Origin of the sequence: Mesorhizobium sp. M0676 (genome assembly GCF_040320535.1) — a bacterium.
GTDB lineage: Bacteria > Pseudomonadota > Alphaproteobacteria > Rhizobiales > Rhizobiaceae > Mesorhizobium.
In genome coordinates, this window is record NZ_JAMYPU010000009.1 from 111,849 (window position 1) to 225,915 (window position 114,067).

99 protein-coding genes, 1 tRNA gene and 1 pseudogene (2 of these 101 only partly in view) are annotated in these 114,067 nt (G+C 63.7%); 56 read left to right on the top strand and 45 right to left on the bottom strand.

All coding sequences use genetic code 11. From position 1 onward, the window contains the following. Nucleotides 1-605: the 5' portion of a bifunctional nicotinamidase/pyrazinamidase gene (gene pncA, locus NKI35_RS12375; RefSeq protein ID WP_352519721.1), read on the bottom strand. It extends 10 nt beyond the left edge of the window; 605 of the gene's 615 nt are visible here — the first part of the coding sequence; its start codon is at nt 603-605; its stop codon lies off the left edge, out of view. A gap of 281 nt (nt 606-886) precedes the next feature. On the opposite strand from pncA, the gene NKI35_RS12380 reads away from it, so the two are divergent. From NKI35_RS12380 to NKI35_RS12405, 6 genes are read left to right on the top strand one after another with little or no spacing between them, the layout of a single operon-like run. Further along, the gene (locus NKI35_RS12380) at nt 887-1,750 is read left to right on the top strand and encodes an FAD binding domain-containing protein (protein WP_352740201.1); all 864 of its coding nucleotides are present in this window, start codon (nt 887-889) and stop codon (nt 1,748-1,750) included. Between the two features lie 11 nt (nt 1,751-1,761). After that, the gene (locus NKI35_RS12385) at nt 1,762-4,725 is read left to right on the top strand and encodes a molybdopterin-dependent oxidoreductase (RefSeq protein WP_352740203.1); all 2,964 of its coding nucleotides are present in this window, start codon (nt 1,762-1,764) and stop codon (nt 4,723-4,725) included. Next, entirely contained in the window at nt 4,722-6,263 is a 1,542-nt protein-coding gene (locus NKI35_RS12390; RefSeq protein ID WP_023739686.1) for a hypothetical protein, read from the top strand. Before NKI35_RS12385 ends, NKI35_RS12390 begins: the two co-directional genes overlap by 4 nt. Next, nucleotides 6,263-7,147 (top strand): UPF0280 family protein, encoded by an 885-nt coding sequence (locus NKI35_RS12395; RefSeq protein ID WP_023683556.1) that lies wholly within the window; start codon nt 6,263-6,265, stop codon nt 7,145-7,147. The genes NKI35_RS12390 and NKI35_RS12395 overlap by 1 nt, the downstream gene beginning before the upstream one ends. Next, a complete protein-coding gene (locus NKI35_RS12400; protein ID WP_023683555.1) occupies nt 7,140-7,724 on the top strand; it encodes an amino acid synthesis family protein in 585 nt (194 codons plus the stop codon). Before NKI35_RS12395 ends, NKI35_RS12400 begins: the two co-directional genes overlap by 8 nt. Beyond that, nucleotides 7,721-8,182, top strand: a complete 462-nt coding sequence (locus tag NKI35_RS12405) for a MarR family winged helix-turn-helix transcriptional regulator (RefSeq protein ID WP_023689200.1) — start codon at nt 7,721-7,723, stop codon at nt 8,180-8,182. The genes NKI35_RS12400 and NKI35_RS12405 overlap by 4 nt, the downstream gene beginning before the upstream one ends. A gap of 1 nt (nt 8,183) precedes the next feature. On the opposite strand, the gene NKI35_RS12410 is transcribed toward NKI35_RS12405, so the two are convergent. Both NKI35_RS12410 and NKI35_RS12415 read right to left on the bottom strand, forming a co-directional pair. Beyond that, the gene (locus NKI35_RS12410) at nt 8,184-9,299 is read right to left on the bottom strand and encodes an aminomethyl transferase family protein (RefSeq protein WP_023711348.1); all 1,116 of its coding nucleotides are present in this window, start codon (nt 9,297-9,299) and stop codon (nt 8,184-8,186) included. A gap of 70 nt (nt 9,300-9,369) precedes the next feature. Further along, nucleotides 9,370-10,140, bottom strand: a complete 771-nt coding sequence (locus tag NKI35_RS12415; protein WP_023700430.1) for an ABC transporter substrate-binding protein — start codon at nt 10,138-10,140, stop codon at nt 9,370-9,372. A 254-nt stretch (nt 10,141-10,394) separates the two neighbouring features. Here NKI35_RS12415 and NKI35_RS12420 point away from each other — a divergent pair, with 254 nt between their 5' ends. After that, nucleotides 10,395-11,285 (top strand): SGNH/GDSL hydrolase family protein, encoded by an 891-nt coding sequence (locus NKI35_RS12420; protein WP_023671297.1) that lies wholly within the window; start codon nt 10,395-10,397, stop codon nt 11,283-11,285. 22 nt (nt 11,286-11,307) lie between these two features. On the opposite strand, the gene NKI35_RS12425 is transcribed toward NKI35_RS12420, so the two are convergent. Both NKI35_RS12425 and NKI35_RS12430 read right to left on the bottom strand, forming a co-directional pair. Then, nucleotides 11,308-12,990 carry a hydantoinase B/oxoprolinase family protein gene (locus NKI35_RS12425; RefSeq protein WP_352740206.1) on the bottom strand — a complete coding sequence of 561 codons (1,683 nt, stop codon included), beginning with the start codon at nt 12,988-12,990 and terminating at the stop codon, nt 11,308-11,310. Nucleotide 12,991: 1 nt separating this feature from the next. Next, a complete protein-coding gene (locus tag NKI35_RS12430) occupies nt 12,992-15,076 on the bottom strand; it encodes a hydantoinase/oxoprolinase family protein (protein WP_352740208.1) in 2,085 nt (694 codons plus the stop codon). Between the two features lie 221 nt (nt 15,077-15,297). On the opposite strand from NKI35_RS12430, the gene NKI35_RS12435 reads away from it, so the two are divergent. The 5 genes from NKI35_RS12435 (at nt 15,298) to NKI35_RS12455 (ending at nt 22,008) form a co-directional block, all read left to right on the top strand. Beyond that, nucleotides 15,298-16,125 (top strand): ferredoxin--NADP reductase, encoded by an 828-nt coding sequence (locus NKI35_RS12435; RefSeq protein WP_352740210.1) that lies wholly within the window; start codon nt 15,298-15,300, stop codon nt 16,123-16,125. A gap of 218 nt (nt 16,126-16,343) precedes the next feature. After that, nucleotides 16,344-17,393 carry a deoxyribose-phosphate aldolase gene (gene deoC / locus NKI35_RS12440; RefSeq protein WP_023703681.1) on the top strand — a complete coding sequence of 350 codons (1,050 nt, stop codon included), beginning with the start codon at nt 16,344-16,346 and terminating at the stop codon, nt 17,391-17,393. A 226-nt stretch (nt 17,394-17,619) separates the two neighbouring features. After that, nucleotides 17,620-19,992, top strand: a complete 2,373-nt coding sequence (locus NKI35_RS12445; RefSeq protein WP_352740212.1) for an aldehyde dehydrogenase family protein — start codon at nt 17,620-17,622, stop codon at nt 19,990-19,992. Nucleotides 19,993-20,284: 292 nt separating this feature from the next. Continuing rightward, nucleotides 20,285-21,016, top strand: coding sequence for an SDR family oxidoreductase (locus tag NKI35_RS12450; protein ID WP_023695912.1), 732 nt, complete (start codon nt 20,285-20,287; stop codon nt 21,014-21,016). Nucleotides 21,017-21,162: 146 nt separating this feature from the next. Next, nucleotides 21,163-22,008: a fumarylacetoacetate hydrolase family protein gene (locus tag NKI35_RS12455; protein WP_023729743.1), complete on the top strand. Its 846-nt coding sequence runs from the start codon at nt 21,163-21,165 to the stop codon at nt 22,006-22,008. 81 nt (nt 22,009-22,089) lie between these two features. On the opposite strand, the gene NKI35_RS12460 is transcribed toward NKI35_RS12455, so the two are convergent. Next, nucleotides 22,090-23,109: an LLM class flavin-dependent oxidoreductase gene (locus NKI35_RS12460; protein ID WP_023745836.1), complete on the bottom strand. Its 1,020-nt coding sequence runs from the start codon at nt 23,107-23,109 to the stop codon at nt 22,090-22,092. A gap of 339 nt (nt 23,110-23,448) precedes the next feature. Between NKI35_RS12460 and msuE the strand changes: the two genes are divergently transcribed. The 5 genes from msuE to NKI35_RS12485 are packed head-to-tail and all read left to right on the top strand — an operon-like array spanning nt 23,449 to nt 28,141. Then, nucleotides 23,449-24,006, top strand: coding sequence for an FMN reductase (gene msuE, locus NKI35_RS12465; RefSeq protein WP_023683545.1), 558 nt, complete (start codon nt 23,449-23,451; stop codon nt 24,004-24,006). A 55-nt stretch (nt 24,007-24,061) separates the two neighbouring features. Further along, nucleotides 24,062-25,438 carry an LLM class flavin-dependent oxidoreductase gene (locus NKI35_RS12470; RefSeq protein ID WP_023683544.1) on the top strand — a complete coding sequence of 459 codons (1,377 nt, stop codon included), beginning with the start codon at nt 24,062-24,064 and terminating at the stop codon, nt 25,436-25,438. A 24-nt stretch (nt 25,439-25,462) separates the two neighbouring features. Next, a complete protein-coding gene (locus NKI35_RS12475) occupies nt 25,463-26,311 on the top strand; it encodes an ABC transporter permease (protein ID WP_023695916.1) in 849 nt (282 codons plus the stop codon). 42 nt (nt 26,312-26,353) lie between these two features. Continuing rightward, the gene (locus NKI35_RS12480; RefSeq protein WP_023695917.1) at nt 26,354-27,352 is read left to right on the top strand and encodes an ABC transporter substrate-binding protein; all 999 of its coding nucleotides are present in this window, start codon (nt 26,354-26,356) and stop codon (nt 27,350-27,352) included. Nucleotides 27,353-27,376: 24 nt separating this feature from the next. Further along, nucleotides 27,377-28,141 (top strand): ABC transporter ATP-binding protein, encoded by a 765-nt coding sequence (locus tag NKI35_RS12485; RefSeq protein ID WP_023671311.1) that lies wholly within the window; start codon nt 27,377-27,379, stop codon nt 28,139-28,141. Nucleotides 28,142-28,183: 42 nt separating this feature from the next. On the opposite strand, the gene NKI35_RS12490 is transcribed toward NKI35_RS12485, so the two are convergent. The 4 genes from NKI35_RS12490 to NKI35_RS12505 all read right to left on the bottom strand — a co-directional run bounded on the left by NKI35_RS12490 (nt 28,184) and on the right by NKI35_RS12505 (nt 31,104). Then, the gene (locus NKI35_RS12490) at nt 28,184-28,519 is read right to left on the bottom strand and encodes a hypothetical protein (protein ID WP_245260320.1); all 336 of its coding nucleotides are present in this window, start codon (nt 28,517-28,519) and stop codon (nt 28,184-28,186) included. A gap of 1,088 nt (nt 28,520-29,607) precedes the next feature. After that, a complete protein-coding gene (locus NKI35_RS12495) occupies nt 29,608-30,264 on the bottom strand; it encodes an outer membrane protein (RefSeq protein ID WP_023688264.1) in 657 nt (218 codons plus the stop codon). 198 nt (nt 30,265-30,462) lie between these two features. After that, nucleotides 30,463-30,538: transfer RNA gene (locus NKI35_RS12500), tRNA-Ala, on the bottom strand. Between the two features lie 173 nt (nt 30,539-30,711). Beyond that, entirely contained in the window at nt 30,712-31,104 is a 393-nt protein-coding gene (locus tag NKI35_RS12505) for a TIGR02300 family protein (RefSeq protein WP_023683538.1), read from the bottom strand. Nucleotides 31,105-31,310: 206 nt separating this feature from the next. Between NKI35_RS12505 and aroA the strand changes: the two genes are divergently transcribed. The 6 genes from aroA (at nt 31,311) to NKI35_RS12535 (ending at nt 36,874) form a co-directional block, all read left to right on the top strand. Next, on the top strand, nt 31,311-32,669 hold the full coding sequence (gene aroA / locus NKI35_RS12510; protein ID WP_023695918.1) for a 3-phosphoshikimate 1-carboxyvinyltransferase: 1,359 nt from the start codon (nt 31,311-31,313) through the stop codon (nt 32,667-32,669). Between the two features lie 59 nt (nt 32,670-32,728). Next, nucleotides 32,729-33,232: a hypothetical protein gene (locus NKI35_RS12515; RefSeq protein WP_023695919.1), complete on the top strand. Its 504-nt coding sequence runs from the start codon at nt 32,729-32,731 to the stop codon at nt 33,230-33,232. A 26-nt stretch (nt 33,233-33,258) separates the two neighbouring features. Continuing rightward, nucleotides 33,259-33,903, top strand: a complete 645-nt coding sequence (gene cmk / locus NKI35_RS12520) for a (d)CMP kinase (protein ID WP_031201346.1) — start codon at nt 33,259-33,261, stop codon at nt 33,901-33,903. Nucleotides 33,904-34,107: 204 nt separating this feature from the next. Then, the gene (rpsA, locus tag NKI35_RS12525; RefSeq protein WP_023671316.1) at nt 34,108-35,805 is read left to right on the top strand and encodes a 30S ribosomal protein S1; all 1,698 of its coding nucleotides are present in this window, start codon (nt 34,108-34,110) and stop codon (nt 35,803-35,805) included. 246 nt (nt 35,806-36,051) lie between these two features. Beyond that, nucleotides 36,052-36,207 (top strand): MOSC N-terminal beta barrel domain-containing protein, encoded by a 156-nt coding sequence (locus NKI35_RS12530; protein ID WP_352740217.1) that lies wholly within the window; start codon nt 36,052-36,054, stop codon nt 36,205-36,207. 1 nt (nt 36,208) lies between these two features. Further along, nucleotides 36,209-36,874: an MOSC domain-containing protein gene (locus NKI35_RS12535; RefSeq protein ID WP_352740219.1), complete on the top strand. Its 666-nt coding sequence runs from the start codon at nt 36,209-36,211 to the stop codon at nt 36,872-36,874. Between the two features lie 136 nt (nt 36,875-37,010). Here NKI35_RS12535 and NKI35_RS12540 read toward each other — a convergent pair whose 3' ends face one another. The 4 genes from NKI35_RS12540 to NKI35_RS12555 all read right to left on the bottom strand — a co-directional run bounded on the left by NKI35_RS12540 (nt 37,011) and on the right by NKI35_RS12555 (nt 40,994). Continuing rightward, entirely contained in the window at nt 37,011-37,718 is a 708-nt protein-coding gene (locus NKI35_RS12540; RefSeq protein ID WP_352652447.1) for an SDR family NAD(P)-dependent oxidoreductase, read from the bottom strand. A 188-nt stretch (nt 37,719-37,906) separates the two neighbouring features. After that, complete coding sequence (locus tag NKI35_RS12545; RefSeq protein WP_352740221.1) at nt 37,907-39,487, bottom strand: 5-guanidino-2-oxopentanoate decarboxylase; 1,581 nt, start codon at nt 39,485-39,487, stop codon at nt 37,907-37,909. Further along, complete coding sequence (locus NKI35_RS12550) at nt 39,484-40,152, bottom strand: TetR family transcriptional regulator C-terminal domain-containing protein (RefSeq protein ID WP_352740223.1); 669 nt, start codon at nt 40,150-40,152, stop codon at nt 39,484-39,486. Before NKI35_RS12550 ends, NKI35_RS12545 begins: the two co-directional genes overlap by 4 nt. After that, entirely contained in the window at nt 40,122-40,994 is an 873-nt protein-coding gene (locus NKI35_RS12555; RefSeq protein WP_352740225.1) for a dimethylarginine dimethylaminohydrolase family protein, read from the bottom strand. The genes NKI35_RS12550 and NKI35_RS12555 overlap by 31 nt, the downstream gene beginning before the upstream one ends. On the opposite strand from NKI35_RS12555, the gene NKI35_RS12560 reads away from it, so the two are divergent. The 7 genes from NKI35_RS12560 to NKI35_RS12590 all read left to right on the top strand — a co-directional run bounded on the left by NKI35_RS12560 (nt 40,921) and on the right by NKI35_RS12590 (nt 46,958). Beyond that, entirely contained in the window at nt 40,921-41,076 is a 156-nt protein-coding gene (locus tag NKI35_RS12560; RefSeq protein ID WP_196813766.1) for a hypothetical protein, read from the top strand. The two genes, NKI35_RS12555 and NKI35_RS12560, sit on opposite strands and share 74 nt — an antisense overlap. Before the next feature lie 144 nt (nt 41,077-41,220). After that, nucleotides 41,221-42,036, top strand: a complete 816-nt coding sequence (locus NKI35_RS12565) for an ABC transporter ATP-binding protein (RefSeq protein ID WP_023693139.1) — start codon at nt 41,221-41,223, stop codon at nt 42,034-42,036. 54 nt (nt 42,037-42,090) lie between these two features. Further along, nucleotides 42,091-42,891 (top strand): transporter substrate-binding domain-containing protein, encoded by an 801-nt coding sequence (locus tag NKI35_RS12570; RefSeq protein ID WP_023671323.1) that lies wholly within the window; start codon nt 42,091-42,093, stop codon nt 42,889-42,891. 137 nt (nt 42,892-43,028) lie between these two features. Continuing rightward, the gene (locus NKI35_RS12575) at nt 43,029-43,763 is read left to right on the top strand and encodes an ABC transporter permease (RefSeq protein WP_352740285.1); all 735 of its coding nucleotides are present in this window, start codon (nt 43,029-43,031) and stop codon (nt 43,761-43,763) included. Beyond that, nucleotides 43,763-44,572 carry an ABC transporter permease gene (locus tag NKI35_RS12580; RefSeq protein WP_352652442.1) on the top strand — a complete coding sequence of 270 codons (810 nt, stop codon included), beginning with the start codon at nt 43,763-43,765 and terminating at the stop codon, nt 44,570-44,572. Before NKI35_RS12575 ends, NKI35_RS12580 begins: the two co-directional genes overlap by 1 nt. Nucleotides 44,573-44,684: 112 nt before the next feature. Next, nucleotides 44,685-45,686 (top strand): Ldh family oxidoreductase, encoded by a 1,002-nt coding sequence (locus NKI35_RS12585; protein ID WP_352740227.1) that lies wholly within the window; start codon nt 44,685-44,687, stop codon nt 45,684-45,686. A 291-nt stretch (nt 45,687-45,977) separates the two neighbouring features. Then, on the top strand, nt 45,978-46,958 hold the full coding sequence (locus NKI35_RS12590; protein WP_352740229.1) for a complex I NDUFA9 subunit family protein: 981 nt from the start codon (nt 45,978-45,980) through the stop codon (nt 46,956-46,958). 14 nt (nt 46,959-46,972) lie between these two features. On the opposite strand, the gene NKI35_RS12595 is transcribed toward NKI35_RS12590, so the two are convergent. Next, nucleotides 46,973-48,343, bottom strand: a complete 1,371-nt coding sequence (locus NKI35_RS12595) for a cytochrome P450 (protein ID WP_352740232.1) — start codon at nt 48,341-48,343, stop codon at nt 46,973-46,975. A gap of 210 nt (nt 48,344-48,553) precedes the next feature. Between NKI35_RS12595 and NKI35_RS12600 the strand changes: the two genes are divergently transcribed. The 3 genes from NKI35_RS12600 to gyrB all read left to right on the top strand — a co-directional run bounded on the left by NKI35_RS12600 (nt 48,554) and on the right by gyrB (nt 54,447). Next, entirely contained in the window at nt 48,554-49,123 is a 570-nt protein-coding gene (locus NKI35_RS12600) for an NADPH-dependent FMN reductase (protein ID WP_023750419.1), read from the top strand. Between the two features lie 76 nt (nt 49,124-49,199). After that, nucleotides 49,200-51,830, top strand: a complete 2,631-nt coding sequence (locus tag NKI35_RS12605) for a caspase family protein (RefSeq protein ID WP_352740234.1) — start codon at nt 49,200-49,202, stop codon at nt 51,828-51,830. 145 nt (nt 51,831-51,975) lie between these two features. After that, on the top strand, nt 51,976-54,447 hold the full coding sequence (gene gyrB / locus NKI35_RS12610; RefSeq protein ID WP_023671333.1) for a DNA topoisomerase (ATP-hydrolyzing) subunit B: 2,472 nt from the start codon (nt 51,976-51,978) through the stop codon (nt 54,445-54,447). 231 nt (nt 54,448-54,678) lie between these two features. Here the strand turns inward: gyrB and NKI35_RS12615 are convergent, their stop codons facing one another. After that, a complete protein-coding gene (locus tag NKI35_RS12615; RefSeq protein WP_031193857.1) occupies nt 54,679-56,121 on the bottom strand; it encodes a hypothetical protein in 1,443 nt (480 codons plus the stop codon). Between the two features lie 331 nt (nt 56,122-56,452). Between NKI35_RS12615 and NKI35_RS12620 the strand changes: the two genes are divergently transcribed. Beyond that, the gene (locus tag NKI35_RS12620; RefSeq protein ID WP_023729730.1) at nt 56,453-57,370 is read left to right on the top strand and encodes a membrane protein; all 918 of its coding nucleotides are present in this window, start codon (nt 56,453-56,455) and stop codon (nt 57,368-57,370) included. Nucleotides 57,371-57,462: 92 nt separating this feature from the next. Here the strand turns inward: NKI35_RS12620 and NKI35_RS12625 are convergent, their stop codons facing one another. From NKI35_RS12625 to NKI35_RS12670, 10 genes are all read right to left on the bottom strand, one after another. Further along, nucleotides 57,463-58,860 carry an NAD(P)(+) transhydrogenase (Re/Si-specific) subunit beta gene (locus NKI35_RS12625; RefSeq protein WP_352520584.1) on the bottom strand — a complete coding sequence of 466 codons (1,398 nt, stop codon included), beginning with the start codon at nt 58,858-58,860 and terminating at the stop codon, nt 57,463-57,465. A gap of 6 nt (nt 58,861-58,866) precedes the next feature. Continuing rightward, nucleotides 58,867-59,292 (bottom strand): proton-translocating transhydrogenase family protein, encoded by a 426-nt coding sequence (locus NKI35_RS12630; protein ID WP_032885960.1) that lies wholly within the window; start codon nt 59,290-59,292, stop codon nt 58,867-58,869. Then, nucleotides 59,292-60,569 carry a Re/Si-specific NAD(P)(+) transhydrogenase subunit alpha gene (locus NKI35_RS12635; protein ID WP_352652437.1) on the bottom strand — a complete coding sequence of 426 codons (1,278 nt, stop codon included), beginning with the start codon at nt 60,567-60,569 and terminating at the stop codon, nt 59,292-59,294. The genes NKI35_RS12630 and NKI35_RS12635 overlap by 1 nt, the downstream gene beginning before the upstream one ends. A 101-nt stretch (nt 60,570-60,670) precedes the next feature. Then, on the bottom strand, nt 60,671-60,895 hold the full coding sequence (locus tag NKI35_RS12640; protein WP_023671340.1) for an aa3-type cytochrome c oxidase subunit IV: 225 nt from the start codon (nt 60,893-60,895) through the stop codon (nt 60,671-60,673). A 164-nt stretch (nt 60,896-61,059) separates the two neighbouring features. Continuing rightward, complete coding sequence (locus tag NKI35_RS12645; RefSeq protein WP_023671341.1) at nt 61,060-61,209, bottom strand: DUF3096 domain-containing protein; 150 nt, start codon at nt 61,207-61,209, stop codon at nt 61,060-61,062. Between the two features lie 99 nt (nt 61,210-61,308). Beyond that, complete coding sequence (locus tag NKI35_RS12650) at nt 61,309-62,079, bottom strand: N-acyl amino acid synthase FeeM domain-containing protein (protein ID WP_023683521.1); 771 nt, start codon at nt 62,077-62,079, stop codon at nt 61,309-61,311. A gap of 168 nt (nt 62,080-62,247) precedes the next feature. Further along, nucleotides 62,248-64,563, bottom strand: coding sequence for a putative bifunctional diguanylate cyclase/phosphodiesterase (locus tag NKI35_RS12655; protein ID WP_023739659.1), 2,316 nt, complete (start codon nt 64,561-64,563; stop codon nt 62,248-62,250). 91 nt (nt 64,564-64,654) lie between these two features. Further along, entirely contained in the window at nt 64,655-68,125 is a 3,471-nt protein-coding gene (locus NKI35_RS12660) for an indolepyruvate ferredoxin oxidoreductase family protein (RefSeq protein ID WP_352740236.1), read from the bottom strand. Nucleotides 68,126-68,346: 221 nt separating this feature from the next. Continuing rightward, the gene (locus NKI35_RS12665; RefSeq protein WP_023729725.1) at nt 68,347-68,877 is read right to left on the bottom strand and encodes a hypothetical protein; all 531 of its coding nucleotides are present in this window, start codon (nt 68,875-68,877) and stop codon (nt 68,347-68,349) included. Further along, a complete protein-coding gene (locus tag NKI35_RS12670; RefSeq protein WP_352520582.1) occupies nt 68,870-69,481 on the bottom strand; it encodes a CGNR zinc finger domain-containing protein in 612 nt (203 codons plus the stop codon). Before NKI35_RS12670 ends, NKI35_RS12665 begins: the two co-directional genes overlap by 8 nt. An 89-nt stretch (nt 69,482-69,570) precedes the next feature. Here NKI35_RS12670 and NKI35_RS12675 point away from each other — a divergent pair, with 89 nt between their 5' ends. From NKI35_RS12675 to NKI35_RS12690, 4 genes are all read left to right on the top strand, one after another. Then, a complete protein-coding gene (locus tag NKI35_RS12675; protein ID WP_352520581.1) occupies nt 69,571-70,476 on the top strand; it encodes a branched-chain amino acid ABC transporter permease in 906 nt (301 codons plus the stop codon). A gap of 197 nt (nt 70,477-70,673) precedes the next feature. Next, nucleotides 70,674-71,279 (top strand): TRAP transporter small permease subunit, encoded by a 606-nt coding sequence (locus NKI35_RS12680; protein ID WP_023683517.1) that lies wholly within the window; start codon nt 70,674-70,676, stop codon nt 71,277-71,279. Next, nucleotides 71,276-73,054, top strand: coding sequence for a TRAP transporter large permease (locus NKI35_RS12685; RefSeq protein ID WP_352740239.1), 1,779 nt, complete (start codon nt 71,276-71,278; stop codon nt 73,052-73,054). Before NKI35_RS12680 ends, NKI35_RS12685 begins: the two co-directional genes overlap by 4 nt. A gap of 33 nt (nt 73,055-73,087) precedes the next feature. Continuing rightward, nucleotides 73,088-74,116, top strand: coding sequence for a zinc-dependent alcohol dehydrogenase family protein (locus NKI35_RS12690; RefSeq protein ID WP_352740241.1), 1,029 nt, complete (start codon nt 73,088-73,090; stop codon nt 74,114-74,116). 251 nt (nt 74,117-74,367) lie between these two features. Here NKI35_RS12690 and NKI35_RS12695 read toward each other — a convergent pair whose 3' ends face one another. Beyond that, the gene (locus NKI35_RS12695) at nt 74,368-75,477 is read right to left on the bottom strand and encodes a TRAP transporter substrate-binding protein (RefSeq protein ID WP_352740243.1); all 1,110 of its coding nucleotides are present in this window, start codon (nt 75,475-75,477) and stop codon (nt 74,368-74,370) included. Nucleotides 75,478-75,770: 293 nt separating this feature from the next. Between NKI35_RS12695 and NKI35_RS12700 the strand changes: the two genes are divergently transcribed. Further along, nucleotides 75,771-76,544 carry a gamma-glutamyl-gamma-aminobutyrate hydrolase family protein gene (locus tag NKI35_RS12700; protein ID WP_023725934.1) on the top strand — a complete coding sequence of 258 codons (774 nt, stop codon included), beginning with the start codon at nt 75,771-75,773 and terminating at the stop codon, nt 76,542-76,544. A gap of 10 nt (nt 76,545-76,554) precedes the next feature. Here the strand turns inward: NKI35_RS12700 and NKI35_RS12705 are convergent, their stop codons facing one another. The 5 genes from NKI35_RS12705 to NKI35_RS12725 all read right to left on the bottom strand — a co-directional run bounded on the left by NKI35_RS12705 (nt 76,555) and on the right by NKI35_RS12725 (nt 81,084). Further along, a complete protein-coding gene (locus tag NKI35_RS12705) occupies nt 76,555-76,965 on the bottom strand; it encodes a hypothetical protein (RefSeq protein ID WP_352447226.1) in 411 nt (136 codons plus the stop codon). Between the two features lie 82 nt (nt 76,966-77,047). After that, nucleotides 77,048-78,031 (bottom strand): 2-hydroxyacid dehydrogenase, encoded by a 984-nt coding sequence (locus NKI35_RS12710; protein WP_352740245.1) that lies wholly within the window; start codon nt 78,029-78,031, stop codon nt 77,048-77,050. Beyond that, nucleotides 78,028-79,050: a LacI family DNA-binding transcriptional regulator gene (locus NKI35_RS12715; protein ID WP_023671355.1), complete on the bottom strand. Its 1,023-nt coding sequence runs from the start codon at nt 79,048-79,050 to the stop codon at nt 78,028-78,030. The genes NKI35_RS12710 and NKI35_RS12715 overlap by 4 nt, the downstream gene beginning before the upstream one ends. 65 nt (nt 79,051-79,115) lie before the next feature. Further along, nucleotides 79,116-80,000 carry a DMT family transporter gene (locus NKI35_RS12720; protein WP_352740247.1) on the bottom strand — a complete coding sequence of 295 codons (885 nt, stop codon included), beginning with the start codon at nt 79,998-80,000 and terminating at the stop codon, nt 79,116-79,118. A gap of 181 nt (nt 80,001-80,181) precedes the next feature. Further along, nucleotides 80,182-81,084 carry a LysR family transcriptional regulator gene (locus tag NKI35_RS12725; protein ID WP_352652426.1) on the bottom strand — a complete coding sequence of 301 codons (903 nt, stop codon included), beginning with the start codon at nt 81,082-81,084 and terminating at the stop codon, nt 80,182-80,184. A gap of 128 nt (nt 81,085-81,212) precedes the next feature. On the opposite strand from NKI35_RS12725, the gene NKI35_RS12730 reads away from it, so the two are divergent. Further along, nucleotides 81,213-82,001: an alpha/beta fold hydrolase gene (locus NKI35_RS12730; protein ID WP_352740249.1), complete on the top strand. Its 789-nt coding sequence runs from the start codon at nt 81,213-81,215 to the stop codon at nt 81,999-82,001. On the opposite strand, the gene NKI35_RS12735 is transcribed toward NKI35_RS12730, so the two are convergent. Then, the gene (locus NKI35_RS12735) at nt 81,998-82,405 is read right to left on the bottom strand and encodes a DUF2000 family protein (protein WP_023683511.1); all 408 of its coding nucleotides are present in this window, start codon (nt 82,403-82,405) and stop codon (nt 81,998-82,000) included. The genes NKI35_RS12730 and NKI35_RS12735 overlap by 4 nt on opposite strands. Before the next feature lie 46 nt (nt 82,406-82,451). Here NKI35_RS12735 and NKI35_RS12740 point away from each other — a divergent pair, with 46 nt between their 5' ends. Next, a complete protein-coding gene (locus NKI35_RS12740) occupies nt 82,452-83,315 on the top strand; it encodes an AraC family transcriptional regulator (protein WP_023826667.1) in 864 nt (287 codons plus the stop codon). Between the two features lie 10 nt (nt 83,316-83,325). On the opposite strand, the gene NKI35_RS12745 is transcribed toward NKI35_RS12740, so the two are convergent. Continuing rightward, nucleotides 83,326-83,796 (bottom strand): MarR family winged helix-turn-helix transcriptional regulator, encoded by a 471-nt coding sequence (locus NKI35_RS12745; RefSeq protein ID WP_352740251.1) that lies wholly within the window; start codon nt 83,794-83,796, stop codon nt 83,326-83,328. 421 nt (nt 83,797-84,217) lie between these two features. On the opposite strand from NKI35_RS12745, the gene NKI35_RS12750 reads away from it, so the two are divergent. Both NKI35_RS12750 and NKI35_RS12755 read left to right on the top strand, forming a co-directional pair. Next, the gene (locus NKI35_RS12750) at nt 84,218-85,270 is read left to right on the top strand and encodes a CobW family GTP-binding protein (RefSeq protein ID WP_023689243.1); all 1,053 of its coding nucleotides are present in this window, start codon (nt 84,218-84,220) and stop codon (nt 85,268-85,270) included. Between the two features lie 126 nt (nt 85,271-85,396). Further along, complete coding sequence (locus NKI35_RS12755) at nt 85,397-86,371, top strand: WD40 repeat domain-containing protein (protein ID WP_352740253.1); 975 nt, start codon at nt 85,397-85,399, stop codon at nt 86,369-86,371. Between the two features lies 1 nt (nt 86,372). On the opposite strand, the gene NKI35_RS12760 is transcribed toward NKI35_RS12755, so the two are convergent. Beyond that, a complete protein-coding gene (locus tag NKI35_RS12760) occupies nt 86,373-86,825 on the bottom strand; it encodes a hypothetical protein (RefSeq protein ID WP_023683507.1) in 453 nt (150 codons plus the stop codon). Nucleotides 86,826-86,980: 155 nt separating this feature from the next. Here NKI35_RS12760 and NKI35_RS12765 point away from each other — a divergent pair, with 155 nt between their 5' ends. From NKI35_RS12765 to NKI35_RS12780, 4 genes are all read left to right on the top strand, one after another. After that, nucleotides 86,981-88,363, top strand: coding sequence for an aspartate aminotransferase family protein (locus NKI35_RS12765; RefSeq protein WP_023711330.1), 1,383 nt, complete (start codon nt 86,981-86,983; stop codon nt 88,361-88,363). Between the two features lie 35 nt (nt 88,364-88,398). After that, nucleotides 88,399-89,784 carry a glutamine synthetase family protein gene (locus tag NKI35_RS12770; RefSeq protein ID WP_023695949.1) on the top strand — a complete coding sequence of 462 codons (1,386 nt, stop codon included), beginning with the start codon at nt 88,399-88,401 and terminating at the stop codon, nt 89,782-89,784. 119 nt (nt 89,785-89,903) lie between these two features. Continuing rightward, nucleotides 89,904-91,139: a putative DNA modification/repair radical SAM protein gene (locus tag NKI35_RS12775; RefSeq protein WP_352740255.1), complete on the top strand. Its 1,236-nt coding sequence runs from the start codon at nt 89,904-89,906 to the stop codon at nt 91,137-91,139. 2 nt (nt 91,140-91,141) lie between these two features. Then, entirely contained in the window at nt 91,142-92,608 is a 1,467-nt protein-coding gene (locus NKI35_RS12780; RefSeq protein WP_352740257.1) for a UdgX family uracil-DNA binding protein, read from the top strand. Nucleotides 92,609-92,884: 276 nt separating this feature from the next. Here NKI35_RS12780 and NKI35_RS12785 read toward each other — a convergent pair whose 3' ends face one another. From NKI35_RS12785 to NKI35_RS12800, 4 genes are all read right to left on the bottom strand, one after another. Beyond that, entirely contained in the window at nt 92,885-94,165 is a 1,281-nt protein-coding gene (locus tag NKI35_RS12785; protein WP_352740259.1) for a glycerate kinase type-2 family protein, read from the bottom strand. 175 nt (nt 94,166-94,340) lie between these two features. Then, on the bottom strand, nt 94,341-94,847 hold the full coding sequence (locus tag NKI35_RS12790; protein ID WP_352740261.1) for a heme-degrading domain-containing protein: 507 nt from the start codon (nt 94,845-94,847) through the stop codon (nt 94,341-94,343). A 312-nt stretch (nt 94,848-95,159) separates the two neighbouring features. After that, nucleotides 95,160-96,476, bottom strand: a complete 1,317-nt coding sequence (gene guaD / locus NKI35_RS12795) for a guanine deaminase (RefSeq protein ID WP_023831269.1) — start codon at nt 96,474-96,476, stop codon at nt 95,160-95,162. A 2-nt stretch (nt 96,477-96,478) separates the two neighbouring features. Continuing rightward, entirely contained in the window at nt 96,479-97,696 is a 1,218-nt protein-coding gene (locus NKI35_RS12800; RefSeq protein ID WP_023752456.1) for a urate hydroxylase PuuD, read from the bottom strand. A 135-nt stretch (nt 97,697-97,831) separates the two neighbouring features. On the opposite strand from NKI35_RS12800, the gene NKI35_RS12805 reads away from it, so the two are divergent. The 3 genes from NKI35_RS12805 to NKI35_RS12815 all read left to right on the top strand — a co-directional run bounded on the left by NKI35_RS12805 (nt 97,832) and on the right by NKI35_RS12815 (nt 101,048). Next, nucleotides 97,832-98,752, top strand: a complete 921-nt coding sequence (locus NKI35_RS12805) for a LysR family transcriptional regulator (protein ID WP_023671373.1) — start codon at nt 97,832-97,834, stop codon at nt 98,750-98,752. Between the two features lie 107 nt (nt 98,753-98,859). Continuing rightward, nucleotides 98,860-99,801 carry an LLM class flavin-dependent oxidoreductase gene (locus NKI35_RS12810; protein ID WP_023752455.1) on the top strand — a complete coding sequence of 314 codons (942 nt, stop codon included), beginning with the start codon at nt 98,860-98,862 and terminating at the stop codon, nt 99,799-99,801. Continuing rightward, nucleotides 99,798-101,048: an LLM class flavin-dependent oxidoreductase gene (locus NKI35_RS12815; protein WP_023752454.1), complete on the top strand. Its 1,251-nt coding sequence runs from the start codon at nt 99,798-99,800 to the stop codon at nt 101,046-101,048. The genes NKI35_RS12810 and NKI35_RS12815 overlap by 4 nt, the downstream gene beginning before the upstream one ends. A gap of 12 nt (nt 101,049-101,060) precedes the next feature. Here the strand turns inward: NKI35_RS12815 and xdhC are convergent, their stop codons facing one another. From xdhC to uraH, 4 genes are all read right to left on the bottom strand, one after another. Beyond that, on the bottom strand, nt 101,061-102,125 hold the full coding sequence (gene xdhC, locus NKI35_RS12820) for a xanthine dehydrogenase accessory protein XdhC (RefSeq protein WP_352740264.1): 1,065 nt from the start codon (nt 102,123-102,125) through the stop codon (nt 101,061-101,063). Between the two features lie 74 nt (nt 102,126-102,199). Next, a complete protein-coding gene (gene xdhB, locus NKI35_RS12825) occupies nt 102,200-104,566 on the bottom strand; it encodes a xanthine dehydrogenase molybdopterin binding subunit (protein ID WP_352545523.1) in 2,367 nt (788 codons plus the stop codon). Further along, on the bottom strand, nt 104,566-106,047 hold the full coding sequence (xdhA, locus tag NKI35_RS12830) for a xanthine dehydrogenase small subunit (protein ID WP_352740266.1): 1,482 nt from the start codon (nt 106,045-106,047) through the stop codon (nt 104,566-104,568). Before xdhA ends, xdhB begins: the two co-directional genes overlap by 1 nt. Before the next feature lie 3 nt (nt 106,048-106,050). Continuing rightward, complete coding sequence (gene uraH, locus NKI35_RS12835; protein WP_023683492.1) at nt 106,051-106,425, bottom strand: hydroxyisourate hydrolase; 375 nt, start codon at nt 106,423-106,425, stop codon at nt 106,051-106,053. A 183-nt stretch (nt 106,426-106,608) separates the two neighbouring features. On the opposite strand from uraH, the gene puuE reads away from it, so the two are divergent. From puuE to NKI35_RS12855, 4 genes are read left to right on the top strand one after another with little or no spacing between them, the layout of a single operon-like run. Next, nucleotides 106,609-108,027, top strand: coding sequence for an allantoinase PuuE (gene puuE, locus NKI35_RS12840; RefSeq protein ID WP_352740268.1), 1,419 nt, complete (start codon nt 106,609-106,611; stop codon nt 108,025-108,027). Nucleotides 108,028-108,058: 31 nt separating this feature from the next. Further along, nucleotides 108,059-108,916, top strand: a complete 858-nt coding sequence (locus NKI35_RS12845) for a bifunctional allantoicase/(S)-ureidoglycine aminohydrolase (protein WP_502897139.1) — start codon at nt 108,059-108,061, stop codon at nt 108,914-108,916. Further along, nucleotides 108,913-109,413: an ureidoglycolate lyase gene (locus tag NKI35_RS12850; RefSeq protein ID WP_023732614.1), complete on the top strand. Its 501-nt coding sequence runs from the start codon at nt 108,913-108,915 to the stop codon at nt 109,411-109,413. The genes NKI35_RS12845 and NKI35_RS12850 overlap by 4 nt, the downstream gene beginning before the upstream one ends. Before the next feature lie 3 nt (nt 109,414-109,416). Further along, nucleotides 109,417-110,010, top strand: a complete 594-nt coding sequence (locus tag NKI35_RS12855) for a nucleoside deaminase (RefSeq protein ID WP_023683488.1) — start codon at nt 109,417-109,419, stop codon at nt 110,008-110,010. Nucleotides 110,011-110,020: 10 nt separating this feature from the next. Here the strand turns inward: NKI35_RS12855 and NKI35_RS12860 are convergent, their stop codons facing one another. Both NKI35_RS12860 and NKI35_RS12865 read right to left on the bottom strand, forming a co-directional pair. Further along, complete coding sequence (locus NKI35_RS12860) at nt 110,021-110,332, bottom strand: BrnA antitoxin family protein (protein WP_023683487.1); 312 nt, start codon at nt 110,330-110,332, stop codon at nt 110,021-110,023. Further along, nucleotides 110,319-110,575 (bottom strand): annotated as a pseudogene (locus NKI35_RS12865) (BrnT family toxin). Before NKI35_RS12865 ends, NKI35_RS12860 begins: the two are co-directional and overlap by 14 nt. Before the next feature lie 181 nt (nt 110,576-110,756). Here NKI35_RS12865 and NKI35_RS12870 point away from each other — a divergent pair. Both NKI35_RS12870 and NKI35_RS12875 read left to right on the top strand, forming a co-directional pair. Next, on the top strand, nt 110,757-112,742 hold the full coding sequence (locus NKI35_RS12870) for a CocE/NonD family hydrolase (RefSeq protein ID WP_023683486.1): 1,986 nt from the start codon (nt 110,757-110,759) through the stop codon (nt 112,740-112,742). 154 nt (nt 112,743-112,896) lie between these two features. Next, a protein-coding gene (locus NKI35_RS12875; protein WP_023671387.1) for an ABC transporter substrate-binding protein crosses the window boundary here: on the top strand, nt 112,897-114,067 show its 5' portion. It continues 416 nt past the right edge of the window; the window shows 1,171 of its 1,587 coding nt (coding positions 1-1,171); the start codon lies at nt 112,897-112,899; its stop codon lies off the right edge, out of view.

Below are 114,067 nucleotides of genomic sequence, written 5' to 3' on the forward strand. Positions count from 1 at the left end.
ATCGGGTCTTCGAGCTTCACCCCGGCATCGCGCATCCTCTTCAGCATCGCCTCGACCGAACCGTTGAGATCGATGCCGCGGCACGCGTCGAGCCGCACCGTCGTCTTGAAGCCTTGCTTGACCGCGTCGAGGGCCGAGAAGGCAACGCAGAAGTCGGTCGCCAGGCCAACCAGGGTCACACTGTCGATGCTGCGCTCCTTGAGGTAGCCGGCGAGCCCCGTCGGCGTCTTGTGGTCGTTCTCGAAGAAGGCGGAGTAGCTGTCGATATCAGGGCGAAATCCCTTGCGGATCACCAGCTCGGCCTTGGTCCAGGCGAGCCCCGAGTGAAAATCCGAGCCGAGGCTGCCCTGGATGCAATGGTCCGGCCACAGCGTCTGCGGCCCATAGGGCATCTCGATCGCGCTAAAGGGCTGCGCCCTCGGATGGCTGGAGGCAAAGCTCGAATGTCCGGCCGGGTGCCAGTCCTGCGTCAGCACGACATGCTCGGCATGCCGAATCAGATCGTTGACCAGCGGCACGATTTCGTCGCCGCCGGCAACCGCCAGTGCGCCGCCGGGGCAGAAGTCGTTTTGCAGGTCGATGACAACAAGCGCTTCGTCGGCCATGGCGCCTCTCCTCTTCTACGTCTCGAACGGGGGATCGAGTGAAATACGCCGCTGATGCGACCGGATGCTGAAACTTGACCGGATGGCCGCCTGCGTCAACCTCTGCAAGCGTAAGAAATGCTTGGCGGCCGGGTTCCCTTAAACTCCGGCTTTGACAATTTCCGCCAGCTTGATATCATTTGCATACGAATGAATTTGGCCTGATCAGACACTGGCGGGTTCGGGAAGTCCCCACCTTTGAAGGCCCCAATGGGAAGGCCGATTTTTTTGGAAGGCAAAGCGTGATCCGTTACGCGAAACCCACCACGCTCGACGAGGCGCTCGCTCTGCTGGGCGAGGGCGCCTGGCGCGTGCTTGCCGGCGGCACCGATTTCTATCCAGCGCAGGGCGCCAAACCGTTCCGCGAGAATGTTCTCGATATTAACGGCCTGCACTCGCTGCGCGGCATTGCCGAGACCGAAACCCATTGGGTTTTGGGCGCCCGCACCACCTGGACCGACCTTGTCCGCCATCCATTGCCGGCGGCTTTCGATGCGCTGAAGCAGGCCGCGCGCGAAGTGGGCTCCCTGCAGATCCAGAATGTCGCCTCGATCGCCGGCAATCTCTGCAATGCTTCGCCTGCCGCCGATGGCGTTCCGGGACTGCTGGTGCTGGACGCCGAGGTCGAGCTGCGCTCTGCAGCCGCGACGCGTAATCTGCCGCTGCAGGAGTTCATTCTCGGCAACCGCCGCACCGCGCTGCTACCGGGCGAGCTGGTCACCGCCATCCGGGTGCCGAAGCCCAGGGCCGCCGGCACGTCGGCCTTCGTCAAGCTCGGTGCGCGGCGCTACCTCGTCATCTCCATCGCCATGGTGGCGGCGCGCCTCGTTGCCGAGGCTGGCATCGTCATGGAAGCCGCTGTCGCGGTCGGGTCCTGCTCGGCCGTGGCCAAGCGGCTCGCCGCTGTCGAAGCCGTGCTGGTGGGCAAGCCTGTCCGCCCGGCACTCGCCGGTGCGATCTTGGCCGCGCCGATGACCGAGCTCTCGCCGATCGCCGACGTGCGCGGCAACGCCGAATACCGGCTCGACGCAGCGCGCGAGCTTGTCGCCCGCGCCGTGCTGGGGGCTTGCGGGCTGACGAACGACAACAGCATGGTGGCGGCATGAGCCACTCCGAGATGATTGAAGCCCTGCCCGACCTCGTGCCGGGCCTCGGCATCGAGCGCGCCGAGATCGCCTTCGCCGTCAATGGCGCCGCCGTCTCGGTCAATGTGCCGCCGCTGCGCCGGCTGTCGCAGGTTTTGCGCGACGAATTGCAGCTGATGGGCACCAAGGTTGGCTGCGATGCCGGCGATTGCGGCGCCTGCACGGTGCTGGTCGACGGCGACGCCGTCTGCGCCTGCCTGATGCCGGCGGCCTCCGCAGCCGGGACGTCCGTAACGACCGTCGAAGGCCTCGCCGATCGCCGGCTGTCGGCGCTGCAGGCGTCTTTCCTGGCACATGGCGCCGCGCAATGCGGCATCTGCACGCCGGCGCTGCTGGTCGCGGCAACGGCGCTGCTGGATGGCACGCCGAATCCGACCGAGACGGAGGTGCAGGATGCGCTGGGTGGCATCCTGTGCCGTTGCACCGGCTACAGAAAGATCATCGCGGCAGTGATGGATGCGGGACGGTTCGAGACGTCGACCGACGGCGCTGCCCCTCATCTGCCTGCCGGCACCTTCACCCCGTACAGTGACGGGGAGAAGGGAAGTGCTCCAGCGCCGACGCTCCCCTCTCCCCGTTCTTCACGGGGAGAGGGTAAGGGTGAGGGGCAGCGCCAACGTCATTCGTTGGAATTCAACTTTGAACGTAGAATGCCAACCACAGGGAATGCTGTAGGCGCCTCCCCGGTCCGGCTCGACGGCGTGCCAAAAGTCACCGGCGCTGAAAAATTCGGCGCCGATGCCTTTCCCGCCGATGCGCTGGCCGTGCTGGTGGTCCGCTCGCCGCATTATCATGCCGGCTTCGCCTTCGGCGACCTGGAGGGCTGGGTGAAGTCGCATCCCAGCATCGTCGGCGTCTTCACCGCCGCCGACATTCCGGGAAAAAACTGTTTCGGCGTCATCGGTCCGTTTGCCGACCAGCCGGCGCTGGCCGAAGGCTTTGCGCGGCTGCGCGGCGAGGCAGTGGCGTTGGTCGCCGGCGAGCGCGAGGCCATGCTCGATCTCGACCTCCAGGATTTCCCGGTCCGCTGGACCGAGCTGCCGCATTTTCTGCAGCCCGGCGACGCGCAGGCAGAAGGGGCTGCGCTCATCCACGCGAACCGCCCGGCCAATTTGTTGACCAAGGGCTTTGTCGAGCGCGGCGACCCCGAGGCGGCGCTTGGCGAGGCTGCTTACACGGTGTCCGGTGCCATCGACACCTCCTATGTCGAGCACGCCTATATCGAGCCGGAAGCCGGCCATGCCTACATGGACGGCGACACGCTGGTCGTCGTCGCCTGCACCCAGGCCCCCTATATGGACCGTGACGAAACGGCAAAGGTGCTCGGTCTTGCCGTCGACAAGGTGCGCATCGTGCCGACCGCGACCGGCGGCGGCTTCGGTTCGAAACTGGACGTTTCACTGCAGCCGCTCATCGGCCTTGTGGCGCTGAAAACCGGCCGGCCGGCGGCGCTTGCCTACACCCGCACCGAATCGATGATGTCGACCACCAAGCGCCACCCAGCCGAGATGAAGGCGACGATCGGCACTGACGCCGAGGGCCATGTCACCGGCATGATCTTTTCCGGCGATTTCAACACCGGCGCCTATGCCAGCTGGGGCCCGACCGTCGCCAACCGCGTGCCGGTGCATGCCTCCGGTCCCTATGCGACGCCGAATTACCGCGCCGAAGGCCGCGCCATCCACACCCACGGGCCGATTTCCGGCGCCTTCCGCGGCTTCGGCGTGCCGCAGGCGACGATCATGCAGGAGACGCTCTATGATGAGCTCGCCGGCAAGCTGGGCATGGACCGGCTCGATTTTCGGCTGAAGAACTGCCTTCGGAACGGATCCGAAACGGTTACCGGACAGCGACTGGAGTCGGGCGTCGGCATATTCGAGTGCCTCGACTCCTTGCGACCGCATTGGGCTCGCGCGAAGGCCGACGCAGATACATTCAACAATGCCAATACGAGCAAAAAGCGCGGCGTCGGCATCGCGTCCTGCTGGTATGGCTGCGGCAACACCTCGCTGCCCAATCCGTCGACCATAAGGGTCGGTATCTCGCCGGAGGGCGAGGTCATCCTGCACCAGGGCGCCGTCGATATCGGCCAGGGCTCCAACACCGTCATCGCCCAGATCTGCGCCGACGCACTCGGCCTGCCGCTGGAAAAATTCAAGCTGAAGAGCGCCGACACCGCGATCAGCCCCGACGCCGGCAAAACATCGGCCTCGCGCCAGACTTTTGTCACCGGCAAGGCGGCCGAGAAGGCCGGCCGCGCCTTGCGCGAAAAGATCCTGCGTTTTGCCAATGTCTCGGAGAACGCGAGCCTGCAATTGGACGGCCCGGCGATCGTCATTCGCGAGGGCGAAGCCACTCGGCGCATCGATCTCCCCGCCCTCGATGTCGATGCGGACGGCTACGTCTTCCGCGCCGAGGAAACCTACGACCCGCCGACGCTGCCGCTCGACGCCAAGGGCCAGGGCAAGCCTTACGCCGTCTATGGCTATGGCGCGCAGATCGCCGAACTGGAGGTCGACCTCAAGCTCGGCACGGTGAAGCTCTTGAAAATCACCGCCGCGCACGATGTAGGCAAGGCGATCAACCCGCTTCTGGTCGAAGGCCAGATCGAGGGCGGCATCGCGCAAGGCATCGGCATGGCGCTGATGGAGGAATACATCCCCGGCCGCACCGAGAATCTGCACGACTATCTCATTCCGACCATCGGCGACGTGCCTGAGATCGAGCACATATTGATCGAGGTTCCCGATCCCGAGGGGCCGTTCGGCGCCAAGGGCCTGGGCGAGCATGTGCTGATCCCGACCGCACCCGCCATCCTCAACGCCATACGCCACGCCACCGGCGTTCTCATCACCAAGGTTCCGGCGACGCCGGCGCGCATCCGCGCCGCCATCCGCGAAAAAGATGGCATCCGCGACAAGGAGGCACGCCGATGAGCGAGCTTGCCGAACGCTTCGAAACCCACGATCCGGGCGAAAAGCTGGTGGCGGAAAAGATCCGCTGCGATGCCTGTCCGGTGATGTGCTACATCGCCGATGGCCGCACCGGCGCCTGCGACCGCTACGGCAATGTCGGTGGCCGCATCGTGCGTATGGACCCGCTGACCATCCTCGACCATGCGGCAGAGAGCGGCGCCGCGGTCGTGCCTTTCACTGCCGAGGGCGAGCAATGGGACGGCGAACTGGTCAACACCGGCCGCCGCTTCGTCACTGCGATCGGCGCCGGCACCACCTATCCCGACTACAAGCCGGCTCCCTTCATCGTCAGCCAGGAGGTCGAGGGGGTCGATCTGGTGACCGTGGTCACCGAAGGCATTTTTTCGTACTGCGGCGTCAAGGTGAAGATCGACACCGACCGCCATCTCGGTCCCGAAACGGCAATCGTGCGCGCGCAAGGCGAGCCGATCGGCCACGTCACGACAGGCGAATACGGCTCGCAGATGCTGTCGCTCGGCGGAGTGCATCATTTGACCGGTGGCTCTAAGGCCGAAGGCCGGGCAACCTGCGACGCGATGCTCAGTCTGTGCAATCGCAAGCCGGTCGAACTGACCATCGATGGCGGCGCCACCATCATCGTCGAAGCCGGCAAACCACCTGTCATCGACGGCAAGCAGGAACACCGTATGCGGGTCGGCTGCGGGTCGGCCACCATCGGCATGTTCGCCACGCAATGGCGCGGCCTTGTCGACGAGGTGGTGGTGGTCGACGACCATATCACCGGCGTCGTCTCCGAGCATCAGGCCGGCAAGGTGCTGGGCTGGCAGGATACCGGCATCAAGATCATCGGCCGCCGTTCGACGCCGGGCCGCTATTTCAAGGTTTCCGAGCCCGGCCTCGGCTGGGGCGGCACCTCGATTTCCGACCCGCTGTCGATCCTCGGCGAATGGAACGCCAAGAAGGGCGCCCGCCCCGGCCTGTCGCTGCTGATGGTGTCGACCACCGGCGAGCAGTTCGCCTATTACGAGCTCGACGACGAGTTGAAGCCGGTGGAAAAACCGTTCCCCGAGCGGCTGCAGAAATCGGTCGGCCTGATCGAGGACAATTGCGAGCCGGCGCTCTGCACCGTGCTGTTCATCGGCGGCGCCGGCGGTTCGCTGCGCGCCGGCGTCACCGAAAACCCGGTCAATCTCACCCGCTCGGTGCAGGGCTTGAATACCTATGTTACCGTTGGCGGCGCGCCGGTCTATGTCTGGCCGGGCGGCGGCATCACGCTGATGGTCGACGTCATGCGCGTGCCGGAAGGCGCCTTCGGCTATGTGCCGACGCCGGCGCTGGTGGCGCCGATCGAATTCACGCTACGCCGCGACGACTATGTCCGGCTGGGCGGCTACGAGGCCGAGATACGCAGCGTCGAGGATATCGTTGCCAAAGGCGGCGAATATCTCAACCCGCGCCGCGGCTCAGGCGCCGAGGCCCACAATCCATGGCCGCCGCTGGCGCAGTTGCGCCGCGTCGGCTCGAACGGGGCCTCTTGATGCAAGGCCCGCAAGTCCACTGGCTGCAGGACGGCAAGCGGCTGCACCTCAACCACGGGCCGATCGACCTGATCGTCGAGGCCTTTGGTGAGGCGGCTGAGTGTCGTGCCGCCTACGATCAGGCGATCGAGCGCTTCCAGACGATCCTGATCGAGTTGGTCGAGGAGCTTCCCGAATTGCGGCTGCCGGCATTTTTCCTGGCGCCGCGCACCTTCGCCGGCCCGACTGCGCGGCGCATGGAAGCAGCCGTCATGCCCTTGGCGGAATGCTTCATCACGCCGATGGCCGCCGTCGCCGGATCGGTAGCCGACGAAGTGCTCGCCGCGCTGCTTGCCGGTCGCAAGCTCGACCGGGCCTATGTCAACAATGGCGGCGACAGCGCCCTCCATATCGGCAAGGGCCAGTCGATGAACCTGGCGATCGCCGGCACCGGCAACGGCATGGCCGACCGCCTCACCATTCGCTCGGCGGACGGCGTGCGCGGCGTCGCCACCAGCGGCTGGCGCGGCCGTTCGTTCTCGCTTGGCATTGCCGACGCCGTCACCGTGCTGGCGCACACCGGCGCCGAGGCCGATGCGGCCGCGACACTCATTGCCAACGCCGTCGACCTGCCCGGCAATCCCGCCATCAAGCGCATTCCCGCGCAGGACTTGGCGCCCGACAGCGATCTCGGCGCGCGGCTGGTGACACAAGCCGTCGGCATGCTCGCGCGTGGCGATGTGGAGCGGGCGCTGGACAATGGCCTTGCCGTCGCCGAAGATTTTCGCCGGCGCGGCCTGATTGCCGCATCGGCGCTGTTTCTAGGTGGGGAAGCCCGCATCAGTGGTTCCATGGCGCTTGCCGCGCCCAACAAAAATCCAGGGAAGGAAGTTGCCCATGCCTGAGTTTCCGATCCGCAAGATCGCGGTTCTGACCGAAGAGATCTTTCACGATGGCGGGCCGGTCGCTGCTCTGCCGCGCCGCCGCGCTGCAGCCGTGGCCCTGGTGAAGAACCCGTTCGCCGGCCGCTACGTCGAAGAACTGCAGAGCGCCATGGACGATCTGAAGCCGCTCGGCCTGCTGCTCACCGACAAGCTCATTGCCGCATTGGGCGGCGACATCAAGCAGATCGACGCCTACGGCAAGGGCACCATCGTCGGTTCGTCAGGGGAGCTGGAGCACGGCGCGCTGTGGCATGTGCCGGGCGGTTACGCCATGCGCGAGCGGCTGGGCGACGCCAAGGCGATCGTGCCGTCGGCAACCAAGGTCGGCGCCTTCGGCTCGCGGCTCGACGTGCCGCTCGGCCACACCAACGCCGCCTATGTGCGTAGCCATTTCGACGCCATGGAGGTCGGTCTCAGCGACGGGCCGCGCGCCGACGAAATCCTGTTCTGCCTCGCCATGAGCTGCGGCCCCCGCGTGCACGACCGCATGGGCGGCCTGGCGGTCGGCGACATCAAGGCCTGGGACGGCTTGCGATGAGCGGCGGGGACAATCTTCTCAAGCTCGTCGAGGCCGAAGAGCCCGACGAACATGACTACCGCCTGCAGGAGCAGGTCGGCTTCATCCTGCGCAAGGCGCATCAGCGCCATGTCTCGATCTTTGCCGCCCAGATCAGCGACCTGACGCCGCCGCAATTCGCAGCGCTCGCCAAATTGCACGATGTCGGCGAGACCTCGCAGAACCAGTTGGGAACGCTGATCGCCATGGATGCGGCGACCGTCAAGGGCGTGATCGATCGGCTGAAGGCGCGTGGCCTGGTCGACCTGACCAAGCATGAGGTCGACAAAAGGCGCCTGCTGGTCAGTCTCACGCCAGAGGGACGCGAGGCGATCGAACGGCTGATCCCGTTGGCCCGCGCCATCACCCAGGAGACACTGGCGCCGCTGACGGCCAAGGAAGCGGCCACGTTTATGCGGCTGCTAGCGAAGTTAGCCTGATTTAGGCCCGCAGCCGAGCGCCTTCAGGATCGAAGAATGGCATCGGCGCCACCACCGCGCGGGTCGGCTTGCCGTCAATGTCGATGCTGAGTTCGGTCCCGATGGCGGTGAACGGCAGCCGCAAATGCGCCGTCGCCAGAACTTTGCCTAAGGAATAGCCGTGATCGCTGTAGGTGACGACGCCGGCATCCTCGCCGTCGGCGAAAACCCTGGCATCCGTCGCGGCCGGCTTGTCACCGTCGAGAATCAGCCCGGTCCAGCGTTCGTCGAGCCCCTTGTCGCGAATTGTGCGCAATGCCTCGCGGCCGATGAACTCGCCCTTGTCGAACTTGATCCAGCGATCGAGCCCGACATGGAAGGGCGTACGGCTCTCGTCCATGTCGATGCCATGCGCCGGATAGGCCTTTTCCAGCCCGAGCGTGAACATGGCCAGCACGCCGTATGGCTTCAGGCCGAAATCGCTACCGGTCCGCATCAGCGCGTCCCAGACGGAAGTGGCCTCGTCCGCCGGCACGAACAGTTCGAAGCCGAGCTCGCCGGTCACCCCGGTGCGTGAGATCAGGACTTTGGTCTCGCCGACGCGCCCTGAAGTGAACGCCCAGCGTTTCAACTCATCGAGATCGGCATCCGAAACCAGTGCTTTCAGCAGCTCGCGTGAACGCGGCCCCTGTATCGTCGGAAAGGCGACGGCCGCCGTGATGTCGGTGACATAGGCCTTTCGCGCTTCAGCATGATGCTGCAGCCAGGGCAGCATCTTCAGCCGGTTGACCGAACCGGTCACCAGCATGAAATGCTCCGATCCCAGCCGGAACACGGTGAGGTCGTCCATGATGCCGCCATCGTCGCGGCAGACGGTGGAATAGCGCACCTGGCCGGGGCTCATCGCGGCCGCATCGTTGACGATGATGTGGTTGACCAGCGCCTCGGCTTCCGCCCCCTTGATGTCCATCTTGCCCATGGTGCTGAGATCCTGCACGCCGACATTCTTGCGCGTGTTCAGGTGCTCGTCGGCAATGCCGGAGTAAGTTTTGGCCGAGACGAAATCGCCGCCGACCCGGCCCATCGTGGCGCCGAGGCCAACGATGCTGGTGTAGAAAGGGGAGCGCCGCTCAACCAAGAAACTTCTCCGTCATCTCATGAAAACGGCAGCGCCTGATGGCGCTGCCGAGGTAGGAGCGGTGAAGGGGTTAACTTCCGTAGACGTCGAACAAGAAGTATTTGTCGTTGATTTCCTTGTACTTGCCGTTGGCACGCAGGGCGTCGATGGCGGCATTGAACTTGTCGGCCAGTTCCTTGTTGCCCTTTTGCAGGGCGATGCCGACGCCGGGTCCATGAATGGCCGGATCGGCGGCCAGCGTGCCGAGCAATTTGCAGCAGGCGCCATCGGGCTTCTTCAGCCATTCGGTCAGGATGATCGAGCCGTCCATCATCGCGTCCAGCCGGCCATTGGCCATGTCGGTGCGGGCGTCGTCGCCGGTCGGATAGGCCTTGACGGTCGAGCCGGAGTATTTCTTCTCGGCGAAATTCTGGTGGATGGTGGCGCTCTGCACGCCCAGCACCTTGCCCTTCAGATCGTCAGGCGACGTGCCTGCAATGGTCGAATCCTTCGGCACGGCGATGGCCGGTGGCGTCTGGTAATATTTGTGGGTGAACTCGACCTTCTCGGCCCGTTCCGGCGTGATGGTGATGTTGATGATGGCGTCGAACTTGCCGGCCTGCAGCGCCGGAATGGAACCATCGAAATCCTGTACGGAGAATTCGCACTCGGCCTTCATCTCGGCACACAGCGCCTTGCCGAGGTCGATGTCGAAGCCGCCCAGCGTGCCGTCCGAATTGGCATAGTTGAAGGGCGGATAGGCGCCCTCGGTCCCGATCCTGAGTTTCTCGGCGGAGGCAGCACCGGTCCCAAGCAGCAGGGCGGCGGAAGCGGCAAGCACGAAACGACCGAAAAGACGCATGTTCCTGATCTCCGTTGACTAAGCAATTCCAGGGAAGGTGTTGGCGGTTTCCCGTCCGGAATTGCGCGAAAACAAGGATAGAAGTCTATGGTCTTTTGCAGGCCCCACGGAGACGGAAACGACATGCTCTGCGGCGATCACGGCGTGGCAAGCCGTCCTTCCCCAGGAATCTTACTGTGATCTAAATTACAGACCGATCATGGACATGGGCGCATGCTCAGCTGGAAGTAGACGGTCGTGGGAGGGACCTGGGGATGGACCAGCAGGAATTCGTGCAGGAAGCCGCGCAGCGGCGCATAGACGACGACATCGCCAAGCGCATCAAGGTTCACCAGGCCAACATCGAGCGGCTCGAAACCGCAAGGGAAAGCGCCGGCAATCTCGAGGCGGCCGTCGCCAACCGGCCGCTGGTGATGCTGGCGCAGGGCGATTCCTGGTTCGACTATCCGCTCACCGGCAACGGCTTTCCGTTCGTCGACACCGACGTGATCGCGCAGCTGCGCCGCATCGGCTCGATGCCGCCGACCATCCTCAACCTTGCCCATCATGGCGATGCGGCGACCGACGAGATGTCGCTGCCCAAGCAGCAGCGCATGATCGCCGCCCTGCGCAACAAGGCCAACTGGCTGGACGGCAAGCCCGATGCCATCCTGTTCTCTGCCGGTGGCAACGACATTGCCGGCGACCAGTTCTGCATCTTCCTCGACTTCAATGACGGCCACGCCCCCGGGCTGAACAAGAACCGCTTCACCAAGGCGCTCGGCATGGTCGAGGCCTGCTATCTCGATTTGTTCGCGCTGCGCGACCGCGTCGCGCCAGGCGTGCCGATCTTTGGCCATTGCTATGATTTCCCGATCCCGAACGGAGCGCATCCGTCCTGTGTCGGCCCGTGGCTGAAACCGTCGCTCGATTTCTGCAACTGGACGGTCGCCAAGGGCACGGTCATCGTTCACGACGCGCTGGCGGCGTTCCGCGATGTGGTGAAGCGCCTGGCCGACGATCCCAACAACAATTTCCATCTGGTCGACACGCAGGGAACGTTGAAGGTGGCCGACTGGGCCAACGAACTGCATCCCGATCCCGCCGGCTTCAAGAAGATCGCGCAAAAATTCGCCGATGCGCTGAAGGCCAAGCTGCAGACCTGACGCGGCTCGGGCCTGTCGGCTGTCAGGTTCCGAACAGCTCTTTGGCTTGGTCATCGGTGTAGTAACCAAGCCTGATGTCTTCGGCGACCAGTTTCGGGTCGCGCTGACGCGGATCGCCATAGCCGCCACCGCCCGGCGTGCCGACGCGCACGCGGTCGCCGGCCTTGAGCGCGATGTCCTGCTCCTTGGACAGATGCGGCGGCACATGTGCCTCGCCGTCGCGGAACACGGTCACCGTGTTCACCGCGCCGTCCTTGCCGCCGAGCGCGCCTTGCGGGCCGAAACGGCCATGGTCCATGACGAAGGACGCGCGCGCCTCTCCTCGCAATATCTCAACCTCATAGGCGAGGCCGAAGCCGCCGCGCTGCTTGCCGGCGCCGCCCGAGCCTTCGCGCAAGGCATAGTGGCGGTAGAGCACAGGAAACGCCTGCTCCATGATCTCGACCGGCGGCGATTTGGAAATGCCGATGGTCGAGCAGCCATTGGTCAGGCCGTCATGGCCTGAATTGCCGCCATAGCCGCCGCCGGAGATCTGATACATCACATAGTCGCGGCCGCGCGCCGGATCGTTGCCGCCCAGCGCGAAATTGCCGCTGGAGCCGGCGGGCGCGGCCGTCACCTTTTCCGGCAGCGCCTGCACCATCGCCGCGAACACCGCCTCGGCGATGCGCTGCGAGACTTCAGCCGCACAGCCGGAGACGGGACGCGGGTATTTGGCGTCGAGGAACGTGCCTTCCGGCCGCTTGACGATCAGCGGCTCGAAAGCGCCGGCGCTGATCGGCACATCAGGGAAAATATGGCGCATGGCGAGATAGACCGACGACAATGTCGTCGCCAGCACGCTGTTCATCGGCCCCGCGCATGGTTTTGACGAGCCGGTAAAATCGAAGGTCAGCGTGTCGCCCTGCTTCTCGACGGCGAGCGCGATGGTCAGCGGCTCGTTGACCACGCCGTCCGAGTCGACAAAGGCCTTCGAGCTATAGGTGCCGTCTGGAATGGCGGAGATGTTGGCGCGCATCTGCTCGGCGGCGCGGCGACGCAGTTCGGCGATCGCCCCGACGACGGTTTCGTCCCCGTAACGATCGAGGATTCCATTGAGCCTGTCCTGGCCGATCAGCAATGCGGCGGCCTGCGCTCTTATATCGCCGATGCGCTGGTCGGCGACGCGGATGTTGGAGCAGATGATGGCGTAGATTTCCGTGTCCAGCACGCCCTTCTTGAACAGCTTGACCGGCGGCAGCCGCAGGCCTTCCTGCTCGACGGCGGTCGCGGAAGCGGAGAAGCCGCCCGGCACCGAGCCACCGATATCGGGCCAGTGGCCGGTATTCGATAGCCAGCAAAATATCTTGCCGTCGCGATAGACCGGCATGGCGAAGCGCACGTCCATCAGATGCGTGCCGCCGAGATAGGGATCGTTGACGATGTAGATGTCGCCGGGTTCCGGGGGCAGGCAGCGGCCGTCGGCGATCATCTCGATCACCGTTTTGGTCGAATACTGCATGACGCCGACGAACACCGGCAGGCCCTGGCTGCCTTGTGCGATCAGCGAGCCGTCGACGGCCGAGTAGATGCCGTCGGAGCGGTCATTGGCTTCGGCGATGACCGGCGAGAAGGCCGCGCGGGAGAAAGTGAGATCCATCTCGTCGCAGACCTGCTGGAGGGCAGCCTGCAGGACCGAAAGCGTGATGGCGTCGAGCTTTTGCATCTCAGGCCTCGCCGATATCGATGATGATGTTGCCGTCGGCGTCCGATCTTGCGCGGTCGCCGGGTTCGAGCACGGTGGTCGCATCCATCTGTTCGAGGATCGCCGGCCCTTCGATGACGGCATCGAGCGGCAGCTTTTCACGCGCATAGATCGGCGTATCGTGCCAGCGTCCGGCATACCAGACCGGCCTGATCTCGCGCCGTGCCTCGTCAAGCGTCTTTGTACGTCCGGCCGGGTCGATCAGCCGTGACAGGTCGATTGCCGGCCGCACGCCCGTCACCGACGTGTTGAGGTTGACCAGATTGGCGCGGATCTCCGGCAACTCGACCTTGAAGCGGGCGAAATAGGCTTTTTCGAACAGCGCCTGCAACTCTTGCCTTGTCACCGATGAAGACGGCAGCGCCACGTTGATGATGTGGGTTTGGCCGACGAACTGCATGTCGGCAGAGTGCGTGACGCGGATCGTTTCCGGCTTCACCGCTTCCTTGCCGATCAGTTCCTCGCCTTCCCCGCGGTGACGTTCCAGCACCTCGCGAAGCCTGGCTTCATCGAGCACGGCGACCGGCTGGTTGATGGTGTTGACGAAGTCATGGCGCAGATCGGCCACGACGCAGCCGAGCGCATTGGTGATGCCCGGACGCGCCGGCACCAGCACACGGGGCAGGCCGAGTTCGCGCGCCAGGGCGGAGGCATGCAGCGGCCCGGCGCCACCGAAGGCGAACAGCGCGAAATCGCGCGGATCATGGCCGCGCGACACCGAGACCATGCGGATGGCGCCGGCCATCTTCATGTTGCCGAGGCGCAGCACCGCGCCCGCCGCTTCGACGCCGGAGAGGCCGGCGGCCTTGCCTATTCTGTCTTCGAAGATCCCGGTGACCCGCTCGACGGTGACCGGATTTTCGACCGCCAGCAGCTTCTTCGGCGCCAGCCGGCCCAGCACCAGATTGGCGTCGGTGATGGTCGGCTCGGCTCCACCACGACCGTAGCAGATCGGGCCGGGATTGGCGCCGGCACTTTCCGGGCCGATCTGGATCAGCCCGGCCGCATCGACCCGGGCGATGGAGCCGCCGCCGGCACCGACCGTATGCACCGCCACCATCGGCACGTGGATCGGCATCGCATATTCGATCTCGATCTCGTTCGAGACGGCGGGCTCCGCATTGCGGATCAGCGCCACATCGGTCGAGGTGCCGCCCATGTCGTAGGTGACGAGGTTTTCAAAGCCGGCGCGCTTGCCCGTATAGGCGGCGGCGATGACACCCGAGGCTGGTCCGGACATCACGGTCTTGGCCGATTCCCTGGTGACGAAACGGGCCGAGATCATGCCGCCATTGCCGTTCATGATCAGGAAGTCGCGGGCGTAACCTTTGGCGGCCAATTCCTTGCGCAGCCGCTCGACATAGCGCTCGAGGATCGGCTGCACCGAGGCGTTGACCGCGGCGGTCACGCCGCGCTCGAATTCGCGGGCTTCCGACAGCAGCGCATGGCCAGTCGTGATGTAGCCGTTCGGCCAAAGCTCGGCGGCGATTTCGGCCGCGCGCCGCTCATGCGAAGGGTTGGCGTAGGAATGCAGGAAATGGATGACCAGGGACTCGCAGCCGGCCACGATCAGCGTCTTCACGGCGTCGCGCATCTCGGCCTCGTCGAGCGGGGTGCGCACCGCGCCGGATGCTTCGACGCGCTCCGAGACTTCGAGCCGGAGATCGCGCGGGATGATCGGAACGAAGGTGCCGGTCATGCCATAGGGCTGCGGCCGTGTGCGCCGTCCCAACTCGATCACGTCGCGAAAACCGCGCGTGGTGATCATGCCGGTTTTCGCCAGCCGGCGTTCCAGAACCGCATTGGTGGTGGTGGTCGTGCCATGCACGATGAGGTCGATGCCGTCTATGGCAAAGCCGGTGGCGCCGAGCGCTGAAACCACGCCGAAAGCCTGGTTGTCGACGGTGGTGGGCGTCTTGGCGATATGCACCTTTCCGCCATCTTTGCCGTCGATCAAAATGAGGTCGGTGAAGGTTCCGCCGACATCGATGCCGGCAACGACGTGACCCAGGGAATCCGGTTGTTGCACCGAAAAATTCTCTTTCATTGTCGAAATCCGAAATGGCGGAACTACGAATATGCCGCAGTTTGGAAAGCTGTTTTAGCGTGGTATCTTGACACAAATATCGTTTGTATACTAATAAATTTGGGACACAAGAGCTCACTGCTTTGGAGTGTGTGAACGGCACGCCGGGACCTGAAGGGTCTGGGCGCGCAGGAAACGGTTTGGCGCCCGCGTAGTGGCTTGGGCAAGACAGAGTTGGATCGATGAACACCACATCCGCACTCAACACCGCCGGCGCCCGTCCGCTGCAGTTCCCGATTCCGGCCAATGTCTATGCCGAAACCGTCGTCTCGGTGAAGCATTACACCGACCGCCTGTTCTCGTTCCGCATCACCCGCCCGCAGTCGTTGCGCTTCCGCTCCGGCGAGTTCGTCATGATCGGTCTGCCCAATGCCGAAAAGCCGGTGTACCGCGCCTATTCGGTCGCCAGCCCGGCCTGGGACGAGGAGCTGGAATTCTTCTCGATCAAGGTGCCGGATGGTCCGCTGACCTCCGAACTGCAGAAGATCCAGGTCGGCGACACCGTCATCATGCGCCAGAAGTCGACCGGCACGCTGGTTGTCGACGCGCTGACCCCGGCAAAGCGCCTGTTCATGATCTCGACCGGCACCGGCATCGCGCCCTTCGCCAGCCTTCTGCGCGACCCCGATACCTACGAAAAATTCGATCAGGTCATCCTGACCCACACCTGCCGCGACAATGCCGAACTGACCTATGGCCAGGAACTGGTGGCCGCGCTCGAGAACGATCCCCTGATCGGCGAACTGACCGGCGGCCGCGTCACCCTCTACAATTCGACGACCCGCGAAGAGTCGGCGCGCATGGGCCGCATCACCGCGCTGATCGGCTCCGGCAAATTCTACGACGACCTCGGCATCGAGAAGCTCAATCCGGAGACGGATCGCATCATGATCTGCGGCTCGATGCATATGCTGAAGGACGTCAAGGAAATGGCCGAAAGTCTCGGCTTCCATGAGGGCTCGCTCAGCCATCCCTGGACCTTCGTCGTCGAGCGCGCTTTCGTCGGCTGACATCAGCAGGCGCCTCGGCGCCTGCTTCTCGATTGGAATTTTGACCATGCGGTCAAAATTCAGCTGCTTTCGCCGCCTTTTTCCGCTATGACCGCTTGAAGGACTCGTGAAGCGATGCTTCACGGGCTATCTTCGGTGTGCGTCGCCTAAAGCCGCCGTGCGGTCCGGGAGCAACGACACGCACCACGACGTAAAATCGTCGAGCGAAAGGGCAGGAGATGAGCAGCACAATCCGCGAAGCCGATCTCGGCGCGTCCAAGGTCACGCCGCTGCCGGCGCGTGCCGCAGCCAACACGCCCGTTCCGCAATCGCATGGCATCGCCCGCAACACCGGCATGCGGCTCGATCTCGGCTTCATGGAATCGGTGCGCTCGGTCAATCGCTCGGCGCTGGAGCGCCGCGTCGCCAGCCTGACCAAGCGTCGTTCGATCAAGGCCGACAACCAGGCGGCATGGCTGCTGCGCGCCGTCTCCTGCATGGATTTGACGACGCTGAATTCCAACGACACCGAAGAGCGCGTGCGCCGCCTGTGCGCCAAGGCGATCAACCCGTTCCGCCGCGACATCGTCGAGGGGCTTGGCATCGAGGGCGAAAAAATCCGCCCGGCGGCGGTCTGCGTCTATCATCCATTCGTCGCGACGGCTGTTGATGCCGTGCGCGGCACCGGCATCCATGTCGCCGCCGTCTCCACCGCTTTCCCGCACGGCCTTGCGCCGCTGTCGACCCGCCTGCAGGAGATCGAGGCATCGGTGCGCGACGGCGCGGACGAGATCGACGTCGTCATCCCGCGCGGCCTGGTCTTCGGCGCCAAGTGGCAGGAGCTCTACAACGAGATCGTCTCGATGCGCGAAGCCTGCGGCGATGCGCATCTCAAGGTTATCCTCGGCACCGGCGACCTCGCCACGCTGCGAAATGTCATGCTGGCCTCGATGGTGGCGATGATGGCCGGCGCCGATTTCATCAAGACCTCGACCGGCAAGGAAAGCGTCAACGCCACGCTGCCCGTCGGCCTTGCCATGGTGCGCGCCATCCGAGCCTATTTCGAGGAGACCGGCTTTCTCATCGGCTTCAAGCCGGCCGGCGGCATCTCTACAGCCAAGGCTTCGCTCGACTGGCTGGTGCTGATGAAGGAGGAGCTCGGCCGGCCATGGCTGGAGCCAGACCTGTTCCGCTTCGGCGCCTCGAGCCTCCTCACCGATATCGAGCGCCAGCTCGAGCATCATCTGACCGGGCATTATTCGGCCAATCACCGCCACGCAATGGCGTGAGGCGGATGAAGGCCTTGAACGTCGTGTTCCTTCGCGCCTCCCTCTGTCCTGCCGGACATCTCCCCCACTTGGGGGGAGATTGGCTAACGTCGGCGATTTCGCCAATTGTCGACGTTTCAGAGCCGACAGGCGCGAAGGCTAATCTCCCTCCTTGTGGGGGAGATGTCCGGCAGGACAGAGGGGGGCGCCACAGAGCGCCTGCCAAGACGATTATCTGGAGCGCGTCATGAACATTCTCGAACGCTATCACGCCATGGAATACGGCCCGGCGCCGGAAGCCCGCACCGAGGCCGATGCCTGGCTTGCCGGACGCGATTTCGGCAAGGCGCTGTTCATCGACGGCGGCTGGAAGGCAGCAGGCGGCGGCAAGACCTTCGAGACCAGCGAACCCTCATCCGGCAAGCTGCTGGCCAAGATCTCCGATGCCGGCGCCGCCGATATCGACGCAGCCGTCGCCGCAGCCACCAGGGCGTTGCCGAAATGGTCGGCATCCTCGGGCTACCAGCGCGCAAAAGTGCTTTACGCCATTGGCCGCGCGATGCAGCGTCATCAGCGCCTGTTCGCAGTGCTTGAGTCAATCGACAACGGCAAGCCGATCCGCGAAAGCCGCGACATCGACGTGCCGCTGGTCATCCGCCATTTCATCCATCATGCCGGCTGGGCGCAGGCGCTGGACAAGGATTTCCCAGGCCACAAGGGTGTCGGCGTCGTCGGCCAGATCATCCCATGGAATTTCCCGCTGCTGATGCTGGCCTGGAAGATTGCGCCGGCGCTCGCCGCCGGCTGCACGGTGGTGCTGAAGCCGGCCGAGTTCACGCCGCTCACCGCCATCCTGTTTGCCGAGATCTGCGAGCGTGCCGGCGTGCCCAAGGGCGTCGTCAACATCGTCCAGGGCGGGCCGGAAGCGGGCGTCGCCATCGTCAACCATCCCGGCATCCAGAAGATCGCCTTCACCGGCTCTTCGGAGGTCGGCAAGATCATCAGGAAAGCCACGGCTGGATCGGGCAAGAAGCTGTCATTGGAGCTTGGCGGCAAATCGGCCTTCATCGTCTTCGAGGACGCCGATCTCGACAGCGCCGTCGAAGGACTGGTCGACGGCATCTGGTTCAACCAGGGCCAGGTCTGCTGCGCAGGCTCGCGGCTTCTGGTGCAGGAAGGCATTGCCGACGCGTTGATCGCAAAGGTCAAGGTCAGGATGAGCCGGCTTCGCGTCGGCAGCCCGCTCGACAAGAACACCGATATCGGACCGCTGGTCGACGCCACACAGCTCGACCGCGTCAAGGGCCTGGTCGCAGAAGGCGCCAGACAGGGCGCCGTCTGCTGGCAGCCCGACGCGGTGCTGCCGTCTTCCGGCTACTACCACCTGCCGACGCTCGCCACCGGTGTTTCGCCGGCAAATATATTGGCGCAGGAAGAGGTGTTCGGCCCGGTTCTGGCCACCATGACCTTCCGCAACACCGAGGAAGCGGTCGAACTCGCCAACAACACGCGCTATGGGCTGGCCGCCTCGGTGTGGAGCGAAAACATCAACCTCACGCTGCATGTCGCGCCGCAGCTGAAGGCCGGCGTCGTCTGGGTCAACGGCACCAACATGTTCGACGCCGCCTGCGGCTTCGGCGGCTATCGCGAAAGCGGCTTTGGCCGCGAGGGCGGGCGCGAGGGCATGTTCGAGTATCTCTCGGCAAAGCTGCCGCTCGGCCCGGTGATCAAGCCGACGGCGGCTTCGGCGCAGCCGGTCGAGCAATCGGATGGCGGCGCCATCGATCGTACCGCAAAGCTGTTCATCGGCGGCAAGCAGGTGCGGCCCGACGGCAATTATTCGCTGGCGATAGCCACTGCCAAGGGCAAGCTCGCCGGCGAAGTCGGTCTCGGCAGCCGCAAGGACATCCGCGACGCCGTTGCCGCCGCCCGCGCCTGCAAGGCCTGGCCGGAGGCGACCGCCTACAATCGCTCCCAGGTGCTATATTATCTCGCCGAAAATCTGTCCGGCCGTGCCGGCGAGTTTACCGCACGCTTGACCGAACTGACCGGCGCCAACGCCAAGGCCGCGCGGGAGGAAGTGGAACAATCGATCGAGCGCCTGTTCCTCTATGCCGGCCTTGCCGACAAGTATGAGGGCAGGGTGCATCAGCCACCGGCCCGCGCCGTCACGCTCGCTTTGCACGAGCCGGTCGGCGTCGTCGGCATCGTCGCCCCGGACAGCGCGCCGCTGCTCGGCTTGATCTCCCTGATCGCACCTGCGCTTGCCATGGGCAACACGGTGGTGGCCGTGCCGTCGGAAAAATACCCGCTGCTCGCCACCGATCTCTACCAGGTGATCGAATATTCCGACGTTCCGGCAGGCGCCATCAACATCGTCACCGGCCGCACGGCGGAGCTTGCCGGCGTGCTGGCCAAGCATGACGATGTCGACGGGCTCTGGCTGTTTGCCGATGCCGACACTTGCGCCAAAGCGGAGGCCGATTCCATCGGCAATCTCAAGCGCGTCTGGACCGGCAACGGCCGCAGCCTCGACTGGGCGTCCGACGAGGCCGCCGGCGATGCCCTGCTGCGCCGCGCCGTCGAAGTGAAGAACGTCTGGGTGCCATACGGCGACTAATGCCGCCGAAGCGCGCTGTGCTTGAGTGAACCATGGCAGCGTGACTCGTTGTCCGGTTGTCATACATGTTGTTGCATCAGAGCAAGCGATGTGCATTACATCAGCCGTCGCGAAGGTGATCGCGTTCGGGCTTGACGCTTGGACATGTGTTCTTTAACCAGAAAAAACATTTGTTATTTAAGGACTGATGGATTGTGCAGGCCGCATAGTCGCGCCTGTCTGGCACAGGACGCCCCAGTCAGCCGGCAGTAAATCGGGCCGAGCAGTGGCCAAAGAGGGCGAGGAGAAACGCATGGCGGATCTAGCAGGCAAGGTCGTTGTCGTCACCGCGGCGGCACAAGGCATCGGCAGAGCGAGCGCATTGGCCTTCGCCAAGGCAGGTGCCATCGTGCACGCCACCGACATCAACGAGGCGCTGCTGGCCGAACTCGCCAAGACCTCCGGCATCAAGACCCGCAAGCTCGACGTTCTCAACGACGATGCGGTGGCATCCGGCTTCGCCGAAATCGGCCGCGTCGACGTGCTGTTCAACTGCGCCGGCTTCGTCCATTCCGGGTCCATCCTCGAGATGAAGGATGCCGATCTCGACTTCGCCTTCAACCTCAATGTCCGCGCCATGATCCGCACCATTCGGGCGGTACTGCCCGGCATGCTGGAGCGCGGCGATGGCTCGATCATCAACATGTCGTCCGTCGCCGGCGCCGGCAAGGGCGTGCCCAACCGCTTCGCCTATGGCGTCTCCAAGGCGGCCGTGATCGGTCTCACCAAGGCGGTTGCCGCGGACTATGTCGCCAAGGGCATTCGCTGCAACGCCATCTGCCCCGGCACCGTCGAGAGTCCGTCGCTGCAGGACCGCATGCATGCGCAGGGCGATTACGAGGCGGCCCGCGCAGCCTTCATTGCCCGCCAGCCGATGGGCCGTCTCGGCACGCCCGAGGAAATCGCCGACCTTGCCGTCTACCTCGCCGGCGCCACGTACACCTCGGGCCAGGCCTATAATATCGACGGCGGCTGGTCGATCTGAGCAATAGCCTCGATCCGCAGGTCCAGGCTCGAACAGTTCTAAAGTCCGGCTTGCCCTAGGTCGGGTCCGATAGCCAGAGTCCGCCCAGTCATCGCTTGGCGGAGCGAGTTTTGAAAACGGCCTTGGGCCGCAATTTGGAGAGCAAGATGAAACTGCTGCGCTATGGCGAGATAGGGAGCGAACGCCCCGGCCTGCTCGATGCGGATGGAACGATCCGCGATCTTTCGGGTCATGTCACCGACATTGCTGGCAAGGCGCTCGATCCGGCGTCGCTCGAGACATTGTCGAAGCTCGATCCGAATTCGCTGCCGGCGGTTTCCGGCAAGCCGCGCCTCGGCGCCTGCGTCGCCGGCACGGGCAAGTTCATCTGCATCGGCCTGAATTATTCCGACCATGCCGCCGAAACCGGCGCCACCGTGCCGCCGGAGCCGATCATCTTCATGAAGGCGAGCTCGGCCATTGTCGGCCCCGACGATGATGTGCTGATCCCGCGCGGCTCGGAAAAGACCGACTGGGAGGTTGAACTCGCCGTGGTCATCGGCAGAAAAGCCAAATATGTCAGCGAGGCCGATGCGCTGGATTATGTCGCCGGCTATGCCGTTGCCCATGACGTGTCCGAGCGCGCCTTCCAGGCCGAGCGCCAGGGCCAGTGGACCAAGGGCAAGAGCTGCGACACGTTTGGTCCGACCGGGCCGTGGCTTGTCACCAAGGACGAGGTTGCCGATCCGCAGAACCTCAAAATGTGGCTGACGGTCAACGGCAAGACGATGCAGAACGGCTCGACCAGGACCATGGTCTACGGCGTCGCCTATCTCGTTTCCTATCTCAGCCAGTTCATGTCGCTGCATCCTGGCGACATCATCTCCACCGGCACCCCGCCCGGCGTTGGGCTGGGCATGAAGCCGCCCGTGTTCCTGAAGCCCGGCGATGTGGTGGAACTGGGCATCGAGGGGCTAGGCCAGCAGAAGCAGACCTTCAAGGCGGATGCCTAGCCGCCTCTGCCCTTAGAGCGTTTCACCGTTTGCCGGCGAAACGGTCTATCTCTTTGTTTGCCGGGCGGCTGGCGCCTCTTGTCAGCGCCAGCCCAGAGCCGGCGCGACGTGCTTCAGGATCGCCTCGATGACGTGGGCGTTGTACTCGACGCCAAGCTGGTTGGGGACGGTCAGAAGCAGCGTGTCGGCCTCGGCGATCGCTTCGTCCTCTTTCAGCTGATCGATCAGCACATCGGGCTCCGCGGCATAGGAGCGGCCGAAGACGGCAAGCTTCTCAGGCTCGATATAGCCGAAATGATCTTCGCTGCTGCCGCCGCCGAAATAGGCGCGGTCGCGGTCGTTCACCAGCGCAAAGATGCTGCGGCTGACCGACACGCGCGGCTCGCGTGTGTGGTCGGCCGCCTTCCACGCCGCGCGATAGGCGCGGATCTGTTCGGCCTGCTGGATGTGGAGCGGCTGGCCGCCCTCATCGAACTTCAGCGTCGAACTTTGCAGGTTCATGCCGAGCTTGCCCGCCCATTCGGCGGTCGCGTTGGTAGCGGCGCCCCACCAGATCCGGTCGCGCAGGCCGGCCGAGAACGGCTCGAGCCGCAGCATTCCCGGAGGATTGGGGAACATCGGCCGCGGATTGGGTTGCGCGAAACCTTCGCCGCGCAGCACGTCCAGAAACACCTCGGCATGGTTGCGCGCCATGTCGGCATCGCTTTTGCCGTCCTGCGGCACGTAGCCGAAGTAGCGCCAGCCGTCGATCACCTGCTCCGGCGAACCGCGGCTGATGCCAAGCTGCAGCCGGCCACCGGCGATCAGGTCGGCAGCACCCGCATCCTCGGCCATATACAGCGGATTCTCATAGCGCATGTCGATGACGGCGGTGCCGATCTCGATGCGGCTGGTGCGGGCGCCGACCGCGGCCAGAAGCGGAAACGGCGAAGCGAGCTGGCGGGCAAAATGATGGACGCGGAAATAGGCGCCGTCCGCGCCCAGCTCCTCGGCGGCGACGGCCAGGTCGATCGACTGCAGCAGCGCGTCGGACGCCGAGCGCGTCTGCGATTGCGACGAGGGCGACCAATGGCCGAAGGAAAGAAAGCCGATCTTCTTCATGCGCGCATCCTGTTCTTTGATTGCAGTTGCCTACTTCGTCGCCCACGCGATTGGGTTCAATCGACACTGACACAACGCAGTGTCAATGCCGCCGGCCCTTGACGGTTTCGCAACGTTACCCATCAGTGCGCAAAGGACCAGGCCATGGTCCCCGGCGATGCCTTGTGCGGTCGGGTCAGCATCTGCCGCGGCGCTTTTGGGGCCAAATGAACCAACCAAAGGCGATGTCCCGCAAACTCCATTCGCTTCAGAGCCCGGTTTTGAAATCTTCTCGCTCATTTAATTCTACAAAATCGGTAGGCTTAATGCGGATAGTGCGTTTGCGAGAAGGAGCCTCGGATGTCAAAAAAGCTGGTGGTGGGGTTGTCCGGCAACCTGACCCGTCCGTCCAAGACGAAGGCATTCGTCAGCCACATCGCCGGTGAGGTGGCGAGCCGGGCCGGCTCGGCTTTGAGCGTTTTCGACATCGAGGATCTCGGCCCGTCCTTTGCGCCTGCAAGACAGCTTGGCGATCTCGATCCGGCGGCGCGCGGTATTATCGAGCAGCTGCTCGGCGCCGACGTGCTGGTGGTCGGCTCCCCGACCTTCAAGGGCAGCTACACCGGGCTGTTCAAGCACTTCTTCGACCTGCTCGACCCGTCGTCGCTGCGCGGCAAGCCGATCATCCTGGCGGCAACAGGCGGCGGCGAGCGTCATTCGCTTGTCGTCGAACACCAGTTGCGGCCGTTGTTCGGCTTCTTCGAGGCGCAGACCCTGCCGACCGCGATCTACGCCTCGGACAAGGACTTTGCCGATGGCGTGCTGGTGTCAGAGGCAGTCAAGGCGCGAGCCCGGCAGGCGGTCGCCGAGGCATGCCGGGTGGCCGGCGTGCCCTACAGCGTCGTCCTTGCCGCCTGAAACCACGATCCGCGACGCAATATTCCATCCCGCATAGACCAGAAGGACGCCTGCAATGACTCGAGCCAGCAAGTCCGATAGCAGGCCGCGGCAGATCAAGCTCGGCGCTTTCCTGCCCGGCGGCGGGCAGCATATCGCCGCCTGGCGTCATCCCGATGCGCCGGCCGACGGCGCCACCAATTTCGAGTTCCACAAGCAGCTGGCGCTGACCGCCGAGCGCGGCCTGTTCGACGCCTATTTCCTGGCCGACAACCTGACCGTCGGCCTCGGCGCCCGCGAGGGCGGCAACGCCAAGATCGCCGGCTTCGAGCCGGTGACGCTGTTTGCGGCGCTGGCGCCGCTGACGACGCATCTCGGCTTCATCGCAACGGCGTCCACCACCTATGAGGAGCCTTACACGCTGGCGCGCAAATTCGCTTCGCTCGACCTGTTGTCGAACGGCCGCGCCGGCTGGAACGTGGTGACCTCGGCCGGCGACGAAACGGCACGCAATTTCAACCGCGACGTCCAGCCCAGCCATGCCGAGCGCTATGCCAGGGCGCATGAGCATGTCGAGACGGTCAAGGCGCTGTGGGACAGCTGGGAGGATGACGCCTTCATCCGCGACAAGCAGTCGGGCCGCTTCTACGACAAGGACAGATTGCACGACATCGACCACAAGGGCGAGCATTTCAGCGTCAAGGGTCCGCTCAACGTGCCGCGCCCGGTGCAGGGACATCCGGTTGTCGTACAAGCGGGGCAGTCGGAAGACGGCCGCGGGCTTGCCGCGCACTCGGCCGAGGTCATCTTCACCGCCCATCAGAAGCTCGAGACGGCGCAGGAATTCTACCGCGACATCAAGGCGCGCGTGGCTGAAGTCGGCCGCGATCCCGACCAGGTGCTGATCATGCCGGGCGTCGCGCCCTTCGTCGGCCGCACCGAGGACGAGGCCCGTGCCAAATACCAACAGCTTAACGACCTTATCCTGCCCGAGGACGGTGTCGCCCTGCTCAACGGGCTGGCCGGCCAGACGCTCGACATCAGGGGCTATCCGCTCGACGGCCCGTTGCCGCCGAGCAAGGAAACCGAAGGCATGAAAAGCCGCCAGGCGCTGATCCGGCAGATTGCCGACGAGCACAATTTCAGCATCCGCCAGCTTTACCAATGGGTAGCGACGGCGCGCGGCCACTACACCATCGTCGGCAGCGTCACGCAGGTCGCCGATCAGCTGGAGGAATGGTTCACCAGCGAGGCGGCCGACGGCTTCAACATCCTGCCGCCCTGGCTGCCCGGCGCGCTCGACGATTTCGTCGACCTGGTCATTCCCGAGCTGCAGCGGCGCGGCCTGTTCCGCACGGCTTACGAAGGCCGCACGCTGCGCGAGAATCTTGGCCTCAGGCGCCCGGAAAATCCATGGACCGTCGCCCGCTCGACCGTCCTTGCCGCCGAATGACCTTGGCATCGAAGGGGTGAAGCAATGACGTTGCAGCACATCGATCGGCAAATCACGGTTCGCCGCGGTGGTGGCGAAACCGGGCTCGGCACCGACTTTCTGCGCCTCGGCGGCCGGGCTGCTGTTCGCTTCCTGAAGCGCTACGGCGTGCTTGCCGGCTTCCTAGCGCTCTGGCAGGTGGCGAGCAGCGTCGGATGGGTCAACGCGGCGGTGCTGCCGCCGATCGACATGATCGTCGAAGCGCTCTGGAAGGGGCTTGCCGGCGGCAGCCTGCTCGGCGACATCGCCATCAGCCTGCAGCGCGCCGGCATCGCCTTTGCCGCAGCCGTCGCCGTCGCCATTCCGCTCGGCCTGTTCATGGGCCAGGTGCGCCCGGTCGAAACCGCGCTCGATCCGATCCTGCAGGTGTTCCGGCAGACGTCGGCGCTGGCGCTCTATCCGGTGTTCATCCTGCTCTTGGGACTTGGCGAGACCTCGAAGATCTTCGTCATCTTCTGGGCGACGCTGTTTCCGCTGCTGCTCAATACCACCAGCGGCGTCAAGGAAGTCGATCCCAAGCTGCTTGAAATGGCGCGCGTCTATGGTGCGAGCCGGCTCACCGTGTTTCGCCGCGTCGTACTGCCGGGCGCCGTGCCGTCGATCTTCGTCGGCTTGCGGCTGAGCGCCACCACGGCGCTGCTGCTGCTGATCGCGTCCGAGATGATCGGTGCCAACAAGGGCATCGGCTTCCAGGTGATGAACGCGCAGTACAATTTCCAGATCCCGCTGATGTTTGCGGCAATCGTCATCCTCGCCGGGCTTGGCCTGATCGCCAACCAGGCGTTGGTCACCCTGCAGCGGCGGCTCTGTCGCTGGAGCAATCCTGTCAACTGAGCAGTCCGCCCCTCACCGTTTACCTCCAGGAAGGACCCGATCATGAAAATCACCCGCCGTTCGCTGCTTGCCGGCGCGCCGCTTGCCGCCGGCCTCATCGCCGCCGGCCTGCCGCGCATGGCCTTTGCGCAAGCCGCAGCCGTCAAGTTCCGCTACCTCGCCAGCCGTGGCAGCATCTCCCCGCACGAGCTGGCCGACGAGCTCGGCTACTTCAAAGGGCTCGGCGTCGAGCTGGAGAATGTCGGCTATTCCTCGGGTGGACCGGAATCGCTGTTTGCGCTGTCTTCCGGCAGCGTCGACATCGGCTCGGCCGCCACCGCGGCGGTGATCAACTCGATCTCCGGCGGCAACGACTTCGTCGCGGCGTATCCGAGCAACGGCATCAACAAGGATGTGAAGAGCGTCTTCTACGTGCTGGAAGACAGCCCGATCAAATCGATCGCCGACATTGCCGGCAAGACCATCTCGGTCAACACGCTCGGCGCTCATCTCGACTATACGGTGCGTGAGGCCCTGCACAGCGTCGGCCTGCCGCCGACCGCCGCCAACCTCATTGTCGTGCCCGGCCCGCAGCTTGAGCAGACGCTGCGCTCGCGCCAGGTCGACATTGCCGGCCTCGGCTACTGGCAGGCGACCTTTGCCGGCGCGCTGGTCGCCAACGGCGGCGTGCGCGGCGTGTTCGACGACACCCAGGTGCTCGGCGAACTCGCCGGCGGCTTCGTCGTACTCAGGCGCGACTTCATTGCCGCCAACCCGGATGCGGCGCGCAACTTCGTCGAACAGTCGGCGCGCGCCTCGGACTGGTCGCGCCAGAACCCGGACGAAGCCCGCAAGGTGCTGGCCACTATCCTCGACAAGCGCGGTGAAAACGGCGATCTCGCCCGCTACTGGACCGGCTTTGGTCTGCGCGAAGGTGCACAGGCGACCGACCGCGACATCGACTTCTGGGTCGCCGTGCTGGAGCGCGACGGCCGTCTGGCCCAGGGCAAGCTGAAAGCCGCCGACATCCTGTACCGGCCCGGCGAAACCAAGATCAACTGAGCTTTGAAATAGCTGAGAGACAAGATGGCCGGTTCCAACCGCGGCGGAGAGGTCTCGATCCGCGACCTCTCCAAATCCTTCAGCCTCGGCGGGCGCCAGCTTGCCGTGCTGCGGACGCTCAACCTCGACATTCGTTCGGGGGAATGCCTGGTCATTGTCGGCGCCAGCGGCTCCGGCAAGACCACGCTGCTGCGTATTCTGGCCGGGCTGGAGGCGGCCGACAGCGGCGGTGTCGCGATCGACGGCCAGCCGGTGCATGGCGTCGGCGCCGAGCGTGCCGTGATCTTCCAGGAGCCGCGGCTGCTGCCGTGGCTGAGCGTGCTCGGCAATGTCGCGTTCGGCCTCGAAGTGCGCGGTGTTCCCAAGAGGCAGGCCGAGGAACGCGCCCGCTTCTACGTCGCCCTGGTCGGCCTTGCCGAATTCGCGGATGCTTTTCCGAGCCAGCTTTCCGGCGGCATGGCGCAGCGCGTCGGCATCGCCCGGGCGCTCACCGTGCAGCCCGAAATCCTTCTGCTCGACGAGCCGCTCGGGGCGCTGGACGCCATGACCAAGATCGGCATGCAGGAGGAACTGGCGCGCATCTGGAGCGAAGAGAACGTCACCATGGTGATGGTCACCCACGATCTGGAGGAGGCGATCTATCTGGCTGACCGCGTGCTGATCCTGCCCAAGGAGAAAGGCGGCGCGGCGCGGTTGATCGACATCGACCTGCCACGCCCGCGCGAGCGCAGCGAGAGCCGCTTCGTGCGCTATCGCGAAGAACTGCTGCGCGAATTCGGCCTGCACTGATCGGGGCAGGCGCGAACCGTAGGCTGACACTCGCTCTCGCGATTACTGCTTGGTGAACGTGCCCGTATAGGTGCGGTCGGCAAGCCCATAGGTGACGGCCAGCGTTCCGTCCGCCTGAATGACCGCGCTGACGTCCGCGCCATTGGGAAGGCGCCGCAGTTTCAGCGTGTTGCCGAAAATCTTGCCTTCGCCATCTGCCACGCCGGGTTTGTTGTCGCCGACATCGCCCCAGGCATAGGTGGCGGTGACATTGCCGCCGCGCGTAATCGTCAGCACGGCGAGCTTGCCGTCATACATCCCGTCCAGCTGTCCGCCCCATATGCCGGAAAACGCGACATATTTGGCCGGGACGCCTTCGCCCGGGGGCATGACCCGCACGGATGGATCGAGGACCGCCGCACCATCCGGAGCAGAGATCGCGGCAGGCGCCATGGGCTGAGGTGCGGGCGCTGGCGGCGGCGATGATGGTTCAGGCGCCGACTGGCAGGCGACAAGCATGAATGCCGCGAAACCGAGCGTCGGAAAGAGACTGTTTGGTGGAGCCAATCGGGATCGAACCGACGACCTCTTGAATGCCATTCATAGGGCCTTTCTTTCGTTCTGTTTCCGTGCGTTGCAGCCAGTGTCCGGGAAGTTATTAGTTTCAACGCAAATCAGCTACGGTGCTTCCGTGAGTGTCGCCGGGTTGTCTATTTTATGGTGCCCTGGCGGTGCCCCGACCCTCCAAGCGGTGCCACAGTATGTCCGAAGGCGCCAAATCAGTCAAAATCACAAAGCGCGTGGTGGGCGCTACGAAGCCGAACGGCACGGACTTCTGTATTCGACAGCGAGCGGATCGGGTTTGGCCTTCGCGTTCGCGCCACCGGCGGCATTTCGTGTTATCTTGCGCTACCGAGCCTGGTCCGGGCGATCTGCGTGACAATTGCCAAGGTTGGCAAGGTGACGGCCACTCACGCGCTCGACGTGACGACTTAGCAGGCGTAGGTCTATGGGAGCCTTGGAGAGCGGTGGCTGGTAAGCCAGGCAGGTAAAGGGACCATCCAACCCGCCGCTCGTTCGTCTATCCTGGCTCATTCCAGCTACTCCAGACCGATTGCCCCCAGCTCAAGCTGGCGGGCTTTTTCGTGCGGCCCAAGAACATCCTTGGAGCGAGGATGTTCAGTCGCACCCGGACGTTCTTCATCGGTCGCCCGTGCTTTTCGCCCTTATTATTTTCTCTGCCGCCGGCGCCACTGTCTGTTGTCGGTGGCGAGGCCGCTATCACCTTCTGAGCGGGCTAGCGAGGGAGTGCCTTCGACGGTGAAGACGATTCCGGCCTCTTCAAACGCTTTGCGGACTGCCGCGATATCGTGAGGACGCGATTTCCTGAATCCGTTCTCGAGACCGCTGATCGCCATTCCGCTAAGGTCGACCTTTGCGGCAAGTCGCACACGCGACCAGTTCAGCAAGGCTCGTGCTGCTAACAGCTAGAATTTCATCGCGACGCCGACGCGGAAGTCGTGCGTCTGAACCGTGTGTTCGAGTGTGCACCCGCCACCGCAATATTCGAGCGATTTCTTGCCAAAGAAGGAGAAATCATACTCTCCGCGCAAAAACACGTTGTGGGTGAGTGCGACGTCTAAACCTGCTCCAACGATGCCGCCTACCAAGGTGGCATCGCGCTCCGCGTCACCACCTGGATAGAACGTCTTCAACTTTGCGGCGGTTACCCCCGCCGTGACGAACGGCATGTACGCTCCCATGTCCATTCCGACTCGACCCTTTACAGAGCCAAACAACCCGGTGGAAGCGTCGAGGACGCCTGGGCCAGGAATGTCGTTGAAGGTGTTCTTCTTGAAGCGATACCCAAGCTCGCCTTCGACGCCGTAGACAATCTTGCCCGACTGGAAGTTATAGCCCGCAAAGCCGCCGATTGTTGCCGAGCCGGGGCTGTGGGTAGCTCCGGCGCCAATGTTCGGCTCATGGATCTTGTAGTGCTCCAGCGTTCCCGCGCCGAAGATACCAGCGTAAGGTCCTTGCCAGGTCCATTCAGGGGTGTCCACAGGAGCAGTAATGGTGTCGGCGGCGATTGCCGGCGCGGTCACCGAAAGCGCGATAAGTGAAGCGAAAAGAAAGGCTTTCATCGGAATCCCCAGCAGAATGTCAGGCAACTAGTAGAATATGCCTGCAACTTTGTATGTAGCTAGGAAGCCACACCTGTCGGCAAAGGGTGCCCGCAGTGGAATCCGTCGACGTGAAACACTGCGGTGCCCCGGAACTAATCACAGTAACAGCGTTAAGCCAGCCGCGATGCTAAATGCATGGAAACATTGCAGACTGTTTGGTGGAGCCAATCGGGATCGAACCGACGACCTCTTGAATGCCATTCAAGCGCTCTCCCAACTGAGCTATGGCCCCACTCCGGCAGTCAGCCGTCGCCGTTGCCGGCGAGAGGTCCGGCGCGGGTTTCAGGACCGCGCCGTTTAGTGCAGGCGGCTTCTAACCCCGCCTTCCCTGAAGATCAAGCCTTCGAGGGCCGCTTTTTCGTCATAGCCCGTGAACGCCGCTAAATGCATGCGTTCGAAGCGTTCTTAGACTTCGTCGTCGTCGTCGCCGACGCCGATCATGTCGGCGACATCGTCGTCTTCTTCCTCTTCGTCCGCAAGGAAAGTATCGTCCTCATCGTCGCCTAGATCGACATCGTCCTCGTCGTCGCCCAGGTCGGGAAGCTCGTCGCCGGCCTTGACGTCTTCGTCGGCCTCTTCAAGCGAGACGACTTCAACGCCTTCTTCTTCCTCGGCGTCCACTTCCTTCTCGGCCACTTCCTCTTCCTCTTCGAGGGCGGCGATCTTGCCGTCCTCGAAATAGGAACGAGGATACGTCTTGCCCGTATAGGGCGAGACGATAGGGTCCTTGTTCAGGTCGTAGAATTTTCGGCCCGTTTCAGGGTCGACACGCTTTGTGCCAAGTTCGTTTTTTGCCACGTCAAGCCTCGTCAGTAAAAGAGTGGTCCCCTTAACCACAGTTTACCGCGCTGTCAAAGCGAAAAGCCGGCGTCACAAAACCAAGCACTGAAAGGCCTCGCGCCAAGCGGCGACCATGGGGATGACCATTTCCCCCCGCCGTGATACGAGACCGCCGCAACAAATGAAAAGCGCCGGTGCGCCGGCATTCCGTCCAGGGAAATTCCATGTCTCACGCCGCCGCTGCCAAGCCGGCCACCGCCCGCAAATCATCTGCCCTTTCCGGCACCGCGCGGGTGCCGGGCGACAAGTCGATTTCGCACCGTTCCATGATGTTCGGCGGGCTCGCGTCCGGCGAAACCCGCGTCACCGGCCTGCTCGAAGGCGAGGATGTGATGCGCACGGCTGCCGCCATGAAGGCGATGGGCGCGCATATCGAGAAGCGCGGCGCCGAGTGGGTGATCCGCGGCACCGGCAATGGCGCGCTGCTGCAGCCGGAAGGCCCGCTCGATTTCGGCAATGCCGGTACCGGCTCCCGCCTCACAATGGGCCTCGTCGGCACTTACGACATGGAAACGACCTTCATCGGCGACGCATCGCTGTCGGGACGGCCGATGGGCCGCGTGCTCGAACCCTTGCGCCAGATGGGCGTGCAGGTGCTGAAGGCGACGCCGGGCGACCGCATGCCGATCACGCTGCATGGGCCGAAACACGCCGCACCCATTACCTATCGCGTGCCGATGGCCTCGGCGCAGGTGAAGTCGGCCGTGCTGCTGGCAGGCCTCAACACGCCCGGCATCACCACCGTGATCGAACCGGTGATGACGCGCGATCATACCGAAAAGATGCTTAGGGGATTTGGCGCCAATCTCTCGGTCGAGACCGACGAGCGCGGCGTGCGCCACATCTTCATCGAGGGCCAGGGCAAATTGACGGGGCAGACCATCGCCGTGCCCGGCGACCCCTCCTCGGCCGGCTTCCCGCTGGTCGCGGCACTGATCGTGCCGGGTTCGGACATCGTCATCGAGAACGTGCTGATGAACCCCACCCGCACCGGCCTGCTTCTAACGTTGCAGGAAATGGGCGGCCAGATCGACATCTTGAACCCGCGCAATGCCGGCGGCGAGGATGTTGCCGATCTGCGCGTGCGCTACTCCGAGCTCAAGGGCGTCACCGTGCCGCCCGAGCGAGCGCCGTCGATGATCGACGAATATCCGGTGCTGGCGGTTGCCGCGAGCTTCGCCGAGGGCGAGACGTTGATGCAGGGGCTGGAAGAGCTGCGGGTGAAGGAATCCGACCGACTGGCAGCGGTTGCCAATGGGCTGAAGCTCAACGGCGTCGACTGCACCGAAGGCGAAGCTTCGCTCGCGGTGCGCGGAAAGCCCGGCGGCAAGGGGCTGGGCGGCCATCCCAATAGCCAGGACACGACGGTGCAGACGCATCTCGACCATCGTATCGCCATGAGCTTCCTGGTGATGGGGCTGGCAACGGAAAAGCCGGTAACCATCGACGACGCCGCAATGATCGCGACGAGCTTCCCGGAGTTCATGGGGCTGATGACGGGGCTGGGCGCGGAGATTGGGTGATTTTCCCTGTCTCAATGTGCAGTATTCGTGCATGAGAGTGCAATGTCGGAATCGCGGCAATGATGGGCAGGCAGGTCAATTTCTGGTTGTCAGACAAAGATCAAACTGAGCTTCAGTCCATCGTGCTTTCAAAGGGGGTATTCGCGGTGATCAACAGCCAGTCGAAGACCCCCGCACCCTCGCTGAAAGAAAAATTTGAACGAGTGCACCCAGGCCGTAAGGTCGAGGGCTTTCATCTCGTTCCCAAGGCACTGAGGGAGGAAATTGTTTGGAAGCACAATCCATACAACGATACGTATGATCCCGATCTCAGCCGCTCATCTGTGATACAGTACAACCCATCCCGGACCGAAGGCAGTTCAATTTTTCAGGGCCGATTTTATTTCCAAGCGCGCGACTTCGACGATCTTGGGCAGTTGATAGAGAAGCATGCGGCATTCACCAAGATTGGCGACGCGCTGCTACGCCTGGTGCGGAAAAATCTAAATCATCTGCACAGTGGCTTTTACGCTGGAAATGAAGCTCTGAAGCTGAAAGATGCGGGTTTCCAGTTTCGATCCTGATAGCAGCAAATCTTCGAGGTCGCGAATTGCCGTTCACCATCGCCATCGACGGTCCCGCCGGCGCCGGCAAAGGCACGCTGGCCCGACGTCTGGCCGACCACTACCGCCTCAACCTGCTCGACACCGGCCTCACCTACCGCGCCGTCGCCTATGCGTTGATCCGGCACGCGCTGCCACTCGACAATGTCTCGGCAGCCGAAACCGCCGCACGCCAGGTCGATCTGGCAAAGCTCGACCGTGCGGTGCTGTCGGCGCATGCGGTTGGCGAGGCGGCCTCGAAGGTCGCGATTTACCCTACCGTCCGGCGCATCCTGGTCGAAAAGCAGCGCGATTTCGCCAGGACACCGCCAGGCGCGGTGCTCGACGGGCGCGACATCGGCACGGTCGTGTGCCCTGACGCCGACATAAAGCTCTATGTGACGGCGAGCGCCGAAGTGCGGGCGCAGCGCCGGCTGGCCGAGATCGAAAGCATCGGCGGCACCGCCGATTTCGCCGAAATCCTTGCCGATATTGTGCGCCGCGACGAGCGCGACATGGGCCGCGCCGACTCGCCGCTGAAGCCGGCGGCGGACGCGCACTTGCTTGATACCTCCGAAATGGCTATAGAGGCCGCGTTTCTAGCGGCCAAAGCGATCATCGACGACGCCCTGGCCAAGAGAGACAAAGCCTGATCCAGGGTTTTCCCGCTCCACCGATTGCCGGAAGCGAAGAAAATACCCATATCGGGCACGAACCAGCCTGCCAGCATTCTTCATGCGCCGGAATTGCCGCTTAGGCGGCCCAGGGCTTTTGTAGCCCGGAACGCCGGCAGGCCAACGCAACGCTAACCCACGGCGCCCGTCCCGCTTCAGATGCGGGGCACTCCAGGAGAAAATATGTCAGCTGCAAATCCCACTCGCGACGATTTCGCGAGCCTGCTCGAAGAATCATTTACCACCGGTCACTCCGGCGAAGGTCAGGTCGTCAAGGGCACGATCCTGGCGATCGAAAAAGACATGGCCATCATCGATGTCGGCCTCAAGGTCGAAGGCCGCGTGCCGCTGAAGGAATTCGGCGTCAAGGGCAAGGACTCGACGCTCAAGGTCGGCGACACGGTCGAGGTCATGGTCGAGCGCATCGAAAACGCGCTGGGCGAAGCCGTCCTGTCGCGCGACAAAGCCCGCCGCGAAGAGAGCTGGGTCAAGCTCGAAGAGAAGTTCACCAAGGGTGAGCGCGTCGAAGGCGTCATCTTCAACCAGGTCAAGGGCGGCTTCACTGTCGACCTCGACGGCGCCGTGGCCTTTCTGCCGCGCAGCCAGGTCGATATCCGCCCGATCCGCGATGTCTCCCCGCTGATGCACAACCCGCAGCCCTTCGAGATCCTCAAGATGGATCGCCGCCGCGGCAACATCGTTGTGTCGCGCCGCACCGTGCTCGAGGAAAGCCGCGCCGAACAGCGTTCGGAAATCGTGCAGAACCTCGAAGAGGGCCAGGTTGTCGAAGGCGTCGTCAAGAACATCACCGATTACGGTGCGTTCGTCGACCTCGGCGGCATCGATGGCCTGCTGCATGTCACCGACATGGCGTGGCGCCGCGTCAACCATCCGACCGAAATCCTCAACATCGGTCAGACGGTCAAGGTGCAGATCATCCGCATCAACCAGGAAACCCACCGCATCTCGCTCGGCATGAAGCAGCTCGAGAGCGATCCGTGGTCCGAGATCGGCACCAAGTTCCCGATCGGCAAGAAGATCAAGGGTACCGTCACCAACATCACCGACTACGGCGCGTTCGTCGAGCTGGAGCCGGGCATCGAAGGCCTCATCCACGTTTCGGAAATGTCGTGGACCAAGAAGAACGTGCACCCCGGCAAGATCCTGTCGACGACGCAGGAAGTCGACGTTGTGGTGCTCGAGGTTGATCCGGCCAAGCGCCGCATCTCGCTCGGCCTCAAGCAGACGCTGGAAAACCCGTGGCAGGCTTTTGCCGCGAGCCATCCGGTCGGCAGCCAGGTCGAGGGCGAGGTCAAGAACAAGACCGAGTTCGGCCTGTTCATCGGCCTCGAAGGCGACGTGGACGGCATGGTGCACCTCTCCGACCTCGACTGGACCCGTCCGGGCGAGCAGGTCATCGAAGAGTACAATCGCGGCGACATGGTCAAGGCGCAGGTGCTCGACGTCGACATCGACAAGGAGCGCATCTCGCTCGGCATCAAGCAGCTGGCCAAGGATACGGTCGGCGAAGCGGCGACTTCAGGCGAACTGCGCAAGAACGCGGTCGTCACCTGCGAAGTCACCGGCATCAAGGATGGCGGCTTGGAAGTGCGGCTGGTCGACAGCGGCATAGAGACCTTCATCAAGCGCAACGACCTCAGCCGTGACCGTGACGAGCAGCGCCCCGAGCGCTTCTCGGTCGGCCAGAAGCTGGACGCCCGCGTCATCGCCTTCGACAAGAAGACCCGCAAGCTGCAGGTCTCGATCAAGGCGCTGGAAATCGCCGAAGAGAAGGAAGCCGTCGCACAGTACGGCTCTACCGACTCCGGCGCTTCGCTGGGCGACATCCTTGGCGCCGCGCTGAAGAAGCAGGGCAGCTAAGCCGCTTTGCGCGCAGCGCGTAAGCCGCTTCGCGCAAGCGTAAGCCTCGGCTGCGCCTCGCGCGCAGCCTGAACAAGAAAACCCGCGGGCCGCAAGGCTCGCGGGTTTTTCATGCTCGGCTGCGCGATTGGCACTAGACTAAGACTGTGCAACCCCTTCAATTCCACCGCGCGGTTGTAGGCTCGGCCGTCGTTGCAGACGTAAACACGGAAGTCCGGCCCTTCGGGCAACGGAGAAGCATGCGCGATGAAGGTCGTCGAACTCTATCGCTATCCGGTCAAGAGCCTGCGCGGCCATGCCGTGCCGAGCGCCGACATCGAGACAATGGGCATGGAAGGCGACCGCCGCTGGATGCGTCGTCGACAAGGATGGGCAGTTCCTCACCATTCGCCAGATACCTGATATGACGACGGTCGACGTCGAGCATCGCGGAACGGGCATCCTGTTGAAACATGACAGGCATGGCTCGCACTTCGTCGAGGCTCCGGCTCCCGGCACCGCGCTCCGGCAAGTCAAGATCTGGAAGGATATGGCTGCCGCGCGGCCGGGCGATCCGGCCGCCGGCGCCTATCTCTCGGCTATTCTTGGCCGGCCTGTCGATCTCGTCTATTTCGACGATCCGCAAAACCGGCCGGTCGATGCGGAATTCGGCCAGCCCGGCGATTTCGTCGGCTTTGCCGACGGTTTTCCGCTGCTGATCGCCACGACAGGCTCGCTGAACCATCTGAACAGCCATCTTGCCAGGCCCTTCGAGATGGCGCGGTTCCGGCCAAACATCGTCGTCGACGCAGACGGCGCATGGGCCGAAGACAGCTGGAAGACGATCCGCATCGGCGCTGTCGAGTTGCGCATCGCAAAGCCTTGCTCGCGGTGCGTCATCACCACCCGAGATCCGTTGAGCGGCGAGCAGCCGGACCCGCGCGAGCCGTTGCAGACGCTTGGCAAACTCCACCGCTCCGCCAAGGGCGGCATCATCTTCGGCCAGAATGCGATTCCCAACAACGCCGGCACGATCGCCATCGGCGACGCAGTCGAGGTCGTGGAAGCGGGCGTCTCGAACCTGACGTAGTCGCAGGCCTTCTAATGCCGTGGAGGCGTCGGCGGGTCGCCATGATTGAATGGCCAACCTCCGCTGTAGATCAGGCGAGGTCGGCAAAGGCCGCCATCGGAAGCCAAACCAAATGAGTCGCCTGCGCGGCGGAACTTCAGGCGCGGCCGTAAAGTGGCGCCAGCGTTCCGCTCATTGCCAGATTGGCCGGTGATGCCAGATAGGCGATTGCCTCGGCGGCGGCTTCGAGGCTGACCCATTTGCCGAAATCGGAATCCGGCATGTCGGCGCGGTTGGCCGGCGTATCGAGCGTCGAGGGCGCTACCGCGTTGACCAGTATGCCTTTGTGCTTCAGCTCTTCCGCCATCGCCACGGTCATCGCCGCCACTGCCGCTTTGCTCGCGGTATAGGCGACCATGCCGGCGCCTCGGCGCGGGTCGAGCCCGGCGCGTGCCGTGACATTGACGATGCGGCCCGCTGTGTTCGAGCCCAGCATGGAGCGCACTGCCGCGCGGCAGCACAGAAAGGCGGTGCGGGCGTTGGTGTCCATCATTTCGGCAAAGGATGCGGATTCGATCTTCTCGACCGGGGCTGCGGCAAAGCCGCCGGCCAGATGGATGGAAGCCCACAATTCGGGGACGCTGTCATAGAAGGCATCGACCTTGGCAGGATCGGCGAGATCGACATTATGCGCCAGCCGGACGCGATCATGGGCCGTGAAGGGGAAATGCGAGGGGGCCGACGCGTGGGCATTGGGCACATGGCAGATCGCGCCGTCCGCCAGCAATTTGCCGACGACCGCGGCACCCAGCGCCCCGGTGCCACCGGTCACCACGATATGCTTGCCCTGAACTGTTTCCGTCATCCTGGACGCTCCTGTCGTTTCTTATGATTATGTCGCTTGTCGTGCCGACCCGACGCAGAGCGTCGCGCCTTTTGCACGATCACTCAACCGACATCTCGACATGGCAGTTGTTGCGTCTTTGCATCGCTCGAAGCCGCCGACCGCCCCTTCCGACCCCCGCGCATGGACGTACGGCGCGCGGCCAGGCGTCAGTCGATGGTGATTTCGATGACGTGCGGCAGTCTGGTTGCGCGTGCGCGCTTGAGCGCATCGGCGATACCGGCAGTACCGGCAAGCCGCTCGGAGGCAATACCATAGGCCTCGGCCAGCTTGCAGAAATCCGGCGGCGCCGGGGACACGCCGACCGGCTCGACGCCGACATCGAGCATCGACGTTTCGATCTCGCGATAGCCTCTGTTGTTCCAGACGACGAAGATGACCGGTGCGGGTGCATCGAGCGCCGCGCCCAGCTCCGGCAAGGTGAACTGGAAGCCGCCGTCGCCGGTGAGGCAGACCACCGGCACGCCGGGCATGGCAAGGGCTGCGCCGATCGCCGCCGGCGGTCCGTAGCCGAGCGCGCCGAAACCGGTGGCGGCGTTGAACCAGCCGCCTGGCCGGTCATGGTCGTAGTAAAGGTTGGCGGCGTAGATCGGCTGCGTCGAATCGCCGACGATGATGGCGCCCGGCAGCGCGTCGCGGATGGTTTCCACCGCACGCACCTGCGCGGCATAGGCCGGGCTGAGCTCGGCAAAGGCCGCCTTCCTCGACGCGGCTGCGCGGCTCTCGCCGTCCTTCGATGCGGCATGATCAGGGTGGAGCGCGCCAAGCAGCGCACCAAGCGCCTCCGCGCAATCGGCCTGGATGCCGACGCTCACCGGGCGGCGGGCGAGCTGGTCGGCGCCGATATCGATGCGGATCAGATTGGCGGGCAGAACGAAGCCGCCGTCGCTGTAACCGTCATAGTCGGTCGGGCCGAATTCGGTGCCGGCGGCGATGACCAGATCCGCGTCTGCCATCAGCGCACGCACCGCCTTCAGGCTGGGGCTGGCCGGCACGCAAAGCGGATGCGCGTGCAGCAGACCGCGCGCATTGGCGGTCTGGACGACAGGTGCGCCGAGCCGCTCGGCCAGGCGCTGCAGTGGCTGTTCGGCGCGCTTGGCGCCGCCACCGGCAAGGATCAGCGGCCGGCGCGCGGCTGCGATCAGTTTGGCTGCCTCGGCAATGGCCGCGCCATCCGGCGCCGGCGGCGCTGCATTGGTGAGCGAAGCAGCGATGCCGTCGGCCGGTTTGACCATGACGTCGGTCGGGATCTCGATATGGACGGGGCCTGGCCGCGACGACGAAAACAGCGCGAAGGCCCGCGCCAAAGCGCCAGGCAATTCGCTGGCCTCGGTGACACGCTGCGAAAACAGCGCCACCTTCTCCATCATGCCGCGCTGGTCCGGCAGTTCGTGCAGGAAGCCCAGCCCCTTTCCCAGCGTCGGCATCGCGTTGACGCCCGAAATCACCAGCATCGGCACCGAATCGGCGCGCGCCTGGCCCATTGCGGTGATGGTGTTGGTCAGCCCCGGTCCGGTGATGACAAAGGCAACGCCCGGCCGGCCGCTGGCGCGGGCATAGCCGTCGGCCATGAAGCCGGCGCCCTGTTCGTGACGCGGCGTGACATGGCGTATCTTCGAGCGCGCCAGCCCGCGGTAGAGCTCGACAGTGTGGACGCCAGGAATGCCGAAAACGGTATCGACGCCATGCGCTTCGAGCAGCGTGATCAGCGCTTCGCCGATGGTGGTCATGGCTTCTCTCCCTTTTGCGGCACGAGGCCGAGCTCGGCCTCTATGGCTTTGACGCCGATCGCCGCCAATTCGCCAGGCGAGAACATCTCTGCGGCCAGACAGCCTTCGATCCAGAGCCCGTCGATGATCGCGTTGATGGCAATGGCGTGGCGGCGCAGTTCATTTGCGTTTGGCCTGCGCTGCTCGGCGCCGAGCACTTCGGCAACGACTGCTTCCACCTCGTTGCGAAAGCCAAGATAGCCTTCGCGGTGGGCGCGAGCCAGGCTCGGATCCGCGCCGGCGCGGCCGATGAAGGTTGCCCAAAGCGAAAACACGCGTGCATCGATGATCGGCACGTTGAGGTTGGCGGTGACGAAGGCCGCAAGGCGCTGGCGCGGCGAGGCGTCTTCCATGAGCAATGCCGCCTTCGCCTGCTCGATCATGCGGCCCATCAGCGCCGCGTACGCTTCCTGCAGCAAGTCTTCCTTGCCGGGGAAATAGTGCCGGATCAGCCCGGCGGTGACGCCGGCGCGGAGTGCGATGGTGCGCAGGCTGGCGCCCTCCAGCCCATGTTCGGCCACGCTGTCCAGGGTCGCGTCAATCAAATCCTGCCGCCGCCGCTCCTCGCCCTCGCGGCGGAACTTGCGGCGCTCATTCATTGGCGCAGGATGGGCCGCGTCAGGCATGTAGGCCCACCTTCGCAGGCGATGCAGAGCGCATCCGCCTCGAAGATTTGAACCGTGCAGCCGGCGGCTTCCATCGCGGCCCTGGTCTTGGGAAAGCCGGCCACGGCAATGACCTTGTGCGGGCTGGTCGGCAGCACGTTCAGGCTGAGACCGTTGGACGCGGCAAACTCTTCGGCGTCGCCCTCGACCAGCCGGATGCCGCGCGCCTTCAGCAACTGATAGAACGGAGCCGGCAAAAGCGGTGAATAGACCAGGGCCAGGTCGTCGGCCAGCGGGCTGATCACCGACATCAGATGCAGGCACGCCTCCTCGCCCTGCCACAGCGGCAGATCGAAGCCGTAGACGGAAATGCCGAGCGGCGTCAGCAGGTTGGAAACCTGCTGTATGCCTTCCTGGTTGGAGCGCACCCCGCGCCCGATTACCAGCGTGTTTTTATCCAGCCATACGCAATCGCCGCCTTCGACCTGGCCGGGCGCCTCGACGCGGCCGAGGATAGGAATACCCAGGCGTGTGTAGGTTTCCTCATGCAGCGATGGCTCCCGGGCGCGCAATGGCTTGCCCATGGACAGGATCAGCGCGCCGCGGTCGGTCATCAGCGACGGGTCGTGGGTGAATACGGAATCCGACAGCCCGTCGGCCTTGTCATCGATCCATTCGATTTCGGCGCCGGACGCCGTCACCAGCTCAGCGAGAGCCGCGTGCTGCGCCGCCGCTTTCGCCGGGTCGAAACCCGGGCCATAGTGCCAGATAGCCCGGTCGGCACCGCGCATGGCATTGGCCGCCGACCGCATCAGCACGCGCCGCAACGGCGCCGCCATGGACTGTGATCCGAAAGCGCTCATCGGTGCCCTTTTCAATGCCGTGTTCAGGGTGAAAAAAATGGAAGAAATTTCATCGGAGGCTATTTATACACTTGCACAATAAGGCCGCAAGTGCCGTAATGAGCGGGATTGACGGGCTCGCGCTGTTGGGTCCATGCTGAAGTCTGGAGTGGGCATTACAGCGTATGTTGATTAGCCGGATAGACGTTCGACGATCTGCCGTGGACCCTGTGGCAGAGGTTCCCCGGTGAGCGCGGCGGGAACCGCCGCAGTCCAATCCGGCAAGGCGCAGGACGGCGCCGCCGAAGCCATCCATGTCGAGAACCTGCACAAGAAATTCGGCCAGCTGCATGTGCTGAAAGGCGTTTCGCTGTCGGCGCGCGACGGCGAGGTGATCGCCATTATCGGCGGCTCGGGTTCCGGCAAGTCGACGCTGCTGCGCTGCATCAACTGCCTGGAAAACCCGACCAGCGGCATCATCCGCGTCAATGGCGAGGAGATCAAACTCAAGGCCGACAGCCACGGCCACACCGTGCCCGCCGACCGCCGGCAGATCGAACGCATCCGCGCCAAGCTCGGCATGGTGTTCCAGAACTTCAACCTGTGGAGCCACATGACGCTGATCGAGAACGTCATCGAGGTTCCGGTGCATGTTCTGGGCGTAAGGCGCGACGTGGCGATCAGGGAAGCCGAAAAGCTTTTGGCGCGCGTCGGCCTGGCCGAAAAGCGCGACGTCTATCCGGCCTATCTCTCGGGCGGCCAGCAGCAGCGCGCGGCGATCGCCCGCGCCCTGGCCATCAACCCGCGCGTCATGCTGTTCGACGAGCCGACCTCGGCGCTCGACCCGGAGCTGGTCGGCGAGGTGCTGAAGGTGATCGGCGACCTGGCGCGCGAGGGCCGCACCATGGTGCTGGTCACGCATGAAATGAAATTCGCCCGCGAGGTCGCGACCCATGTCGTCTACCTCTGCAACGGGCTGGTCGAGGAAGAGGGGCCGCCGGAGCAGATATTCGGCGCACCGAAATCCGAAAGGCTGAAGCAGTTCATCCGCAACATCGGCTAGGACAAGCCGGGACGGAAGAAAACCGGGAACCAACAACAAACTGGGAGTCGTGACATGAAGACTGTTCTGAAAACATTCGCCGCAGCGCTGCTGCTCGGCGTTGCCGCCATGGGCGTGGCCAAGGCCGATCCGGTCAAGATCGGTGTCGCCGCCGAGCCCTATCCGCCCTTCACCTCGCCGGACGCTTCCGGCAAATGGGTTGGCTGGGAAATCGAGTTCATCGACGCCGTCTGCGCCGAGGAGAAGCTCGACTGCGTCATCACGCCTGTCGCCTGGGACGGCATCATCCCGGCGCTGACGACCAAGAAGATCGACGTCATCGCCAGTTCGATGTCGATCACTGCCGAACGCGAGAAGACCATCGACTTCTCGGATAAGTACTACAACACGCCGACCGCCATCATCGGGCCGAAGGACCAGAAATTCGGCGCCACGCCGGACGATCTCAAGGGCAAAGTGCTCGGCGTGCAGGTGTCGACCACCCATTCGGCCTATGCCAAGAAGCATTTCGGGCCCACGGCCGCCGAGATCAAGGAATACCAGACGCAGGACGAAGCCAACAACGATCTGGCCGCAGGCCGCCTCGACGCCGTCCAGGCGGATTCGATCGCGCTCGACGCATTCCTGAAGTCGGACCAGGGCAAGGCCTGCTGCGATCTGAAGGGCATGGTGGCTCCGGACGATGAAGTGCTCGGACCGGGCGTGGGCGCCGGCGTGCGCAAGGAAGACACCGACCTTAAGGCCAAGATCAACGCCGGCATCAAGGCGATCCGCTCGAACGGCAAATATGACGAGATATCGAAGAAATACTTCGATTTCGACATTTACGGTGGTGGCGGCGCGCAGTCGAACTGACGATCCTCCATGAGCTAGGGGGCATGTCGTCAGCGCCATGCCTCCCTGCCCGATCTTCCCAGACATGCTTGCCGCCGGCGCTGCCGTCGGCGGTGGTTGAAGCCAGCAATCCGGGGGCGACGCTGATCGACGCACTTATTTCGGCCTCGGCGGCCGGCATAATCGAGCTTCTTTCGCCCAATCCGCCGGGCTGGGGCGGCACGCTCTTGCTTGGGCTGCTCCATTCGATCGAGATCGCGCTCGGCGCCACGGTCCTTGGTCTCCTGATCGGCACCGGTGGCGCCTTTGGCAAACTTTACGGCGGGCCGGTCGTACGCGACTTGCTGGCGGTTTACACCACCATCGTGCGCGCCGTGCCCGAACTGGTGCTGATCCTGCTGCTCTATTATGCCGGAACAGACCTGATTAACCAGGCGCTGACGGCAATGGGCTACCAGCGCGTCGACGTCAGCGGCCTTGCCGCGGGCATCGCCGTGCTCGGCTTTGTCCAGGGCGCCTATTCGACCGAAGTGATCCGCGGCGCCATCCTGGCCATACCGCAGGGCCAGATCGAAGCCGCTCGCGCCTATGGCATGTCACCCGGGCTCATGCTGCGGCGCATCACCTTGCCGGCGATGCTGCCCTTCGCCATACCCGGGCTCGCCAATCTGTGGCTGATCGCCACCAAGGATACGGCCCTTCTGGCAGTCGTCGGCTTTTACGAACTGGCGCTGGCGACGCGGCAGGCGGCGGGCGTCACCAAAGCCTATTTCACCTTCTTTTTCGCCGCGGGCGTGCTCTATCTCATCTTGTCGCTGGTCTCCAACCTCCTCATCGGCCGTCTCGAGGCCTGGTCGCGGCGCGGTATGCCGTCGCTCAAGGATGCGCGCTGATGGCCGGAGAAGCGACCATCATCAACGCTGCCGCGCGCACGTCGCTGTGGCTGCAGCCGCATCGCATCGTGCTGATCCTGGTCGCGATCGCGCTGGTTTTCGGTGCAGCCTTCTTCATGCGCTGGGACTGGCTGCCGCAATATTATGAAATGGGGCTTCTCGGCATCTGGCGGTCGCTGTGGATCCTGGCCGTCACCTGCTTTCTCGGCTTCCTGCTCGCCGTGCCGCTCGGGCTGGCGCAGGCCGCCGGCCCGTTCTGGTTTTCCGCGCCCGCCAGGACATTCTGCACCGTCATCAGGGGCACGCCGCTGCTGATCCAGCTGTGGCTGCTCTATTACGGGCTCGGCTCGCTGTTTCCGCAATATCCGTGGATCCGCGAATCCTGGATGTGGCCGTATCTCAGGCAAGCCTGGCCCTATGGCGTGCTGGCGTTGACCTTGTCCTTCGCCGGCTATGAGGGCGAGGTGATGCGCGGCGCCTTTGCCGGCGTGCCGAAGGGGCAGCTCGAGGCAGCCCGCGCCTTCGGCATGAGCCGCTGGAAGATTTTCCGCCGCATCTGGCTGCCGCAGGCCATCTACCGGGCGCTGCCGACGCTGACCGGCGAAACCGTGCTGCAGCTGAAGTCGACGCCGCTGGTAGCGACGATCAGCGTCATCGACATCTTCGCCGTTTCGTCCAAGGTCCGGCAGGACACCTATCTCACCTACGAACCCTTGCTGCTTTTGGCGCTGATCTACATGATCATCACCGGCATACTGGTGTTTGCATTCAGCAAGATCGAGGCGCGCATACCGAACAAGGTGGGCTAGGGAATAGTGAGTAGGCAGTAGTGAGTAGTCAGCATATGACCGGGAAACCGCTTGCTTTCGCTACTCCCTACTGACTACTCCCTACTCACTCACCACCAATCGGGTCCGCACCATGCAACTCTCTCTCGACCAGGCAACAGGGCTGTGCCGGATGGCGGCGCTCGGCGCCGGCGCCAATGAGGAGGCGGCGAGGTCGCTCACCGCCTCGATCATTGCCGCCGAGGCGGAAGGGCTTTCGACCGTCGGGCTGACCCATTTCATCGATTACCTCGAAGCGCTGGAAGCCGGCCGCATCGACGGCAATGCCGATCCCGTGATCACCAGGCCGGCGCTCGCCGTCTATCAATCCGATGCGCGTGGCGGCCTCGCCCATACCGGCTTCGACCGCACCATCGACGACCTTGCCAAGGCGGCAAAGCTGTTCGGCGTCGCCATCTTCTCGCAGAAGAACGCTTATACCTGCGGCGCACTAGGCTATTTCACCGGGCGTCTGGCGCAATTGGGACTGGTCTCCTTCGCCGCCACCAACGGGCCCGCGGTGCTGGCAGGCTCGGGCTCGGTCAAGCCGGTCTATTGCACCAACCCGATGTCGTTTGCGGCACCCGCCGCCGATGGCGCGCCGCTGGTCATCGACCAGTCGTCGAGCGCCACCGCCTTCGTCAACATCCGCAAGGCGGCCGAGGACGGCAAGAAGATCCCCGAAGGCTGGGCGCTGGACGCCAGCGGCAACCCGACCACCGATCCGGCCGCGGCCATGAAGGGCGCCATGCTGGCCTTCGGCGGCCAGCGTGGCGCCAACATCGCGCTGATGGTCGAAGTGCTGGCGGCTGGCCTGTCGGGCGCCAACTGGTCGCTCGACGCGCCATGGTTCAGCGGCGGACCGGACAGCCCCGGAACGGGCCTGTTCGTGCTCGCCGTCGAACCCAAGCTGCTCGACCCGGATTTCGAACAGCGCATGAAGGATCAGCTCGACCGGCTGCGCCGGCGCTTTGGCGTGCACGTGCCGGGCCGGGCGCGGGCCGAAGCGGCCGAGAAGGCGCAGGCGCGCGGCATCAATGTCCCCAAGGCGGTGGTGCAACGCATTTCCGAATTCGCCGAGCGCTATTCGGGCTGAAGCAGTCCTGCGACAACGAATTTTTACGCGACCTGGCGGAACCTTTCTACCGATCGCAACGACCAATAGCTGCCGGGTCGGGTTCGCCCGGTCGGTGTCTTCTGTCGGATACGTCCAGGGCCCGGGCGGGCGTATGCCGTCTCAGCTTATCCGCCCCGTTGCGCTCTGTCTCGACCGTACGTTCTGAAGGGTCTATAAGAGGGTGGCAGCGACGACGCGTCACCCTTTGCCTTTGGCCCAAAACGGACTATGAAACGGCTTCAGCCAAGCTTTCGAGCGCCGGAGCCAGCCATGACCGAAATCCTGCAGATCCCCAAGCTCGTGGTCGTCTTCGGCGGCTCCGGCTTCGTCGGCCGCCACATCGTGCGGGCGCTGGCCAAGCGCGGCTACCGCATCAGGGTGGCGGTGCGCCGGCCCGATCTAGCGGGACATCTGCAGCCGCTCGGCAATGTCGGCCAGATCCAGCCGGTGCAGGCCAATGTGCGCGTGCGCTGGTCGGTCGACCGCGCCGTGCAGGGCGCCGACCATGTCATCAATCTGGTCGCCATCCCGTATGAAAGCGGCCGGCAGAAATTCAACACCGTGCACGAATTCGGCGCCCGCGCCGTCGCCGAAGCCGCGCGCTCGGTCGGCGCAGGGCTCACCCATATTTCGGCGCTGGGCGCCGACCTCAACGCCGAGTCCGACTATGCCCGCACCAAGGCGCTCGGCGAAAAGGCCGTCCTGGAGACGATCGCCGACGCCGTCATCTTCCGTCCGTCGATCAATTTCGGACCCGAGGACAGTTTCTTCAACCGCTTCGCCGACATGGCGCGCTATTCGCCGGTGCTGCCGCTGATCGGCGGCGGCCAGACCAAGTTCCAGCCGGTCTATGTCGGCGATGTCGCCGAAGCCGTGGCGCGTTCGGTCGAGGGCAAGATCAAGGGCGGCCAGATCTATGAACTCGGCGGGCCGCAAGTGCTCACCTTCAAGCAGTGCATGGAAGAGCTGCTCACTGTCATCGAGCGCAAGCGGCTCCTGGTGCCGGTGCCGTGGTGGATGGCCAATCTGCAGGCCTCGATCCTCGGCCTGCTGCCCAACCCGTTGCTGACCAAGGACCAGGTGCTGCTGCTGCGCCAGCCCAACATGGTGTCGGAGGAGGCCAACAAGGCCAACCGGAACCTTGCCGGCCTCGGCATCCAGCCGCAGTCTATCGGCACAATCCTGCCTAGCTATCTCTGGCGCTTCCGCGCCGCAGGCCAGTTCCAGCGCAAGCCTGCCGGGATCGCGTAGCAAGGCGTGCGCCGTTAAACGCGCCGCGTGACCTGCATCGGCAGGCCGCCCTGCGGCTGTGTCGTCAGTTTCTGCACCGGCCACGGCTTGGTCTCGGCGGTCACATCGAAGCGGAAGCGCGACAGCATGATGGCCAGCGCAATGATCGCCTCCTGCATGGCGAAGCTGGCGCCGATGCAGATGCGCGGACCGGCGCCGAACGGCAGATACTGGAAGCGGTCGATCTTCTCGCGGTTTCCCGGATGGAAGCGTTCGGGCATGAAGGCGTCGGGCATGTCCCACAGTTTTCTGTGGCGGTGGACGACCCAAGGCATCACCAGTACGGCCGCGCGCTTGGGGAGCACCAGATCGTTCCAGGTCTCCGTCTCGATCGGCTCGCGGTTGATCGACGGCGCCGGCGGATAAAGCCGCAGCGCCTCCTCGAAGGCGGCGCGGGTGAACGGCATTGCGTCGAGCCATTTCGTTGGGTCGGGTTCGCGCGCCAGCACGGCCTCGATCTCGCGCTCGACCTTTTCACGCTCCCACGGCGCTTCGGCGAGGCAGTAGATCGTCCAGCCCAGTGCCCGCGCGGTGGTCTCGTGGCCGGCGCCGATGAAGGTGATGATGTTGTCCTCGACTTCCGCCCGCGTCAGCCCGTCGGGGCCTTCGGCGCGCAGCAGAAGCGTCAGGAAATCCTGCGGCGCGGTGTCGGAGTCGCGCTTCAGCCGCTCCTCGCGCATCTTGACTGTATCGGTGACGATCTTGCGGAAATACGCCATGGTCTTGCGGCCGCGGATGCGGGTCAGCCGCGGCAGCCATTCGGGCGCGCGCAACAGGTCGAGCGGATCGACACGGCCCATGGTTTCGAACAGGCGGTCGATTTCCTGCGCGAAACTGCCGGGCTCGCCCGCAATCTCGCCCGAAAACAGCGTTTCGGCCAGGATATCGTAGGTGAGCAGCGTCATGTCGTGGGCGACATCGGTCATCCCGCCCTCCTCGTAGCGGGCGACGAACTGCATCGTGCGGCGCAGCATCGGCTCGGCGAAGCCGAAGATATGCCGCGGCGTGAACACCGGCGCCATCGCCTTGCGCGACCGCTTCCACACCTCGCCTTCGGCGGTCAGCAGCCCGTCGCGCAGGATCGGCCGCAGGATCATCTGGCGCACCGTCGCCATCTTGTAGTTCTTGGCGTTGTCGATCAGCACGTGGCGGATGAGGCCGGGATCGTTGGCGACGATCAGATGCCCGCCGACGCCATTCGCCGAAATCCAGGGTTCGTTGTAGGTGTGCTCGCCCCACAGTTCGAGGGGATTGCGGTAGACGATCCGCATCATCTCCAGCGTCGAAGGCGGCGTCGTGCGCGGCTTGGGCGCCGGCGGCACGAAGGGGACGGGCTGCGTGTCCATGAGGTACTCCGCTGATAGCTTAGATGTAGTGGTTGACGATCCGGGCGTCCATGTGACCGAAGGGCAAGCCGAAACGCTGCAGCGGGAATGCCTCGACAGACAATCTGTTCATCGGATCGAGACCGCCTGTGAAACGCTCGCGCCTTGTCCAATCGGACACTCTGCCGTAGGTGATAGTCACCAACAGATACTGCCAGCAGGAGAGCCCGCTTGAAGCATCAGCTAAACATCATCATCGGCAGCACGCGGCCGGGCCGCGCCGGGCCGGTCTTCGCCCACTGGCTGGAGGATTTTGCCCGCGAGCACGGCAAATTCGAACCGGTGCTGACCGACATTGACACGTTCCATCTGCCGGTTTTGGACGAGCCGCATCACCCCAGGCTCGGCAATTACCAGAACGACCACACCAAAGCCTGGTCGAAGGTCATTGATGCCGCCGACGCCTTCGTGTTCGTGGCGCCGGAGTACAATTATTTCGTGGCGCCTGCGATCGTCAACGCCATCGACTACCTTGCGCGCGAATGGAAATACAAGCCAGCCGCCATCTTCAGCTATGGCGGCGTTTCCGGAGGCCTGCGCGCCGCGCAGGCGCTGAAGCCGCTGCTGACCGCGGTGGGCGTCATGCCCATCTCGGAAGGCGTCGCGCTGCCGATGTATCAGAAACTGCTGGAGAGCGACGGCTCCTTCCAGGCCAGCGAGCAGGTACAGGGCGGCACCAAGACCATGCTGGACGAGCTCTCGCGCTGGAGCGAGGCGCTGAAGCCGATGCGGGCTACGTAACGCAGCCGGCCCCGGCTTGCTCATGCCATAAAGAGGTGGAATGGTCGGCAGGTGACTGAGCCGGGGGCGGTTCGATTTGCGCCTGTTGTTTGCCTTGCTGTTGATGCTTGCGACCACCGCCACAGCGGTGGCGGAGCGGCGCGTGGCGTTGGTCATTGCCGAGGACGACTACCGGCTGGTGCGGCCGCTGGCCAATCCTGTCAATGACGGCGAGGTGATGGAAGTGGCGCTGAAGAAGCTCGGCTTCGAAGTCGTGCTTGAGACCAATCGTGATCTCAGGCGCATGCGCCGGGCTCTCGACGATTTTCGCGAGGACGCCAAGGGCGCCGACGTGGCGCTGGTGTATTTCTCCGGCCATGGCGTCGAAATCTCCGGCGACAACCGGCTGCTGCCGGTCGACGCCGATGCCTCCTCGCTCGACCAGCTGGAAAAGACCAGCCTGCCGCTGGAGGAGGTGCGCGACGCCGTGACAGCCACCGCCAAGGTCGGGCTGATCGTGCTCGACGCCTGCCGCAGCGATCCGTTTGCGGGCGGCAGCGGCGACGGACGCGGCGCGACATCGCTGATCAAGGATCTGGTGGACAAGATCAAGCCGGGTCTCGGGCGCATCGGCAAGGCGGAAAATATCCTGTTCGCCTTTTCGGCGGCGCCCGGCGAGACGGCGGCTGATGGAAGCGGCGCGAATTCGCCCTTCACGGCGGCGCTGACCAAATATCTCGGCACCGACGGGCTCGAAATCCGCTCGGTGCTGACGCTGGTGCAGCAGGAGGTCTACGACCTTTCGCGCGGGAAACAGCTGCCCTACGTCGAGAGCGGGCTGCCGAAGCTGTTCTTCGCCTCGGCGGCCAAGGAACAATTGCCGGAGCGCGAGCGGCTGCTGCTTGCCATGGCCGATGTGACGCCGGAAATGCGCGGCGCGGTCGAGCGTGTCGCCAGCGATGCCGACATGCCGCTGGCGCCGCTCTATGGCGCGCTGATCAGTTCCGACACCAGCCATCTCTCCGGCGAAAGCCTGGACGCCAAGCTGCGCGAGGCCGCCGACGCCTTCGTCAAGGTGCGCGGCGAGATGAAGACGCTGGCCGCCGACGACCCGCAGGTGACCGAACTGCGCCGCCAGGCCGAGGAACAGTTGGCGCTCGGCGCTTTCGATGGTGCACGCGTGATCCTCGCCAAGGCCGCCGACGTCGACAATGTCTCGCGCCAGGCGTTGAAGGCCAATTTCGTCAGCCGCACCCTGTCCGAAGCCGCGACGCGATTTCTCTCGGGCGGCGCGGCGCGTGCCACCCTGGACTATGCAACCGCCATCAAGGACTATGAAACGGTGCTGGCGCTCTATGGCGAAGCCGGGCAGACCTCGCTCAGCCTGGAACAGGCCGACCGCCAAAGCCGCACGCTGGAAGAGCTCGGCATCCTCTACACAACGGTCGGCAACACCGACGCCGCCGGCCGCGCCTTTGCGGCGCTGGTCGCCAATCTTGAGCAGCGAGCGCGCCAGGAAACCGATCCGAGCGTCAAGCGCGACCTGGCCATCGGCCATATCAAGTTCGCCAACATCAAGATGGCGCAAGGCGATCTGCCGGCCTCCCTGCAAAACTATGAGTCGGCCAGGGACATGTTGCAGGGCCTGACCACAGACGTGCCGGACAAGAAGGACTGGCTCGGCGATCTCGCCATGGCCAATGACAAGATCGGCAATGTGCTGGCCACGCAAGGCGACCTGGGTGCGGCAGCCCAGGCCTACCAGCAAAGCCTGTCCATCAAGCAGCAATTGGCCGATGCCGAGCCGAACAGCGTCTATCTGCTGCGCGACCTGACCATTACCTACGACGAAATCGGCGGCCTTGCCCGCACCGCCGGCCAGCTGGATGGCGCCCAGACTGCATTCGAAGAGAGCCTGAGAATTCGGCTGGCGCTGGCGCAAAACAACCCGGACGACCCCAGGCACCAGCGCGCCGTCTCCGTCAGCTACACAAGGATCGGCGACGTTCTGCGCGAGCGTGGCGACGCTGCGGGCGCGCTCGACGCCTACAACAAGAGCCAAATAATCGCCGAAGCGCTGGTGCGCCGCGACTCAAACGACACCGATTTGAAGCGCGACCTGTCGGTCGGTTACGCCAAGATCGGCAATGCTTACGGCGACCAGAAGGACTGGCCACTCGCGTTGGAGGCCTACCAGCAAGCGCTGGCCACGGCGCGAGACCTTGCCGCAAGCGACCCAGGCAACACCGACTGGCAGCGCGACCTATCGGTCTGTTTGGAAAAAATTGCCGGCGTGTTTGATGCCCAGGGCAATATCGCCGGTGCTTTGCAGAACTATCAGGACAGTCTCGTCATTGCCAACCGATTGGCAAATCTCGACCCGGGCAATTCCGACTGGCAGCGCGACCTGTCGATCACGTTCGAGGAAATAGGCCTGCTGGAGACCAAGCAGCGCCACTATGAGGGCTCGAAGAAGGCCTTCGAAGCCAGCCTGGCCATCCGCCAGCGGTTGGCCCTGTCCGATCCGGACAATGCGATCTGGCAATTCGATCTGGTACAGGCCTACATCAACTATGCCTATGTGGCGAAGAATCCGAAGGCTGTGTTGTCCCAGGCGCTAGACCTGACGCTGGAGCTTGACCGCACAGGCAAACTGGCGCCGAGGGACAAACCCACGATCAAATATCTGCGCCGTCTTCTGGCCAAATTGAAAGCCGCGAAAAAATAGCCGGCTGCCAGCTCGGGATTCAGCCCTGAAATGCCCGCAAACCTTGGAAAAACCGCCTTTTGCGCCTATATCTAGGACATCAAAGCGGCGTGATTCGAAGCCATTTTTTCGCGCTGAGCATGCGGCATCAATCAGACAGGTTTTCATGAGCGATCAAAGCGACAACGCCAACGGCGCTGAGGCCGAATACGGCGCCGATTCCATCAAGGTTTTGAAGGGGTTGGACGCTGTCCGCAAGCGGCCGGGCATGTATATCGGCGACACCGACGACGGCTCGGGCCTGCATCACATGGTCTATGAGGTGGTCGACAACGCCATCGACGAGGCGCTGGCCGGCCATGCCGATCTCGTCACGGTGACGCTCAATCCCGACGGTTCGGTCACCGTTATCGACAATGGCCGCGGGATTCCGACCGATATTCACACTGGCGAAGGCATTTCGGCGGCCGAAGTGATCATGACGCAGCTGCATGCTGGCGGCAAATTCGACCAGAATTCCTACAAGGTGTCTGGCGGCCTGCACGGCGTCGGCGTCTCGGTGGTCAACGCGTTGTCGGCCTGGCTGAAGCTGAAAATCCGCCGCAACGGCCAGATTTTCGAGATGAGCTTCACGCATGGCAATGCCGATGCGCCGCTCAAGGCGACCGGCAGCTATGAGCAGAACAAGCAGCCCGGCACCTATGAGGGCCGCAGCGGTTCCGAGATCACCTTCTTTCCGTCGTCCGAAACCTTCACCATGGTCGAGTTCGACTTCGGCACGCTGGAGCACCGGCTGCGCGAACTCGCCTTCCTGAATTCCGGCGTACGCATCATCTTGACCGATGCCCGCCATGCCGATCTCGTGCGCCACGAACTGCACTATGATGGCGGCCTGGAAGAGTTCGTCAAATATCTCGACCGGGTCAAGAAACCGCTGATCGACAAGCCGATCGCCATCAAGGCCGAGCGCGACGGCATTACCGTCGAAGTGGCGATGTGGTGGAACGACAGCTACCACGAGAACGTGCTGGCCTTCACCAACAACATCCCGCAGCGCGATGGCGGCACCCATCTGGCCGGCTTCCGCGGCGCGCTGACGCGCCAGATCACCGGCTATGGCGAGTCCTCGGGCCTGACCAAGAAGGAAAAGGTGGCGCTGATCGGCGACGATTGCCGCGAGGGCCTGACGGCGGTGCTGTCGGTCAAGGTTCCCGACCCGAAATTCTCCTCGCAGACCAAGGACAAGCTGGTCTCGTCCGAGGTGCGCCCGGTGGTCGAAGGCCTGGTCAACGAGGCGCTCGGCACCTGGCTGGAAGAACACCCGACCGAGGGCAAGGTGGTCATCGACAAGGTGATCCAGGCGGCTGCGGCGCGCGAAGCCGCGCGCAAGGCCCGCGACATCACCCGCAAAAGCTCGCTCGGCGTCACCTCGCTGCCTGGCAAGCTCGCCGACTGCCAGGAGCGCGACCCGGCGAAATCCGAAATCTTCATCGTTGAGGGTGATTCCGCCGGCGGCTCGGCCAAGGGCGGCCGTTCGCGCCAGAACCAGGCGATCCTGCCGTTGCGCGGCAAGATCCTCAATGTCGAGCGCGCCCGCTTCGACCGCATGCTCGGCTCCGAGATGATCGGCACGCTGATCACCGCGCTCGGCACCTCGATCGGCAAGGACGAGTTCAACGCCGACAAATTGCGCTACCACAAGATCATCCTGATGACCGACGCCGACGTCGACGGCGCCCATATCAGGACCTTGCTGCTCACCTTCTTCTTCCGCCAGATGCCGGAGCTGATCGAGCGCGGCCATCTCTACATCGCCCAGCCGCCGCTCTACAAAGTGACGCGCGGAAAAAGCTCGCAATACATCAAGGACGAGAGCGCCTTCGAGGAGTTCCTGATCGGCTCCGGGCTGGAGGAGGCGTCGCTGACGCTTGCCTCCGGCGAGGCGCGGGCCGGACAGGATCTGCGCGGCTCGATCGATGATGCACTGGCCGTGCGCCAGCTCATCAACGGGCTGCACACGCGCTACAACAGGGGCGTGGTCGAACAGGCGGCGATCGCCGGCGCGCTCAACGCCGATGTGCTAAACGACCTCGGCCGCGCCAATGCCATGGCCGAACGCGTCGCCCAGCGCCTCGACATCATTGCCGAGGACACCGAGCGCGGCTGGACCGGCCGGCTGTCGACCTCCAATGAAGGCGTCGGCGGCTATGTGTTCGAACGCACGGTGCGCAGCGTCAAGGAATTCGCGCAGCTCGATGCCGGGCTGATAAATTCGGCCGACGCACGCCAGCTCGACCGCTATGCCCCGCGCCTCATGGAAGTCTATGGCGAGCCGCCGGTGCTGCGCCGCAAGGATGTCTCCGAAACCATTTCGGGGCCGCTGGCGCTGCTCAACGCGGTGTTTGCGACCGGCCGCAAGGGCCTGACCATGCAGCGCTACAAGGGCCTCGGCGAGATGAATGCCGAGCAGCTCTGGGAAACCACGCTCGACCCGAATGTGCGTTCGCTGCTGCAGGTCAAGGTCAATGACGCCACCGATGCGGATTCGCTGTTTTCGCGGCTGATGGGCGACGAGGTCGAACCGCGGCGCGAATTCATCCAGGACAACGCGCTGTCAGTTGCCAATCTGGACATTTGAGGGCTGGGGGCCCATCGCTTCGTCATCCTAGGGCGGAGCAAGGAGCGCAGCGACGCAGCGCAGACCCTAGGATCCATGCCGTGAGGTTAAGGCCTTGAAAACGGTGCAGAATTCTACGCCGCTGCATCATTCGACCGAGGTCACGGAATGGATCCCAGGGTCTTCGCGACGGAGCTTCGCTCCTGCTTCGCCCTAGGATGACGAAGTTGAGGGGCTTCAGTCAATCTCCGCTCAACTCGGTTCCAGCTTCCGACCAAGGTCCACCGCGTCGCGCAGCACTTGCAGATGCGAGCGCGGCGCGGTGCCCGCCGGCAGGGCGATTTCGACGCCGTTTGCCGTCGATGACCAATAAAGCGTGTGGGTGAAGATACGGCCAAGTGAGCTGCGAAGCTCGATCTGGATGTTCTCCACACCGGGGCCGAAGTTTTCCGTCATCGGACCGGAAATCGGATCGCCTGTCGCCCAGCCATTGCCGCGGTCGTAGACGTTCGTCCAGCGCGTTGCCGCAAACACCGCGCCATGATGCACCGCGCGCTGCGCCTTGCCTTGGCTGTGTCCTTCCCGGTAAAGCACGGTGCCGCCGGGGCGCCCGTCATCGGCAATCGGCGGGCAAGCCGAGAACAGGCGCTCGGCAAGGCCACGCCTGAATTCCGCGAGATTGTAGGTCACCAGGAATTCGCTGTGGGAGAGCGGACTGCCAAGCGTGACGAAATCGCTGATCTTCCAGGGCAGCGGGTGGTCGGCGTCCTTGGTCCGAAGCTGCTGGTAGAGCGCCCATTGACCGCGCCGGAATCCGGCGAGGTCTTCAAGGTTCTTTGGCCACGCTGACCCATCAGAGCCGAGCGTTGCCTTGTCGACGGCCTCGACCGCCGCCAGTTTGGCCTTGTCGCGGACCGCTTCCAGCCTTCGCGGCCGGAACTCGGCCCACAGGATCTGCAGCAAATCATAGGCGATGATCGACCCAAGGCTGTGCGAGACTAGCACGATGCGGTCGTAAGCATCGTCCTTCATCAGCGTCTTGAGCAACGTCAGGCCTCTGTCGCGGATCAGCGCACGCTTCTCGATCGTCGCCGCCTCGGCGCGCACATAAGCGGCGACGTCACCGAAATAGGGCAGGGCGAACTGATCCACCGCCCAGATGACAAAAGAAGCGAGGGTGGTGATCATCAGGCCGGTCGTCAAGGTAACGGCCTGTTGCCAGACCGATGTTGCCAGCACGAGTGCTGCGCCCAGAATGACGATAACGATCAGAAGTGTGGCGACGTAAAGCTTGCGGGCGTCGAGCGGAATGTCGGCGGGCTTGCGCCACAACAGGTTCGTCACCCAGGCGGCCAGCCGGCCGCGCGTCGTGCCTTGCGTGATGTCGGCCCAATAAAGCTCGTAGAAATCGGTACGGCGGCCATCGACGTCGTAGGGCGTGGTGATGCGGCGCAGCTCGTGTGACTTGGTCCGGCTGTCGGGCGTGATCCAGCTCTGGTTGATCGTGGCGCCGGAAACGGCCGGATCGGGAATCTGGGCGTAGGGTGGAGCACGGGTGGGATCGCTGCTCCAGACCGCCTGGACGAATCCCCTCAGCGTACCCATCGGCCGCTGCTCGCCCATGCCATGCACGATCACCACCGCCTGGCTGGGCTGCGCCTTTTTGTAAGCCAGCGATGCGACAGTCTTGGGCATCAGCGTCTCCGTTGACGACATCCGACGGCGGGATCGCTCATGCTACCCCCGGCTCACCGAGCCAACAATACACGGCAGCCCATGTGGACCTCCGTGAACCAATCCACAGTTTCGCAGTCGTGCCTCGGGCCGCGCGGAAAATAGTTCCGTTCCCGGTAAGCAAATCATTTCATTGCTCCTCGGAACGGAAATCGCTCAGGAACATTGTGACGACATCGATCAATTTCTCGCAGGGAGGCTCTTTATGGGACGCGGTATTTTGCTCTGGTTGCTCGGTATTCCGATCCCGATCATCATTCTCATCATGCTGTTCGTACGGTAGGAGGCGTCGATGCAGTCCACCGTATCGGCTGTCGACGTATCTGCTTCAACAGAATCCTCCGCCACGGCCGTCAGCTGGGGGCCGATCATCGCCGGCGCCTTCGCGGCCTCGACGCTGACCTTCATCCTCATGCTGCTCGGCTCAGGACTGGGGCTGACCATGGTCTCGCCATGGTCCGGCGCCAGTGCCTCGCTGACCACCTTCGCGGTGTCCGGCGCGATCTGGCTCATCATCGTGCAATGGCTGTCCTCCGGGGTCGGTGGCTATCTTGCCGGACGCCTGCGCACCAAATGGGTCGGCATCCACACCGACGAGGTCTATTTCCGTGACACCGCGCACGGCCTCCTCGCCTGGGCGCTGGCGACATTGCTGGTCGTCGGCATTCTCGGGTCGGCGCTGTCGGCAGTGCTTGGTTCAGGCGTGCAGGCGGCTTCTACCGTTGCCTCAGGCGCCGCCATGGGTGCTTCGGCCGGCGCGTCCGCCAATGCCGGCAGCGCACCGGCCGACAATGCAACGTCCTATCTTGTGGATACGCTGTTCCGTCCGGCTGATGCCGCCAGGCTCGCGGCGGCCAATCCGGACAGCGATGCGGCTGCGGCCGGGCAGGCTTCGCGCATCCTCGTTGCCAGTGCGGCGGCAGGCGAAATTTCGGCTGACGACAAGACCTATCTGTCGCAGCTGGTCGCCGCCCGCACCGGGCTTTCCGAGGCTGACGCCAAGGCGCGTGTCGACGCCCTGGTGGCCAGGGTCGAGGACGCCAAGGTCAAGGCCAAGCAGGCCGCCGACGCCGCCCGGAAAGGCAGCGCCACCTTCGCACTGCTTGGCGCCCTGTCGCTGGTTATCGGCGCCTTCATCGCCAGCGCTGCGGCAGCACTGGGCGGCAGGCAGCGCGACGACGAGGAAGCGGTTTTCCTGACCAGCCGCTGAACCGGTCTTCAACATAGAAAAGCCCGGTCGAACCGGGCTTTTTTGTTTCCGATGATGGACCGACAACCTTCCAGTGGAAGGTTGCGGCGGGATCAGTGATCCATGGCCTTGACGATTTCCTCGGTCATCTTCTTGGCGTCGCCGAGCAGCATCATGGTGCCGTCCTTGTAGAACAGCGTGTTGTCGATGCCGGCGTAGCCCGAGCCGAGCGAGCGCTTGACAAACAGGCAGGTGCGGGCCTTGTCGACGTCGAGGATCGGCATACCGTAGATCGGCGACGACTTGTCGTCGCGGGCGGACGGATTGGTGACGTCATTGGCGCCGATGACATAGGCGACATCGGCCTGCGCGAACTCGGAGTTGATGTCTTCCAGTTCGAACACTTCGTCATAGGGAACATTGGCTTCGGCGAGCAGCACGTTCATGTGGCCGGGCATGCGGCCGGCCACGGGGTGGATGGCGTATTTGACATCCACGCCATTGGCCTTGAGCTTGTCGGCCATTTCGCGCAGCGCGTGCTGGGCCTGGGCGACCGCCATGCCGTAGCCCGGCACGATGATGACCTTCTGTGCGTTCATCATCAGATAGGCAGCGTCGTCGGCCGAGCCCTGCTTGACCGTGCGTTCGATGCCGTCATCGGCAACCGCCACGGTCTCGCCGCCGAAGCCGCCGAGGATGACCGAGATGAACGACCGGTTCATGCCCTTGCACATGATGTAGGACAGGATGGCGCCGGACGAGCCGACCAGCGCGCCGGTGATGATCAACGCCAGATTGCCAAGCGTGAAGCCGAGTGCCGCGGCGGCCCAGCCGGAATAAGAATTCAGCATCGAGACGACGACCGGCATGTCGGCGCCGCCGATCGGGATGATCAAGAGGACGCCGAGCGCCAGCGACGCCGCGACGATCAGCCAGAACACCAGCTTGGCCTCGGTGGTGACCAGAAGCACGATCAGCACGATCAGCGCGATGCCGAGGACCGCGTTGATGATGTGACGGCCGCCGATCATGATCGGCTTGCCCGACATGCGGCCATCGAGCTTGAGGAAGGCGATGACGGAGCCGGTGAAAGTGATGGCGCCGATGGCAACGCCAAGGCTCATCTCGATCAGCGCCTGGGCGTGGATGTCGCCATTCGTGCCGATGCCGAAACTTTCCGGCGCGTAGATGGCGGCTGCCGCCACCATGACGGCGGCAAGGCCGACCAGCGAGTGGAAGGCGGCGACCAGCTGCGGCATCGAAGTCATGGCGATGCGGCGCGCTGTAACGGCGCCGACGCCGCCGCCGATGGCCAGACCAAGCACGATCAGGCCGAAGCGCCCGGCGGACGGAGTCGCCAGCGCCAGCGTGGTGGCAATGGCAATGCCCATGCCGATCATGCCGTAGAGATTGCCTTGGCGGCTGGTGGTCGGATGCGACAGGCCGCGCAGCGCCATGATGAACAGGACGCCGGAGACCAGGTAGAGGAAGGACGCGAAGTTGGCGTTCATGGCTCTCTACCGGTCCTTCTTCTTGTACATGGCCAGCATGCGCTGGGTGACCAGGAAGCCGCCAAAGATGTTGACCGAGACCAGCATCAGCGCGACGAAGCCGAAGCCGGTGGCAATGCCGGAGGCCGAGATGCCGACGGCCAGCAGCGCGCCGACGACGATGACCGAGGAGATGGCGTTGGTGACCGCCATCAGCGGCGTGTGCAGCGCCGGCGTCACCGACCAGACGACGTAGTATCCGACGAATATCGCAAGTACGAAGATGGCGAAGCGGAAGACGAAGGGATCGATGGCGCCGCCGGACAGTGCGTGCGCGGCATCGCCCGCCGCATCGGCGCCACCGGGCGCGTTGGCCAGGTTCTGCACAGCCAGCCGGACGGCGGCACTTGCCTGGTCGAGCTGATCGAGGGCTTTCTGCAAGGTCTGATCCATCACGCGATCCCCTTCGGCTTGGCGGCGGACTTGCCGGCAGTGGCTTTGTCGGACGCCTTTTTCTGTGCAGCCTTCTTCGGCGTGGCATCAGCCACAATGGTCTTGGCCGGAATGGCCGCCGGTTCGAAATGGGGCTGTTCCGCCGCCTTGGCGAAGGCCGGATGCACCACGCGGCCAGCGTCGGTCAGCATCGTCGCCTTGACCAGATCGTCTTCGCGGTTGATGGCGAGCGTCTTGCTGGTCTTGTCGACCAGCGTCTCGAGGAAGGCGAACAGGTTCCTGGCGTAGAGCAGCGAGGCCGATGCGGCGACGCGGCCGGGCACGTTGAGGTGGCCGACGATTTTCACGCCATTGGCCGTGGTCACCACCTGGCCTGCAACTGCGCCTTCGACATTGCCGCCGCGCTCGACGGCGAGGTCGACGATCACCGAGCCCGGCTTCATCGAGGCGACCATCGCCGCCGACACCAGCTTCGGCGCCGGACGGCCGGGGATCAGCGCCGTGGTGATGACGATGTCCTGCTTGGCGATGTGCTCAGCGGTGAGCGCTGCCTGCTTGGCCTGGTACTCCTTCGACATTTCCTTGGCGTAGCCGCCGGCGGTCTCGGCCGCCTTGAACTCCTCGTCCTCGACGGCGAGGAACTTTGCGCCGAGCGACGCCACCTGTTCCTTGGCGGCGGGACGAACGTCGGTGGCGGTGACGACGGCGCCGAGACGGCGCGCCGTGGCGATCGCCTGCAGGCCGGCAACGCCGACGCCCATGATGAAGATCTTCGCCGCCGGCACGGTGCCGGCCGCCGTCATCATCATCGGCAGCGCGCGGTCATACTCCGATGCGCCGTCGATCACGGCCTGGTAGCCGGCGAGATTGGCCTGCGACGACAGCACGTCCATCGACTGGGCGCGGGTGATGCGCGGCATGAATTCCATCGAGAAGGCGGTGATCCCAGCCTCGGCAAGCGCCGCGACCGCGGCGTCATTGCCGTAGGGATCCATGATGGCAATGACCGCCGCACCCGATTTGTAGCCCTTCAACTCGGCATCGGTCGGCCGGCGCACCTTCAGCACTACATTCGCCCGGCTCGCATCCGAAGCCTTGCCGATCGCGGCGCCCGCCTTGGCGAACTCCTCATCGGGGATGCGCGACCTGGTGCCGGCGCCCGTCTCGACGGTGACGTCGAAGCCCAGCGCCGCCAGCCGCTTCACGGTATCGGGCGAGGCCGCGACACGAGGCTCGCTGGCATCGAGCTCGCGAGGGATGAAAACCGTCTGTCCCACCGCATGATCCTTTCGGCTGGAACCTGTTTGCGCAAGAGTGCGGCCTTGCGAAAGAGTGCGGCCGGATGTCCGGCTACGCCCTTGGCAAGGGTCTGAAGAGACTATCGGAGAATGAAGGCGCCGAGGGCGAGGATCAGCACGAACAGGATGGTCGCGGAGAAGAAGCCGCCTGCGAAGAAGCCGAAAGCCATGGCCAGGAGCAGGGCGCCGCAGAACAGCGAGCCGTATTTGGCCAGCGCCAGAAAGCCATGATAGGTGCGGTCATGTTCGGCATAGTCCATCTTCGCGCCCAGTTCGACAGGACCGGTCGGCGTGTGATCAGCCATAGGAATACCCCTTCGAAGACATCTTTGAGGCACATAGCGAAAAGCCGGGCCAAGAGCAATGGCGCTATTGCCGCACGACCAGTGACAACAGCCTCAAAGGAATGTTGAAAGCCGGCGATAGGGCTTGTCGCCGGCCTAACGTCGAACGTTGAGGGTTTTGCGTTTCAACCGGCCAGATGCGGAAACAGCCCGAGCAGCCCAATGACGATCAGATAGAGCGCGACGATGTAGTTGAGCAGCCGCGGCATCACCAGGATCAGCACGCCGGCAATCAGCGAGATCAGCGGGGTCAGTGCTAGCTCGGGAATATGCATGTCGGTTCCTTTCTATGGCCGCGTCGGCGTCATCCAGAACGCGGAAGCGGCGGGAAAGCTCCAGAGTTCGCGTGCCGAATTACGCAGGCTTCAGTGGTGTCAGGCGGCTTCGCGGAAAAACTTGGCGGTGGGCAGGATGGTTAGCGGTGCGAGTTCGCCGCTCTTGGGGCGTTGGAAGAGCATGCGCTGCTCGAACGCCGTGGAGTTGAAGAACGGGAAGCGATCCAGCGTCGCCTGCATGTTTTCGGAGCACTTCGACTGGAACAGATGCACGGGAACGGTGAGACCGGGATAGATGCGCGGGGGCACCGCCTGCTCGGAACGGAAGATGCGATGATAGAAGCCGGCATGCTCTTCCTTGACCGCCGTCAGGCAATATGTCGGTTTAAAGTGGCTGCAAGCTACGACCGCAAGCCTGAGCGTCACGTAGGGCAGCACGCGCAGGCTGGTCGACCACTCGATATCGGCAGCGAAACGGCTTGGATCGACGAACGTCTCGCCAACTGCCAGCCGCCGCGCCAGCGTGTCGCCGAACACGGCCGTGCTGGGGGAAACAGGGTATTTCGCGCAGGCGTAGTGGATTCTGATGGTGCTGACCAGAACACCATCGAAGAACACGCCAAATCGGTAGGAATTGCGCAGATCGTCGAAGTCGTCCTTTACCATACGCGAGGCATCGGGCTTCACCATGCCAGCATGAAGGTAGGATTTGTAGCGAAGTCGATAGATGGCTTCCAAATCCTCGGCACCGTCGCAAAGGCGATACTCGACGTGCTCCAGGACGTCCATGATATGACGAGAAAACACCGAAGGAGACTGAGCGGTGGCCCTAGAAGCCACCAGAGGCATACCTGCTAGCTGAGTTTCCATTGTTACCCTCGTGCCGTCGCAACTAAAACCATACCGGACGACCGAATGAACAAGAAGATGAAACTCTAATCGTCTGTGTTTACCGAATATTAACGTTAACAATAGGTTAACGTTTTGGCAATTCACAGCTTTTTTGACGGCTTCCAAGCGCGATTTAAAGGTTGGGCTTCATGTGGTCGCGAGTTTGGCGACGGGCCGCAATTCCGCGGCGAAGGGCCAGGTCACACTGGACATCGTTTCGATGCCGGACGCGCTGAGAGCTGCGCCGAAGAGGAAGCCCTGGACGAGGTCGGGTTTCACCGAATGCACCAGGATCTTCAGCTGTTCGAACGTTTCCACACCTTCGATGGTGACGGTCAGCCCGAGCACGCGGGTCAGGTCCACGATGCCCTTCAACAAGTCGAGCGAACGCTTGTTCTGGGTCACGTCCATCAGGAACGAACGGTCGATCTTGATCTTGTCGAGCGGCAGCTTGTGGAGGTAGCTCAGGCTTGAATAGCCGGTGCCGAAATCGTCGAGCGCGATGCGCACGCCAAGCTGCTTCAGTTCCTCGATATACTGGCGCGTCAGCGATTTGTCGTCGAGCAGCGCGGTTTCGGTGACTTCGATCTCGAGGCGGCCGGCGGCGAGCCCCGAAGTGGCAAGCGCGTCGCGAACCTTCTGGACGACGTCGCGGCTGCGGAAATCCTTGGCCGAAAGGTTGACCGAGACGCTGGTCTGTGCGGGCCATTTGGCGCATTCGGCGCAGGCAGCCGCGAGCACGAAGGTGCTGATCTCGGAAATGATGCCCATTTCTTCGGCCAGCGGAATGAAGACGCTGGGCGAAACCGGCCCGAGGTCGGGATGATCCCAGCGGCACAGCGCCTCGCAGCTGGCGATGCGCATGGTGTTCATCGCCACGATGGGCTGATAGACCACCCGCAGCGCCTTGCCTTCGACCGCCGTGCGCAGGTCGGCCTTCATCATCTGGCGGTTGCGGAACGCCGCATCCATCGCCGCCTCGAACAGTCGCCAGTTGTTCTTGCCGAGTTCCTTGGCCTTGTAGAGCGCCAGATCCGCCTTGACGATCATGGCGTCGACATCGGTGTCCTCGACCCTGGACAGCACGGTGCCCGCGCTTGCCTGGATGCGCAGGCTGTGACCAGCGACATCGACTTCGCCCTGCAGATCGGCAAAGATCTGGTCGAGCAGGCCGGTCAGATGGCTTTCATCCTCGACGCGGTCGAAGAAGATCATGAACTCGTCGCCGCCGAAACGGCTGACATTGACGCCTTGCCCGGCGACGGCCGCCAGTCGCTCGGCAACGGCATAGATCAGCCCATCGCCGACCGGATGGCCAAGTGTGTCGTTGACGCTCTTGAAATCGTCTAGATCGAGCACCGCCAGCGCGCACAGCCGGTCGCGGCTGCCCGACGCCATGGCCTCGCCGACGAGCTCATGGAAATAGGCGCGGTTCGGCAGGCCGGTGAGGCTGTCATAGCGCGCCATGAAGCGGATCTTTTCTTCGGACTCGACGCGGGCGGTGACGTCCTCGAAGGTGATGACGCCGAGGTCCTGATTGCCCTCGCGGGCCGAGAACTCGTAGTGCTGGCCATTGGAGAAGGAGACCAGCACCTTGCGGTCACGGCCTTCGCGCAACGCGCGCGTCAGCTGCGCTTCGACATAGCGGCAGTCTTTCGGCGCCAGCATGCCGCCCGCAACGCCGCGCAGGAGCAGCGAATGGATCGACCGCCCGAGCAGCTGGTCGGGCGAGCGCAGCGACATCAGATGCGCTGCTTCGGCATTGCCGACCACGACCTTGCCGTCGGGTCCGAGCATGACCAGGCCATGCGACATGGTGTTGAGTGCGCGGTTGAAGCGCTGCGCGATTTGCCTCGCCTGCTTATGCCCGACCACGGCCGAGAACAGCACGTTGCGCACATGGTCGGCACTGCCCTTGATGATGAACATGAACGGGATGATGAGCAGCCCAAGCACGACACTGGGGATGTCAAACCTGAGGATAAGGGCTGCTGCGATCGGCCCGACGAAGGTTACCGCGAAGATCGTGACCATGCGGGGCGAGCCGTAGTTTCGGCCTACGACCGTGACCAGAGAGCCAAGCGTTATGGCGAGCGCTGCGATCTCGGCATACGCATCCGAGTAGACATAGATCGAAATGAAGCAGAACAGGCCCAGCATCAGCCCCTGGATGCTGCCGTTCAGGATATATTCGCGCTCCCATCGTGTCGCATCCAAGGCATCGTGGATGGAACCACCCAGGCGATGGAACCGCCGCAAGCTGAAATACCGCCAAACGCCGATGCCAAGCAGTGCTCCGGCAAGAACCAGGAAGACAGGCTGGCCGTTGCGCCAATAGACCATAAGGCTGGCGGTTGCGTGGCAAAGCGCGCCAATGACCAGCATATGCGCGTTGTCGAACAACGAGCGCACAAACTGGATATAAACATCCACAGGGATGTTATCGGTCTTTGTTCTGCCCATTACTGGCGCCCAACTGAACCACAGCCTTGGCATAGTCCCATTAAAAAACCTTTAGCTCGCGCTGAAGGGCCTGTTTTTCCGGCCCTTTCGGCTACTCAGCGGCTTGTAATGCGCCTGGCTGCACCGGCAACTTGAATCGTTCAAGAAGGCGATTTCGTTCATCCGCCGCCTTTTCGGCGCTGGCCTGCCTCACATGGCCGTAGCCGCGAATGAGCGCCGGCACCGAGGCAAGGGCGATGGCGGCCTCGATCCTGCCTGGCGCAAGTGCCTTGGCGACAAGCTCCAGATCGGCCTCATAGCGGGCCAGAAGCTGCCGCTCGATGCGCCGCTCAGTGCTGTAGCCGAAGACGTCGAAGGCCGTGCCGCGCAGGCCTTTCAGCGCCGCCAGCAGGCGAAATCCCTTCATCATCCACGGGCCGAAGCTCGATTTCCTCGGCTTGCCGTCATTGCCGCGCCTGCCCATGATCGGTGGCGCCAGATGAAATTCGAGTTTGTCGTAGCTCTGGAATTGTTTTGAGAGCTCCATAGCGAAGGAGCCGTCGGTGTAGAGCCGCGCCACCTCATATTCGTCCTTGATCGCCATCAGCTTGAACAGGTTTCTGGCGGCGGCCTCAGTCACCGCGGTCGAGCCAGGCACGCCCTTGGCCTCGGCAGCACGCAAAACCGCCAGCTTCTCGGCATAGCGCCTGCCATAGGCGGCATTCTGATAGGCAGAGAGGAAAGCGACGCGGCGGGCGATGATATCGTCCAGCGTCTCGGCGATCTCAGTGGCCTTGCCCGGCTGCGCGATGAGGCCGCGCACAAAGTCCGGCTGATGCGCGGCGCGCCGGCCCCAGCGGAACGCGGCGATGTTCATCGCCACCGCCTCGCCGTTCAATTCGATTGCTCTTTCAACGGCTTGCGCCGACAGCGGCAGCCCGCCATGCTGGAAAGCGAAGCCGAGCATGAACATGTTGGCGCCGAGCGAATTGCCGAACAATTGGGTGGCGGTGCGCGTGGCGTCGAAGAAATGCGTCTTGTCTTCGCCTGCAGCAGCACGGATCGCCTTCTTCAGGCGCTCGATCGGCAGCGAGAAATCGGCCGAACGGGCGAATTCGCCGGGCATGATCTCGGCGGTGTTGGCGAGGAAGATGGTATGGCCTTCGCGCACCGCGCCAAGCACCTTCTTGGCGCCGGACACGACAAGGTCGCAGCCGAGTACCAGGTCGGCCTTGCCGGCCGAAACGCGGATCGCGTGGATGTCGTCCGGCGTGCGGGCGATGCGGACATGGGTGAACACCGAACCGCCCTTCTGGGCGAGGCCGGCCATGTCAATCATGCCGCAGCCCTTGTCCTCGAGATGGGCGGCCATACCGAGCACAGCACCTATGGTGACGACGCCGGTGCCGCCGACGCCGTCGATGATCGCCGCCCAACCCTCGCTACCGAGCGGGAATTCGGCTGGCACCGGCACGCCGTCAAGCGGGTCGGAGCGCCCGGCAATGCCTTCGGCCTTCCTGATCTTGGCGCCGTGCACGGTGACGAAGGACGGGCAGAAGCCGTTGACGCAGGAGAAGTCCTTGTTGCAGCTCGACTGGTCTATTCTGCGCTTGCGGCCGAACTCGGTTTCGACCGGCTGGATCGAGACGCAGTTCGATTGCACCCCGCAATCGCCGCAGCCCTCGCAGACCAGTTCGTTGATGAAGACCCGCTTGTCGGGATCCGGGAAGGTGCCGCGCTTGCGGCGGCGGCGCTTTTCGGCGGCGCAGGTCTGGTCATAGAGCAGCACCGAGACGCCCTTGACGTCGCGCAACTCGCGCTGGACGAGGTCGAGGTCGTCGCGGTGGTGGATGGTGGCGCCGGAGGGGAATTCGGCCTTTCCTGCATATTTGTCCGGCTCGTCGGTGACGATGGCGATGCGCTCGACGCCTTCGGCGCGCACCTGCCTGGCGATCATGTCGACAGTCAGGCCGCCTTCATGCGGCTGGCCGCCGGTCATGGCGACGGCGTCGTTGTAGAGGATCTTGTAGGTGATGTTGGCATCGGTCGACAGCGCGAAGCGGATCGCCAGCGTGCCGGAGTGATTGTAGGTCCCGTCGCCGAGATTCTGGAAAATGTGGCCGCGCTTGGAGAATGGCGCCTGGCCGACCCATTGTGCGCCCTCGCCCCCCATGGCGGTGAAGCCGACCGTGTTGCGGTCCATCCACAGCGCCATGAAATGGCAGCCGATACCGGCGGCGGCGATCGAGCCGTCGGGCACCTTGGTCGAGGAATTGTGCGGGCAGCCGGAGCAGAAGAACGGCGTGCGCGAACCGATATCGCTGGTGTCGGCAAGCATCGCCTGGAACTGGCGCAGCTTCGCCACCTTGGCAGTGATCTCTTCCGAAGGGCCGATTGTGCGCAGGATGCGCTCGCCCAGCGCAATGGCGATCTCGTTGGGGTCGAGCGCGCCCTTGGCCGGGAACAGCCAGTCGCCGCGCTCGTCCTTCTTGCCGACGATCGCCGGCTGGGTGGCGGTGCCGTAGAGGTTTTCGCGCAGCTGCACCTCGATCAGCGAGCGCTTCTCCTCGACGACGACGATGGTGTCGAGGCCGCGGGCGAATTCGGCGATATGCTGCAGGTCGAGCGGCCATGGGCAGCCGACCTTGAACAGGCGGATGCCGATGCGGTTGGCGGCGGCCTCGTCGACGCCGATGTCTTCCAGCGCCTGGCGGACATCGAGATAGCTCTTGCCGAGCGTGATGATACCGAGCTTCGGCGCCCGGCCGCCCGAATAGACGATGCCGTTCAGGCCGTTGGCATGGATGAAGGCGGACGCAGCGGCGCGCTTGTATTCATGCAGGCGCTCCTCCTGGCCGAGCATGTCGATCTCATCGCGGATGTTGAGGCCGCCGGGCGGCATATCGAACTCCGGCACGACGATGTTCAGGCGCTCGAGCGCGGCATCGACCGAGGCCGTCGATTCGATGTTGTCCTTGACGCATTTGATAGCCGCCCAGGTGCCGGCGAAGCGCGACATGGCAAAGCCGTAGAGGCCGTAGTCGATGATCTCCTGAACGCCGGCCGGGTTGAGGATCGGCACCATGGTGTCGACGAACAGGAATTCGGTGGCGTGCGCATTGGTCGATGATTCGGCCATATGGTCGTCGCCCATCAGCGCAAGCACGCCGCCATACTTCGACGATCCCGCGAGGTTGGCGTGGCGGAAAACGTCGCCGGAGCGGTCGACGCCCGGTCCCTTGCCGTACCAGACCGAAAACACCCCGTCATGCTTGCCTTCGCCCATTAATTCCGTCTGCTGAGAGCCCCAGCAGGCGGTGGCGGCAAGCTCCTCGTTGAGGCCGGGCTGGAAGACGATGTCGGCCTGCGCCAGCTGCTTTTTCGCCCGCCACAGCTGCATGTCGAGGCCGCCGAGCGGCGAGCCGCGATAACCGGACACGAAGCCGGCCGTGTTGAGGCCGGCCCGGCGGTCGCGCTCGCGTTGCATCAAAAGCATGCGGATGACCGCCTGTGCGCCGGACAGGAAGATGCGCTCCTTGCCAAGATCGAACTTGTCGTCGAGCGCGACGTCGTGCAGCGTCATCAGGCATTTCCTCTGCGGAGACAGCACCGGGGGCGCGCAGCCAACGTAGGAGTGAGATGGCGCAGTCTTTCTCCGCTTGCAAGGCAGGTCAAACGAAATCGAAAGTGCCAGGCAAAGCGCAACGAACGATCCGCTGCCGTCGCGTATCCGGCACGAAATCGGTCCGCGGCGGTTGTCCGGCGACCGAAAATTTCCACGCAGTCGCGCCCGGCAAAGACGCGTCAGCCTTTCGAGCAATCCGGCTTCGGCTCACCCGGCAGCTTGCCGTCGGGATGGCCGGCAAGATCGGGATTCGCCGTATAGAGCTGGTCGACCACCAGCGGCCGGTCGGGAAGGATCGACTGGTCCTCGCTCGACATCAGCGTCGTGTCGATCTTCTGCAGGAACGTGCCGTCAGGACCCCTGATGCTGATGGAGATCGCATAGGGTTTGTCCTTGACGATGCAGGTGAGCGCCGGGCTCTCCAGGCTGACCTTGTCGAGCTTCGGCCAGACCTTCTGCTCGACTACCAGGGGAGGGCCGCCGGCCGGATTCTGGAAACTGGCGACCGCAACCTGGCCTTCGCCCATCGGCTGCAGGGGCCGCAGCGTCACGACATAGGTCGCCCGGGCGAGACGGTAGTTGAAGACGACGACCTTGCCGGAAACCTCGAACAGCTTGCCGTCGCCGCCGGTGTCGCGGCAGGCGCCAAGCGCAACGGCTGCGATAAGCGCTGCACCGACAAGGATCGAACGAAAAACAACCCTAGGCATTGTTGACCTCATGGGCCGCCGTGCGGCGGCGGCGATAGTGACGGCTTGCTTTCTGGCGGTTGCCGCACACAGCCATATCGCACCAAAGGCGGCTGGAATTGCGGCTCCTGTCGAGAAACAGCCAGCTGCAATTGGGACAGATCCTGAGCCTGGCGACCGCGTCGTCGCGCAGCAGCGACAACGCCGAAACCGCCAGCGCCGCCTCGAACGCGATCGGCGTCGCCGGATCGCCGAACGGTCTGCCCGGGGCGCCGATTTCGGCCGGGCCCCGATCGAGGCCGTTGGCGCAGGCCTTGAGAAAAGCGGAGAGGTCGCCGGCGGCAAGCGCACCTTTCGACACCGCGCCGCGAAACAGGCAGTCGGTCGTCTCGCGGATCGCCAGCACCACCGGAGCGATGCTGTCCGGCGACGTCGCCTCCAGCGGTCTGCCGCCAAGCTCGGCACCGCGAAAGCCGGTTGCGGCGTTGGCGAAGCGCGCGATCTCGGCCGGATCGGCAAAACGGTCGAAGGTCTTTTCCGGATCGTTGCGCAACACCACGGTGTTGGCCGTATCGAGCGCAAGAATGCCGCCGGTGAAGCGATGTGGGCTCCAAGATACTGTCATATCAGAAATCTAACCGATAAATCGCGTTTGACAAGTTAGATTTTACGATGCAAACCTTGGCGCGGGCTCCGGCGCCCGGAAAGCTGTCTATGCTCTATTTCTTCCAGCAGGTGCTGAACGGGCTGCATTCCGGCGCGCTCTATGCGCTGCTTGCCTTCGGCTACGTGCTGACCAATGGCATCCTGCACCGGACCAATCTCGCCTATGGCGCGCTGTTCGCCTTTTGCGGCCAGACGATGATCCTGACCGTGGCCTTCGGCTATCAGGTATTGTGGCTGACCTTGCTGGCGGCAGTGGTGCTCGGCGTCGTCACGGCTTTCCTTTATGCCGCGCTGATCGGCCACGTGCTGTCGCGCAGCGTCTTCGAACCGCTGGCCGACCGCACGCCCAATGCCATTGTGGTGACGACGCTCGGCATCCTGCTGGTGCTGTCGGAAGCAAGCCGTATCGCCGCCGACACGCATGACTGGTGGCTGCCGCCTATGCTGGCGCAACCCATTGTCTTCGCTCAGGATGCCGGCTTCCAGGCGACGCTGACGCTGATCCAGCTCATCGATTGCGCGGTGGTTCTGGTGGCAATCATGCTCGCCGCATGGGCGTTCGCCAGCTCAGGCTTCGGCCGCCGCTGGCGGGCCGTCTCCGACGATCCCAAAGCGGCTGCCATGTGCGGCGTGGACGTGCGCGCAGTGTTCCGGCATGCGGTGTTGTTTGGCGGTTTCTGCGCCGCGCTGGCCGGAATCATGGCCGCCCTTTACTACGGCAATGTCAGCTTCGGCTCGGGCCTCGTTTACGGGCTGAAAATCCTGTTCGTGACGGCGGTGGGCGGCTATCTCTCGCCGCCTCGGGCCGCGCTCGGTGCGGCCGCCTTCGGCATGGCCGAATCGCTATGGGCCGGCTATTTCCCGATCGAATGGCGCGATGGCTGGATGTATCTGTTCCTGGTCGCGGCACTTGTGCTGATCGGTCCCGGCCGCGACCAGCAGAAGATCGCCTGATCGCCGCATCCGCTGTCAGACTTTGGTTGCATGACGCAGCAGCCGGTCGGCACTTATCCCCTGCCTCCCGTCACGACGGCGTTGATCGCGCCCATGCCATGTTGACCCGCCGAACCACGCACGGCATACCGTTGGGCCACAGCGGCGCGACGGAAAATAGGGGAGCCGGCGCGCCTTCGACCTCAGGGAGGAAATGCATGGCAGGGCTGCTCGCTTTATCCAGAACGATCGACCGTATGAACGAGTTCATCGGCCGGTGGATATCGTGGCTGATCCTGCTGGCAATCCTGGTCAGCGCCGCCAATGCCATCATCCGCAAGGTCTTCGACGTCTCGTCGAATGCCTGGCTGGAACTGCAGTGGTACCTGTTCGGCGCCGCCTTCATGCTGGCCGCCGCCTATACGCTGAAGCAGAATGACCATATCCGCATCGACATCGTCTACGGCATGTGGTCGCGCCGCGTGCAGCACTGGATCGACCTGCTCGGCCATGTCTTCTTCCTGATGCCGTTCGTAACGCTGATGGTGATCTATTTTGTCCCCTACGTGTCGCTGTCGTTCCGCAGCGGCGAAATGTCGAACAATTCCGGCGGCCTGATCATCTGGCCGGCCAAGGCGATCCTGCTCGTCGGCTTCTTCCTGCTGGCGCTGCAAGGCATCTCCGAGATCATCAAGAAGATCGCCATCATGCGCGGCGACATGGACGATCCCAATCCGTTCATCTCGGTGCACGAACAGGCCGAGCTCGAGGCGAAAGCCCTTGCCGAAGAAGCCAAGGCGCTCGCCCAGGAGGCGCGCCCATGATCGAGTTCATCGCCCAGAACATGGCGCCGATCATGTTCGCTTCGCTGATCATCTTCCTGCTGATCGGCTATCCCGTCGCTTTTTCACTCGCCGCAAACGGCCTGATGTTCTTCTTCATCGGCGTCGTGCTGTCGCCCTATTCGGGCGGCTCGATCAACCTGGCGTGGCCGCTGCTGCATGCGCTGCCCGACAATTTCTACGGCAGCCGGGTGATGTCGAACGACACGCTCTTGGCAATCCCGTTCTTCACCTTCATGGGCATCGTGCTGGAACGATCGGGCATGGCCGAGGACCTGCTCGACACGATCGGCCAGCTGTTCGGCCCGGTTCGCGGCGGCCTTGCCTATGCGGTGATCTTCGTCGGTGCGCTGCTGGCAGCAACCACCGGCGTCGTGGCGGCGTCGGTCATCGCCATGGGACTTATCTCGCTTCCGATCATGCTGCGCTACGGCTATGACCGACGACTGGCGTCGGGCGTCATCGCGGCATCCGGCACACTCGCCCAGATCATCCCGCCGTCGCTGGTGCTGATCGTTCTGGCCGACCAGCTCGGCCGTTCGGTCGGCGACATGTATGCCGGCGCGCTGATCCCCGGCCTGGTGCTGACCGGCCTTTACACGCTCTACATCCTGATCATGTCGATTGTCCGGCCGAACTCGATGCCGGCGTTGCCGCTGGCGGCCCGCACGCTTGGCCACGGCGTGCTGTCGCTGCTCGCGGCACTGCTGGTGGCAGTCGCGGCTTCCTATGCGGCATATCGCTACCTTGAGCCGGCGCATGGCGACAATGCCGACATCCTTGGCGCCAGCATCGGCGTGATCCTCATCTACATCGTGGCGATCGCCGACAAGGGCCTCAACATCAACATGATGTCCAGGTTGGCGCAGCAGGTGATCATCGTTTTGATCCCGCCTCTGGCACTGATCTTCCTGGTGCTGGGCACCATCTTCCTCGGCATCGCGACCCCCACGGAGGGCGGCGCCATGGGCGCGGTTGGCGCCCTGGCGATGGCAGCCATGAAGGGGCGGTTGTCGCTGGATGTCATCAAGCAGGCGCTCGCGTCAACGACCAGGCTTTCCTCCTTCGTGCTGTTCATCCTGGTCGGCGCGCGGGTGTTCTCGCTGACCTTCTACGGCGTCAACGGCCACGTCTGGGTCGAGCATTTGTTGACGTCGCTGCCGGGCGGCGAAGTCGGCTTCCTGATCGGCGTCAACATCCTGGTCTTCGTGCTCGCCTTCTTCCTCGACTTCTTCGAGCTCGCCTTCATCATCGTACCGCTCTTGGCACCGGCTGCCGATAAGCTCGGCATCGACCTGATCTGGTTCGGCGTGCTGCTCGGCGTCAACATGCAGACAAGCTTCATGCACCCGCCTTTCGGCTTTGCGCTGTTCTACCTGCGCTCTGTCGCCGCGCGCGCGCCCTATCTCGATCGCCTCACCGGCAAGCAGATCGCGCCGGTGACCACCGGCCAGATCTATTGGGGCGCCGTGCCCTTCGTCTGCATCCAGGTGATCATGATCGGGCTGACCATCGCCTTCCCGCAAATGGTCATGCGCTACAAGGGTGCGGCCGTCGATCCGGGAACGATCGAGATCAACTTGCCTGATATGCCAGGCCTTGCGCCTCTCGGCACACCACCACCAGCCAACGGTGGCCCATCACCCGCGGCGCCACCGTCGAACGATCTCTCGCAGCCGCCGAATTTCGGCGAGACACCGCCCGCCAAGCCGGCGCCGCCGGCGACCGACCTGTCGCAGCCGCCGAACTTCAACTGATGTGTGAACACTGAGAACCTGAGTGAGGATGTTATGAGAGCCGTGCGCCTGGAAGCCGTGGGCAGCATTGCGCTACGGGAGGTCGACAAGCCTGTTGCGGGACCGCAGGACGTTCTGGTGCGCGTCGAAGCCTGCGGCGTTTGCGGCACCGACCGTCACCTCCTCCACGGCGAATTCCCTTCGAGCCCGCCGGTGACGCTTGGTCACGAATTCTGCGGCATCGTCGAGGCTGTCGGCGACGCGGTTTCCGGCATCGCCATCGGTGACCGTGTTACCGGCGATCCCAACATCTTCTGCGGACGCTGCAGTCATTGCCGAGCCGGCCGCGTCAATCTGTGCAGCAATCTCAGGGCCATCGGCATCCATCGCGACGGCGGCTTCGCCGACTACGTCGTGATGCCGCAGAGCCAGGCCTTTCTTCTGCCTGCGAACCTCAAGCCAACGCATGGCGCCTTCTGCGAGCCGCTGGCCTGCTGCCTGCACGCTGTCGACCTCGCCGGAATCAGACCCGGCGCTGCCGTGGTGGTGCTTGGTGGCGGCGTCATCGGCCTGCTTACCGTGCAATTGGCGAGGCTCGCAGGAGCGGCGACCATCATCCTGTCGACGCGGCAGGCCTCCCGCCGTGCGCTCGCCGAAGAGCTCGGTGCAACGGCGACGGTCGACCCAAACGCGGTCGACCCGATCGAGGCGATCGCCGGCCCAACCGGCCTTGTGCCCGGCGGGGCCGACGTGGTGCTCGAATGCGCCGGTGTCCCCGATACCGTCGAACAATCGATGCGGCTGGCGAAGTCCGGCGGCACGGTGGTGATCGTCGGCGTGATGCCGCAAGGCGTGAAAGTGCCCTTCGAACCGTTCGACATCCTGTTTCGCGAGCTGAAGGTTCTCGGCTCGTTCATCAATCCCTTCACCCACAGGCGGGCAGCGGACCTTGTCGCGTCCGGCGCAATCGAGATCGACAAGCTCATCTCAAGGCAGGTCGGCCTGGAGGAAGCCGCCTCGGTGATCGCCAACCCGGCCGCCCCCGGCGAGGTCAAGGTGTTGGTGGTGCCGGGCAGGGAATGAAGGGCAGCCTCAATCCTGCGACGTTGGCGATTGGCGAAACGACGATGACCGCGTCCCTCTCCCCGTCACTATACGGGGAGAGGATGCCGGCAGGCAGGTGAGGTGCAGCGTCAACGCTTGGAAAGATAGCCTATAATTTCGGGGCGGCTACCAAGCCCAAGGCGATCAATCGCCGAAGTTTGCGCCGCCCCTCATCCACCTGCCGGGACCTTCTCCCCGTATAGTGACGGGGAGAAGGGACAGATCCCAGCCTACAGTTTGCCGTTGCGCTGCTGGACCATCATGAAGGTGTCGTAATTGTACTCGGCCACCTGCGCCCACAGATAGTGCTCCTTGCGGAAGCCCTTGATCGAGTCCCAGATCTTCTTGAACGGTGCGTTGGTGGCTTCCATTTCGGTGTAGACCTCATTGGCCTTCTCGAAACAGGCGGCCATGATGTCCTGGCTGAACGGGCGCAATTTCGCGCCGCCGGCCACCAGCCGCTTCACCGCCGCAGGATTGAGAAAATCGTATTTCTGCAGCATGTTGGCGTCCGCCGCGTGCGCGGCGGTGTGCACAAGCGACTTGTAGGCGGGCGACAGCTCCTCGTACTTGGCGTTGTTGAACAAGAGATGGACGGTCGGGCCGCCTTCCCACCAGCCGGGATAATAGTAGTAGGGCGCGACCTTGTAGAAGCCGAGCTTCTCGTCGTCATAGGGGCCGACCCATTCGGCGGCGTCGATCGTGCCTTTTTCCAGCGCCGGATAGATGTCGCCACCGGCGATCTGCTGCGGCACGACGCCGAGCTTCTGCACCACTTTGCCGGCAAAGCCGCCGATGCGCATCTTGAGGCCGGACAGGTCGGCGACGGTGTTGATCTCCTTGCGGAACCAGCCGCCCATCTGCACGCCGGTGTTGCCGCCGGGCAGGCCGAAAAGACCCTGCGTGGCAAGAAACTCGTTGAACAGGTCGATGCCGCCGCCATGATAGTGCCAGGCGTTCATGCCGCGCGCGTTGAGCGAGAACGGCACCGCCGCACCGAGCGCCCATGTCGGGTCCTTGCCCCAATAATAGTATGACACCGTGTGGCAGGCCTCGACAGTGCCGGCAGTGGTGGCGTCGGCGGCCTGCAGGCCGGGCACGAGTTCGCCGGAGGCGAAGACCTGGACCTGGAAATTGCCGTCCGTCGCCTCAGACAGCATCTTGGAGAAGACTTCGGCGCCGCCATAGATCGTATCGAGTGACTTGGGAAAGGATGACGCCAACCGCCACGTCACTTTCGGATTGGACTGGGCGATTGCCGGTGCGGCTAGCGTAGCGGCAGCCGCCGCTGCGCCCACGCCGGTGACCCCGGCCTTGCGGATGAATGAACGACGATCCATGCAGTTCCTCCCTATTGGACCAACAACCGATATCAGGGACATCTCCTCACGTCCGGTATCGATTTGCCCGAAACAATACACGGGCAAAAGGTCGAGTCCAGCATGGTGGCGGGATTTGACGGCGGCGCTGGCGACAAATCCGCGGGCCGGCCGGCCAGCCTGCAACTATAGTCTAACGTTCGCCGCGTGGCCCATGCGAGATGGCGAAACTTGCCATGGAAAAGCGCCTTCGGATCGCCTATTTTGCAGGCACAATAGCTATTCGCTTCGCTCCAAATGGAATCCGGACCCAAATGCACCAGCCGCTCGTCGCCATATCCACCGACGTCCGTCAGTTTGACAACTACACTTGGCATGCCGTCCCGCAGCAATATATCGAGGCAGCACTTTCCGGCGCCGGCGTGTTCCCGCTTTTGGTGCCGTCCTTCGGCGACCGGCTCGATTTCGACGAGCTGTTGTCCTCGGTCGATGGTGTCATGGTCACCGGCTCAAAGTCCAACGTGCATCCCTCGCTCTATGGCGGCGACGCCAGCGAGGCCAACGGCCCCTACGACCCGGCGCGCGATTCCACCACGCTGCCGTTGATCTGCAAGGCGATCGAGCGCGGCGTGCCGCTGCTTGCCATCTGCCGCGGCATCCAGGAGTTGAACGTGGCGCTAGGCGGCACGCTTGGCACCGAGATCCAGGAGCGCGAAGGTTCGCTGGACCATCGCGCGCCGGTGAGCGACAATCAGGACGAACGTTTCGCCATTCACCAGACCATTTCGATCAAGCCGGGCAGTTGCCTGGCCGGTGTATTCGGCGCCGGCGACATCAAGGTCAACTCGCTGCACCGCCAAGGCATCGACCGGCTCGGCTCGAAGCTGCAGGTCGAGGCGGTTGCCGGCGACGGCACGGTGGAGGCGGTTTCGGTGAAGGACGCCCGCGCCTTCGCCGTCGGCGTGCAATGGCACCCCGAATACTGGGTCAAGTCGGACGGCAACTCGGCCAAGATCTTCCGCGCCTTCGGCGATGCGGTGCGGCTGCATGCGGCGGCGAAGGCCGGTGCACGGGCGGCGGCGGAATAAATCCCGACGATCAATTGCCGGCGGATTGATCCCGTTCGCCGGTTGTCGCCAGCGAAAGCAGCGGCGTGGCCGGAGCGTAGGATTCGTAGCCGTCGCCATCCGCAACCGAGAAGGTGACGATCGGGTCGGTGCCGTCGGCGCTGAACGCGATCGTGCCGTCCTCGCCCTCACGCCAGAATTTTGCCCGCTCGATCCCCGGCAGCAACCCGCGGCAACTCGGCGCCACGGTCAACAGCGACAGGCCATCGTCAATCGCGGCGCCGCGATTAACCGCGCAGTCGCCTTCGTCGCCATTGGCGACCAGCCTGAAGGTGGTTGCCGGCCTTGCTTCATTGGCCGAACTTTCACTGCTGCCGCCGTGAAACAGCTGAAAGCCGGCGAAAAGTGCCGCTGCCGCAATCAATGCCGGAAGTTTCGTCATCTTGCACTCCGCGCCCCCCGGCGCAGATGCAGAATGATTCCAAAGCGTTAAGTCGACGTTAACGAGTGTGGCAGAGAGCCGCTCAGCTTCGTGGCTTGACTTGCGCCGTCTCCGGCACCGGGGTCAGTGGCCGGCGCTCGCTGAACCAGGATACCAGATTGTCGACGCACAGATCCGCCATGGCGCGGCGCGTGTGGTGCGAGGCCGAGCCGACATGGGGCAAAAGCGAGGTGTTGGGCGCCTCCAGCAAAGCCTTGGGCACATTCGGTTCATCGGCGAAAACATCGAGCCCGGCGGCGGCGATGGTGCCGTTGGCAAGCGCTGCGGCGAGGTCTGCCTCGTCGACCGTGCTGCCACGGCCGATGTTGACGAAAACGCCGTTGGCGCCAAGTGCAGCCAGGATTTCGGCATTGACCGCCTTCTCCGTGGAAGCGCCGCCCGGCACTACGGAAATCAGCGTATCGACCGCTTCGGCAAGGGCCTTCAGCGTCGGGTGGTATCCATAAGCCAGACCTTCGACCTTGCGCCTGTTGTGGTAGGCCACCGGCAGCCCGAACGCTTCCAGCCGGCGCGCAATGGCAAGGCCGATGCGGCCCATGCCGAAAATGCCGACATGCCGACCGCGCAAGGTCAGCCGGCTCAGCGGATAGTTGCCCTTCTTCACCCAACTGCCGTCGCGCAGCCATTTCTCGGCGTTGTAAAGTTCACGCACGGTGTTGAGCAAAAGGCCGATCGTGGTGTCGGCGACCTCCTCGGTCAAAACATCGGGGGTGTTGGTGACCATGATGTTTTTCTTGGCCGCATGGCCCGCATCGACCGAATCATAGCCGACGCCGAAGGAGGCGATGAGTTCGAGGTTGGGCAATGCATCCATCAATGCCGCATTGACGCCGGCGAAGGACGCAATGGCGCGCACGTCATGGCGCATCTCGTCGGTGACCAGGGCGGGATCGGCGCGCTCTATCTTGACCCGCTTGAAGGTGCGGTCGATGCGCTCGACCGCATGGTCGTTGAAATGTCCCGGCACCAGAACGGCGACGGTCTGCAACGCATCAGTCTTGGTCATGCACGCTCCACCGGCTTGCCGGTCGACTGGCGCACATGCAGTTCCGGCTTGATCAGTTCCTGTGACGGCCGTACCGCCTGTCCGTTCAATTTGTCGAGCAGCGCGCTGGCGGCACGGCGGCCAACCTCTCGCTGGCCATTCCAGACTGTGGTGAGCGCCGGTGTCGCGATTGCCGCCTCCTCGAGATCGTCATAGCCGGTGACCGATATGTCGGCGCCCGGCACCAGGCCGGCGCGGGCAATGCCGTTCATCAGCCCTATGGCGACGAGATCATTCCAGCAGCAGGCGGCGGTTGGCTTGTCTTTAAGCGCCAAAAACTGTCCAGCCGCCTCGAATCCGCCCTGCTTGGTGCGCGGCCCGGCAATGCGCCAGGACGGCCTGACTTCCAGCCCGGCGGCTTCCATGGCGTTGAGATAGCCCTGGTAGCGGTCGCGCCCGGTCGAGGTCTGGTCGGTGCCGCCGATCATGGCGATGCGCTTGTGGCCGAGCGAGATCAGGTGATTGGTGGCAAGTGCTGTGCCATAGGCATCGTCGCCGCGAAACACCGGCACGTCGGCGCCTTCCACGCTGCGTGCGATCAGCACCGCCGGCAGGCCGTTTTCTTCGGCCATGACGATGTCGGAAGCCGGCGTGCCGATGGCCGGCGACATGATGACGCCATCGGCGCCGAGCTGCAGCAGCGTGTCGATGAAGGTGCGCTGCTTTTCCAGCTGGTCGTAGTGGTTGGACAGGATAAAGGTCTGCCGGCTGCGATCGAGTTCGCTTTCGATGGAGCGCAGGATCTCGGCGAAGAACGGGTTCATGATGTCGTGCACGACGACGCCGACAATCCCCGAGCGCGAGGTGCGCAGTGAGGCGGCGCGGCGGTTGTAGATATACCCGATGGCCCGCGCATGCTCCTTGATGCGGTCACGCGTGGCGCCTGCGACCAGTGGACTGTCGCGCAAGGCGAGGGAGACCGTGGCCGTGGAGACGCCAAGCGCATCCGCGATCGTCGAAAGCTTGATCTTTTGTGCCAGCCCTTCGCTCCCCGAGTTTTTTAAATTTTTTAAATGCGGCGTTATGCCATCGGATTCGGAGCAAATCAAAGTTTTTTCGCCAGCGCCTCCGCTTCGACATCGACGGTCGTGCGATTGCGCAGCCGCAAACGGTGCTCGCGATGGATGATGTAAAGGCCGCTGGCGACGATGATCGCAGCACCCACCAGCGTCCAGCGGTCGGGGAACTGGTGGAAGATGATCCAGCCGGACAGGATCATCCAGACCATCTGCGAATACGGGTAAGGCGCCAGCGCCGTGGTGGTCGCCAGTCGGTAGGCCTGCACCAGAAGCCAGTGGCCGCCGGCGCCGAACACGCCCAGCATCACCAGGATGACCCAATGCCAGCCATCCTGCGGCAGCTGATGCGAGAACGGCAGCATCGGCAAAAGCAGCAGGGCCGGCGCCAGCGCCGAAAAGAGGATCAGGCTTTCCGAGCTTTCGCTGGCCGACATGCGCCGAGTCATGATGACGTAAAAGGAGTTCGACAGCATGGAGCCGAGCGCGAAGAGGTGGCCGACACCGAAAACGCCGACGCCCGGCCTTGTGATGACGAGCACGCCGACAAAACCCGTCAGGATCGCCAGCCAGCGCCGCCAGCCGGCCCATTCACCAAGCAGCGGTCCGGCAAGGGCGGTGATCACCATCGGCCCGAAGAAGTAGATCGAGGTGGTCTCGGCCAGTTGAAGCGTTTTGAGCGCCATGACGTTGCACATCGTCGAGCCGAACAGCAGACCGCCGCGCAGGATGTGGGCCGGCAAATTGTTGGCGCGGAAGCGCGACGGCTCGCGCCAGCCGCGCAGGAAGACGCCGACAAGCAGGACATGGACGGTGAAGCGGGCCCAGGCGACGATCAGCGCCGAGACGCCGGCCAGGACCAGATATTTGCTCGATGTGTCGAGAAAGGTGAAAAAGACATAGGTGGAAAGCATGAACAGCATCGCCGCGGGCGGCGTTGCGCTTTCGTCTGCTTTTGCGGGAACGTTCAATGTCAGGCCGGGCAGGGAGGAGCAACGCTTAACCTTTGCGGCAATCGCCTGCGCCCGGCAAGCCAAAAGCGACTGGCACAACAGGAGCCGCGCGCAGGCTCAGCGCGGGCCGATCCTATGCCGGCTAAAGCGCCTCGCCGGATGCCACTTGCGCCTGGAGATGAAGCCACAACGCCTGGGCGACGGGTCCATGCGGTCGGTCGCGCCGGCGCACCGCCGCCAGGGTCTCCGTCCGGCCGGGCAGATGTGCACCAGCGATCGAGATCAGCCTCCTATCCCGCAGTTCGTCCTCGATCAGCCATGCCGGCAGATGGCCCCAGGCCAATCCGTGAAGGATCAGTTCCTTCTTCATCAGATGATCCGGCACCGAGCACTGATGCGCACCGTCGACGAGGAAATAGCTCTCCGGCGACGGCCGCCGCGCCGTGTCGCGGATCACGCACTGGGTGAAGGGCCGCATCTGCTCCGGCGCAATCTCGCGGCCAGGCGCGAACGGAAGGAACCCAGGCGCCACCACCGGCACGAGGGGCACCGCGCAGAGATCGATCCGCTCGAGATGCGGATCGGAAGGATCCGCGCGATGGAAGATGAGGTCAGCCTCGCCTTCCATCAACCGTTCGAGCGGACCGCCGACCGCCTCGTACTCCAGGTGCAGGCGTGTCCCGGTGCGTTCGGCAAAGAAGCCGCTGAGCATAGGCAGGATTTGCGGTCGCGGGCACAGATCACCCACGACCACACGCAGGACCGTCTCCTCGCCACTCGCCAACTGGCCCGCATAGGTTCGCAGATGGTCGAGCTCGCGCAATGTCAGCTGCGCTCGCGCGTGAAACTCGCGGCCCGCCTCCGTCAGCCCCACCCGATATCCGCTGCGGTCGAGAAGTGTGAGCCCGAGCAACTGCTCGAGGCGTGCGACAGCGGCGAAGACGGATGGATGCGATCGGTTCAAGGCAAGGGCGGCCGCCTGGAAGCTGCCCTCGCTTGCCACGGCGTCAAAGCACCGTAGGTCGTGGAGTTTCAGACCATTCATTATCGCCAAAACCTACTGAGATTGTCCAATCATAGTAATTTTCCTGGATAATTACGAGGCCTAGGGTGGCTCATTCAAAGGGCGGCGGGAGCATCGAACTCCTTTCGCCAGGGTGAGATGAGGACCAGATGACTGACACGTTTTATTTTACGACGGGCGACGGCTGCCGGATCGCCTATCAGCTGGCGGGGGCCGGCCCTGTGCTTGTGCTCTCGAATTCCATTGCGACGAACCTGCATATGTGGGACCGGCAGCTTGCGGAATTTGCCGGATCTTTCCGGGTGCTGCGCTATGATCTGCGCGGCCACGGCAGTTCCGATGCTCCGGCCGGAGCCTATTCGCTCGATCGGCTGGGCCGCGACGTCCTTGAGCTGCTGGATGCGCTTCAGATCGCCCGCGTGCATTTCTGCGGGCTGTCGCTGGGCGGCTTCGTAGGGCAGTGGCTGGGTATCCATGCCTCGGAGCGCATCGAGCGTCTCATCCTTTCCAACACCTCGCCGCATCTCGGGCCGGCTTCTTACTTTGATGAGCAGATCAGGACTGCCCTTGCAGCGAGCAACATGTCGGCCACCGCGGACATGTTCATGCACAACTGGTTTCCCGCCTCGATGCTTGCCGGCCCAAACGAAACCGTCGACGCGTTCCGCGCAATGGTCCTGGCGACGCCGCCCCAAGGTCTCGCGGGATGCTTCGCCGCCGTACGCGATTGCGATCTGCGCCGGACTGTCTCCCTCATTACCGCGCCCACCCTGGTGATCGGTGGAGAAGACGACAAGGTAACGCTGGCAAGCCACAGCGAGGCGATCGCAGCCAGCATCCCCGGCGCCACGCTTACACTGCTTCCGGGCGTCCATATGCTGAACGTCGAGCGGCCGACTGAATTCATGAGCGCCGTTACACGCTTCCTGCTGAATTAGGCGTGCATGCGGGCGCCCTTGGTGATCTTGTCGACGAGTTTCTTGTCGGCACGCAGCGCGATGCCGACGATCTTGGCGTCCTCAGGCCCGAACTCGGCGAAGACCGCGCGGTTGGCCGCATCGAAGCCGGTGGCAAACATCTCCTCGACATAGGCTGACCCCGTCACGCCCCGCTCCAGCGCCTTCCGGTGGATGGAGTTGAGCGTCGGCCCATCGGCCGAAAGCACGATGACCGGCTGGATCGACAGAGGATTGTAAAGGTTGCCGGCGCGGTCGCGGTAGGGTTCGCCGATAATGGCGGGGAATTGCGCGACGATGCCGCTGGTCAGGAAGGCGGCGACGTTGAGCTTTTGCCAGACGGCGAGATCGTCCCGCAGCACGATTGCAAATTTCGTATCGAACACCAAGATGAGGACTCCGGAGCACGCCCATGAAGGGCAGGGATAGGTGATGACGCACGATCTAGAAGGTGAGGCGACGCAGGGTCTTGAACGTTCGTGCGCGGATGAAGACCGGATCGTGTCGGCGCCTGTTACCGCTGGCATCGAGCGCATCGAGGCGCATTTCCATGGCAACGCCTTCGACCTGCACCGTCATGATACACTTGCCGTCGGCGTGACGCTTTCCGGTGTGCAGCGCTTCCACTACAGGGGCACTGTCAACCACAGCCTGCCCGGCCAGGTTATCGTGCTGCATCCCGACGAAGTGCACGATGGCGGCGCCGGGACCGAGGATGGTCTGCGCTACCGGATCCTCTATCTGGAGCCGTCACTGCTGCTCGACTGCCTCGACGGCGCGCCGCTGCCTTTCGTCAGGGATGCTGTGGTCAGCGATCCTGCCTTGCGTGGCACGCTGCTTTCGGCCCTGTCGCCGCTCGATGAGGAACTGGACGAGCTGTTCGTCGCCGATTTCGTTGCGGAGCTGGCGCAGCATCTGGGGCGTCATGCGGGACAGAAAGCAAAGCCGATGGGGAGGTCGGCCTCGCGTGCGGCAGCGCTGGCGCGCGGCTATCTCGAGGAGAATGCGGAGCGGTCCGTTCGTTCCGATGAGCTGGAAGCCGTCACCGGGCTCGACCGCTATGCGCTGTCACGCCATTTTCGCGCGACCTATTCCACCAGCCCGCATCGGTTCCTGCTGATGCGCCGGCTGCAAAAGGCAAGACGGATGATCGAGGTGGGCGAGCCGCTGGCCGAGATTGCCGTTGGCGCCGGCTTCAGCGACCAGAGCCATTTCAACAGGCATTTCAAGAAAGCATTCGGCCTGACGCCCGGCCGCTGGTCGGCGCTGGTGCGCGGCCCTTCGGTGGCGGCCTAGGTCAGGAAGATCAATCGTCGCTGTCGCCATCGTCGTCGACGAGCACCAGTTCTTCGTTCGACAAATTGGCCTCGATGCGGGCGAGCAGCTTGAACAGCGTCTTCTGTTCTTTCTTGTCGAGGCCCTTCAACGCCTGCTTCTCGGTCTTCTTAACCGACTTCTCGATGGCGTGGATGATCTCGCGGCCGGTGTCGGTGAGAAAGATATGCGCCTGGCGTGCATCCGCGGAAGAGGCGCGCTTTTCCAAAAAGCCCTGGGCCTGCAGCCGGTTTATGGTCTTGGTGATGGTCGGCGGGCGCACGCCCAGGCGGCCGGCGAGATTGCCGGGCGTCTGGCCGTCCTCGCGGTCGAGCGTCAGCATGATCTGGTCCTGGCCGGCATAGAAGCCGTGCGCCAGAAGCCGCGCCGCCAGCGCGGTCCTTGCCAGCCTTGCCGCCGAATGCAGCCGGCTCATCGTTGCAGTCTTGTCCGCCTTGGCCATGGTGATCCCTCTTCGGCCGTACCGGTGCGTGCAGCATAGACGCAGCCGGCCGGTTGGCAATCGACGATCAAAAAGATTCCGGCTTTCGAAACAGCTTTGCCGGCAAGCATTTGTGGTGCTCGAAATGGTGATGCCAGATGTTTATTTCAGTTAGATGACAAACGAGTTTCCGCCAAGGCGATTGCAACGGTTTGACGCGGCGCGGCTTAGCACAGGTCAACGAAGAGGCGTTTCCAGCGACACGTTGATGGTCGGCATCCCTCGCACTCGGCCTCTCGGGTCTACCCATCCGCTTCGTCAATCCTGGGTCAAACACCCCGGCGGTTTGCCTCGTGCAAAAGGCCGGCACACATCCTATATCAGGCCAACAATCCCTTCTTGCGGCCCGCAATTCCGTGGCCCAGCCATTTCGAGGCAAGATATGAGCGAAGCACAGACGCAAATCCCCGTGACCGTTCTCACCGGCTATCTCGGCGCCGGCAAGACGACGCTGCTCAACCGCATCCTGTCGGAAAACCATGGCAAGCGTTATGCCGTCATCGTCAATGAATTCGGCGAGATCGGCATCGACAATGATTTGATCGTGGAATCCGACGAGGAAATCTACGAAATGAACAATGGCTGCGTCTGCTGCACGGTGCGCGGCGACCTGATCCGCGTCGTCGAAGGCCTGATGCGCCGTCCCGGCCGCTTCGACGCCATCGTCGTCGAGACCACCGGCCTCGCCGATCCTGTGCCGGTGGCGCAGACCTTCTTCATGGACGACGACGTGCGCTCCAAGACCAAACTCGACGCTGTCGTGGCCCTGGTCGACGCCAAGCACCTGCCGCTCAGGTTGAAGGATTCCAAGGAAGCCGAGGACCAGATCGCGTTTGCCGATGTTGTCGTGCTGAACAAGACCGATCTGGTGACGCCCGAAGAGCTGGCCAAGGTCGAAGCCACCATCCGCGCCATCAACCCGGCGGCCAGGATCCACCGCACCACGCGCGCCGGCGTGGCGCTGTCCGAAGTGCTCGACCGCGGCGCCTTCGACCTGTCGCGCGCATTGGAAAACGATCCGCATTTTCTCGAGGCGCACGATCATGATCACGACCACCATGATCACGACCACGATCACCACGACCATGATCACGACCATCATCATCACGATCACGCGCATCCCTCCGACATCCATGACGTGACCGTGCAGTCGGTGTCGCTGCGCGGCGGCGAGATGGACCCGAAGAAATTCTTCCCGTGGATCGAGAAGATCACTCAGATGGAAGGTCCCAACATCCTGCGGCTGAAAGGCATCATCGCGCTCAAGGGCGACGACGAGCGCTATGTCATCCAGGGCGTGCACATGATCATCGAAGGCGACCACCAGCGCGCCTGGAAAGACGGCGAAAAGCATGAGAGCCGGCTGGTGTTCATCGGCCGCGAGCTTGACGCCGAACGGCTGAAGAAGAGCTTTGACGCCTGCCAGGCGGCTTGATTTCCGGACTCTATGGCGCTAGCGCTGCCCGCTCTTCCTTCTCCCACAAGGGGAGAAGGTTGACGCCAGGCCTGGCCGCCTCAGTGGCTTCCCGGGACTGGTGACAGCTTCATTGGAATGGTCCTGATGCCCACAGTTGCTCCCCTCGACCTGGAAGGTCACTGCCTTGCCGCCGTCTACCTCGACAACGTGCCGCATTTTGCGCTCGCCGATGGGACAGTTCATAGGCTCGACAACGGCCACAAGACAATTCAGGCCAATGACGGCCTGCTCTCCACGTTCCATGACGCCGCCAACGACCGCCTGATCACCGGCGGCGAGGACGGCAAGATTTTTGCCGTTGCCGCCGGCGGCAATGTCAGCGAACTCGCCAGCGCCGGCAAGAAGTGGATCACCAGCGTCGCCGCCGGGCCGCAAGGCGCTATCGCCTATGCCACAGGCAAGACTGCGTTCGTGCGCTTTGCCGACGGCAAGACCAAAGAGTTTGCCCATCCACGTTCGGTCGAGGGGCTGGCCTTCTCCCCCAAGGGCATGCGCTTCGGCGTCGCCCGCTACAATGGCGCGACGCTGCATTTCCCGGCCGCCGAGGGCAGACCGGTGGAGCTGGAATGGGCCGGCGCCCATACCGGCGTGACCTTCTCGCCGGATGGCGCCTTCCTCGTCACCACCATGCAGGAAAACGCGCTGCATGGTTGGAAGCTCGCCGACGGCAAGCACATGCGCATGACCGGCTATCCCGGCAAGGTCAAAAGCCTGTCGTGGAGCGTGAAGGGCAAGTGGCTGGCGAGTTCCGGCGCGCCGGCGGCGATCGTCTGGCCGTTTTCGGGCAAGGACGGCCCGATGGGCAAGGCGCCGCTGGAGCTCGGCACGCGCGGCAACGCCATGGTGACATCGGTTGCCTGCCATCCGAGCCAGGATGTCGTCGCCGTCGGCTATGATGACGGCATGGTCATGGCGGTGCGCTTTACCGATGCCAAAGAGGTGCTGTTGCGCCGCCCGGGCATGGGCGCCATCACCGCGATGATGTGGGACAAGGAAGAGCGCCGGGTCGCCTTCGGCAGTGCCGCCGGCGACTGCGGCGTCATCGATATCTCGGCGTGACCTATTCGGCTCCGCACGACACCTTGCCGGTCAATTCTTTCGGCTTGCCGTCCTGTTCCGTGTCGGCGGCGTTGTCGTAGACGGCAAGCGTGTACCGGCCGTCATAGACGCCCTCGTCACTGGTCTTGGTCAGGATCGTCAGTTCGACAGAGTTGAATTTATCTCCGAGCTGATGCTCGTGGTAGACGTTCAGCCGCAACTCCTTGTCGTCCAGCCAGTACTGGGTGAGGTCGGAATCCTCGAAGACGGTCTTGCGCAGACTGTCGCCTTCCGGCCGGCCAAGTATCTCGAGATCGCCGCGAAAATTGAAGGTCGGGCCGCCCATACCTCTGGTGACCCCGGCGCCGACCTCGAATTGCACCGCTTTGTCATCGACGGAACACCAGACGCCGCCCGATGCGGAAGCCGCAGCGGCCGACAAGAGTAGCGCAATAGCGCAGATGATCGTCCGCATTTTTCTCCCCAAACCACAGACCCGATCGCATTGGCGCCCGACTGCGCCGGAAGGTCAAGTCTGCCGAACTTGCTGCTGACCCAATGCAGCGCACCAACACGGCCAATTGCGGTTGCCGTCGCCAATTGGGTAGTGTGCCGGCCGAGAGGGATTTCATGTACAGCACGAACAGTTCAAAGGCGTCCATTGGCGGTATCAGCCGTGACCGCATCGCTGCATTGCGGACAAGCGAGGCGAACACCTTCCGCAAGGCGCGGCCGAAATCGCAGGCCAAGGTCGGTAACGGCCTGCCAGGCTTCTTCGGCGGTGTGCCGATGCACTGGATGAACGACTGGCCGACGCCATTCCCGATCCTGGTCGAAAGCGCCAAGGGCGCCGCCATCACGGATATCGACGGCAACAGGCTGGACGATTTCTGCCTCGGCGACACCGGTTCGATGTTCGGCCATTCGCCGCCGCCGGTGGCGCGCGCCATCCGCCGCCAGGCCGGGCGCGGCCTGACCTATATGCTGCCTTCGGAGGATGCGCTGGCCATCGGGCCGCTGCTCACACAGCGTTTCGGTCTGCCGTTCTGGCAGATCGCCACCAGCGCCACCGACGCCAACCGCTTCGCGCTGCGTGTTGCCCGCGCTATCACCGGTCGGGAAAAGATCCTGGTCTTCAACGGCTGCTATCACGGCTCGGTCGACGAGACGATGGTCCGGCTGGTCGACGGCAAAGCTGTCAACCGGCCGGGCCTGGCGGGCGAATTCCGCGACCTGACCAGGACGGCGAAGGTCATCGAATTCAACGATGTTGCTGCACTGGAAGCGGCGCTCGCCGACCGCGATGTCGCCTGCGTCATCGCCGAGCCGGTGCTGACAAATTCCTGCATGGTGCTGCCCGATCCGGGTTTTCACGACGCCTTGCGCAAACTGACGCGCGCGGCCGGAACGCTGCTGCTGATCGACGAGACCCACACCATCTCGACCGGCCCAGGGGGCTACACCAGAAAATTCGGGCTGCAGCCCGACCTTTTCGTGCTGGGCAAGCCGATCGCCGGTGGCGTGCCGGCAAGCGTGTGGGGCATGAGCGACGAGGTCGCCTCGCGCTATGCCGACTACAACCGAACCAAGGAGCCGGGCTATTCCGGCATGGGCACGACGCTGTCGGCGAACCCGCTGCAGTTCGCAGCCATGCGCGCAACGCTCGAAGAGGTGATGACGCAGGAGAATTATGCCCGGATGGATCGCCTCGCCCTGCGGCTCGATGCCGGGCTGACCGGCGTCATCGATCGCTACAATCTGCCCTGGCATGTCGCCCGCGTCGGCGCCCGCGTCGAGTTCATCTGCGCCCCTGGCCCGCTCAGGAACGGCGCCGAAGCCGAGACTGCCCATGCGCCGGAGCTTGAGGCGGCTATCCATGTCGCGCTGGTCAACCAGGGCGTGCTGATCGCGCCCTTTCACAACATGATGCTGATCTCACCGGCCACCACCGGCGCCCAGGTCAACCGGCTGATCACCGCCTTCGCCACGGTTGCGGCAAGGCTGACGGCATGAGACAAGCTGCCAAGCCAAACTCGAGTACACCAATCATGACTTCACCTTCGGGCTCGACGCCCGCCGAGGCGCAAGCCTTTCTCGACGCCCATCCCGAAATCGAAGCCTTCGATATCGTCTTGACCGACGCCAACGGGGTCGGCCGCGGCAAGATCGTGCGCCGGCATGAGCTGAAAAGCATCTTCGAGGGCGGCCGCCACATGCCGATCTCGATCCTCGGCCTCGACATCACCGGCGAGGATGTTCACGAAACCGGGCTGATCTGGACGACCGGCGATGGCGACCTCAGGGCCTGGCCGATCCCCGGCACCCTGGTGCCGCTTTACGGCACGAACCCGCCGCGCGGCCAGTTGCTGATGGCGATGTACCATCTCGAGGGACAGCCTATGTCGTCGGACCCACGGCTGGCGCTGGCCAGGCAGGTCGACATCTTGGCGGCCAAGGGCCTCTATCCCGCCGGCGCCTTCGAACTCGAATTTTTCCTGCTTGCCAATGAGCGTGACGCCGACGGCAAGGTAAAGCCGGCGGACGCCGTGCTCGACGGCCGCCGCTCGGCCAAGACGGAAGTCTATTCCGTCGACCATCTGCACGGCATGGAGCCGCTGTTTTCCGACATCTATGCCGCGGCTAAGGCGCAAGGCATTCCGGCCGAAACGGTGATTTCCGAATACGCGCCCGGCCAGTACGAGCTGACGCTGAACTATCGCAAGGATGTCATGCGGGCGGCCGACGACCTCGTCATGTTGAAGCGGCTGGTGCGGGCGCAGGCGCGCCGCCATGGTGTCACCGCCTGCTTCATGGCCAAGCCGATCGAAAAATACGCCGGCTCCGGCATGCATTTCCATGTTTCGTTGCAGGACAAGAACGGCCGCAACGTTTTTGCCGAGGCTGGCGGCGAAAGCTGGTCGCTGCCGCTGCTGCAGGGGCTCGGCGGGCTGATCCAGACCATGGCCGAATCGATGCTGGTGTTTGCGCCGCACGCCAATTCCTGGCGGCGCTTCGTCTCGCAGTCCTATGCGCCGGTGGCGCCGACCTGGGGCGTCAACAACCGTTCGGTGGCGCTGCGCATCCCGGCGGGCGACGCCAAGAACCGGCGCATCGAGCACCGGCCGTCGGGTGTCGACGCCAATCCCTACCTGATCGCGGCAACGGTGCTGGCCGGCATCATCAAGGGTCTGGATGAAGGCCTCGACCCCGGCCCCGAAACCACTGGGAATGGCTATGAAGCCGCCATCACGCGCACGACCATGCCGGTCGACTGGCGCGCTGCGATCGAGGCGGCGCGGGCCTCGAGCTTCCTGAAAGAGGCGCTTGGCGAGGATCTGCATCGCACCTTCGTGGCGATCAAGCAGTCGGAGTATCTGCGCGTCGCCCGCACCGTCAGCGAGCTGGATTACCACCTCTACCTCCACGAGGTCTGATAGACCGCCTGGAACTCGGGCAGTCGTCCTGCTAGCCCGACGATAAGGCGGCGATCACTTTTTCGCCGCCTGCATCAAATGAGGTGGCGCTGCAGCCTTCAAGAACATATCATGAACGGATGAGCGCACCCACCGTCCGTGAAAAGCTGGCAATCCTGTCTTACGCCGCCAAATACGATGCTTCTTGCGCCTCGTCCGGCTCGGCGAAGAAGGATTCGCTCCAATCCGGCGGTATCGGCTCCACAGAAGGCATGGGCATCTGCCATTCCTACGCGCCGGATGGCCGCTGCATTTCGCTCCTGAAAATCCTGCTGACCAATTTCTGCATTTACGATTGCAGCTACTGCATCAACCGCTCGTCATCGAATGTGCGCCGCGCCCGCTTTAGCATCGACGAGGTGGTGAAGCTGACCATGGACTTTTATCGGCGCAACTACATCGAAGGCCTGTTCCTGTCCTCCGGCGTCATCCGTTCGCCCGATGAGACCATGGCCGAAATGGTGGAAGTGGCGCGGCGGCTGCGGCTGGACGAAAAATTCTCCGGCTATATTCATCTGAAGACCATTCCGGAAAGCTCGGCCGAACTGGTCGAGCAGGCCGGACTTTATGCCGACCGGCTGTCGATCAATGTCGAGCTGCCGACCGATGAGGGCGTCAAGAAACTGGCGCCGGAGAAGAAGCCGGAAACGATCCGCCTTTCCATGGCGAACCTGCGCCGGAAGATGGAGGAAAAGGCCGAGCCGACGCTGAGGACCAGGAAGCGCGAACGCTTTGCGCCCGGAGGTCAGTCGACGCAGATGATCGTCGGCGCCGACAAAACATCCGACGACGGCATTTTGCACACCAGCGCGCGGCTCTATGGCAGCTATCACCTGCGGCGCGTCTATTACTCGGCCTTCAGCCCGATCCCGGATTCGTCATCGTCGCTGCCCCTGCTGAAGCCGCCGCTGATGCGCGAACACCGGCTTTATCAGGCCGACTGGCTGATGCGCTTCTACGGCTTTTCACAGCCGGAAATCCTCGCCGGCAGCAGCGACGGCATGCTCGATCTCGCCATTGACCCCAAGCTCGCCTGGGCTTTGCGCAATCGGGCGAGGTTTCCGGTCGACATCAACCGCGCCGACCGCGAAGCGCTGCTGCGGGTTCCGGGTCTGGGCACCAAGGTGGTGGCGAAGATCCTTGAAACCCGCCGCCACCGACGCATGCGGCTGGAAGATGTCGGACGGATCTGCCATTCGATCGCCAAGCTGAGGCCCTTCATCATCGCCGAAGGCTGGTCGCCGGGTGGACTGACGGACAAGACCGGCTTGCGCGACACGATCGTAAAGTCCTGCGAACAACTGTCTCTGTTTTGACCATGCAGCCGGCCCAGCTCGACCTTGCCCGATACACTGTCCGGCTAGCGAGCCAGACCGATTTCGCCGGTTGGCGCGATGCGGCACGGCGTCTGGCGCTGAATGAGGTCCGGCCTGAGGATATTAGTTGGGGTGTCGGGTCCGACGCCAATGATCCTCAAGATGCCTTGCCGGCGGTGCCAGAGGGCGCGCAGCTTACCGTCCCGCGCGAGTTCATCGCCCATGCCGAAACCGCCTTCTGCCACTCCGACCCCGGCCGGTTTGCCTTTCTCTACTGGATGCTTTGGCGCCTGCGCACCGAGCCGAAACTGCTGGCGATCGCATCCGATCCCGACACCAGGCGGCTCGAAGCCATGGAAAAGGCGGTGCGGCGCGACAGCCATAAGATGCATGCCTTCGTACGCTTCCGGAAGATCGGCGACGGCGAGAACGAGCGCTACGTCGCCTGGTTCGAGCCGGAGCATTTCATTGTCGAGCGCAACGCGGATTTCTTCGTCCGGCGGTTCACCGGCATGCGCTGGACCATCCTGACGCCCTATGCCTCCGCCGACTGGAACGGCGAAAGGCTGGCGATCGGGCCGGGTGCGGCCAAGGGCGATGCACCCGATCAGGACGACACCGAGGCGTTGTGGCTGACCTATTTCGAAAACATCTTCAACCCGGCGCGGCTCAAGGTGAAGGCGATGCAGAAGGAGATGCCGAAGAAATATTGGCGGAACCTTCCCGAGGCCTCGCTCATTCCAGATCTGATCGCAGGAGCGGACGAGGCCGCCAGGGATATGATTGCCAGACTGCCGACAATGCCGGCGCCGCACCACGCCAAGCTGCAGGCGAAACATTGGCCGAAGCGCGAGCCGGCCGAGGCGCCGGACGATGACGCCAACACCGTTTCCGAGCTACGCGAAGCCGCGAAAGGCTGCCGCCGCTGCCCGTTGTGGCGCGACGCGACGCAGACCGTGTTCGGCGAAGGGCCTGACAATGCCAAAGTGGTCTTCGTCGGCGAACAGCCGGGCGACCAGGAAGACCTCGCCGGCAGACCTTTCGTCGGCCCGGCAGGAAAGGTATTCGATGCTATCCTGGACGATGCAGGTGTCGACCGGCAGAAAGTCTACGTCACCAACGCCGTGAAACACTTCAAGTTCGAGCCGCGCGGCAAGCGCCGCATCCATTCGAAGCCAAATGCCGGCGAAGTCCAGGCCTGCCGCTGGTGGATCGGCCGGGAGCTTGAGCTGATCAAGCCGGACCTCGCCGTGGCGCTTGGGGCAACGGCGGCGTTGTCGCTGCTGGGCAAGGCCATTGCCGTGACGAAAATGCGCGGCCAGGTGATCGAGCGCGAGGATGGCTTGCGCGTGTTCATCACCATCCATCCTTCCTTCATCCTGCGTATTCATGAGCCCGCGGACAAGGAGGCAGAGCGCGAGCGGTTTCTCAGCGATATGAGAGAGGTGAAGCGGCTTATGGGGTCGTGAGATGAGCGAAAGCCTCAGCGACATCGTCATCCACGGGCGGAGCAAGGAGGGAAGCGACGCAGCGCAGACCCGAGGATTCATGCCGCGACGTTTGCACGCTGCTACGGTGCAGAATTCTGCTCCGCTGCGCTCGACGGCTAACATCACGGAATGGACCCGGGGCTTCGCGACGGAGCTTCGCTCCTGCTTCGCCCAGGGATGACGAAGCCGAGTGGCTTCAGCCAATCACCTACGGTCGTGAATCCAACGTTGGAAACTTCGGCCGCCACGGCCGAATTAACTGATTAGGATTGCCCTCAGATCATTCACATTCGTACCCGTCGGCCCCGGCACGAACAGATCGCCGATCGCGTTGAACGCCGTCCAGGCATTGTTGCCGGCCAGCATCGCCTTGGCGTCGACGCCGGCGGCACGCATGCGCGAGACAGTCGAGCCATCGGCAAAGGCGCCGGCATTGTCTTCCGAGCCATCGATGCCGTCGGTATCGGCGGCCAGTGCATGAATACCTTCCGCGCCGCTGATGCCGATGGCAAAGGCGAGCAGGAATTCGGAGTTGCGGCCGCCCTTGCCCCTTTTTCCGTCAACAGGGGCCCGCAAGGTCACGGTCGTCTCGCCGCCGGACAGGATCAGCACCGGCTTTTTGAACGGCCGGTTGCGCGTCGCCACTTCGCGCGCAATGGCTGCATGCACGCCACCGACCTCGCGCGCCTCGCCCTCGATGGAATCGGAGAGGATGACGGCTTCGATGCCCTGCCGTTTTGCCTCAGCGGCTGCCGCTTCCAGCGACACGCCAGCCGAGGCGATCAGGTGCACTTCATTGCGTGAAAAGCGCTGGTCATCCGGATCTGGCGCATCGGCCTCTGGCGAGTTGATGTGCGCCATGACGGCGTCGGGCAGTTTCATGCCGTAGGCCGCTATCGAGGCCAGCGCATCGGCCCGGTTGCCGGAGTCGGGCACGGTCGGGCCGGAGGCCACCAGCGCCGGGTTGTCGCCGGGAATGTCAGAGACAACCAGTGATACCAGTTTGGCCGGCCAGGCGGCAGCTGCCAGCCGGCCGCCCTTGATGGTCGAGAGATGCTTGCGGATTGTGTTCATCGCCGCGATCGGCGCGCCGGAGGCAAGCAGCGCCTCGTTGACGGCGATTTCGTCGGCGAGCGTCAGGCCGGCGGCAGGCGACGGCAGCAGCGCCGATCCTCCGCCCGATATCAGCGCCACTACCAGGTCGTCCGCAGTCAGCCCTTGCACCTTTTCGAGCAGGCGCCGCGACGCCTCAAGACCGGCAGCGTCCGGCACCGGATGTGCCGCCTCGATGATTTCGATGCGCTCGCATCTGGCGCCATAGCCGTAGCGGGTGACGACCAGCCCTTCGATTGGGCCATCCCACACCTTCTCGAACGCGGCGGCCATCTGCGCCGAGCCCTTGCCGGCGCCGATGACGATGGTGCGGCCCTTCGGCTTGGCCGGAAGGTGATCCCTGATCGTTCGTTCCGGATCGGCAGCGGCAACGGCGGCATCGAAGATCGAGATGAGAAAGGATTTTGGGTCGAGCACGGTCATAATTGGCCGCCATCCGCGGTTTGCGAGCTTCCGAAAAGCCGGCGCCGCCCCTCACCCTTACCCTCTCCCCGTATAGAGACGGGGAGAGGGGTTCGCCGGCGTTGGGGTGCTTCTCTTCTCCCCGTCACTATACGGGGAGAAGGTGCCGGCAGGCGGATGAGGGGCAGCGCCAACGTCACGATTTACCTTCCGGCGGCAGCGCCAATTGTGTCCGATCGACGCCGAGATGATCGCACAGTGCATCGATGACGACGCCATGATCCTGGCGTTCCGGCAGGCCGGAGACGGCGATGACGCCGATGACGCCGGCACCCTTTACAGTCACCGGAAACCCGCCGCCGGCCAGTACGTAATCAGCAATATCCAGCCCCTCGCCGACCTTGAAGGTGCGGTCCGGTCGCTGCTGTTCCAGCACCAGACGATAGGTGCTCCTGAGGTAGCGCTTGACCACATTGATCTTGCGTCGTGCCCAGTCGGGGTTGGAGGCGTTTGAACCGGGCATCGCGGCATAAAACAGCGGCCGATCCCACAGCCTGATATCGACAATGATTGGCAGCTTTTCGGCCAGCGCCCGCTCGCGGATCGCCGCGCCGACCTTGAAGCCGACGGCCTCGTCGAAGGCCGGGAAGACCAGCGTCTCTTCCTGTTTCTGGATCAGAGCGATGTCGTCCGCGGCGGCCATTTTTGTTCTCCGAAATCGTCACAAATCGTGTGTACGACAAGCTCCGCCCGGTCAAGGTCTCGTCGCGGTGGTGGTCTTGCCCCGCCAGGGTCGACCCCCACTCCGTCGAGCTTCTCTCGACACCTCTCCCCCGATCGACAGGGTAGAGGAAGGGCGCCAAGCTGTCCGAACCGGCGCCCGTCCTCCGAAGCAAAGGCTCCCTTCCTCTCCCTCCGGAGGGGGGAGAGGTGGCGCCGCGAAGCGGCGACGGAGTGGGGGAACCACTTGGCAACCAGGCGCAATCATCATCTTGTCCCGCGCGGATGATGGGTCCTACCCCACGATCATATCGATCTTGGCCGGCCGCCCCGCAACATAGACCTCGCGCACCGCGCGGTCGTCGCCCAATGTCTGCAGCAGGAACAGCTCCTCCGCCAGCGTCTCCACAGTCTCCATCCTCAGCCGCATCGCCGGCGTGGCGCGGGCGTCGAGCACGGTGATGTCCGCGTCGGTGCCTTCATCCAGCGTGCCGACCTTGTCCGCCACAGACAGCGCCTCGGCATTGCCACGCGTTATCTGCCAGAAGGACTGGAACGGGTTCAGCTTTTCGCCATTCAGCGCAATCACCTTGTAGCCCTCGTCCATGGTGCGCAGCATCGAATAGTTGGTGCCGCCGCCGACATCGGTGGCGGCAGCGATCCTGAGCGGCTTGTCGCGGCGACGAAAGCGCTGGTAGTCGAACAGGCCGGAGCCGAGGAACAGGTTCGAGGTCGGGCAGAACACCGCCACCGAGCCTGAGTCCGACAGCGCATCGGCCTCTCGTTCCGAGAGATGGATGCAGTGGCCGAACAGGCTCTTTGGCCCCAGCAGGCCATACTGCTCGTAAACATCGGTGTAGTCGCGCGCCTGCGGATAGAGTTTTTGCGTGAAGGCGATTTCGGCGTGGTTTTCCGACAGATGCGTCTGCATGTGCAGGTCGGGGTTTTCGCGGCAGAGCGTGCCGGCCATCTCCAGCTGCTCGGGCGAGGAGGTGATGGCGAAGCGCGGCGTGATCGCATAAAGCTGGCGGCCCTTGCCGTGCCATTCCGCAATCAGCGCCTTCGTATCGTCATAGCCGGATTGCGGCGTGTCGAGCACGCCTGCCGGCGCATTGCGGTCCATCATCACCTTGCCGGCAATGTTGAGCATGCCGCGCGCATGCGATTCGGCAAAGAACGCTTCGGCAGACGCCTTGTGCACCGAGCAGTAGGCGGCGACCGTCGTCGTGCCGTGGCGCACCATCTCGTCCAGGAACAGCCGGGCGATGCGGCGGCCATGCTGAGCGTTGGCGAATTTGGTCTCTTCGGGAAAGGTGTAGGTGTTCAGCCAGTCGAGCAGTTCGGCGCCGTAGGAGGCAATGACCTGCATCTGCGGAAAATGCGCATGCGCATCGATGAAGCCGGGCAGCAGCAGATGCGGCCGATGATCGATCTTTTTCGCACCGTCGCCCGCTTGCTTTTCGACTTCCGTGTAGCTGCCTACGGCAACGATCCGGCCGTCGCGGATCAGCAGGCCGCCATCCTCCTCATAGCGCCAGGCGGCATGGTCGTCGATGGCTTCGGGCCAGCGCAAAAAACTTAGGGTGCGGCCGCGCAGAAGTGTGGAGGTCATCCCTATTTCCCTGCGCCTTCGAACCAGGCGACCAGCAGCGCCCGTTCCTTGTCGCTGATCTGGGTGACGTTGGCGGGCGGCATGGCGTGGCTGCGCCCGGCCTGCAAATAGATTTCACGCGCATGCTCGGCAATGCCGGCGTCGGTGTCGAGCATCACGCCCTTCGGCGCATGGTAGATGCCTTCATAGACCGGCTCGGCCGTATGGCACATCGAGCAGCGGCCAAGCACGGTGTCGCGCACCGCCGGGAAATGCGACGAGGCGATATAGACTTCGGCCGCGGCGGATGCCTTGAGCTCGCCGGTCAGTATTTTCGGCGCTGTCGACAGCCACATGATGATGACGAACAGCACCGCAGCCGCCATCCAGGTCCAGTGCGGGTTGCCGGCACGCTTATGCACGGTGTTGAAATAGTGCCGGATCAAGACGCCGATGATGAACACCAGCGAGGCGATGACCCAGTTGAACTCCGTCGCAAACGCCAGCGGATAGTGGTTCGACAGCATCAGGAACAGCACGGGCAGCGTCAGGTAATTGTTGTGCAGCGAGCGCTGCTTGGCGATCTTGCCGTATTTCGGGTCGGGCTTGCGGCCGGCAATCAGGTCGGCGACGACGATCTTCTGGTTTGGAATAATCACCATGAAGACATTGGCCGACATGATCGTGGCGGTGATGGCACCGAGATGCAGGAAAGCGGCGCGGCCGGTGAACAGATGCGTCAGCCCCCAGGCGATGAACACCAGCACGCCATAGAGCACCAGCATCAGTCCGGTGTCACTTTTGCCGAGCGGCGACCGGCAGAGCAGATCGTAGACAACCCAGCCGACGCCGATCGTCGCCATCGACAGCAGGATGCCCACGGGAACCGACATGGACAGAACATTGGGGTCGATCAGGAACAGGTCGGCGCCGGCATAGTAGACCACGCACAGCATGGCGAAGCCGGACAGCCAGGTGGCGTAGGATTCCCATTTGAACCAGGTCAGGTGTTCCGGCATTTCGGCCGGCGCCACCAGATATTTCTGGACGTGGTAGAAGCCGCCACCATGCACCTGCCATTCCTCGCCGGATGCGCCGACCGGCATGCCGGGGCGCTGGCGCAGGCCAAGGTCGAGCGCGACGAAATAGAAGGACGAGCCGATCCAGGCGATGCCGGTGACGACGTGCAGCCAGCGCACGGCGAAACTCAGCCAGTCCCAGAAAATCGCGAAATCCATCATGTGAAATCGTCCCTGCCGATCGGCTGACTTTACGGTGTGGGGCGCAAACGAAAAGAGGCGAGGTGTACGATGACTTTCAAAAAAAAATGGAAAATACTAGGCTGACCACGTACGCCGCCACATAAAGAGCCACGAATGGCCTATCTCGACAACATCGCCGTCTTCGTCCGCGTCGTCGAGCTTGGCAATCTCTCGGCGGCGGGCCGAGACATGCGCATTTCGCCGGCGGTCGCCTCCAACCGCATCAAGGAGCTGGAAAAACACCTCGGCGTGCGGCTGTTCAACCGCACCACACGGCAATTGATGCCGACGGAGCATGGCACGGTGTTCTACTCCGGCGCCAAGCAGGTGCTGGAGGCGATCACCGAGGCGGAAGCCGCGGTCTCGGCTCTTTCCGGCCAGCCGCGCGGCACCATCAAGGTGACCGCCCCGCTCGGCCTTGGACGGCGGCTGGTGGCGTCGGGCATTCCGGATTTCCACGACAAATACCCCGATATCGAGGTGCGGCTGAGGCTCTCCGACCACAATATCGACATCATGAAGGAAGGCATCGACGTCGCCTTCAAGCTCGGCATCATCGAGGATTCCAGCCTGCGGATGCGCGGCATCATGGAATGTGAACGCGTGCTGGTGGCGGCACCGAAATATCTCGAAGCGCGCGGCGAGCCGGTGGAGCCACAGGAGCTGATCGGCAAGAAGCACGACTGCCTGATGCTGCGCTATTCCGGGGCGCGCGAATATGTCTGGACGCTGCAGACGCCGTCCGGCCCGCAGAAATTCGAGGTGCACGGCCCCTACGACACCGACGATGGCGATGTGCTGACCGGCTGGGCGCTGTCGGGCCGCGGCATCATCAACAAGCCGCGGTTCGAAGTGGAACCTTTCATCCGCGACCGGCGGCTGCAGGTCATCCTGGCCAGCACACCGCCAACGCCGGTGCAGTTCGCCGCCGTCTATCCGCACAAGAAGCTCCAGGATCCAAAGGTGCGGCTGCTGCTCGACTTCATGGCCGAGCGTTGCCAGCGGCTGATCAAGGATTTGCTGGCCGGCAAGTGAGGGGCTGTTGGCCCAGTCGCCAGGATTGTCTTACAAGCAGGTGACCTTAGGTTCGCATACGCTGCCCTATGATCGATGGTCCCATGCCGACTGACCAGCAAGCCACAATGCATCTTGCCGTTTCGCTCAACATTGCTTGCGGGCAGCCGCTCGGGTTTAGCGACCTGGCCGGCTTAGCCAAGCAAGCGGAAGCGGCGGGGCTGGACATGATTGTCCTCGATGATTCCGCGCCGAACAGCGCCGGGTCGAGTTCTTTCGAAGCGACGACCTTGCTGGCGGCGCTGGCGACGATGACAAGTCGGATCGGCCTTGTCGCTGCAGCCTCGACGGTCGCTCACCAGCCGTACAATCTGGCGCGCCGTTTTGCTTCGCTCGACATCATCAGCCATGGCCGCGCCGGCTGGCACGCCACCATGGCGCAGGCGCCAGGGGAAGCCGCCAATTTCAGCCGGCCGGATGGATTTTCCGACGATGTGTTCCGCCGCCGCACGCAGGAATACATCGGCATCGTTCAGCGCCTGTGGCAGGGCTGGGATGCCGACGCGCTGCTGTTCGACAAGATCGGCGGCCGCTTCCACGATCCCGAAAAAATGCACCTGCTCGACCACAAAGGCGAATTTTTCTCCGTGCGCGGGCCGCTGAACGTCGCGCGCTCGCCGCAGGATACGCCGGTGCTGGTGCTGTCCGGCCTGTCCGAGGCCGACCTGGATATCGCCGCCCGCACCGCCGATGTCGTCCTGCTGGACAGACCCACAAAGGACCCCAAGGCGCGCCATGACGATCTCAAGCGCCGCGTTGTGGCCTGCGGACGCGATCCGGGTGCGGTCAAGCTGCTGCTGAACGTTGGCGCAGATGTCGCTGCCAACGCGCTCGAAACATGGTTCAGCTCGCAAAGCTGCGACGGGTTCAACATCGCAATACCGCCTGCGGCGATTGACGGTTTCATCGGCCGCGTGCTGCCGGAATTGCAGCGCCGCGGCCTCGTCCGCCCGGATTATCCCGGCACCACCTTGCGCTCTCATCTCAGACTTGCCGGAGGAGCGCAATGACCCGCCAGATGAAGCTTGGCGCCTTCCTGTGGGCGACGGGCCACCACATCGCCGCCTGGCGTCACCCCAAGGCGCATGTTACTGCAGGCATCGACATCGATCATTACATCCAGCTGGCGCGCACGGCGGAAGCGGCGAAGTTCGACATGGTGTTCTGCGAGGACGCCGCCGGTCTGCGCGAAGCCAATGTCGGCATCGCCAGCCAGACCTCACGCTCGATCGGCTTCGAGCCGATCAGCCTGCTGTCCGCGCTCGCCGTGCAGACCAGCGGCATCGGCCTCGTTTCGACGGCGTCGACCAGCTACAACGAGCCCTACGGTCTGGCGCGCACCTTTCTGTCGCTCGATCATCTGAGTGGTGGCCGGGCTGGCTGGAACCTGGTGACGTCGGCCAGCCCCATCGAAGCCGCCAATTTCGGCGCGATGGGCCTGAAACCCCATGCCGACCGCTACGAGCGGGCGCGCGAATTCGCCGAGGTGGTATCAGGACTTTGGCAAGGCAGTGGCTTTCACGGTCACAACGGCCAGAGCTTTTCGATGCGCGACCCGCTCGACCTGCCGCGCTCGCCGCAGGGCGCGCCGGTGATGGTGCAGGCCGGCGCCTCGGATGTCGGCCGCGACCTTGCCGCCCGCACCGCCGACGTCGTGTTCACGGCGGCGCAGACCCTCGAGGAAGCCAAGGGCTTTTACGACGACCTCAAGGGCCGTATGGCTGCCTATGGGCGTCAGCCCGACGACATCAAGATCATGCCGGGCGTCTCCCCCGTGGTGGCGGAAACCGAGGCCGAAGCGCGGGAGAAACAGGAGGAATTGCAGGCGCTGATCCCCGACGATGTCGGCGTGGCGCTGCTGTCCAGCTATCTCAGCATCTCCGATCTCGGGAGCTATCCGATCGACGGACCGATGCCCGAGCTGCCGGAGACCGAGGGAATGAAAAGCCGCCAGGCGCTGGTCATCGAACAATCGCGCCGCAACGGCCTGTCGATCCGCCAGCTTGCCCGCCATTTCGCCGGCGCACGTGGCCATTGGCGTATCGTCGGCACGCCGGCGCAGATCGCTGACGAATTGCAGGCGCGGTTCGAGGGCGGCGGCGCGGACGGCTTCAACGTCATGCCGTCATACTTCCCCGGCGAGCTCGATGCCTTTGCCACGCTGGTGGTGCCGGAACTGCAGCGGCGCGGACTGTTCCGTCGGGAATACGAAGGCAGCACCTTGCGAGATCATCTCGGCCTGAAGCGGCCTGCTTAGCCGCGCCGAAGCTTAGCCGGCCATCATCTTATGCTGGACTTGATGGTCGGCATTCGGCGCGGTGTTGTGAACGACCAGCGCCGTCATGATCTCGGCCGCGGCCAGCGCAGCTATGACCGGTGGGCGCTTGTCCTTGACCGCATCGCCGCCGATCGGCGAGACGAGGCGGGCGAACTCAGCCTCCGTGCCCTCAGCCGATTTCAGGAACCAGTTCCTGAACGTCGCTCTCTTGGTTTTCGAGCCGATCATGCCGACATAGGCCGCGTCGTCGCGCTTCAGCGCTTCGGCGACGATGAGGAAATCCAGCGCATGGTCGTGGGTGAGGATGGCGAAGGCGGTGCCGGCGGGGGCGTTTCGCACCTCGGCCTCGGGCATCGGCGTCAGCCGCGTCTCGACGGTTTCCGGCATGCCTTCCAGCGCTTCGGCCCGCGTCTCGATGACGACACCACGCACGGGAAGAAGTGCAACAGTCGAGGCCAGCGCCCGGCCGACATGGCCGCCGCCGAAGATATAGACATGCGGCAGGTGGGCTTCCTCGGCTTCTGCGGCCGCGATCAGCTCGGCAGTAAGCGCGGCATCGACGACACGGATCAAGACTTCGACGCGCCCGCCGCAGCACTGGCCGATCTCGGGGCCTAGCGGCACGTCAAGCGTGGCGCAGACTTCGTCGAAGCCGATGCGGGCTTCTTTACCCTCCCCCTTGGGGGGAGGGTCGGTGAGCGGACGCCGTGTGGCGGCGTCAGCGAAACGGGGTGGCTTGGCACGATCGTCCGCACCCGCCCCCCCCGCCCGGGGGGGGGGGGGGGGGCCGCCCCCCCCCCCCCCCCGCGGCGGGGCGCCCCCCCCCGACCCTCCCCACAAGGGGGAGGGTGAAGACCCCACCATCTGCCTCGCCTTGTCGATCGCCATGTACTCGAGCTGACCGCCGCCGATCGTGCCAAAAGTCGCCGCCTGCGAGACGAGCATGAAGGCGCCCTTCTCGCGGGGGGTCGAGCCCTTGGTACTGGCCACTTCGACCAAGGCAAACCGGTCGGCGCTGGCGAGAAAAGCTCTGAGGCTTTGCACTTTCGACTTCATATTTCGCATTCCCGTACGGGAAATATAGGGTTTTTCAGTCTGAATTGCACGTTTTGCCAGAATCCAGGTCAGAGTCAGGCGCTATTCTTGGCTTCACCCTTCAGCCGTTGGATCGCCATCAGCACCCTTTCTGGTGTTGCAGGAGCGTCGAGACGCGGACAGGCCTTATGATCGGCCACACTTGCCACCGCGTCCGACAGCGCATGCAGCACAGACATGCCGAGCGGGAAGGGCGGTTCGCCGACCGCCTTGGAACGGTGCACCGTCGGCTCGTTGGCCTCCGGCCAGTCGGCCAGCGTGACGTTGAATATCTTCGGCCGGTCGGACGCGAGCGGGATCTTATAGGTCGACGGCGCATGCGTGCGCAGCCGGCCCTTGTCGTCCCACCACAGCTCCTCCGTCGTCAGCCATCCCATGCCCTGGATGAAGCCGCCCTCGATCTGGCCGAGATCGATGGCGCGGTTCAGCGAGCGGCCGGTTTCATGCAATATGTCGGTGCGCTCGACGACATATTCGCCGGTCAGCGTGTCGACCGAGACTTCCGAGCACGAGGCGCCATAGGCGAAATAATAGAACGGACGGCCCTCGCCCTTGTCACGGTTCCAGTGGATTTTCGGCGTCTTGTAAAAACCCGCCGCCGACAGTTGGATGCGGGCCATATAGGCCTGCTTGACAAGGTCGGTGAAGGCGATCTCCTGGTTGCCGATGCGCACCCGGTTGGGCAGGAAAAGCACCTGCTCGCGCGGCACCTGGTATTTTTCGGCGGCGAAGTCGGTCAGCCGTTCCTTGATCTGGCGGGCGCCGTTCTGCGCCGCCATGCCGTTGAGGTCGGTGCCGGACGACGCCGCGGTGGCCGAAGTGTTGGGCACCTTGCCGGTGGTCGTCGCGGTGATCTTGACCTGGTCGAGGTCGATCTGGAACTCTTCCGCCACCACCTGCGCCACCTTGACGTAGAGGCCTTGCCCCATCTCGGTGCCGCCGTGATTCAGATGCACCGAACCGTCGGTATAGACATGCACCAGCGCGCCGGCCTGGTTGTAGTGGGTGGCCGTGAAAGAGATGCCGAATTTGACCGGCGTCAGCGCCAGGCCGCGCTTGATGAAGCGGCTGTTGGCGTTGAAGGCCTGGATGATGCGGCGGCGCCCCGCATAGTCGGCGCTCGCCTCCAGCTCGGCGACGATGCGGTGAATGATGTTGTCCTCGACCGTCTGGTGATACGGGGTGACGTTGCGGCCCCCGTCTTTATCACCACTGGTGCCATAAAAATTCTGCTTGCGGATTTCGAGCGGGTCCTTGCCGACGGCAAAGGCAACCTCGTCGATGACGCGTTCGGCGCCGACCATGCCTTGCGGGCCGCCGAAGCCGCGAAACGCCGTGTTCGACACGGTGTTGGTGTAAAGCGGCGCCGACTGCGCATGCACCGCCGGCCAGAAATAGGTGTTGTCGCAGTGGAACAGCGCGCGGTCGGTGACCGGGCCGGACAGGTCCGATGAAAAGCCGCAACGCGCCGCGAACATGAAGTCGACGCCAAGAATGTTGCCGTCGTCGTCGAAACCTACTTCGTAGTCGACGAGGAAGTCATGGCGCTTGCCGGTGGCAATCATGTCGTCGTCACGGTCGGGCCGGATCTTGACCGCGCGATGGTGTTTCTTGGCGGCGATCGCCGCCAATGCCGCAAACTGGTTGCCTTGCGTCTCCTTCCCGCCGAAGCCACCGCCCATACGGCGGATTTCCACCGTGATGGCATTGCTCGGCACGCCCAGCGCATGGCTGACCATATGCTGCACTTCGCTCGGATGCTGGGTCGAGGAATAGATGGTGACGTCCTGGTCCTCGCCGGGAATGGCCACGGCGATATGGCCTTCCAGATAGAAATGCTCCTGGCCGCCAATGCGCATCTTGCCCTTCAGCCGGCGCGGCGCCGCCTTGATCGCGGCGGCGGCATCGCCGCGCTTCAAGGTCAGTGGCGGCGTGACCAGCTTGTCCTTGCGGGGGTCGAGGCTGCCAATGTCGGTGACGAAAGGCAATGGACTGTATTCGACCTTGGCCAGCCGGGTGGCGCGGCGCGCCTGTTCGCGCGTCTTGGCAATAACGCAGAAGATCGGCTGACCATAAAACTGCACCTTGTCGTCGGCCAGCACCGGCTCGTCGTGGCGGCCGGTCGGCGAGATGTCATTTTCGCCCGGAACGTTCTTGGCCGTCAGCACGTCGACGACGCCCGGCGCCGCGCGCACCGCCGACAGATCCATTTTGCTGATCGTCGCATGCGTCGCCGTGGACAGGCCGAGGCAGCCATGCAGCATGCCCGCCGGTTCCGGCATATCGTCGATATAGACCGCGCTGCCGCTGACATGCTTGTGCGCGGAATCGTGGCGCTGGTCGGCGGCGACGCCACCGGAAATCTTCTGCGCCTTGAGATCTGGAGAGGCGTGCTTGTTCATCAGGCCGCCTCGTTGCGTGACACCTGGAACGGCGCCTTGCTGCCGCTGGTTTCGGCAAAAAAGCGCAGCAGCAGGTTCCTGGCCGCCAGCGCCCGGTATTCGGCCGATGCCCGCATATCGGTCAGCGGGGTGAAATCGCCGGCATATTCAGCCATGGCCGCTTCCACCGTTGTCTCCGTCCACGGCTTGCCGAGCAGCGCTTTTTCGACACCGAAAGCCCGCTTCGGGGTGGCCGCCATGCCGCCATAGGCGATGCATATATCGGCCACGGTTCCGTCCTTGGCCAAGTCGAGGAAAAAGGCGCCAAGGGCTGCGGTGATGTCCTCGTCGCGGCGCTTGGTGATCTTGTAGACGGCAAACTTCGTGCCCTTGGCCGGCACGGGAACGTGCACGGCCTCGACGAATTCGCCTGGCTGCCGGTCCTGCTTGCCATAGGCGATGAAGAAATCCTCGAGCGCGATGGTGCGCCGCTTCTTGCCGCGGCGCAGCGTCAGTTGCGCACCAAGCGCGATCAGGGGCGGCGGCGTGTCGCCGATCGGCGAGCCATTGGCGATGTTGCCGCCGATGGTGCCCATGTTTCGTACCTGTTCGCCGCCGATGCGGTCGAACAATGGCCCGAGCGCGGGGATGCGCTTGGCCAGTGTCGCGAAGGCGTCGGTGTAGGTAACGCCGGCGTCGATGGTGATGACGTCATTGTCTTCGGAGATCGCGCACAGCCCCTCGAGATTGCCGATGAAGACTACCGGTGAGATGTCGCGCATGTGCTTGGTGACCCACAGGCCGACGTCGGTCGAGCCGGCGACAACAGTGGCGTCGGGTTCCTTATCCAGTACAGCGGCGAAATCATCGGCGTTGGCCGGGACGACCAACCTCAGCTTGCCGACGCCGATTTCGACGCGGGCACCGTCATGCATAGCCTCGAGCCTGGCGGTGATCGCCTTGCGCTCGGCCGCCAGCGGATCCTTCGCCGCCTTGCCGTAGCTGGAGATGGCACGCGCGGCGCGCATGATTGCCTCATAGCCGGTGCAGCGGCAAAGATTGCCTTGCAAGGCCTTCTCGATCGCCGCATTCGACGGGTCCGGCGACTTCATCCACAAGCCGTAGAGCGACATGACGAAGCCCGGCGTGCAGAAGCCGCATTGCGAAGCGTGGAAATCGACCATCGCCTGCTGCACCGGATGCAATTGGCCAGGCGCGCCGCGCAGATGCTCGACGGTGACGACATGGGTGCCGTCGAGCGAACCGAGGAAACGGATGCAGGCGTTGACGCTTTCATAAACCAGCTTGCCGGCGGACAATTTTCCGACCAGAACCGTGCAGGCGCCGCAATCGCCCTCGGCGCAGCCTTCCTTGGTGCCGCGCAGCGAGCGGTCGAGCCGCAGCCAGTCGAGCAAGGTCGCGTCAGGCGCCACCGACGACAGCGCGACATCCCTGCCATTGAGGATGAAGCGGATCTCGTTGCGTATTGTGATCTTGGCCATGCGTCAGCTCCCCCTGTAGGTCGAGTAGCCATAAGGAGAGATAAGCAACGGCACGTGATAATGCACGGATTCCGCCATGCCGAAGCGGATCGGCACACTGTCGAGGAAGGCCGGTTCCGGCAGTTTGGTGCCCTGGCCGCGTAGATAGTCACCGGCGGCGAACACCAGTTCGTATTCGCCGAGGCGGAATTCCGCTCCTGCCAGCAGCGGCGCATCGCAGCGGCCGTCGGCATTTGTGACGATGGTCTTCAAATGTATCCGCGCGTCGCTCTCAAGATGATAAAGCGCGATCGACAGGCCCGCCGCCGGCTTGCCGGTCGCGGTGTCGAGCACATGCGTCGTCAGACGTCCGCCATCGGCTCTCGACGTTTCTGCCACTGGCGCCTCCCATTTCCGATACAGCCGAACAAAGCAGTGAATTGTGCGCCAATTAAAGGCGATGCATAAGTCCCGGTCGAGCGGAGTGGCACAAAAACACTTTCAAAAATTTCGGGGGAATGCGCGAGCAACCCTTTCGACTATCCTGATCACAACTCCGGCAGCGTCCGGCGGGGAGGGGCAATGCGTTACTCTAGAGACATGCGCGGCTACGGAGCCAATCCGCCGGATCCGAAATGGCCGGGCGGTGCGCATGTGGCCGTCCAATTCGTCGTCAACTACGAGGAAGGCGGCGAGAACTGCGTGCTGCACGGCGACAAGGCCTCGGAAGCCTTTCTGTCGGAAATCGTCGGCGCCGCGCCCTGGGTCGGCCAGCGCCACTGGAACATGGAATCGATCTACGAATATGGCGCGCGGGCAGGCTTCTGGCGGCTGCTGCGCCTGTTCAGCGAGGCGCAAGTGCCGGTGACCTGCTACGGGGTCGCCTCAGCATTAGCCCGGTCGCCCGACCAGGTGGCGGCGATGCAGGAGGCCGGCTGGGAAATGGCCTCGCACGGGCTGAAATGGATCGACTACCGCGACCACAGCGCCGAGGACGAGCGCCGCGACCTCGAAGCGGCGATCAAGCTGCACTACGAGGTGACAGGCCAACGGCCGACCGGCTGGTACACCGGCCGCACCTCGGTCAATACGGTGCGGTTGGTGGCCGAAGAGGGCGGCTTCGACTATGTGTCGGACACTTATGACGACGAACTGCCCTACTGGTTCGAGCACAGCGGCGGCGCGCAACTCGTCATCCCCTACACGCTCGATGCCAACGACATGCGTTTCGCCACGCCACAGGGATTCAATTCCGGCGACCAGTTCTTCGCCTATTTGAAGGACAGTTTCGACACGCTCTATGCCGAGGGCAAAGCGGGCCGGCCGCGGATGATGAATATCGGCCTGCATTGCCGCCTCGTCGGACGTCCCGGGCGGGTGGCGGCGCTGAAGCGCTTCGTCGACTATGTCAGATCGCACGACAAGGTCTGGCTGGCACGGCGCATCGATATCGCCAGGCACTGGCAGGAGAACCACCCCTACCAGCCGGCGGCGCTCAAGCCGTCGAAGATGGCGTTCGAGACCTTCGTCGACACTTTCGGCGGCGTGTTCGAACATTCGCCCTGGATCGCCGAACGTGCCTATGAACTGGAGCTTGGGCCGGCGCATGACAGCGCCGGCGGCCTGCACAATGCGCTCTGCCGCGTCTTCCGCGCCGCCAGCGAAACCGAGCGGATCGGCGTCCTCAACGCCCATCCCGATCTCGCTGGCAAACTGGCCAAAGCGAGACGCCTCACTGCGGAATCCACACGCGAGCAGGCCTCCGCCGGCCTCGACGCGCTGACCGACAAGGAGCGCGAGCTGTTTTCCAAGCTCAACGCCGCTTACGTCACCACCTTCGGCTTTCCCTTCATCATCGCGGTGCGGGGCAAGACCAAGGAGGAGATCCTCGCCGAGTTCGAGGCGCGCATCGGCAACAGCCGTGGCGTAGAACTCGATACCGCCTGCAAACAGGTCGAGCGCATCGCGCTGCTCCGCCTGAAAGACATGCTCCCGCTCTAATGAAATGACTGAGGGGTCAGGACCCATGGATATGATCAAGACTGACCAGAAAACCTACTATGCGCCGCATGGCGGCCATCCCGGCCAAAATGAGCTTTTGACCGGCCGCGCCGTCTTCACCGAAGCCTATGCCGTCATCCCCAAAGGAGTGATGCAGGACATCGTCACCAGCCCCTTGCCGTTCTGGGACGAGACCAGGGCCTGGATCATCGCCAGGCCGCTGTCGGGCTTCGCCGAGACATTTTCGCAGTACATCGTCGAGGTTTTGCCTGGCGGCGGCAGCGAACGGCCGGAGCCGGACGCCGGCGCCGAGGGCGTGCTGTTCGTGGTCGAGGGCGAGTTGACCGTTTCGTTCGCCGGCAAGAAACATGTGCTTCAATCGGGCGGCTTTGCCTTCCTGCCGCCGGCCAGCGGCTGGACCGTACGCAACGAAGGCCGAGAAGCCGTACGCTTCCACTGGATCAGGAAGGCCTATGAGGCCGTCGACGGCATCGACGCGCCGGAAGTCCTGTTCAGCAGTGACCAGCAAGTGGCGCCGACGCCGATGCCCGGCACCGAGGGTCGCTGGGCGACGACCCGTTTCGTCGATCCAGCCGACATGCGCCACGACATGCATGTCACCATCGTCACGCTCGAGCCTGGCGCCGTCATCCCGTTTGCCGAGACGCATGTCATGGAGCACGGGCTCTATGTCTTGGAAGGCAAGGCGGTCTACCGCCTCAACCAGGACTGGGTCGAGGTCGAGGCCGGCGACTTCATGTGGCTGCGCGCCTTCTGCCCGCAGGCCTGCTACGCGGGCGGCCCAGGCAAATTCCGCTATCTCCTTTACAAGGACGTCAACCGGCACGCCAAGCTCGGCGGGGCGGGCATTGGCGGTCGCGCGCGGTGACCCGCATCACAGCGCGGCCGCTGACCCGCGAAAGCTTTGCCGGCTTCGGCGATGTCATCGACATGGGCGGCGGCAATCACTACCCGATCAATGGCGGCAAGACCGAGCGCTACCACAATCTCGCCACCGCTGAAGCCGCGGGACCGAATGCCTGCGTGCTGATCTCGATGGCGCGCGGCACGCCTTACGACCTGCCGCTGAAGCTGACCATGGTCGAGCGCCATCCCTTAGGCAGCCAGGCGTTCATCCCGCTGTCACCGCGGCCTTTCCTGGTCGTCGTCTGCCATGACGGCAAGGACGGTCCGCGCGAGCCGCATGCCTTCATCACCGCACCCGGGCAAGGCGTCAACTATCCGCGCAATCTCTGGCACGGCGTGCTGACACCACTCGGTGAAGCGCAGGATTTCGTCATCGTCGACCGCGGCGGTGACGGCTCCAACCTCGAAGAGTTCCATTTCTCGCACCCCTACGAAATCCATCTCCCCAACGAGACCTGAGAAATGACCGACATATCGCTGATCGACCGCCTGCTCGATGTCATCGAGCACGACATCGTGCCGAAAACGGCAGAGGGCGTGGCCCATGGGAACAAGCTGTTCGGCGCCGCCATCCTGCGGAAGGGCGACCGCTCGCTGGTGCTGGCCGAAACCAACAACGAGATGGAAAATCCGCTCTGGCATGGCGAGGTGCACTGCCTGAAGCGTTTCTATGAAATGCCGAAAGCCGAGCGCGTCGACACCAAGGACGCCATCTTCATCGCCACGCATGAGCCCTGCTCGCTCTGCCTGTCGGCGATCACCTGGACCGGCTTCGACAATTTCTACTACCTCTTCAGCCACGAGGATTCACGCGACAGCTTTGCGATCCCGCACGATCTGAAAATCCTGAAAGAGGTCTTCACTCTTGATCCCGGCGGTTACAATGCCGAGAACGCTTATTGGAAGAGTTTTTCCATTCGCAGGCTGGTGCGGGCGCTGCCCGAGGCCGAGCGCGGCCGGCTTGAGGCAAGGATCGGCAATATTTCCGCCCGCTACGACGAACTGTCCGGCGCTTATCAGGCGCGCAAGGCCGAAAACGACATTCCGCTGAACTGACGCGGATTGCCTAGCCTACCTTCGCGTTTTTCAGCACCTCGTTGATCCTGGCCTGCCAGCCCTTGCCGGTCGCCTTGAATTTACTGATGACATCCTGATCCAGACGGATGGACACGACTTGCTTAGGCTTCTCCACGGCTGGCCGGCCACGAGCACGCCTTATGCTCTCGAAAAGTTCTGGAAACACTTCCGCGAAAGGCCTGGCTTGCGCCAACTGTTCGTCTGTCGTCTCCGCATCGTCGGGATCATCAACAATTTGTCTTTGAATTTCCCCTTCCTCCGCATCGGTAAGCGGTCGAACACGCGATTTAGGATTGTTCATATACTGACCTTTCCTTTCGGCTGGCACGGCGCATCGAGATCACCGAAATCGCCTCCGAACCAAGCGGCTTGAAAATCACGGCCAGGATGATCTCTCCGAATTCGCCAATCGCCTTGAACCGGTCGGCCTTGGCTGGAAGGACGGTTGAAGTCGCAAAAAAAACTCAATATCGAGTTCGGCAAAATCGAGACCCCGGCTGTCCAGGTTCGTCACGCGCTTTGGCTCATCCCAAACGATTTTCAGGCGAAATCCTCATCACGTTGGGTTCAGTTAATAAATGTAATACATTAATTATATAATCCTGCAACATCAGGGCAAAACAATCGGGCTACATATCGTGGCGTCGTCGCGGCGACACCGGCCGTCGCCCGTTTGACTTCATGACATGCCCGCTCCATGCGTCACTGACATCCTGGAGCATCGCATGAAAACCATCACCGAATTTCCCCGCAAGGTCGTCGAATTCCCCGATATGGGCATCGTCATGCCGGATGGTTGCCGGCTGTCGGCGCGGGTTTGGATGCCGGAGGACGCCAGCAGCGATCCGGTGCCGGCGATCCTCGAGCACCTGCCCTACCGCAAGCGCGACGGCACCATCTTTCGCGATCAGCTGACGCATCCCTATTTTGCCGGCCACGGCTACGCCTCGATCCGCGTCGACATGCGCGGCAATGGCGATTCCGAAGGTCTGATGGACGACGAATATTCCGAGCAGGAATTGCAGGACGCCTGCGATGTGATTGCCTGGGCGGCAGCACAGCCCTGGTGCAACGGCAGTGTCGGCATGATGGGCATTTCCTGGGGTGGCTTCAACTGCCTGCAGGTGGCGGCCAAGCAGCCGCCGGCGCTGAAGGCGGTGATCAGCCTGTGCTCGACCGTCGACCGCTACGCCGATGACATCCACTACAAGGGCGGCTGCCTTTTGACGGAAAATTTCGGCTGGGCCTCGACCATGTTGTCCTATTCGTCGCGACCGCCGGATCCGCTGATTGCGGGCGACAACCGCTGGCGCGACCTCTGGCTGACGCGGCTGGAGAACCAGTCTTTCCTTCTGCCGCTCTGGCTCAGCCATCAGCATCGCGACGCCTATTGGAAACGCGGTTCGATCTGCGAGGATTTCTCCGCGGTCAAAGCCGCCGTGCTGTCGATCGGCGGCTGGCATGACGGCTACCGCAACACGATTTCGCATCTGGTCACCAACATCCAGGCGCCGGTGAAGGGCATTGTCGGGCCATGGATCCACAAATACCCGCATTATGCCGAACCCAAACCCGCCATCGGCTTCCTGCAGGAGGCGTTGCGCTGGTGGGACAGCTGGTTGAAGGGCGTCGACACCGGCGTCGAGGCCGACCCGGACTACCGCGCCTATGTCATGGACAGTGTGCGGCCGGCGCGCTGGCACCCGGAGCGGCCGGGCCGTTGGGTGGCCGAACAGGAATGGCCGTCTCCCAACATCAAGGTCGGGGCGATCGAACTCATTGCTGACGGCGTCAGGCCGGCGATCGTGGCGACCCCGCAAAGCTGCGGGCTCGCCGGCGGCGAATATTTTCCCTTCACCTTTGGCCCGGAACTGCCGGGCGACCAGCGCCCGGACGATGCGCTGTCCGTCTGCTTCGATCAGCCTGTGCTTGCCGAGACACTCGACATCGTCGGCGCGCCGGAGCTTCTCATCCGGGTGTCGTCCGATCGCCCGCAGGCGAACATCGCGGTTCGACTGTGCGACGTGCACCCCGACGGCGCCTCGGAACTGATCTCCTACGGCGTGCTCAACCTGACGCATCGTTCTTCGCACGAACAGCCGCAAGCGCTGGTGCCGGGCGAAACGGTTTCGGCGCGCGTTATTCTCGACCAGTGCGCCTACCGCGTGCCGGCCGGACACCGCCTGCGCATCGCGGTTTCCAATGCTTACTGGCCGATGATCTGGCCGTCGCCGGAGCCGGTGCGGCTCGACCTTTCAGCGGCGACGCTGAGGCTGCCGCTGCGCCCGCTCGCAAAAGCCGACGAGACCTCGTTCCAGTCTCCCGAAGGCGCAACACCCTGGGCAACCGCGACAGTTCGTGCAGCGAATTCCGAGCGTCACGTCGATCGCGATGAGAAGACCGGCATCGTCACGCTGTCGATCACGGATGATTTCGGAGAAGTGCGCGATCTCGCGCATGGACTGGCCAATGGCAGCATTGCCCGCGAGAGCTGGACGATCCACCCCGACGACCCGCTGTCTGCCTCGGGCCGCACGCACTGGACGCAGACCTTGTCGCGAAACGGATGGTCGGTGCGCACCGAGACGTCGGCTGAAATGCGCTGCGATGCGCAAAACTTCATCGTCAGCGCCAGAATCGAAGCCTATGAGGGCGAAACGCTGGTTTTCGAACGCGATTTCGAAGAGACGATCCCGCGCGACCTGCTCTGAGCGTCGACCCGACTGGTCCAGTTGCGACGCACGATTTACGCCACGGCATGTCGCATTCCGTCTTGCTTACGGCTTTGCCTTCCGGTCAATATCCCTTTGGTAACAACAAGCAAAAAACGACCATAAGGTCGAACCAACAGAGTGAGGAACTCAAATGTCCAACGAACTCGAATATCTGAGCCGGCGCGTTGCGTCCGGCAAGCTGAGCCGTCGTGATTTCCTCGGCCGCGCCGCAGCACTCGGCGTCACAGCGCCCTTCGCCAATATGCTGCTTTCCAGTGCGGCTCGCGCGGAAGGCCCGGTCAAGGGCGGCACGCTGAAGGCCGGCCTCGTCGGCGGCGAATCCACGAACAGCCTGGACCCGGCTTTGTTCATGACGCAAGTGCCGTTCGCTTTTGGCAAGATGTGGGGCGAGCTGATCGTCGAGCTGTCCCCGGAAGGCAAACTCGAGAACCGCATCGCCGAAGAGATCGGCTCGTCGGACGACGCCAAGGTGTGGACGCTGAAAATCCGCGACGGCGTCGAATTCCACAACGGCAAGACGGTGACCGCTGAGGATGTGGCGGCAACCCTCGAGCGCCATTCCGATGAAAAATCGAAGTCCGGCGCGCTGGGCTACATGAAAGGCATCGACAGCATCAAGGCCAGTGGCAAGGAAGTCGTCCTGACGCTGAAGGAGGCCAACGCCGACCTTCCCTATCTCCTCAGCGACTACCACCTCATCGTCCAGCCCAACGGCGGCAAGGACAAGGCGGATGCCGGCATCTCGGCAGGACCCTACAAGGTCACTACCAACGAGCCCGGCGTGCGCCATGGCGGCGAGCGCTTCGCCAATTACTGGCAGGCCGACAAGATGGGCCATGCCGACCAGATCGAGATCATCGTCATCAACGACGCGACCGCGCGCACGGCGGCCCTGCAGGGCGGCCAGGTCAACATGATCAACCGCGTCGAGCCGAAAATCGTCGACCTCATCAAGCGCGTACCGGGCGTCACCATCCGCAACCATGCCGGCCCCGGCCACTACGTCTTCATCATGCATTGCAACACCGCGCCCTTCGACAACAGCGACCTGCGCATGGCGCTGAAGCTCGCGATCGACCGCGAAGAGATGCTGAACAAGGTGCTGCGCGGCTACGGCTCGCTCGGCAACGACTTCCCGATCAATTCGTCCTATCCGCTGTTTTCCGAGATCGAGCAGCGCAAATATGATCCCGACAAGGCCAAGTTCCACTACAAGAAGTCGGGCCATGACGGCACCGTGCTGCTGCGCACCTCCGACGTCGCCTTCCCGGGCGCGGTCGACGCCTCGCAGCTCTTCCAGC

Excerpts from the sequence above, each read along its gene's own strand:
- NKI35_RS12385 (WP_352740203.1), top strand. The coding sequence starts at position 1,762 with ATGATTGAAGCCCTGCCCGACCTCGTGCCGGGCCTCGGCATCGAGCGC.
- NKI35_RS12390 (WP_023739686.1), top strand. The coding sequence starts at position 4,722 with ATGAGCGAGCTTGCCGAACGCTTCGAAACCCACGATCCGGGCGAAAAG.
- NKI35_RS12395 (WP_023683556.1), top strand. The coding sequence starts at position 6,263 with ATGCAAGGCCCGCAAGTCCACTGGCTGCAGGACGGCAAGCGGCTGCAC.
- NKI35_RS12400 (WP_023683555.1), top strand. The coding sequence starts at position 7,140 with ATGCCTGAGTTTCCGATCCGCAAGATCGCGGTTCTGACCGAAGAGATC.
- NKI35_RS12405 (WP_023689200.1), top strand. The coding sequence starts at position 7,721 with ATGAGCGGCGGGGACAATCTTCTCAAGCTCGTCGAGGCCGAAGAGCCC.
- NKI35_RS12415 (WP_023700430.1), bottom strand. The coding sequence starts at position 10,140 with ATGCGTCTTTTCGGTCGTTTCGTGCTTGCCGCTTCCGCCGCCCTGCTG.
- NKI35_RS12420 (WP_023671297.1), top strand. The coding sequence starts at position 10,395 with ATGGACCAGCAGGAATTCGTGCAGGAAGCCGCGCAGCGGCGCATAGAC.
- NKI35_RS12425 (WP_352740206.1), bottom strand. The coding sequence starts at position 12,990 with ATGCAAAAGCTCGACGCCATCACGCTTTCGGTCCTGCAGGCTGCCCTC.
- NKI35_RS12430 (WP_352740208.1), bottom strand. The coding sequence starts at position 15,076 with ATGAAAGAGAATTTTTCGGTGCAACAACCGGATTCCCTGGGTCACGTC.
- NKI35_RS12435 (WP_352740210.1), top strand. The coding sequence starts at position 15,298 with ATGAACACCACATCCGCACTCAACACCGCCGGCGCCCGTCCGCTGCAG.
- deoC (WP_023703681.1), top strand. The coding sequence starts at position 16,344 with ATGAGCAGCACAATCCGCGAAGCCGATCTCGGCGCGTCCAAGGTCACG.
- NKI35_RS12445 (WP_352740212.1), top strand. The coding sequence starts at position 17,620 with ATGAACATTCTCGAACGCTATCACGCCATGGAATACGGCCCGGCGCCG.
- NKI35_RS12450 (WP_023695912.1), top strand. The coding sequence starts at position 20,285 with ATGGCGGATCTAGCAGGCAAGGTCGTTGTCGTCACCGCGGCGGCACAA.
- NKI35_RS12455 (WP_023729743.1), top strand. The coding sequence starts at position 21,163 with ATGAAACTGCTGCGCTATGGCGAGATAGGGAGCGAACGCCCCGGCCTG.
- NKI35_RS12460 (WP_023745836.1), bottom strand. The coding sequence starts at position 23,109 with ATGAAGAAGATCGGCTTTCTTTCCTTCGGCCATTGGTCGCCCTCGTCG.
- msuE (WP_023683545.1), top strand. The coding sequence starts at position 23,449 with ATGTCAAAAAAGCTGGTGGTGGGGTTGTCCGGCAACCTGACCCGTCCG.
- NKI35_RS12470 (WP_023683544.1), top strand. The coding sequence starts at position 24,062 with ATGACTCGAGCCAGCAAGTCCGATAGCAGGCCGCGGCAGATCAAGCTC.
- NKI35_RS12475 (WP_023695916.1), top strand. The coding sequence starts at position 25,463 with ATGACGTTGCAGCACATCGATCGGCAAATCACGGTTCGCCGCGGTGGT.
- NKI35_RS12480 (WP_023695917.1), top strand. The coding sequence starts at position 26,354 with ATGAAAATCACCCGCCGTTCGCTGCTTGCCGGCGCGCCGCTTGCCGCC.
- NKI35_RS12485 (WP_023671311.1), top strand. The coding sequence starts at position 27,377 with ATGGCCGGTTCCAACCGCGGCGGAGAGGTCTCGATCCGCGACCTCTCC.
- NKI35_RS12495 (WP_023688264.1), bottom strand. The coding sequence starts at position 30,264 with ATGAAAGCCTTTCTTTTCGCTTCACTTATCGCGCTTTCGGTGACCGCG.
- aroA (WP_023695918.1), top strand. The coding sequence starts at position 31,311 with ATGTCTCACGCCGCCGCTGCCAAGCCGGCCACCGCCCGCAAATCATCT.
- NKI35_RS12515 (WP_023695919.1), top strand. The coding sequence starts at position 32,729 with ATGATGGGCAGGCAGGTCAATTTCTGGTTGTCAGACAAAGATCAAACT.
- rpsA (WP_023671316.1), top strand. The coding sequence starts at position 34,108 with ATGTCAGCTGCAAATCCCACTCGCGACGATTTCGCGAGCCTGCTCGAA.
- NKI35_RS12530 (WP_352740217.1), top strand. The coding sequence starts at position 36,052 with ATGAAGGTCGTCGAACTCTATCGCTATCCGGTCAAGAGCCTGCGCGGC.
- NKI35_RS12535 (WP_352740219.1), top strand. The coding sequence starts at position 36,209 with ATGACGACGGTCGACGTCGAGCATCGCGGAACGGGCATCCTGTTGAAA.
- NKI35_RS12540 (WP_352652447.1), bottom strand. The coding sequence starts at position 37,718 with ATGACGGAAACAGTTCAGGGCAAGCATATCGTGGTGACCGGTGGCACC.
- NKI35_RS12545 (WP_352740221.1), bottom strand. The coding sequence starts at position 39,487 with ATGACCACCATCGGCGAAGCGCTGATCACGCTGCTCGAAGCGCATGGC.
- NKI35_RS12550 (WP_352740223.1), bottom strand. The coding sequence starts at position 40,152 with ATGCCTGACGCGGCCCATCCTGCGCCAATGAATGAGCGCCGCAAGTTC.
- NKI35_RS12560 (WP_196813766.1), top strand. The coding sequence starts at position 40,921 with ATGGCATTGGCCGCCGACCGCATCAGCACGCGCCGCAACGGCGCCGCC.
- NKI35_RS12555 (WP_352740225.1), bottom strand. The coding sequence starts at position 40,994 with ATGAGCGCTTTCGGATCACAGTCCATGGCGGCGCCGTTGCGGCGCGTG.
- NKI35_RS12570 (WP_023671323.1), top strand. The coding sequence starts at position 42,091 with ATGAAGACTGTTCTGAAAACATTCGCCGCAGCGCTGCTGCTCGGCGTT.
- NKI35_RS12580 (WP_352652442.1), top strand. The coding sequence starts at position 43,763 with ATGGCCGGAGAAGCGACCATCATCAACGCTGCCGCGCGCACGTCGCTG.
- NKI35_RS12585 (WP_352740227.1), top strand. The coding sequence starts at position 44,685 with ATGCAACTCTCTCTCGACCAGGCAACAGGGCTGTGCCGGATGGCGGCG.
- NKI35_RS12590 (WP_352740229.1), top strand. The coding sequence starts at position 45,978 with ATGACCGAAATCCTGCAGATCCCCAAGCTCGTGGTCGTCTTCGGCGGC.
- NKI35_RS12595 (WP_352740232.1), bottom strand. The coding sequence starts at position 48,343 with ATGGACACGCAGCCCGTCCCCTTCGTGCCGCCGGCGCCCAAGCCGCGC.
- gyrB (WP_023671333.1), top strand. The coding sequence starts at position 51,976 with ATGAGCGATCAAAGCGACAACGCCAACGGCGCTGAGGCCGAATACGGC.
- NKI35_RS12615 (WP_031193857.1), bottom strand. The coding sequence starts at position 56,121 with ATGCCCAAGACTGTCGCATCGCTGGCTTACAAAAAGGCGCAGCCCAGC.
- NKI35_RS12620 (WP_023729730.1), top strand. The coding sequence starts at position 56,453 with ATGCAGTCCACCGTATCGGCTGTCGACGTATCTGCTTCAACAGAATCC.
- NKI35_RS12625 (WP_352520584.1), bottom strand. The coding sequence starts at position 58,860 with ATGAACGCCAACTTCGCGTCCTTCCTCTACCTGGTCTCCGGCGTCCTG.
- NKI35_RS12630 (WP_032885960.1), bottom strand. The coding sequence starts at position 59,292 with ATGGATCAGACCTTGCAGAAAGCCCTCGATCAGCTCGACCAGGCAAGT.
- NKI35_RS12640 (WP_023671340.1), bottom strand. The coding sequence starts at position 60,895 with ATGGCTGATCACACGCCGACCGGTCCTGTCGAACTGGGCGCGAAGATG.
- NKI35_RS12645 (WP_023671341.1), bottom strand. The coding sequence starts at position 61,209 with ATGCATATTCCCGAGCTAGCACTGACCCCGCTGATCTCGCTGATTGCC.
- NKI35_RS12650 (WP_023683521.1), bottom strand. The coding sequence starts at position 62,079 with ATGGAAACTCAGCTAGCAGGTATGCCTCTGGTGGCTTCTAGGGCCACC.
- NKI35_RS12655 (WP_023739659.1), bottom strand. The coding sequence starts at position 64,563 with ATGGGCAGAACAAAGACCGATAACATCCCTGTGGATGTTTATATCCAG.
- NKI35_RS12660 (WP_352740236.1), bottom strand. The coding sequence starts at position 68,125 with ATGACGCTGCACGACGTCGCGCTCGACGACAAGTTCGATCTTGGCAAG.
- NKI35_RS12665 (WP_023729725.1), bottom strand. The coding sequence starts at position 68,877 with ATGCCTAGGGTTGTTTTTCGTTCGATCCTTGTCGGTGCAGCGCTTATC.
- NKI35_RS12670 (WP_352520582.1), bottom strand. The coding sequence starts at position 69,481 with ATGACAGTATCTTGGAGCCCACATCGCTTCACCGGCGGCATTCTTGCG.
- NKI35_RS12675 (WP_352520581.1), top strand. The coding sequence starts at position 69,571 with ATGCTCTATTTCTTCCAGCAGGTGCTGAACGGGCTGCATTCCGGCGCG.
- NKI35_RS12680 (WP_023683517.1), top strand. The coding sequence starts at position 70,674 with ATGGCAGGGCTGCTCGCTTTATCCAGAACGATCGACCGTATGAACGAG.
- NKI35_RS12685 (WP_352740239.1), top strand. The coding sequence starts at position 71,276 with ATGATCGAGTTCATCGCCCAGAACATGGCGCCGATCATGTTCGCTTCG.
- NKI35_RS12690 (WP_352740241.1), top strand. The coding sequence starts at position 73,088 with ATGAGAGCCGTGCGCCTGGAAGCCGTGGGCAGCATTGCGCTACGGGAG.
- NKI35_RS12695 (WP_352740243.1), bottom strand. The coding sequence starts at position 75,477 with ATGGATCGTCGTTCATTCATCCGCAAGGCCGGGGTCACCGGCGTGGGC.
- NKI35_RS12700 (WP_023725934.1), top strand. The coding sequence starts at position 75,771 with ATGCACCAGCCGCTCGTCGCCATATCCACCGACGTCCGTCAGTTTGAC.
- NKI35_RS12705 (WP_352447226.1), bottom strand. The coding sequence starts at position 76,965 with ATGACGAAACTTCCGGCATTGATTGCGGCAGCGGCACTTTTCGCCGGC.
- NKI35_RS12710 (WP_352740245.1), bottom strand. The coding sequence starts at position 78,031 with ATGACCAAGACTGATGCGTTGCAGACCGTCGCCGTTCTGGTGCCGGGA.
- NKI35_RS12720 (WP_352740247.1), bottom strand. The coding sequence starts at position 80,000 with ATGCTTTCCACCTATGTCTTTTTCACCTTTCTCGACACATCGAGCAAA.
- NKI35_RS12725 (WP_352652426.1), bottom strand. The coding sequence starts at position 81,084 with ATGAATGGTCTGAAACTCCACGACCTACGGTGCTTTGACGCCGTGGCA.
- NKI35_RS12730 (WP_352740249.1), top strand. The coding sequence starts at position 81,213 with ATGACTGACACGTTTTATTTTACGACGGGCGACGGCTGCCGGATCGCC.
- NKI35_RS12740 (WP_023826667.1), top strand. The coding sequence starts at position 82,452 with ATGACGCACGATCTAGAAGGTGAGGCGACGCAGGGTCTTGAACGTTCG.
- NKI35_RS12745 (WP_352740251.1), bottom strand. The coding sequence starts at position 83,796 with ATGGCCAAGGCGGACAAGACTGCAACGATGAGCCGGCTGCATTCGGCG.
- NKI35_RS12750 (WP_023689243.1), top strand. The coding sequence starts at position 84,218 with ATGAGCGAAGCACAGACGCAAATCCCCGTGACCGTTCTCACCGGCTAT.
- NKI35_RS12755 (WP_352740253.1), top strand. The coding sequence starts at position 85,397 with ATGCCCACAGTTGCTCCCCTCGACCTGGAAGGTCACTGCCTTGCCGCC.
- NKI35_RS12760 (WP_023683507.1), bottom strand. The coding sequence starts at position 86,825 with ATGCGGACGATCATCTGCGCTATTGCGCTACTCTTGTCGGCCGCTGCG.
- NKI35_RS12765 (WP_023711330.1), top strand. The coding sequence starts at position 86,981 with ATGTACAGCACGAACAGTTCAAAGGCGTCCATTGGCGGTATCAGCCGT.
- NKI35_RS12770 (WP_023695949.1), top strand. The coding sequence starts at position 88,399 with ATGACTTCACCTTCGGGCTCGACGCCCGCCGAGGCGCAAGCCTTTCTC.
- NKI35_RS12775 (WP_352740255.1), top strand. The coding sequence starts at position 89,904 with ATGAGCGCACCCACCGTCCGTGAAAAGCTGGCAATCCTGTCTTACGCC.
- NKI35_RS12780 (WP_352740257.1), top strand. The coding sequence starts at position 91,142 with ATGCAGCCGGCCCAGCTCGACCTTGCCCGATACACTGTCCGGCTAGCG.
- NKI35_RS12785 (WP_352740259.1), bottom strand. The coding sequence starts at position 94,165 with ATGACCGTGCTCGACCCAAAATCCTTTCTCATCTCGATCTTCGATGCC.
- NKI35_RS12790 (WP_352740261.1), bottom strand. The coding sequence starts at position 94,847 with ATGGCCGCCGCGGACGACATCGCTCTGATCCAGAAACAGGAAGAGACG.
- guaD (WP_023831269.1), bottom strand. The coding sequence starts at position 96,476 with ATGACCTCCACACTTCTGCGCGGCCGCACCCTAAGTTTTTTGCGCTGG.
- NKI35_RS12800 (WP_023752456.1), bottom strand. The coding sequence starts at position 97,696 with ATGATGGATTTCGCGATTTTCTGGGACTGGCTGAGTTTCGCCGTGCGC.
- NKI35_RS12805 (WP_023671373.1), top strand. The coding sequence starts at position 97,832 with ATGGCCTATCTCGACAACATCGCCGTCTTCGTCCGCGTCGTCGAGCTT.
- NKI35_RS12810 (WP_023752455.1), top strand. The coding sequence starts at position 98,860 with ATGCATCTTGCCGTTTCGCTCAACATTGCTTGCGGGCAGCCGCTCGGG.
- NKI35_RS12815 (WP_023752454.1), top strand. The coding sequence starts at position 99,798 with ATGACCCGCCAGATGAAGCTTGGCGCCTTCCTGTGGGCGACGGGCCAC.
- xdhC (WP_352740264.1), bottom strand. The coding sequence starts at position 102,125 with ATGAAGTCGAAAGTGCAAAGCCTCAGAGCTTTTCTCGCCAGCGCCGAC.
- xdhB (WP_352545523.1), bottom strand. The coding sequence starts at position 104,566 with ATGAACAAGCACGCCTCTCCAGATCTCAAGGCGCAGAAGATTTCCGGT.
- xdhA (WP_352740266.1), bottom strand. The coding sequence starts at position 106,047 with ATGGCCAAGATCACAATACGCAACGAGATCCGCTTCATCCTCAATGGC.
- puuE (WP_352740268.1), top strand. The coding sequence starts at position 106,609 with ATGCGTTACTCTAGAGACATGCGCGGCTACGGAGCCAATCCGCCGGAT.
- NKI35_RS12845 (WP_502897139.1), top strand. The coding sequence starts at position 108,059 with ATGATCAAGACTGACCAGAAAACCTACTATGCGCCGCATGGCGGCCAT.
- NKI35_RS12855 (WP_023683488.1), top strand. The coding sequence starts at position 109,417 with ATGACCGACATATCGCTGATCGACCGCCTGCTCGATGTCATCGAGCAC.
- NKI35_RS12860 (WP_023683487.1), bottom strand. The coding sequence starts at position 110,332 with ATGAACAATCCTAAATCGCGTGTTCGACCGCTTACCGATGCGGAGGAA.
- NKI35_RS12870 (WP_023683486.1), top strand. The coding sequence starts at position 110,757 with ATGAAAACCATCACCGAATTTCCCCGCAAGGTCGTCGAATTCCCCGAT.